Annotated in this window: 102 protein-coding genes and 2 pseudogenes (2 of these 104 only partly in view); 53 read left to right on the top strand and 51 right to left on the bottom strand. The window is 62.3% G+C overall.

The genetic code is table 11. The features are described 5' to 3' along the window. The 5 genes from otnC to HWX91_RS10010 all read left to right on the top strand — a co-directional run. A protein-coding gene (gene otnC, locus HWX91_RS10030) for a 3-oxo-tetronate 4-phosphate decarboxylase (protein WP_028198256.1) crosses the window boundary here: on the top strand, positions 1-66 show its end. The gene continues 597 nt to the left of window position 1, outside the view; the window shows 66 of its 663 coding nt (coding positions 598-663); its start codon lies off the left edge, out of view; its stop codon occupies positions 64-66. 86 nt (positions 67-152) lie between these two features. Continuing rightward, on the top strand, positions 153-941 hold the full coding sequence (gene otnI, locus HWX91_RS10025; RefSeq protein WP_028198255.1) for a 2-oxo-tetronate isomerase: 789 nt from the start codon (positions 153-155) through the stop codon (positions 939-941). A gap of 24 nt (positions 942-965) precedes the next feature. Beyond that, complete coding sequence (gene denD, locus HWX91_RS10020; RefSeq protein WP_028198254.1) at positions 966-1946, top strand: D-erythronate dehydrogenase; 981 nt, start codon at positions 966-968, stop codon at positions 1944-1946. A 432-nt stretch (positions 1947-2378) separates the two neighbouring features. After that, positions 2379-3581 carry a 3-oxoadipyl-CoA thiolase gene (pcaF, locus tag HWX91_RS10015; protein WP_028198253.1) on the top strand — a complete coding sequence of 401 codons (1203 nt, stop codon included), beginning with the start codon at positions 2379-2381 and terminating at the stop codon, positions 3579-3581. Between the two features lie 555 nt (positions 3582-4136). Continuing rightward, entirely contained in the window at positions 4137-4709 is a 573-nt protein-coding gene (locus HWX91_RS10010; protein ID WP_028198252.1) for a hypothetical protein, read from the top strand. Between the two features lie 96 nt (positions 4710-4805). On the opposite strand, the gene HWX91_RS10005 is transcribed toward HWX91_RS10010, so the two are convergent. Further along, a complete protein-coding gene (locus HWX91_RS10005) occupies positions 4806-5186 on the bottom strand; it encodes a DUF2917 domain-containing protein (protein WP_028198251.1) in 381 nt (126 codons plus the stop codon). 248 nt (positions 5187-5434) lie between these two features. Continuing rightward, positions 5435-6439 carry a DUF535 family protein gene (locus HWX91_RS10000; protein WP_052660792.1) on the bottom strand — a complete coding sequence of 335 codons (1005 nt, stop codon included), beginning with the start codon at positions 6437-6439 and terminating at the stop codon, positions 5435-5437. A 286-nt stretch (positions 6440-6725) separates the two neighbouring features. Here HWX91_RS10000 and HWX91_RS09995 point away from each other — a divergent pair, with 286 nt between their 5' ends. The 3 genes from HWX91_RS09995 (at position 6726) to HWX91_RS09985 (ending at position 9582) form a co-directional block, all read left to right on the top strand. Continuing rightward, positions 6726-7430, top strand: a complete 705-nt coding sequence (locus HWX91_RS09995; protein WP_028198250.1) for a response regulator — start codon at positions 6726-6728, stop codon at positions 7428-7430. 182 nt (positions 7431-7612) lie between these two features. Beyond that, positions 7613-8398 carry an alpha/beta hydrolase gene (locus HWX91_RS09990; RefSeq protein WP_042275883.1) on the top strand — a complete coding sequence of 262 codons (786 nt, stop codon included), beginning with the start codon at positions 7613-7615 and terminating at the stop codon, positions 8396-8398. Between the two features lie 53 nt (positions 8399-8451). Continuing rightward, positions 8452-9582 carry an ATP-binding protein gene (locus HWX91_RS09985; protein WP_028198249.1) on the top strand — a complete coding sequence of 377 codons (1131 nt, stop codon included), beginning with the start codon at positions 8452-8454 and terminating at the stop codon, positions 9580-9582. Between the two features lie 21 nt (positions 9583-9603). Here HWX91_RS09985 and HWX91_RS09980 read toward each other — a convergent pair whose 3' ends face one another. Then, entirely contained in the window at positions 9604-11937 is a 2334-nt protein-coding gene (locus HWX91_RS09980; RefSeq protein ID WP_081833178.1) for a patatin-like phospholipase family protein, read from the bottom strand. Positions 11938-12116: 179 nt separating this feature from the next. Beyond that, the gene (locus tag HWX91_RS09975; protein WP_028198248.1) at positions 12117-13583 is read right to left on the bottom strand and encodes a metallophosphoesterase family protein; all 1467 of its coding nucleotides are present in this window, start codon (positions 13581-13583) and stop codon (positions 12117-12119) included. A gap of 347 nt (positions 13584-13930) precedes the next feature. On the opposite strand from HWX91_RS09975, the gene HWX91_RS09970 reads away from it, so the two are divergent. Together HWX91_RS09970 and HWX91_RS09965 are read left to right on the top strand one after the other, a co-directional pair. Next, complete coding sequence (locus HWX91_RS09970; protein ID WP_028198247.1) at positions 13931-14914, top strand: hypothetical protein; 984 nt, start codon at positions 13931-13933, stop codon at positions 14912-14914. Further along, positions 14911-15306, top strand: a complete 396-nt coding sequence (locus HWX91_RS09965; RefSeq protein WP_244144035.1) for a hypothetical protein — start codon at positions 14911-14913, stop codon at positions 15304-15306. Before HWX91_RS09970 ends, HWX91_RS09965 begins: the two co-directional genes overlap by 4 nt. 99 nt (positions 15307-15405) lie before the next feature. Here the strand turns inward: HWX91_RS09965 and HWX91_RS09960 are convergent, their stop codons facing one another. The 4 genes from HWX91_RS09960 to HWX91_RS09945 form a co-directional block, all read right to left on the bottom strand. Further along, positions 15406-15801, bottom strand: a complete 396-nt coding sequence (locus tag HWX91_RS09960) for a hypothetical protein (RefSeq protein WP_028198246.1) — start codon at positions 15799-15801, stop codon at positions 15406-15408. Positions 15802-15862: 61 nt separating this feature from the next. Next, on the bottom strand, positions 15863-17695 hold the full coding sequence (locus HWX91_RS09955; RefSeq protein WP_028198245.1) for a S10 family serine carboxypeptidase-like protein: 1833 nt from the start codon (positions 17693-17695) through the stop codon (positions 15863-15865). Positions 17696-18282: 587 nt separating this feature from the next. Continuing rightward, the gene (locus tag HWX91_RS09950) at positions 18283-19500 is read right to left on the bottom strand and encodes a sensor histidine kinase (RefSeq protein ID WP_028198244.1); all 1218 of its coding nucleotides are present in this window, start codon (positions 19498-19500) and stop codon (positions 18283-18285) included. A gap of 124 nt (positions 19501-19624) precedes the next feature. After that, on the bottom strand, positions 19625-19846 hold the full coding sequence (locus tag HWX91_RS09945) for a hypothetical protein (RefSeq protein WP_028198243.1): 222 nt from the start codon (positions 19844-19846) through the stop codon (positions 19625-19627). 366 nt (positions 19847-20212) lie between these two features. Here HWX91_RS09945 and HWX91_RS09940 point away from each other — a divergent pair, with 366 nt between their 5' ends. After that, complete coding sequence (locus tag HWX91_RS09940; RefSeq protein ID WP_028198242.1) at positions 20213-21376, top strand: porin; 1164 nt, start codon at positions 20213-20215, stop codon at positions 21374-21376. A gap of 75 nt (positions 21377-21451) precedes the next feature. Here HWX91_RS09940 and HWX91_RS09935 read toward each other — a convergent pair whose 3' ends face one another. Then, entirely contained in the window at positions 21452-22363 is a 912-nt protein-coding gene (locus tag HWX91_RS09935) for a LysR family transcriptional regulator (protein WP_028198241.1), read from the bottom strand. A gap of 106 nt (positions 22364-22469) precedes the next feature. On the opposite strand from HWX91_RS09935, the gene HWX91_RS09930 reads away from it, so the two are divergent. Both HWX91_RS09930 and HWX91_RS09925 read left to right on the top strand, forming a co-directional pair. Continuing rightward, a complete protein-coding gene (locus tag HWX91_RS09930) occupies positions 22470-23351 on the top strand; it encodes an aldo/keto reductase family oxidoreductase (RefSeq protein WP_028198240.1) in 882 nt (293 codons plus the stop codon). Positions 23352-23426: 75 nt separating this feature from the next. Further along, a complete protein-coding gene (locus HWX91_RS09925) occupies positions 23427-24131 on the top strand; it encodes a hypothetical protein (protein ID WP_127837995.1) in 705 nt (234 codons plus the stop codon). Positions 24132-24155: 24 nt separating this feature from the next. On the opposite strand, the gene HWX91_RS09920 is transcribed toward HWX91_RS09925, so the two are convergent. Next, a complete protein-coding gene (locus HWX91_RS09920) occupies positions 24156-25070 on the bottom strand; it encodes a LysR family transcriptional regulator (protein ID WP_028198238.1) in 915 nt (304 codons plus the stop codon). A gap of 70 nt (positions 25071-25140) precedes the next feature. On the opposite strand from HWX91_RS09920, the gene HWX91_RS09915 reads away from it, so the two are divergent. Continuing rightward, positions 25141-25917, top strand: a complete 777-nt coding sequence (locus HWX91_RS09915) for an NAD(P)H-dependent oxidoreductase (protein ID WP_028198237.1) — start codon at positions 25141-25143, stop codon at positions 25915-25917. Between the two features lie 219 nt (positions 25918-26136). Continuing rightward, positions 26137-26979, top strand: coding sequence for an alpha/beta hydrolase (locus HWX91_RS09910; protein WP_028198236.1), 843 nt, complete (start codon positions 26137-26139; stop codon positions 26977-26979). 78 nt (positions 26980-27057) lie between these two features. Here the strand turns inward: HWX91_RS09910 and HWX91_RS09905 are convergent, their stop codons facing one another. From HWX91_RS09905 to HWX91_RS09885, 5 genes are all read right to left on the bottom strand, one after another. After that, positions 27058-28017 carry an alpha/beta hydrolase gene (locus HWX91_RS09905; protein ID WP_028198235.1) on the bottom strand — a complete coding sequence of 320 codons (960 nt, stop codon included), beginning with the start codon at positions 28015-28017 and terminating at the stop codon, positions 27058-27060. After that, positions 28010-28528, bottom strand: a complete 519-nt coding sequence (locus HWX91_RS09900) for a thioesterase family protein (protein WP_028198234.1) — start codon at positions 28526-28528, stop codon at positions 28010-28012. The genes HWX91_RS09905 and HWX91_RS09900 overlap by 8 nt, the downstream gene beginning before the upstream one ends. Positions 28529-28622: 94 nt before the next feature. After that, entirely contained in the window at positions 28623-29588 is a 966-nt protein-coding gene (locus HWX91_RS09895) for an L-carnitine dehydrogenase (RefSeq protein ID WP_028198233.1), read from the bottom strand. Between the two features lie 77 nt (positions 29589-29665). Beyond that, positions 29666-30595, bottom strand: a complete 930-nt coding sequence (gene cdhC, locus HWX91_RS09890; protein WP_028198232.1) for a 3-dehydrocarnitine:acetyl-CoA trimethylamine transferase CdhC — start codon at positions 30593-30595, stop codon at positions 29666-29668. Positions 30596-30706: 111 nt separating this feature from the next. Next, positions 30707-31660, bottom strand: a complete 954-nt coding sequence (locus HWX91_RS09885) for a choline ABC transporter substrate-binding protein (RefSeq protein ID WP_028198231.1) — start codon at positions 31658-31660, stop codon at positions 30707-30709. A gap of 436 nt (positions 31661-32096) precedes the next feature. Here HWX91_RS09885 and HWX91_RS09880 point away from each other — a divergent pair, with 436 nt between their 5' ends. Further along, positions 32097-33113, top strand: a complete 1017-nt coding sequence (locus HWX91_RS09880) for a GlxA family transcriptional regulator (protein ID WP_028198230.1) — start codon at positions 32097-32099, stop codon at positions 33111-33113. A gap of 148 nt (positions 33114-33261) precedes the next feature. Beyond that, positions 33262-33576, top strand: a complete 315-nt coding sequence (locus HWX91_RS09875) for a DUF4148 domain-containing protein (RefSeq protein WP_028198229.1) — start codon at positions 33262-33264, stop codon at positions 33574-33576. 196 nt (positions 33577-33772) lie between these two features. On the opposite strand, the pseudogene HWX91_RS09870 reads toward HWX91_RS09875, so the two are convergent. The 3 genes and pseudogenes from HWX91_RS09870 to HWX91_RS09860 form a co-directional block, all read right to left on the bottom strand. Further along, a pseudogene (locus HWX91_RS09870) lies at positions 33773-34051 on the bottom strand (LysR family transcriptional regulator); the annotation flags it as partial. 177 nt (positions 34052-34228) lie between these two features. Beyond that, positions 34229-35689 (bottom strand): NADP-dependent succinate-semialdehyde dehydrogenase, encoded by a 1461-nt coding sequence (gene gabD / locus HWX91_RS09865; RefSeq protein ID WP_028198227.1) that lies wholly within the window; start codon positions 35687-35689, stop codon positions 34229-34231. 710 nt (positions 35690-36399) lie between these two features. Further along, a complete protein-coding gene (locus tag HWX91_RS09860; RefSeq protein ID WP_028200626.1) occupies positions 36400-37683 on the bottom strand; it encodes a 4-aminobutyrate--2-oxoglutarate transaminase in 1284 nt (427 codons plus the stop codon). 123 nt (positions 37684-37806) lie between these two features. On the opposite strand from HWX91_RS09860, the gene pdxR reads away from it, so the two are divergent. Continuing rightward, entirely contained in the window at positions 37807-39324 is a 1518-nt protein-coding gene (pdxR, locus tag HWX91_RS09855) for a MocR-like pyridoxine biosynthesis transcription factor PdxR (RefSeq protein WP_028200625.1), read from the top strand. Positions 39325-39343: 19 nt separating this feature from the next. Here pdxR and HWX91_RS09850 read toward each other — a convergent pair whose 3' ends face one another. The 4 genes from HWX91_RS09850 to phnC form a co-directional block, all read right to left on the bottom strand. Further along, the gene (locus HWX91_RS09850; RefSeq protein ID WP_028200624.1) at positions 39344-40180 is read right to left on the bottom strand and encodes a DMT family transporter; all 837 of its coding nucleotides are present in this window, start codon (positions 40178-40180) and stop codon (positions 39344-39346) included. A gap of 214 nt (positions 40181-40394) precedes the next feature. After that, positions 40395-41237: a phosphonate ABC transporter, permease protein PhnE gene (phnE, locus tag HWX91_RS09845; RefSeq protein ID WP_028200623.1), complete on the bottom strand. Its 843-nt coding sequence runs from the start codon at positions 41235-41237 to the stop codon at positions 40395-40397. Next, a complete protein-coding gene (gene phnD / locus HWX91_RS09840) occupies positions 41234-42238 on the bottom strand; it encodes a phosphonate ABC transporter substrate-binding protein (RefSeq protein WP_030100228.1) in 1005 nt (334 codons plus the stop codon). The genes phnE and phnD overlap by 4 nt, the downstream gene beginning before the upstream one ends. 43 nt (positions 42239-42281) lie before the next feature. Beyond that, complete coding sequence (phnC, locus tag HWX91_RS09835; RefSeq protein ID WP_028200621.1) at positions 42282-43199, bottom strand: phosphonate ABC transporter ATP-binding protein; 918 nt, start codon at positions 43197-43199, stop codon at positions 42282-42284. 291 nt (positions 43200-43490) lie between these two features. On the opposite strand from phnC, the gene HWX91_RS09830 reads away from it, so the two are divergent. The 4 genes from HWX91_RS09830 (at position 43491) to HWX91_RS09815 (ending at position 51366) form a co-directional block, all read left to right on the top strand. Next, positions 43491-44525: a M14 family zinc carboxypeptidase gene (locus HWX91_RS09830; protein ID WP_028200620.1), complete on the top strand. Its 1035-nt coding sequence runs from the start codon at positions 43491-43493 to the stop codon at positions 44523-44525. Next, on the top strand, positions 44522-45298 hold the full coding sequence (locus tag HWX91_RS09825) for an alpha/beta fold hydrolase (RefSeq protein WP_028200619.1): 777 nt from the start codon (positions 44522-44524) through the stop codon (positions 45296-45298). The genes HWX91_RS09830 and HWX91_RS09825 overlap by 4 nt, the downstream gene beginning before the upstream one ends. Before the next feature lie 154 nt (positions 45299-45452). Then, positions 45453-50294 (top strand): NAD-glutamate dehydrogenase, encoded by a 4842-nt coding sequence (locus HWX91_RS09820; RefSeq protein WP_028200618.1) that lies wholly within the window; start codon positions 45453-45455, stop codon positions 50292-50294. Positions 50295-50460: 166 nt separating this feature from the next. Further along, complete coding sequence (locus tag HWX91_RS09815; protein ID WP_028200617.1) at positions 50461-51366, top strand: cation diffusion facilitator family transporter; 906 nt, start codon at positions 50461-50463, stop codon at positions 51364-51366. A 42-nt stretch (positions 51367-51408) separates the two neighbouring features. Here the strand turns inward: HWX91_RS09815 and HWX91_RS09810 are convergent, their stop codons facing one another. After that, positions 51409-52389, bottom strand: coding sequence for an aldo/keto reductase (locus HWX91_RS09810; protein ID WP_028200616.1), 981 nt, complete (start codon positions 52387-52389; stop codon positions 51409-51411). A gap of 245 nt (positions 52390-52634) precedes the next feature. Here HWX91_RS09810 and HWX91_RS09805 point away from each other — a divergent pair, with 245 nt between their 5' ends. Further along, on the top strand, positions 52635-53708 hold the full coding sequence (locus HWX91_RS09805) for a purine-nucleoside phosphorylase (protein ID WP_028200615.1): 1074 nt from the start codon (positions 52635-52637) through the stop codon (positions 53706-53708). Positions 53709-54537: 829 nt separating this feature from the next. On the opposite strand, the gene HWX91_RS09800 is transcribed toward HWX91_RS09805, so the two are convergent. Further along, complete coding sequence (locus tag HWX91_RS09800) at positions 54538-54852, bottom strand: DUF4148 domain-containing protein (RefSeq protein ID WP_028194943.1); 315 nt, start codon at positions 54850-54852, stop codon at positions 54538-54540. Positions 54853-55075: 223 nt separating this feature from the next. Beyond that, the gene (locus HWX91_RS09795; protein WP_028194942.1) at positions 55076-56080 is read right to left on the bottom strand and encodes a LysR family transcriptional regulator; all 1005 of its coding nucleotides are present in this window, start codon (positions 56078-56080) and stop codon (positions 55076-55078) included. 174 nt (positions 56081-56254) lie between these two features. Between HWX91_RS09795 and HWX91_RS09790 the strand changes: the two genes are divergently transcribed. The 4 genes from HWX91_RS09790 (at position 56255) to HWX91_RS09775 (ending at position 63288) form a co-directional block, all read left to right on the top strand. Beyond that, positions 56255-57109, top strand: coding sequence for an alpha/beta hydrolase (locus HWX91_RS09790; RefSeq protein WP_028194941.1), 855 nt, complete (start codon positions 56255-56257; stop codon positions 57107-57109). 45 nt (positions 57110-57154) lie between these two features. Further along, positions 57155-58366, top strand: coding sequence for an efflux RND transporter periplasmic adaptor subunit (locus tag HWX91_RS09785; RefSeq protein ID WP_028194940.1), 1212 nt, complete (start codon positions 57155-57157; stop codon positions 58364-58366). Positions 58367-58454: 88 nt separating this feature from the next. Then, complete coding sequence (locus HWX91_RS09780) at positions 58455-61640, top strand: efflux RND transporter permease subunit (RefSeq protein ID WP_028194939.1); 3186 nt, start codon at positions 58455-58457, stop codon at positions 61638-61640. A 13-nt stretch (positions 61641-61653) separates the two neighbouring features. Further along, positions 61654-63288, top strand: coding sequence for an efflux transporter outer membrane subunit (locus tag HWX91_RS09775; protein WP_028194938.1), 1635 nt, complete (start codon positions 61654-61656; stop codon positions 63286-63288). A 14-nt stretch (positions 63289-63302) separates the two neighbouring features. Here the strand turns inward: HWX91_RS09775 and HWX91_RS09770 are convergent, their stop codons facing one another. Beyond that, complete coding sequence (locus HWX91_RS09770; RefSeq protein WP_156034502.1) at positions 63303-63470, bottom strand: hypothetical protein; 168 nt, start codon at positions 63468-63470, stop codon at positions 63303-63305. Between the two features lie 216 nt (positions 63471-63686). Here HWX91_RS09770 and HWX91_RS09765 point away from each other — a divergent pair, with 216 nt between their 5' ends. The 6 genes from HWX91_RS09765 (at position 63687) to HWX91_RS09740 (ending at position 70534) form a co-directional block, all read left to right on the top strand. Then, positions 63687-64535 (top strand): MetQ/NlpA family ABC transporter substrate-binding protein, encoded by an 849-nt coding sequence (locus HWX91_RS09765; RefSeq protein ID WP_028194937.1) that lies wholly within the window; start codon positions 63687-63689, stop codon positions 64533-64535. A gap of 83 nt (positions 64536-64618) precedes the next feature. Then, the gene (locus HWX91_RS09760; RefSeq protein ID WP_028194936.1) at positions 64619-66025 is read left to right on the top strand and encodes an LLM class flavin-dependent oxidoreductase; all 1407 of its coding nucleotides are present in this window, start codon (positions 64619-64621) and stop codon (positions 66023-66025) included. A 13-nt stretch (positions 66026-66038) separates the two neighbouring features. After that, positions 66039-67196, top strand: a complete 1158-nt coding sequence (locus HWX91_RS09755; protein WP_028194935.1) for a methionine ABC transporter ATP-binding protein — start codon at positions 66039-66041, stop codon at positions 67194-67196. Next, positions 67189-67845 (top strand): methionine ABC transporter permease, encoded by a 657-nt coding sequence (locus HWX91_RS09750; protein ID WP_028194934.1) that lies wholly within the window; start codon positions 67189-67191, stop codon positions 67843-67845. Before HWX91_RS09755 ends, HWX91_RS09750 begins: the two co-directional genes overlap by 8 nt. Positions 67846-67941: 96 nt before the next feature. Further along, positions 67942-69144, top strand: coding sequence for an acyl-CoA dehydrogenase family protein (locus tag HWX91_RS09745; RefSeq protein ID WP_028194933.1), 1203 nt, complete (start codon positions 67942-67944; stop codon positions 69142-69144). A gap of 61 nt (positions 69145-69205) precedes the next feature. Then, positions 69206-70534 carry an Nramp family divalent metal transporter gene (locus HWX91_RS09740; RefSeq protein WP_028194932.1) on the top strand — a complete coding sequence of 443 codons (1329 nt, stop codon included), beginning with the start codon at positions 69206-69208 and terminating at the stop codon, positions 70532-70534. Between the two features lie 209 nt (positions 70535-70743). Here HWX91_RS09740 and flhC read toward each other — a convergent pair whose 3' ends face one another. From flhC to HWX91_RS09705, 7 genes are all read right to left on the bottom strand, one after another. Then, entirely contained in the window at positions 70744-71313 is a 570-nt protein-coding gene (gene flhC / locus HWX91_RS09735) for a flagellar transcriptional regulator FlhC (protein WP_028194931.1), read from the bottom strand. A gap of 14 nt (positions 71314-71327) precedes the next feature. Beyond that, on the bottom strand, positions 71328-71648 hold the full coding sequence (flhD, locus tag HWX91_RS09730; RefSeq protein WP_028194930.1) for a flagellar transcriptional regulator FlhD: 321 nt from the start codon (positions 71646-71648) through the stop codon (positions 71328-71330). A gap of 521 nt (positions 71649-72169) precedes the next feature. Next, a complete protein-coding gene (locus HWX91_RS09725; RefSeq protein ID WP_028194929.1) occupies positions 72170-73393 on the bottom strand; it encodes a YeeE/YedE family protein in 1224 nt (407 codons plus the stop codon). Positions 73394-73423: 30 nt separating this feature from the next. Next, positions 73424-73987 (bottom strand): GNAT family N-acetyltransferase, encoded by a 564-nt coding sequence (locus HWX91_RS09720; RefSeq protein WP_028194928.1) that lies wholly within the window; start codon positions 73985-73987, stop codon positions 73424-73426. Positions 73988-74073: 86 nt separating this feature from the next. After that, the gene (locus tag HWX91_RS09715) at positions 74074-74952 is read right to left on the bottom strand and encodes a helix-turn-helix domain-containing protein (RefSeq protein WP_030100247.1); all 879 of its coding nucleotides are present in this window, start codon (positions 74950-74952) and stop codon (positions 74074-74076) included. Between the two features lie 255 nt (positions 74953-75207). Then, a complete protein-coding gene (locus tag HWX91_RS09710) occupies positions 75208-75510 on the bottom strand; it encodes an addiction module antidote protein (protein WP_028194927.1) in 303 nt (100 codons plus the stop codon). After that, positions 75507-75878: a type II toxin-antitoxin system RelE/ParE family toxin gene (locus tag HWX91_RS09705; protein ID WP_028194926.1), complete on the bottom strand. Its 372-nt coding sequence runs from the start codon at positions 75876-75878 to the stop codon at positions 75507-75509. The genes HWX91_RS09710 and HWX91_RS09705 overlap by 4 nt, the downstream gene beginning before the upstream one ends. Positions 75879-76170: 292 nt before the next feature. Here HWX91_RS09705 and HWX91_RS09700 point away from each other — a divergent pair, with 292 nt between their 5' ends. From HWX91_RS09700 to HWX91_RS09675, 6 genes are all read left to right on the top strand, one after another. After that, entirely contained in the window at positions 76171-76539 is a 369-nt protein-coding gene (locus HWX91_RS09700) for a nuclear transport factor 2 family protein (RefSeq protein ID WP_028194925.1), read from the top strand. A gap of 28 nt (positions 76540-76567) precedes the next feature. After that, the gene (locus tag HWX91_RS40645; RefSeq protein WP_042274102.1) at positions 76568-76930 is read left to right on the top strand and encodes a hypothetical protein; all 363 of its coding nucleotides are present in this window, start codon (positions 76568-76570) and stop codon (positions 76928-76930) included. Between the two features lie 27 nt (positions 76931-76957). Next, on the top strand, positions 76958-77422 hold the full coding sequence (locus tag HWX91_RS09690) for an RbsD/FucU family protein (protein ID WP_028194924.1): 465 nt from the start codon (positions 76958-76960) through the stop codon (positions 77420-77422). Between the two features lie 24 nt (positions 77423-77446). Further along, positions 77447-77854 carry a VOC family protein gene (locus HWX91_RS09685; RefSeq protein ID WP_028194923.1) on the top strand — a complete coding sequence of 136 codons (408 nt, stop codon included), beginning with the start codon at positions 77447-77449 and terminating at the stop codon, positions 77852-77854. Between the two features lie 131 nt (positions 77855-77985). Beyond that, complete coding sequence (locus tag HWX91_RS09680; RefSeq protein WP_028194922.1) at positions 77986-78417, top strand: DoxX family protein; 432 nt, start codon at positions 77986-77988, stop codon at positions 78415-78417. Positions 78418-78481: 64 nt separating this feature from the next. Beyond that, on the top strand, positions 78482-78754 hold the full coding sequence (locus HWX91_RS09675; protein WP_028194921.1) for a hypothetical protein: 273 nt from the start codon (positions 78482-78484) through the stop codon (positions 78752-78754). 44 nt (positions 78755-78798) lie between these two features. On the opposite strand, the gene HWX91_RS09670 is transcribed toward HWX91_RS09675, so the two are convergent. Then, a complete protein-coding gene (locus HWX91_RS09670; protein WP_028194920.1) occupies positions 78799-80319 on the bottom strand; it encodes an MFS transporter in 1521 nt (506 codons plus the stop codon). Between the two features lie 159 nt (positions 80320-80478). Further along, positions 80479-81780 (bottom strand): MFS transporter, encoded by a 1302-nt coding sequence (locus HWX91_RS09665; RefSeq protein WP_028194919.1) that lies wholly within the window; start codon positions 81778-81780, stop codon positions 80479-80481. Positions 81781-82188: 408 nt separating this feature from the next. Here HWX91_RS09665 and HWX91_RS09660 point away from each other — a divergent pair, with 408 nt between their 5' ends. Next, positions 82189-82908 carry a response regulator transcription factor gene (locus tag HWX91_RS09660; RefSeq protein WP_028194918.1) on the top strand — a complete coding sequence of 240 codons (720 nt, stop codon included), beginning with the start codon at positions 82189-82191 and terminating at the stop codon, positions 82906-82908. A 12-nt stretch (positions 82909-82920) separates the two neighbouring features. Here HWX91_RS09660 and HWX91_RS09655 read toward each other — a convergent pair whose 3' ends face one another. After that, positions 82921-83826 (bottom strand): dihydrodipicolinate synthase family protein, encoded by a 906-nt coding sequence (locus HWX91_RS09655; RefSeq protein WP_028194917.1) that lies wholly within the window; start codon positions 83824-83826, stop codon positions 82921-82923. A 346-nt stretch (positions 83827-84172) separates the two neighbouring features. On the opposite strand from HWX91_RS09655, the gene HWX91_RS09650 reads away from it, so the two are divergent. The 6 genes and pseudogenes from HWX91_RS09650 (at position 84173) to HWX91_RS09625 (ending at position 89226) form a co-directional block, all read left to right on the top strand. Further along, positions 84173-85129 carry a 4-hydroxyproline epimerase gene (locus tag HWX91_RS09650; RefSeq protein ID WP_028194916.1) on the top strand — a complete coding sequence of 319 codons (957 nt, stop codon included), beginning with the start codon at positions 84173-84175 and terminating at the stop codon, positions 85127-85129. Further along, entirely contained in the window at positions 85126-86256 is a 1131-nt protein-coding gene (locus HWX91_RS09645) for an NAD(P)/FAD-dependent oxidoreductase (protein WP_028194915.1), read from the top strand. The genes HWX91_RS09650 and HWX91_RS09645 overlap by 4 nt, the downstream gene beginning before the upstream one ends. Beyond that, positions 86249-86503 (top strand): annotated as a pseudogene (locus HWX91_RS40640) ((2Fe-2S)-binding protein); the annotation flags it as partial. The gene HWX91_RS09645 and the pseudogene HWX91_RS40640, both read left to right, overlap by 8 nt. A gap of 173 nt (positions 86504-86676) precedes the next feature. Then, complete coding sequence (locus tag HWX91_RS09635; RefSeq protein ID WP_028194914.1) at positions 86677-87996, top strand: FAD-dependent oxidoreductase; 1320 nt, start codon at positions 86677-86679, stop codon at positions 87994-87996. Positions 87997-88116: 120 nt separating this feature from the next. Beyond that, positions 88117-88884: an AraC family transcriptional regulator gene (locus HWX91_RS09630; RefSeq protein ID WP_028194913.1), complete on the top strand. Its 768-nt coding sequence runs from the start codon at positions 88117-88119 to the stop codon at positions 88882-88884. A 12-nt stretch (positions 88885-88896) separates the two neighbouring features. Further along, the gene (locus HWX91_RS09625; protein ID WP_028194912.1) at positions 88897-89226 is read left to right on the top strand and encodes a hypothetical protein; all 330 of its coding nucleotides are present in this window, start codon (positions 88897-88899) and stop codon (positions 89224-89226) included. Between the two features lie 18 nt (positions 89227-89244). On the opposite strand, the gene HWX91_RS09620 is transcribed toward HWX91_RS09625, so the two are convergent. The 3 genes from HWX91_RS09620 to HWX91_RS09610 form a co-directional block, all read right to left on the bottom strand. Beyond that, complete coding sequence (locus HWX91_RS09620; RefSeq protein WP_028194911.1) at positions 89245-89505, bottom strand: hypothetical protein; 261 nt, start codon at positions 89503-89505, stop codon at positions 89245-89247. Positions 89506-89662: 157 nt separating this feature from the next. Then, the gene (locus tag HWX91_RS09615) at positions 89663-89995 is read right to left on the bottom strand and encodes a hypothetical protein (RefSeq protein ID WP_028194910.1); all 333 of its coding nucleotides are present in this window, start codon (positions 89993-89995) and stop codon (positions 89663-89665) included. A gap of 309 nt (positions 89996-90304) precedes the next feature. Further along, positions 90305-92188 carry a bifunctional sugar phosphate isomerase/epimerase/4-hydroxyphenylpyruvate dioxygenase family protein gene (locus tag HWX91_RS09610; RefSeq protein WP_028194909.1) on the bottom strand — a complete coding sequence of 628 codons (1884 nt, stop codon included), beginning with the start codon at positions 92186-92188 and terminating at the stop codon, positions 90305-90307. Between the two features lie 320 nt (positions 92189-92508). Between HWX91_RS09610 and aroQ the strand changes: the two genes are divergently transcribed. From aroQ to HWX91_RS09595, 3 genes are read left to right on the top strand one after another with little or no spacing between them, the layout of a single operon-like run. Continuing rightward, on the top strand, positions 92509-92964 hold the full coding sequence (gene aroQ / locus HWX91_RS09605; RefSeq protein ID WP_028194908.1) for a type II 3-dehydroquinate dehydratase: 456 nt from the start codon (positions 92509-92511) through the stop codon (positions 92962-92964). Beyond that, the gene (locus HWX91_RS09600) at positions 92961-93896 is read left to right on the top strand and encodes a shikimate dehydrogenase (RefSeq protein ID WP_028194907.1); all 936 of its coding nucleotides are present in this window, start codon (positions 92961-92963) and stop codon (positions 93894-93896) included. The genes aroQ and HWX91_RS09600 overlap by 4 nt, the downstream gene beginning before the upstream one ends. A 50-nt stretch (positions 93897-93946) precedes the next feature. After that, a complete protein-coding gene (locus tag HWX91_RS09595) occupies positions 93947-95320 on the top strand; it encodes an MFS transporter (RefSeq protein ID WP_028194906.1) in 1374 nt (457 codons plus the stop codon). Positions 95321-95406: 86 nt separating this feature from the next. On the opposite strand, the gene HWX91_RS09590 is transcribed toward HWX91_RS09595, so the two are convergent. The 5 genes from HWX91_RS09590 to HWX91_RS09570 all read right to left on the bottom strand — a co-directional run bounded on the left by HWX91_RS09590 (position 95407) and on the right by HWX91_RS09570 (position 100001). Beyond that, complete coding sequence (locus HWX91_RS09590; protein ID WP_028194905.1) at positions 95407-96102, bottom strand: TetR/AcrR family transcriptional regulator; 696 nt, start codon at positions 96100-96102, stop codon at positions 95407-95409. 130 nt (positions 96103-96232) lie between these two features. Then, the gene (locus HWX91_RS09585; protein ID WP_028194904.1) at positions 96233-97567 is read right to left on the bottom strand and encodes an NAD(P)/FAD-dependent oxidoreductase; all 1335 of its coding nucleotides are present in this window, start codon (positions 97565-97567) and stop codon (positions 96233-96235) included. 16 nt (positions 97568-97583) lie between these two features. After that, positions 97584-98366, bottom strand: a complete 783-nt coding sequence (locus HWX91_RS09580) for an anti-sigma factor (RefSeq protein WP_028194903.1) — start codon at positions 98364-98366, stop codon at positions 97584-97586. Continuing rightward, a complete protein-coding gene (locus HWX91_RS09575) occupies positions 98366-98935 on the bottom strand; it encodes an RNA polymerase sigma factor (protein ID WP_028194902.1) in 570 nt (189 codons plus the stop codon). Before HWX91_RS09575 ends, HWX91_RS09580 begins: the two co-directional genes overlap by 1 nt. 133 nt (positions 98936-99068) lie before the next feature. Then, positions 99069-100001 (bottom strand): dihydrodipicolinate synthase family protein, encoded by a 933-nt coding sequence (locus HWX91_RS09570; RefSeq protein WP_028194901.1) that lies wholly within the window; start codon positions 99999-100001, stop codon positions 99069-99071. A gap of 157 nt (positions 100002-100158) precedes the next feature. Here HWX91_RS09570 and HWX91_RS09565 point away from each other — a divergent pair, with 157 nt between their 5' ends. Both HWX91_RS09565 and HWX91_RS09560 read left to right on the top strand, forming a co-directional pair. Beyond that, positions 100159-101139 carry a LysR family transcriptional regulator gene (locus HWX91_RS09565; protein ID WP_028194900.1) on the top strand — a complete coding sequence of 327 codons (981 nt, stop codon included), beginning with the start codon at positions 100159-100161 and terminating at the stop codon, positions 101137-101139. 195 nt (positions 101140-101334) lie between these two features. Then, the gene (locus tag HWX91_RS09560; protein WP_028194899.1) at positions 101335-104427 is read left to right on the top strand and encodes a transglycosylase domain-containing protein; all 3093 of its coding nucleotides are present in this window, start codon (positions 101335-101337) and stop codon (positions 104425-104427) included. 10 nt (positions 104428-104437) lie between these two features. Here the strand turns inward: HWX91_RS09560 and HWX91_RS09555 are convergent, their stop codons facing one another. The 5 genes from HWX91_RS09555 to HWX91_RS09535 form a co-directional block, all read right to left on the bottom strand. After that, entirely contained in the window at positions 104438-105664 is a 1227-nt protein-coding gene (locus HWX91_RS09555; protein WP_028194898.1) for an ROK family transcriptional regulator, read from the bottom strand. Between the two features lie 30 nt (positions 105665-105694). Next, a complete protein-coding gene (locus HWX91_RS09550; RefSeq protein ID WP_028194897.1) occupies positions 105695-106492 on the bottom strand; it encodes an ATP-binding cassette domain-containing protein in 798 nt (265 codons plus the stop codon). A 17-nt stretch (positions 106493-106509) separates the two neighbouring features. Then, positions 106510-107496 (bottom strand): ABC transporter permease, encoded by a 987-nt coding sequence (locus HWX91_RS09545; RefSeq protein WP_028194896.1) that lies wholly within the window; start codon positions 107494-107496, stop codon positions 106510-106512. Positions 107497-107593: 97 nt separating this feature from the next. Continuing rightward, positions 107594-108598 carry a sugar ABC transporter substrate-binding protein gene (locus HWX91_RS09540; protein ID WP_028194895.1) on the bottom strand — a complete coding sequence of 335 codons (1005 nt, stop codon included), beginning with the start codon at positions 108596-108598 and terminating at the stop codon, positions 107594-107596. A gap of 463 nt (positions 108599-109061) precedes the next feature. Continuing rightward, a complete protein-coding gene (locus tag HWX91_RS09535) occupies positions 109062-110219 on the bottom strand; it encodes a branched-chain amino acid ABC transporter substrate-binding protein (RefSeq protein ID WP_042274096.1) in 1158 nt (385 codons plus the stop codon). Positions 110220-110519: 300 nt separating this feature from the next. Between HWX91_RS09535 and HWX91_RS09530 the strand changes: the two genes are divergently transcribed. Together HWX91_RS09530 and HWX91_RS09525 are read left to right on the top strand one after the other, a co-directional pair. Beyond that, positions 110520-111464, top strand: coding sequence for a LysR family transcriptional regulator (locus HWX91_RS09530; RefSeq protein WP_028194893.1), 945 nt, complete (start codon positions 110520-110522; stop codon positions 111462-111464). Positions 111465-111511: 47 nt separating this feature from the next. Beyond that, positions 111512-112096, top strand: a complete 585-nt coding sequence (locus tag HWX91_RS09525) for an ureidoglycolate lyase (RefSeq protein WP_028194892.1) — start codon at positions 111512-111514, stop codon at positions 112094-112096. Positions 112097-112161: 65 nt separating this feature from the next. Here HWX91_RS09525 and HWX91_RS09520 read toward each other — a convergent pair whose 3' ends face one another. Together HWX91_RS09520 and HWX91_RS09515 are read right to left on the bottom strand one after the other, a co-directional pair. After that, positions 112162-112926 (bottom strand): flagellar brake protein, encoded by a 765-nt coding sequence (locus HWX91_RS09520; protein ID WP_028194891.1) that lies wholly within the window; start codon positions 112924-112926, stop codon positions 112162-112164. Between the two features lie 254 nt (positions 112927-113180). Continuing rightward, positions 113181-113376, bottom strand: partial view of a LacI family DNA-binding transcriptional regulator gene (locus tag HWX91_RS09515; RefSeq protein WP_028194890.1) — the 3' end only. Its footprint extends 839 nt past the window's final position; only the last 196 of its 1035 coding nucleotides appear in the window; its start codon lies beyond the right edge, outside the window; it ends in the stop codon at positions 113181-113183.

The following is a 113376-nucleotide window of genomic DNA, read 5'->3' as shown; positions in this document are numbered from 1 at the left end:
CGCCCCGCGCCGCTCGACGAGGCGGCGCTTGAAGAACTTCGGAAGGTGTTCGGCGCGCGCTGGTAGATGCCAATTGGGGCAATCCCGGCGCTCACGTCCCGTCCATTGAATGCTTCCGCACCGATCCAAACCGTTACCAGGGAGTTTCCGCCATGCCTCGTTTCGCCGCCAACCTGACCATGATGTACAACGAGCACGCGTTTCTTGACCGTTTCGCCGCTGCGGCAAAAGACGGCTTCAACGCCGTGGAGTTTCTGTTTCCCTATGATTTTCGTGCCGGCGACATCAAGGCGCGGCTCGAGTCGAACGGTCTGAATCAGGCGCTCTTCAATGCGCCGCCCGGCGATTGGGCGGCAGGCGAACGCGGCATTGCATCGCTGCCGGGCCGCGAAGACGAATTTCGCCGCAGCATCGAAACCGCGCTCGATTACACGCGTGTGCTCGGCAATCGCAAGCTGCATGTGATGGCCGGATTGATTGGTGCGGATCAACCGCGCGCGCGGCATCGCGAGGTGTATCTGAAGAATCTCGCCTATGCCGCCAAGGCCGCGCAGGGGGACGGCATCACCGTCGTGATCGAGCCGATCAATACGCGCGATATGCCCGGCTTCTTTCTGAACCGTCAGGACGACGCGCAGGCAATTTGCGCTGAAGTGGGCGCGCCGAATCTCAAGGTGCAGTTCGACTGTTACCACTGCCAGATCGTTGAAGGCGACCTGGCAGTGAAGCTCAAACGCGATATGGGAGGCATTGGCCATATTCAGATTGCGGGCGTGCCGGAACGCCATGAGCCCGATACAGGCGAACTGAATTATCCGTATCTGTTCGATCTGATCGACACGTTGGGCTATGACGGCTACATCGGTTGCGAATACCGGCCGCGTGCCGGCACGTCGGCGGGACTCGGCTGGCTCGCGCCATATCTGAACGTCGCGCGTTGATAAGAACTGAGGACGGAGCCCATCATGAAAGTACTGATTACCGGCGGTGCTGGTTTTCTTGGCCAGCGTCTCGCGCGTGAACTGTTGACGCGCGGCGTCGTGAAAGACGAGCGCGGCCGGCCACAAGCGATTACCGAGCTGGTGCTGCTCGACGTGGTGCACGGAAGCGATTTCGGTGACCCGCGCGTGCGTTCGGAAGTGGGCGATATCGCCGAGCGCGGCGTGCTCGATCGCGTGATCGATAACAGTACCGCGGCAATTTTCCATCTTGCGGCGATCGTCAGCGGACAGGCCGAAGCGGATTTCGATCTCGGCATGCGTATCAATCTGGACGCATCGCGCTTGCTGCTGGAAACCTGCCGGCAGCGCGGGCACACGCCACGGGTGGTGTTCACGAGTTCGGTGGCCGTGTATGGCGGCGATCTGCCCGAGGTCGTGCAGAACGATACCGCGCTGAATCCGCAATCGTCGTACGGCGCGCAGAAGGCGATCGCGGAGTTGTTGCTCAACGATTACACGCGGCGGGGTTTCGTCGACGGCCGGGTGCTGCGGCTGCCTACCATCAGCGTGCGACCGGGCAAGCCGAACGCGGCGGCGTCGTCGTTCGCGAGCGGCATTGTTCGCGAGCCGCTGAACGGCGAAACCGCAGTGTGCCCTGTTGCGGGCTCGACGCGCGTGTGGCTGTTGTCGCCGCGCAAAGCGATCGAAAGTCTGATCGCCGGGCTCGAGCTTGATTCCGCCGCGCTCGGCAACCAGCGCGCGCTGAATTTGCCGGGCATTTCGGTGAGCGTCGACGAAATGGTGGCAGCGCTGCGCGACGTGGCGGGCGAAGAGGTTGCGGGGCGGATCGTATGGGCGCCGGATGCGCGGGTGGAGAAGATTGTCGGCAGTTGGCCGGGCCAGTGGGACGCCTCGCGCGCCGAACGGCTTGGCTTGAGCGGGGACCGCAGTTTCGCCGATGTGATTCGCAGTTATATCGCCGACGAGGGTATTTCGATCCGCTAGTACGCTAATAACGGCCTGTGCCGGGGGCGCTGTTGCAAGGGCGAGAGCACCGTAGGCCGCAGAATGATTCAAAACCGCGTGCAGGCCGGCGCAAGGGCACTTTTCCCGGCGCGGGCACGTCAATCTTCATATCCATACGCCCCCGCGTATTCCCTGGTCCGGAGCCGGCTTTGCTTGACATGGTTTCCGCGACACGCCTATCATCGCAGCTAGTTGTTCGATATATGACCGTGTGTTCGTATATAGAACAAATGACCGCCACTCCCGGCTCATCGTTTACTATCCTGCGCTAAGCTGAATTGATACGACGGCTGCCATGCGGCCGTTTCCCATTGCACTCGCCGGGCCGATGCTGCGGAGCAGCCGGCTCGTGCTGCTGGCGGACATCCGTTGGCGGCACAGCGCACGCAGCACATCAACTGGAGACATCACATGACCGAAGCATTCCTGTGCGACGCGATTCGCACCCCGATCGGCCGCTATGCGGGTTCGCTGTCGTCGGTTCGCGCCGACGATCTGGGCGCGGTGCCGCTCAAGGCGCTGATGGAGCGCAATAAAGACGTCGACTGGAGCGCGATCGACGACGTGATCTACGGCTGCGCGAACCAGGCCGGTGAAGACAATCGCAACGTCGCGCGCATGTCGCTATTGCTGGCCGGTTTGCCGCAAGATGTGCCGGGCTCCACGGTAAACCGCCTGTGCGGTTCGGGCATGGACGCCGTGGGCATTGCCGCGCGCGCGATCAAATCGGGCGAGGCCGCGTTGATGCTGGCCGGCGGTGTCGAAAGCATGAGCCGCGCGCCGTTCGTGATGGGCAAGGCAAGCAGCGCGTTTTCGCGTCAGGCCGATATCTTCGATACGACGATCGGCTGGCGTTTCGTGAACCCGCTCATGAAGCAGATGTACGGCGTCGACTCGATGCCCGAGACCGGCGAAAACGTCGCGACCGACTACAAGATCAGCCGTGCCGATCAGGATGCATTTGCGCTGCGCAGCCAGCAGAAAGCCGCGCGCGCGCAGCGTGACGGCACGCTCGCGCAGGAAATCGTCGGCGTGACGATCGCGCAGAAGAAGGGCGATCCGATTACCGTACTGCAGGACGAACACCCGCGCGAAACCAGTCTTGAAGCGCTCGCCAAGCTGAAAGGCGTGGTGCGTCCCGACGGCACGGTCACGGCCGGCAATGCGTCGGGCGTGAACGACGGCGCGGCGGCTTTGCTGCTGGCGAACGAAGCAACCGCGAAGCGTTTTGGCCTTACGCCGCGTGCACGCGTGCTGGGTATCGCCACGGCCGGCGTTGCGCCGCGCGTGATGGGCATCGGCCCGGCGCCGGCCACGCAGAAGTTGCTGGCGCGCCTGAACATGACCATCGACCAGTTCGACGTCATCGAACTGAATGAAGCGTTTGCCTCGCAAGGTATTGCCGTGCTGCGCGCGCTCGGCGTCGCGGATGACGACGCACGCGTGAATCCGAACGGCGGCGCGATCGCGCTCGGCCACCCGCTCGGCATGAGCGGCGCGCGCCTCGTGACCACTGCGATGTATCAACTGCATCGCACGCAGGGCCGTTTCGCGCTGTGCACGATGTGTATCGGCGTCGGTCAAGGTATCGCGATCGCTATCGAGCGCGTGTAACGGTCTGGCATCGGCGCAGCGGTGCAGCGACGTCTGTAGCGTCGAGGCTGCGCGTATAACATCTTGCAGCCACACCATGAACAGCCCCTTTGCTCACGCAAAGGGGCTGTTTTATTTCTGCCCTCGGTTTGGACGCACCGGTAATTGAATGTGTGTTTAATCGTCGTTAATGGCCGATTCAGATTGCATCGTGACGAATGCCGTCGATGAAAATAATAATGACCGGTCCCCTCGCCATGCAGTATGCGTTTAATGCTGTGTGCATATTGTGCATTCTCGCCGTATAGGGATGGCAGGCGAGATTGAAGCGCTGCTGTCAACCGGTTGAGACCGCGGCGAGGCCGTGCTGCGGGATTTCGCATCATGCTGTTCGCTGATTTGAAAATCGCAATATAAACGACCGAAGCTTCTTGTAAGGCATGTACAATCATCGCCCTGCACCGCTTTAATAAGTGAACGCCTGAAGCTGGATGCATTCGTGGCGTTAATCGGCATCCTGGGGTTTCAGATCGCCATGGCGCCAGATTGAACAATTTATCGAGGAGCGCGTAAATGATGAAGGCAGCGACGATTGGAGCAGCATTGATGGTGGCGGCTTTCGCCGCCGCGCAACCGGCGTGGGCGCAGGACGCGATGGCGAGTGCCGCGCAAGGCATCGTCAGCGAGGTGCAACCGGTGCATCTGAAGGCGCAGATCGTGGGTATCGATCCGGGCACCCGCACACTCACGCTCAAAGGGCCGGCCGGCAACGTGGTAGTCGTGCTGGTGAGCCAGCAGGTCGCCGGTTTCGATCAGCTGCAGATCGGCGACCGGGTCGATGTCCTGTACAAGAATGCGTTGCTGGTGAAGGCGGATAAGGTCATCGGCGCGGACAAGGGTATTCGTGCGCGCGTCGATACGCAGGTGTATGCGCCGGCCTCGGGCGGCTTTGCATCCGCGCGCCAGGTCGAAGTGCTGGCCACCGTGCAGAAGATCGATCACAAGAAGCGCCTCGTCACGCTGCGCGGCGCCTATCAGACGCAAACGCTCGAGGTCGGACCTGACGTCGATCTGAAGGGCGTCAAGGTTGGCGATACGATCCACGCGGTATTCGTTTCGGCGGCGGCCGTGCAGGTGACGCCGCAGTAACTGGCTAGGCATGGCAATCGGCAAACACCCCTCGTTGCAGGGGTGTTTGCTTTTCCACGGTACGAAAGTTCGATCATCGAGTCGTCTCGGGACACGCTATCGAGCCGCCGGCGCCTCCAGTCCCAATCCTGCAAGCCATCCCAGCCAACGTCTCACGAAACCACGTTTGGCCGGCAGCGCGCAACTCAACGACGCACGCGCGCCGCGTTCGCTATCCGTGCTAAGCCACACACGTTCGCCGCGGCGCAGCCGGAACTCATTGCCCGGTTCGAGCCAATGATCGTAGGGCGAGTTGACGCGCGTGAGCCATACGCGCGCGCCTTGCACACTGAGTGTGCTGTCGGCGTCGACACGCCATGTCAGCGTGGCGCCTGGTGCTACGGAAAAATGTAGTACGACCTTGGGAAGACCCTCGTTGTGTCGACACGCCGACCGACTTGAGTCGTCATCCATGCATTGCGGGCTTGCCTGATCCATCTTGCTCTCCGTCATCGAGCCGGCGGACGGAGCACCCATAAAACAAAAGGCCCCTTCCGTTACCGGCGGGGCCTTTGGGTCCTTGTTTGCAGATTCAGACTGCTAACGCGCACGTGCTCCCAAATGCCTGCCGACGATGGCATGCATTGTTCGATTTTTAATCGCGACGGGGAGGGAGGTGTGCGTCAACATGAGATCGAGTGTGCCGTTTTGCCGCAGGTCTTGTCAATAAAAAAATCGCAATGAATTCAGGCGATAAAGCGAGGCGCGCGGAGTCGATCCGTTGTGCTTGCGGTGACGCTGCGACGAATCTGGGCGGCGAGGGTGCTTCGCAATGCATAACGCTTGCGCCGGGTCGCGTTGCCGGTATCGTCACCTTGACGCTCGGCCAGGTAGCGCGCCGGCGGTGCGAGGACGAACCAGCCGTTCCAGCGCGCGAGCGCGCCGCATTCCATCGACAGGCGATCGTAGTCGGCGGCCACACGACGCTTTTTCAGGCAGTAACGCCAGTTGGCGTAGATGTGTGCCTGCCTGGAGACGATGAAGGTGCCGCCTGCATCGAGCGCTGCGGCGACACATTGCGCGAGGTAGACCACCAGCACTTTCGGCCGCAGTCCATACCAGCGCTTGGTGAGCGCGCGAAACAGCTCGCGGCCGTTGACCGACGTGTCCGGCCCCTGCACGGAGCCGATGCAAAGACGTGGCCGCCGTACTTTGCCGCCGAGATAGGCGAGACTGAACGTGCAGGAAACAATGCGCCTGTCGCGCGCATCGCGGATGCACAGGGTCCAGTCGCCTTCCTTCTGGAATTGTTCAATCGACTCGAGCGACACATACCAGCGCTCGGCGCCCACCCCGAACGATGCGATCGTCGCCGAGCCGACCGCGGCGATCCGCGCGGCGAGTTGCGGCACGCGTTGCTGCGTCAGTGCCTGGTGATCGAGGCTCGCCATCAGGCGCTCGCGCGGGCTGAAGCGGGTATGGAGGAACGGCCGGTGCATGCGCTCAAGCGCGGTGGGGTGACGTTTCACCAGATCGTGCAAGGGCGAAATGGCGCAGCGTTTGAGCCATATTTGCGTGGAGCGCCACGATATCAGCGAGCGCAGCCATAGGCGCACGCGTCGCCAGCGATGAAACAGGCTGGTGCCGGGGTAGAGTGAATGGGCGGCTTGCTGGATGACCGCGAAGGAGGCAACGGCGCGCGTGAACCACGGCGAGCGGGTGCGGCTTCCATCGTTCGAGACAGTCGACATGGCAAATCCTTTGGCTACTTCAACGGAGCGGATGCTAGTCGCGCGGGTTACGTGTCCGTGTCGAATTACTTGTGCGTTTGTCGAGTTTTGTTTAGCGTGTCGCAAGATGTGCGGCGCATCAGCTATGCTGTGCGTCGAGCCGGCTCGTGCGGCCGTTGCCGGCCGGTCCGCGCTGTGCGGATAGGTATCCGGCGCGTCACAGTCGCTTGCTGGCCGTGCACCGCGCTATGCCGCAGCCGCCGCTGCCCGCCGCTACTGAAACAACTAGCCCTGAACGATTCGTCCCATGCCATTCCGGATTCTGCTTGTCGAAGACGATGACCGCCTGTCGGCGCTGGTCGCGGGTTACCTGCGCAAACACGACTACGAGGTCGAGACGGTGCTGCACGGTAACGACGCCGTGCCGGCCATTTTCAAGCGCCGCCCGGACCTGGTGATTCTCGACGTGAACCTGCCTGGCAAGGACGGCTTTCAGATTTGCCGCGAGGCGCGCGAGCAATTCGACGGCGTGATCATCATGGTGACTGCGCGCGACGAGCAGTTCGACGAAGTGCTGGGCCTCGAATTCGGCGCGGACGATTACGTGCATAAGCCGGTCGAACCACGCGTGCTGCTGGCGCGCATCAAGGCGCAACTGCGCCGCGTGACCACGCGGCCGGTGGAGAACGCTCAACCCGAGAGCTACACCTTCGGCAAGTTCGAGATCAGCCGGGCCAGCCGCACGGTCAAGCTGCCGGACGGCAGCCTGCCCGATCTGACCTCGGCAGAGTTCGACTTGCTCTGGGCACTGGTGAGTTGCGCGGGCGAAGTGGTGAGCCGCGACGAATTGATGCGGCAGCTGCGCGGTATCGAATTCGACGGCCTCGACCGCACGATCGACGGCGGCATTTCCAAGCTGCGCCGCAAACTGCACGACGACTCCGGTACTCCGCAGCGCATCAAAACGGTCCGCGGCAAGGGCTATCAGTTCAGCAAGCTGGCGTGGGACTGAAGGCGTTTGCTGTAGCCGGCACTGAGGGGCAGCCGGGGTCAAAAGTGAGTGGGCATTGAGTTTCGATTGAGTAATACGTCGAAAAATCGGCCGACAAAACTCCACAAATGCGGTAGCAAATCGACAGTCATGCAAGGCGCGGATGATTAGGATCGCAGGCTTGTGCAACCACAGGCTTAGTGATGTCCGCTCGCGTTTCCCCACTCTCCGGCCATGCCGTGTTGATGATTCACGGTTTGGGTGGCACGCGCCATGATTTTGGCGCGCTCGACCGCAAGTTCGAGCAGATCGGTTACGACGTGCATTTGCCGTCGCTGCCGGGCCACGGCTCGAACCCAGACGCATTGAGCCGGGTGACGCTGAGCGACTACATGCAGTTGCTGAGCCACACATACCGCGAGCTGATAGCGCGTTACGAGCGTGTGGACGTCGCGGGCATTTCGATGGGCGCATTGCTCGCATTGATGTTGAGTGCGCGCGAGCGCATGACGACGGGGCGCCTGATTCTGCTGTCGCCGCCGTTATTCCTCGACGGCTGGGGCGGTTCGCGTCTGCGTCCGCTGCGCTATCTGATGTACTGCGTGCCGGGGCTGCGTCATCTGATTCGCGTTCCGGAGGGCGAGCCGTTCGGCATCAAGAACGCGCGTATTCGCAACCTGATCCGTCGCCATGTGCAGAAGGGCAGCGGCGTTCACTATCCGTACGTGCCGCTGTCGGCGATCGAGCAGGTCGACTGGATGCGCTTCGCGGTGAAGCGGGCGCTGGGCCGCGTAACGTGCGAAACCCTGGTGATGCATTCGGAGGAAGACGAGGTGACGAGCATCCGTTCCGCGGAATTCGTATGCGAGAATCTGGGGAGCCGCTCGGTGACCCTCGTGCGCTTGACCGACAGCTATCACATGATCACACTGGACAACGAACGTGAAAGGGTAGCGGAGCAAACTCTGGCATTTGTGCAGAGGGTCTAGCAGCGCTCCGGATAGACCACAACCGCATCAAAAGAAGCGAAGAGAAGAAAGAAATGCCACCTGCTGCGGAGCAAAAGAAACTCAGCCCCTATCGCTACGTCAGGTGGCGCTTACACCGTTTCCGCCGCTCGTGGACGGACACGCGGGCAGACCGGATTCCGAGCTGGTCGAGACTGTACCTGCGCGTCTACCTGCGCCTGCTAACGCTAACAGCGCTAGTGCTGTTGGCATCGATCACCACCCTGAGCCTCGCGCTTAAAACATCGCCGTCGATCTGGCAAACGCTGGCAACGGCACAGGCGTCGATACCCATTGCATTGGTCACGCTGTTGCTGCCGGCAATAACCGCCTACCGCTGGATGCGTCCGGTCTGGCTGGACCTGGTGATGGTCCGCGAACGCGCAATCGACTTCACCGGCGGCCGCTTCAACACCCGTGCCCGCGAATCGCATAGCGTGATAATCGGGCCTTTGGCGCGTACGCTGAACGCGCTGGCCGAACGCATGGAACGCCTGATCGCCGCGCAGCGCGAACTCACCAACGGCATCTCCCATGAACTGCGCACGCCTCTCGCCCGCGTGCGCTTCGCGCTGGAGAACCTTCGCGAACCCGCTTCCGCGGCCGAATACAACAGCGCATTGGCAAGCATCGGCCAGGATGTCACCGAACTCGACGAGCTCATCGACATGAGCCTGACCTACGCGCGCCTCGAATACAGCTCGCTGCAATCGAACCTCGAATCGACCGCGCTTGCGGCATGGTTCGACAGCCAGATCACCGATGCCACGTTGCTGTACGCGGACAAGCAACTGATCGCGCAAACCGGGGTCGACCCGTCGCTCCGCGTTGTCATGGATAAGCGCCTCATGTCTTACGCAATGCGAAACTTGCTGCGCAACGCGAGTAAGTACGCGCAGTCGCGAATCATGGTCGGCCTGAGCGTCAGGCACGGCAACGTGGAAATCTACGTGGAAGACGACGGCACAGGCGTGCCGCCCGACCAGCGGGCGCGCATTTTCGATGCCTTCGTGCGGCTCGATCGCCAGACCGGCGGCTATGGTCTCGGTCTGGCTATTACGCAACAGGTGCTGCGCGCCCACCACGGCCGCATTGCCGTCACCGATCCCGTGACGCTCGGCGGCGCGCGCTTCGAAATGAGCTGGCCGGTGGGGACCGTGGCGTGAAATGCGCTGTTCCGGGCAGCGTCAATAGGTATGGCCCAACTGGAAGTAGAAGTTATGGCGGCCGCTTGGCGCGAATGCTATACCCAGATATATCGGTCCGAAGGAGCTGGTCAACGCGGTGAAAATCGTTACGCTGCGCTTCAGCGGTCCGCTGCCGAATTCGGAATCGCGGTTCCAGACGTTGCCGGCTTCAATGCTCAGCCCCGCAAACAGGCCGCGAATCGGCGACGCGTTGAAGACAGCGAGCTGATTCATGTACGTGACCTGGCCGTACAGCATGGAATTGCCGGACAGTTGGTCGGCGGCATAGGCCGACAGATGCTGGAAGCCGCCTAGCGTGAAGCCGAACGGATTGGTCAGGTTGGTGCCGCCGAAGTCGTTGCCCGCTTCTATGCTCGCGTTGATGCTGTGCCGCCCATAACTGGCCGCGACGATGCTTTTGCCATATACCTCGGTGAAGCTGTCGCTGCCCGCGAACAACGAACGTTCCACGCGTAGTTCGCCGAAATAACCTTTGCGGGCAAACAGCGGATCGTCGAGCTGATCGATCACGAGACGTGCGCGCGCGCTGAGCTGCCGCCCGTAAATATCGGGGAACAGCAGCGGCGGGTTAGGCGTACCGTCGTCCAGCGGCAAATTGTATTGCGGCGAAGCGAAGCCGTGCGCGTACGCTACGCCGATCCGGAAGTCGCCGAGACGCGCAAGCGGTATGCCGAAGTCGAGCCCGGCGCGCTCGGTCTGCAACAGGTATTGCGTAACCTTGATGTTGCCTGAATCGTCGTAGAGGTTGGCGTAGCGGCGCTGAAACTCGACATAGGGCGCGACGTAATAGCCGAATGAAGTGGACAACGGTTGCCGCAACTCGGCGTGCAGGTCGATCAGGTCGCTGCCGACGGTCCCGTCCACGCGTCCTTCGAGCCCGGACGAAGTGAGCCACGGCCGGCGATAACCGAGATGCAGCCGGAAGCCGCCTTCGTCTGTCGAGCTACTCGATAGACCGAGTCCGAACAGCAGGAAATTCGGCCCCCATTGCTTCTGCTGCGCGGAGATGACGAGTTTATGGTCGTCGCCGTCGTCGACGAGTTGCTGGCTCACGCTGGCGAAGTCGCCCGTGTTGGAGAGCGCCAGCAAGTCCTTGTTGAGCGCACTCGGGTCGTACACGTCGCCGGGTTTGACATGCAACGCATTGCGAATGCGTGACTCGGGCACCGCGCCTTGCGACGCAATCTCGATCTGCGTGATCCGTACCGGACGCATGGCCGGCGCACCATGCCGGGCGCGCCACGCGGCGTAGTCGGCGGGCGAGAGCGCCAGATGCTCAAGCTGCGGCAGCACCGCGCGCGTGGCGGCGGCGCCGGCCGCGATCGCCTGGCTCGCGTTGGCGAAATCGGTAAAGCTCAGCGAGCCGAGCGCCGGTTCGATCACGACGTCACCGGGTTGCAACTGTTCACGTTGGCGCGCAACGTTCTGGTGAATCAGGATGCCGATCATCTGTTGCATCACGTCGGCGGGCGAAGCCAGCGCATCCAGCGGCCGCAGCGGTGAGCCGATATCGACGGCGATCACGACGTTCGCCCCCATGCCGCGCGCCGTTTCGATCGGCAGATTGCTGACAATGCCACCGTCCACCAGCGTGCGCCCGTCGATATCGGCCGGCGCGAACAGGCCAGGCAATGCCATGCTGGCGCGAATCGCCTGCGGCAGCGAACCGTGATCGAGCACGACCTTCTGGCCGGTGCGCAGATCGGTGGCGATCGCCCGATAGGGGATGGGCAAGCGGTCGAACGATACGTTGCCCGGCACGGCGGAGGTCCAGTCCTGCAACAGGGCCTGCAGGCGATTGCCCTGGACAAGCCCGACCGGCAAACGGAAACCATTGGCGCCGTAGCCGAGCGACAGGCTATTCACATACAGCCGCTCGTCCTCGCGGCGCGATTGCGGCAGATCGGCGCGTTCGGTGATATCGAATGCGATGTCGGCGAGATTGATCCCCGCGAGGCGGTTTTGCATGTCCTGCGCCGTCATGCCGCTCGCGTACAGGCCGCCGACCACCGAGCCCATGCTGGTGCCGGCGATGCAATCGACCGGAATGCGGTTTTCCTCGAGTACCTTCAGCACGCCGAGGTGGGCATAGCCTCGCGCGCCGCCGCCGGACAGCACGAGACCAACGGAGGGGCGGCCGGCCGGCCCGCCTTGGGCGCCGCAGGCGGATTCGGCTGCCTGAGCGGGACGTGCGAAGGCGGCGACCCCGCACGCCAGTAGCACCACAGTGCAGCGCAAACGAAGAACGATAGGGCGGCGGCGCCTGCGTGCCCCCGTTTGTAGTAGTTGTGCCCTCGCCAACGCTCGACTCATCTGTTTTCGTTCTGGAAGAAAACCGAGAGATTACATGGTTTTGCCCCGGCAAAAACAGGTGATCCGGTGTAAACGCAGGTTTGCGAAAAATCGTAGTCGCAACGCGCCCGGAGGCAATTATCGGCGCGGGCGTCCGGACGAGGAGGAGCGGCGCCGGGCCCCGGCGCGAGATTCCGCCGCTAGCGCCGCACCAAAGCACGCACGGCTCGTGCCGCCTTCGGGTGCCCCATGTCCGGCGCAACGAAATGCGCCACCTGGCGCGAGGCGAGGTCGACCGTCACGTAGTCGTTTGGCGCTTTCGTGTTGAGACCGTCGGACGCCGAGTGATACTCGATCCGCAACTGCGCTGCGGTGACGACAATGCGCAGATAACCGTAATTGGTGTCGTCGTAGTTTTCGAGGACGACCTGGTCCGTAGTGGCCGACGCCGCCTGCATGATCTGCGGCGCGCGGATGGCGGCCGCCCCTTGCGCGGCGAGCTTGATCAGTCCGTGTCCGCCGTTGCCGCATACCAGGTAGGGAATCTGCGTGCCGTCCGCATTTCGTGTACGGGTAAAGCGCTGATAATTGTGGGCGTGACCGGAAAGAAACGCATGTGGCCACACGCCGTTGGCTTCGCAGATTTTGTCGATCTGCGCCAGCATGTCGACGCTCGATCCGTGGCCACCCGCGCTATACGGCGGATGATGATTCGCGATCAGCAGTGCGCCGCTGAATTTCTCGGCCTTGACGCGCTTGAGCGCGGCGTCGAGAAAGTCGAGCTGCGTAGTCCCGATCCTCGGGTCCGCAATGACGCCGGGATCTTCGAGCGTGTTGCTGTAAATCACCAGCACGCGCAGGAACGGCGCCTCGAACGTGAAGAATACGCCCGGCTGGATTTGCGCCGTGCGCGACAAGCCGCCGGCTTCGGGTGTCACGGCGAAGCTCTCCGCGCAAAAATTTCGCAGATACGCGGTGAGACTGGCGGCGTGCGCCTCGGGCGACACCATGCCGTCGTGGTTGCCGGCGCAGGCGAGGATCGGCGCCGGATAGTTCCGATACGGTTCGTAAAACTGATCGTAGTAGTACTGGCCTTCGCCGAAGTTATAGACCACGTCGCCGAGCAGCAACGCGAATTGCGGCACCTCGCTGGCACTGGCTTCATTGAAGTCGGCGGTCAATTTGTCGGCCACTTCGTTCTGGGTGGCCGGGCCCTTCGTGCTGCCACAATCTCCCAGCGCATGAAACACCAGTTGTCCGGCGGCTGTGATTCTGTCGATGGCGGTTGCATTGCCGCCCATGACGTCAGCGAGCGTGAGCTGGGGCTCTACGCCGCCTCTGGGTGCGGGAAAGGGCAACGGAAACAGCTTGTGCTCCGCATTGAGTAAGTCGATTTCCTTGTAGGCCGCGTCGTCCGATGGATGGGGCACGCGAAATACCGTTGGATCGGCGGTTGGTTGAGGCTGTGCGAATACGGGCCTGTCCAGCATCCGTGGCCGGAGCGCTGTGGCGGCGGCAGTTTCCGCCGGCTGCTTCGTGCCGCTGGCGAGTGCGGCGGCTTTTTTGCCGGATGCCGCGGTTTTGCTGGACGACTGTCGTTTGCCTTCTGCTTTCGCCGTGCTTTCTTTTGCCTTGGCTTTGGACTTCGACTCGCGTTTTGTCGACATGAGCGCCTCTTGAAGAGTAAGCGGGTGACAGGTCGGCGGTTTGCGCCGGTCTATCCATCGAACCCTACGACACGCGTTTTGCGGAAAAGTGTCAGGCGGTGTCGAACAGGGGCGCCGCGCTCTTCGACGCTGCACGCGACATGCGGCGGGACTGGCCGCAAGCAAGTTATGTCGCGCGATGTCACGGCCTGTTCGAACCGCCCGAAAAGCCTTGTCCCGTGGGCCTCTGCCGCGGTGAAACGGGGTGACATATCTTCGCTGCTGATTAAGTCCGCGGGTCCTTCTATAGTCCGTTTGTCGCCACGCCGCAGTGCGCAAAAGTGGCCCGAAATCAGGAAGGACTTTCCATGAAAAACTGCTCGTTCATCGTTCCGGCCAGCGCCGCATCCCGGGCCCTCGTGACGACCGCCGCATCCGCACGCCGCGCGCTGCGCAAGCTTGCGCTCAGTGCAGCCGTGGCCGTACTCGCGCTCGGCAGCGGGTCGGCCTTTGCCTGGTCGCAGCATGGCACCGCCTACACATCACGCGGCACTTATAACGGTGCGCGTTACGGCTCATGCGGCGGTGGCAGTTGTTCGCATGCCGGCGGCGTGGCCGGCCCCTACGGCGGTTTGGCGACCAACACGGGCACGGTGACCCGAACCGCCCCAGGCCAGTTCTCGAATTCAGGCACGGCGACCGGACGTTACGGCAACCAGGTCCAGCATGCCGGCGACACCAATTGCGCGGGCGGCACCTGTTCGCATACCGGCAGCCTTACCGGACCGGACGGCAAAACCGCCACTACATCCGGCGATGTGAGCAGAACGGCGCCAGGCCAGTATTCGTCGTCCGGATCGATTACGGGCTCGAACGGCAACACGGTCAACCATTCGGCGTCCACCAACTGCGCCGGCGCTTCATGCTCACGTTCGGGCACGGTGACCGGGTCCGACGGCGGCACAGTGAATCACTCCGGCACGGCCACGCGTGTTGCGCCGGGTGTCGTGACGACGTCGACTAGCGCGACGGGCACACGCGGCAACACGGTGACGACAAGCGGGACCGTGGTGACCACAGGTGTGGTCGCGACGGGCAGCACGACGGTCGTGGTGGCACCGAAGCCGGTTGCCGTCGTACCGCCTCCGGCTGTAGTTGTACCGCCGCCGGCTGTGGTCGTACCGCCTCCGGTTGTGTATGTGCCGCCGCCTCCGGTGGTTTATGCACCGCCGCCCCCGCCAGCCGTATATGTTGCGCCGCGCGTTGTTTATGTGGCGCCCGTGCCGCGTCCGGTTGTGTGGGTGCCGGGGCACTGGGTGGGTAACATCTGGGTGCCGGCCCACTGGTCATGAGTGAAAACCTGCGAGCGGGAGCCGGCGGCGAGGCCGGGCGTCCCGGTCCGCCGTGGATGAGCGGGCAGGCAAACGCGCGCACGCCCCGGTCACGTTTCAACGCGCTACACAGGTGGACGTTTTGCAAGGTGGCCACGCTGGCAGCGATGATCGTGGCGATGAGTGTGGCGATTGCAGTAGGAGAGGACGCAGCTCGCACTGAAACGTATAGCGCGCATCGAGCGATTGAACATCGACAGGATTGTTCGACGAGATACGCGGCATTGCTCGATCTTGCCGAATTGGCGAGACGCGACGGCAAGTCGTCCGAGATCGTGGTGCGCGGGTTGAGCGATCGCGGCGGCGTAATGAGTGAATGTTTGCCGGCCGGCAAGCGCGCCGGGGCGGGGTAGGCGCGCGAATGGCGCAACGGCCATTCGCGCTTGTCAGAAGGGCTGTTTCAGCCAGGAACAGCCCCGACTCATAGCCACTGACTCGTGGCGGTTTATTGGCTATTGGCGGCCCTGCTGTTGAAGATACTGTCTGACGTCGCTCAGGCTCACACTCCCCTTGTGGCTTGAATCGATCTGGTCGAAGTGCTTGGCGACATAGCCGAGCCCCGCGGCCTGGGCCTGGGTTTTCGTGACCGCCGCGCCATTGCTAAGGGCCGTATTTGCGCCCAGCCGCGCTTCGAGCCGTTGCTGGGCTTCCTGCTGCAGGGCCGTACCGGTCGACGGCGCGACCGGCGCTACACGGTTTTGAGGAAAGAAGGGCCCGTCGACACCTCTCGCTCCGCTTGGCGGTGTGGCTGGCGCCACCGCTTGCGGCGGTAACGCGTGCGCGCTGCCAATCAGGCATCCGAGGACGAGTAACGGGGACACACGCCGCAACATATCGAAAAGGGACATGATGACTCGCATTGATTGAGTGAATAGAGTATCGCGAACGAGGCGCATCGCGTCAGTTCAGTCAGGGTGCCGTGGCTTGCGCTGTAGCGGTCGCGGTCGGCTGACTGGCGGGACTCTCGTCGCGCCACGGCGGGGGCAGCGTCCAGAGCGCGAGCGCATCCGGAATCGGCGTACCCCGATAGAAGCGCACCAGATCCCGTTTCATTCGCGGCCGGGCGACGTCGTCCAGATAGATCATATGCCCACCCTGGAAGAAGTTGACCTGTAAGTCCGGTTTCAGGCCGGGCACCGTTTGCAGCCGCGCCAGTTGTTTCTCGGTATTCAGGAACGGTGTGGCGAGATCATGAAAACCGTTTTCCGCCAGCACCTTGAGTTGCGGGTTGAGCGTCAGCGCACCCAGCAGATCGGGGATCGTGTCGGGCAGGGGTTGCCCGTCATGCGAGAAGTCCCACACGTTGATGATGTTGTCGTTCAGCGGCAAGTAAGTCGCGTTCGGCGCGGTATATCCCAGGTAGTCGGGCATCTGCGTCGCCAGCGCCGTAGTGAACGGCTGGGAGATCAGGATGTCGGATGGGTCCCCATCGTTTTGCAGACGCGGATCCGAATTCGGCAATGACACGCGTCCGTCGTAGCGGCCGATTGTCGTGCCGGGCAGGAGGCTTGTCGAGAACGGGTTCGCGCCGAAGTAACCCTGCAGCGCCTGGGTGGTCAAACCGGATGGGAGGGTCCACGCCTGAAGCGTCTGAGCACTGGGAAACACTGGCGTACCGAGCGCATCCGGTATGCCGAGTTGACTGAGCACCCACGATTGCGAATACCGCCTGAACTGGTTGTACGCAGCCGTGACGAACAGGCTGGTCTGGAGTGCGTACAGATCCTGATTGAGCGGCGCCGGCGACACCTGGTTGTAGTAGGCAGCGACTTCCGCGTAGCCGGGGAAATACCCCGCCAACGTATCCGTATCCAACGCCAGTGCGCTCGTCGAGTCGGTAATGGCGACAGCCTCGATCGCATCCGCGAAATAGTTCAGGATTGACGACTGCAGGACGATGCCCGTCAGATGCACGCCGGCCGATTCGAGCGCCAGTGCGAGCATGTCGGTGCGAGGCGTGCCGTAAGACTCGCCATACAGATAGATCGGCGAACTGCTGCGGCTGTTGACCATCAGATAGCGCTGGATGAAGTCACGCATGATGTTGACGTCTGCGTCGGTCGTCCAGAACTTCTGGTTCGTATTCGGCAGAATCGCCTCCGAGAGACCTGTTCCGGGCGGATCGATGAAGACCATATCGGTGGTGTCGATCAGGCTGTCCTTATTGTCGACGATCGGATAGTTCGGCCAGTTCCCGAACAGCGGGTCGGGCGTCGCGACCCGCGTCGGCGCGAACGAGCCGAGCCGCAGCCAGATCGAAGCGGAGCCGGGGCCACCGTTGTAGACAAACGTGACGGGCCGCGGCGAGCCGTTGGTACTCGGTGCGGTGTATGCGACATAGGACATCGTGGCTTCGGGGTTGCCACTTGCATCGGAGGCCGTCAGATGGCCGGTGGTCGTGGTGTAGTTAATCGGCGTTTTGCCTAACTTCCACTGGTAGTGCATGATCGCAGCCTTCTCAGAGGCCTGAGCCGGCGCGAGGCCATCTGTGGCGTTGCCTGAATAGGCGACCGGATCGATATAGGTTTGATTGGCTCTCGATGCTTGCGCGGCGGCCTGTTCGGGGGTGAGTTGCTGATTCGCTGCAGTCTGCTGCATGCTCACAGCCGTGCCTGAGGAAGAGCCGCCGTCTCCTCCGCCGCAGCCTCCGAGAAGGATGATTGCGACCGCTAAGGTTCCCATGGCCGGCAGCCTGCCTTGACGATAATGGCGATGGCCGGTAAAACGCTCGTCTCGTTTCATCTCTATCCTTGGTGGTGGGTTCAGATACCGTTTCACAAAGGCCGCTCGCGCCGGAAAGAAATATATCGGAGTTCGAAATATTGACGGTGAATCATTGGCGTACAGCGGTTGAGACCAACATGCTTCAAAGCGCATAGATCTGTGTCTCTATGCCGTATGCGTAGAATAACTAAATATCTGGATTAGATATTCCGATGCTTTGGGGGATGTGTTTCCTTAATCGGATATTCGTATATTGGCGGCAGAAGAAAAATAGGTGACGCGGCCGGAGTTTGTCAAGGAGCTGCCGAATTTCCGTAACTACAACTTCGGAAAGTTGCACCTCAATGCGCGCGTGAGTCAATCCGCCTATGGGCGGAGCTGGTTTGAGTTAATCAGCTATTTATTACGAAATTAAATGTTTTTGTTTGTTAATCGTAATAATTAAATTTCCAGGCCCGCCTGATCCCGTTGCAGAAAAATCGTCCCCGCGACGGGATTAAAAACGTAAGCAGGGATCGGCTTGACACCAGGCTGCGCCTCAAGCTGTTGTGCAGGGTCGACACCCAGGCTTATCGCCGGGTCTTGTTGTCATTGCCGATGGACGGTCATTCGGTTTTTTCCTGCCCCAGTGGGAAGCGGATCTCGAATGTGGTCCCAACGCCCTCGTGTGACGAAAAGTCGATCTGAGCGTTCAACAGGTGACAAAGCTCCTTGACGATCGCGAGGCCTAAGCCCGTGCCGGGAATATCGTCGCCCGCAGCGCGTTCGAATTCGTCGAAAACCCGGTGTGCATCCGAAGGTGCGATACCCACGCCGGTATCCGACACGCAAATCAGCCAGTGCTCCGGGCCGGCCGTTGCGAAGGCCAGTTCGATCTTGCCGGACTTCGTGTACTTGGTTGCGTTGGAGAGCAGATTGACGGCAATCTGCTTGAGCTTGAGACGATTTGAGGTCGCCACGGATAGTGCCGGGTCGAACGTCGAGTGCAACTTGAGCCCCTTTGCCTCGATGGCGGGGCGCGAAGAGGCGACGAGTTCATCGTAAAGCGCGCGCAACTCGACCTGTTCGCTTGCGAGTGGCGTATCGTCGCCGAGCACGACGGAGTACTCGACCATCTGGTCGACGAGTTGCTTCATATCCGCGGCCTGCCGCGTAGCCAACGCCAGCGCGGTCTCTGCTTTTGCGGGCGCGCGCCCGATCAGTTGCAGCGCGATCGAAAACGCGTTCAGAAAATTGCGCAGATCGTGGACCACGCTACGCGTGATTTGCATGCGCGATTCGTAGAGATCGCCGACCAGCCGCTGCTTGAGCATCAGTTCGTGATTGACGCGCTCGAGTCTGCCGGTGTACTCGTCGATCTTGCGATCCCGTTCGCTGACCGCCTCCTTGATCGACGTGAGCGTCACCATGCTGAGGGTTTCGGCAACCATGCGCCGCGCCCGGCTTTCGTGGCGGCGCGTGAATGTGCTGTCCTGGTTCGCGAATTCTTCGAGTGCTTCATCGAGCACCTGGTGAAACAGGTCGAGTTCGCGGACGAGCTCTTCGATCCGATAGCCCTGGCGCCAGCGGACTATGCCGTGTTGTCTCGCATCGCGTTCGATCGCCGGCTCGACGCGTTCGAGATCTTCGACGTCGAGCGCGCGGCACAGTCCTTCAAGAATTTCCGGCAGATGATCGGCCAGTTGCTGGTACGTGAGCTTGTCCGCCTCGACGAGATCGACATCGCCAAAAACGGTCTTCATCCATTGTTCGGTCAGGCGGGTTCGCTGATCGCGAACGAAATCGGCAAATTTGCGCAGCGGGCTAAGGCGTGTGTCGGTCATAGTGGGTGCGTCGGGGTGAATTTTCCACCCCATTATCACCGCAATTTTTGCCAGTGGAACATCTCTTGCAGAAGCGTGGCTAACTGAACAGCAGGTTTGACGTAACCGCGGCTGGCGCTCGCCTTCAGGCGGCTCCTTGCCCGGCAATCTTTGCCGTTCGGGCACGGGCAAGCAAGGGCAACGGCTTGGCCTTACCGACCACGAATAGACACGACAGGGCGCCGACCACGCATAGCGATCCGGCAACCATCAGGGGAATCACAAACGAACCCGACTCGAAGCTGGCGTTTTCGGCACCGACGGCGGCAGCGACCGCGAGTGGCGCGAACGGGGCGCACTTATGCACCAGTGTACTTTTGGCACCACGCCCGTTTATTTTTTTGACGCGGTATTTATTTTCGATGTCTTATCATCGCACTATCCTTTTCCGATAGCGCTCTTCGTAAGACGCGCTCGCGTAATCCAATTGAAAACCACACAGTAGTCAGTAAGTGCAATTGGCAAATCATTGCAATGCGCCACACGCAATAACCGACTAACCAACCGACGATATCGAATTTTTGTGGAACCGGTATGGCAACCGCATCGCACCGGCGTGCCAGTGCGTTGCCTGTCCGTTCGCGTGTCTCGTGTCAATCTGCGCGCTCGCCAGCGGTATCGAACGTACATCGCGGATTAGATTCACCACTGCTTAATCACGGAGCCAACAAGTATGAAAAAGTCTTTACTCGTGGTCGCGCTCTCGGGCGCCTTTGCTATTTCGGCGCATGCGCAAAGCAGCGTGACGCTCTATGGTCTTATCGACGCGGGATTGATCTACACAAATAATCAAGGCGGCCACAGCAACTGGCAGGAAGTGAGCAGCTCGACGCAGAACACGGTGTTCGGCCTCAAGGGCTCGGAGGATCTCGGTGGCGGCCTGCATGCGGTCTTCAAGCTGGAGCAAGGCTTCCTGCTGAATAACGGCGCTCAGGCTTTCTCCGGCGACGGTTTCGGTTCCCAGGCGTGGGTCGGTTTGCAGAGCGATCCGTATGGCACCCTCACGTTCGGCCGCCAGTTTGACGTGATGAACGATCTTGTCGGACCGCTTACGGCGGAGTTCAATACGTGGGGCGGCAACATGGCCGCGCATCCGTTCGAAAACGACAACCTTGCCGGCAACTCGGTCGTTGTGAACAATACGGTCAAGTACACGAGCCCGACGTATAGGGGCGTCACCTTCGAGACGATGTATGCCTTCAGCAACCAGGCAGGCAGCTTCGCGAACAACCGTTCATACGGTTTCGGCGTTTCCTACACGCAGGGGCCCGTCAATCTTGCGGCCGGCTATCTGCAATTCAACAATGCGGGCGGCGCTGCGGGCGGCGCCGTGACCACGGGCGACACCAGCGCGAATTTCCTTGCGCAACGCCAGCGTATCTGGTCGCTGGGCGGCAACTACACGTTCGGGCCGGCTACCGTCGGCCTCGTCTGGAGCCACACGCAACTGGACAACGCGTCGGGCGTCTTCTCGTTCGGAACCGGCACTTACCTCGGTGCAAACGACCCTTCCGCCGGCAGCCTGAGCGGTTCGCTGCGTCTCGACAACTACGAAGCGAACGTCAAGTACGCGCTGACCCCTGCGTTGAGCCTGTCGGGCGCTTACACCTATACGCACGGCGCCTATAACGGTTCGTCGCCGGGATGGAATACGGGAATGCTTCAGGCCGACTACTCGATCAGCAAGCGCACCGACTTCTATCTTGAAGGCGTCTATCAGAACGTGCATGGCGCTCCGGCCGACTCCGTGCTCTCGCACGCGATGATCAACACGCTCTCGCCTTCGTCGTCGAACTCGCAAGTGGCCGTCACCGTGGGGATGCGTCACGCATTCTGAGCGGCCTCGCTGACTTCGCTTGCCTCACGTGAGGCAAGCTTGCGTGACGGATGCCTCGGCGTTGAAGGGCATCCGTCATGCCGGACTTTCTGCGTGACCGTCTGCCTTCAGGAAGTCGACAAATACGCGCAACGGCGCCGGCAAATGACGACGGCCCGGATAGTAAAGAAACGGCCCGGAAAAGCGCTGCCACCATGGCTCCAGGATAGGCTCCAGGGCGCCGCTATCTAGATGCGGGCGCAACATGTCCTCGAACAGGTGAATCACCCCCACGCCCGCGACAGCCGTGCTGATCGCCAGGTCGATTGCCGCGCCCGGTCTCACGAGGAGCGGTCCCGACGGATTCACCTGGAGCACCTCGCCGTTCTGCTCGAAGTACCAGGTCGGCGTCGCGCCGCCGGCAAATTGACCACGCAGGCATGCGTGAGCGAGAAGCTCGCGCGGATGTTCGGGGCGGCCATGGGTGCCGAGATAGTCCGGCGCTGCGGCCGTAGCAAAACGCTGCACACGCGGCCCGATTGGAATCGCGATCATGTCCTGCTCGAGCCGCTCGTCATAGCGAATGCCTGCGTCGCAGCCGATTGCCAGCACGTCGACGAAGCCGTCCTCCACCACAACTTCCACGCGTATGTCCGGATAGGCCTTGAGGAACCGGGGGATGACGGTCGGCAGCACGATGCGTGCGGCGCTCGAGGGGACGTTGAGTTTGAGTGTGCCGCTCGGTTTGTCTCTGAACCGGTTCAGGACGTCCAGCGCGGCTTCCATCTCGCTGAACAGGGGCGTGAGCTTTTCGATCAGACGCAGTCCCGCTTCGGTTGGGGCCACGCTGCGAGTGGTTCGGTTGAGCAGGCGCATGCCGAGTTTCGACTCGAGACGACGCACGGCAATGCTCAGACTTGACGCCGAGACGCCGCTGATGCGCGCGGCATCACGAAAGCCGCCGGCACGGGCGACCGAAACGAAGGCGGCAAGATCGTTGAATTCCATGTTCATTGTTCAAAATGTTTAACAACCCGTGCAATCTAGACCGGATTATCGAACAGTGCAATCGTCGCCATACTGCCGCTCAACCCCTCACATCAAGGAGCGCACCATGTCGAACTTCAATCGCACGGACACTTTTCCGCTGGCCGGCCATCTCGTGCAGCGCATGGGCTATGGCGCCATGCAGCTGGCCGGCCCCGGCGTATTCGGACCGCCCAAAGATCGTGACGCGGCAATCGCGGTGCTGCGCGAAGCGGTGGCATCGGGCGTCAATCACATCGATACAAGCGATTTCTACGGCCCCCACATCACCAACCAGTTGATTCGCGAAGCGCTGCATCCCTACCCGGACGACCTCCTGATCGTCACCAAGGTGGGTGCGGTCCGTGGTGACGATGGCGCGTGGTTGCCGGCGAGCGAACCGGAAGATATCGAGCGCGGGGTTCAAGACAATCTGCGCAATCTTCGCGTCGACGCACTCGACGTCGTCAATATGCGAATCATGGGCAGCGTGCATGCACCCGCCGAAGGATCGATTGAAAAACAGATCGCGGCGCTTGCCGAACTGCAACAGCGCGGGCTGGTTCGCCATATTGGCTTGAGCAACGTGACGGCAACGCAGGTGGCCGAGGCCCAGAGATTCGTGGAGATTGTCTGCGTGCAGAATCACTACAACCTGGTTCACCGCGAAGACGACGCACTGATCGATGAACTGGCGCGACAGGGGATTGCTTATGTGCCGTTCTTCCCGCTGGGCGGATTCACGCCGATCCAGTCCTCGGCGCTGTCCGCGCTCGCGCGACGGATCGGTGCGACGCCCATGCAGGTGGCGCTTGCATGGCTTCTCCACCGTTCAGCCAACATTCTGCTGATTCCGGGCACCTCGTCGCTCGGACATTTGCGCGAGAACATGCAGGCGGCACGCTTGAGTCTGACCGACGATGCGCTCGCTGAACTGGACGCGATCGGCGCGAGGCATGAGGGAAAATAGACCCGGATAGCAAAGCGGGCGCAAACGGTGGTACAAGCGTGGCTCAACCCGTTCTGCGCCGACCTTGGGGATACGATGAAAGAGACCGCGCCGAGTTTCACGGCTGACCGCATCACTGCGCGTGACACAGTTCTGGCCGCTTTGTTGACCGCCGGCGCCGCAATTGCCGCGTTCGTACCGCCGTTCTTCCCGTTCGCTCACGCAAGCGTGTATCCCCCCGCGGTGCGAGTGCTGTCAATGCTCGCTTTTGGCGTCTCCGGACTCTACTGCGCGTGGCGTTGCGGGCTTGAAATCATGCCATATGGGCTGAGGCATCCCATGTGGGTTTCGCTCATTGCCGGCGTGTTGGTCGCGGCATATCTGCTGCTTCTCGATGTCGTTTTTCGCGCGCGGTTGACGGGCAATGGTGCGGAATCCTTGCCGGGCATCTCGCTGTGGGTACGTTTGATTTACTACGTATTACGCAGCTTGAACGAGGGCATTGTCTATCAGCTTTTCTTCGGCTCGGTATTCGTGTTCCTGATCGGCCGCGTATGGCGTCATGACGGTGCGATTACGCCCGGGGCGTACTGGCTGGGCTTGATCCTTGCGCATGCACTCAACCTGGCGATCAATGTGCCGTTTCACGCTTCCACGTTTGTCTACGACACCTTGCGTTTTTTTGCGCCGGGTATCTTGTGGGCGTACCTGTACCGACGCCATGGCCTAAGCGTGGCGATTGCCGCGCACGCGGCAACACACGTTTTTTTTCAACCGTTCATTGCGCTGACCTCGACCTAGGCGGCGGAGCTCCCTCCGCGCTTTTCACGTTGCCACTGACTCCGCGATGCACTCCCGCAGCCATTGATGCGCCGGGTCGCGATGAGAGCGTTCATGCCAGAGCATCGCCATTTCGTAACCCGGCACTTCAACCGGCGCCTCGACGATTTTGAGCGCACTGTTGCCGCGCACCAGGCGCGCAGGCAGCATCGCCACGAGGTCGGTGTCCGCCAGAACCGACTTCATGAACAGGAAGTGCGGGACCGAGAGCACGACCCTGCGCGCGAGACCCACCTCGGCTAGCGCGTCATCCGTAACGCCGCTAAACCCGCCGCCGTCCGGAGAGACAATCACATGCTCCAGTTTGCAGAACTGCGCGAGCGTTGGTCGTCGCTTCAGACGCGGGTGATCCGCGCGGCCTACCAGTACGTAGCGCTCCTTGAACAGCACCCGCCGGCGTAATCCGGGCGGCGCGCCTTCGCTGGTATGGAAGGCCAGATCGATATCGCCCTGTTCCGCCTGCTTCGCGATGCGAGGTGGGACAGCCTCTACGATCGCCAGTCGGGTACCAGGCGCCGCCGCGCGCAAACCGGCGAGCATGGGTAGCAGAATCGTCGATTCGGCGTAGTCGGTGGCGGCCACGCGCCATGTATGGTTTGCTTCGGCCGGATTGAATGGGCTGGCCGGCGCCACCGCGTGCTCGAGTGCGTCGAGCGCCTGGCGCAAAGGCTCACGCAGTTCCTCGGCTCGCGCGGTGGGACGCATGCCGCGAGGTCCCGGCAGCAACAAGGGGTCGCCAAAGATATCCCGCAGCTTGGCAAGATGCACGCTCACCGACGGTTGAGAAAAGTTCAGGCGTTCCGCCGCACGGGTCACATTATGTTCCGATAGCAGAACATCGAGCGTGACGAGCAGGTTGAGGTCCAGTCTTCTGAGATTATTCATGGCAATAGCTGACATATTGGCAATTCATTTCCAATATACCGGACACAGACCTATCGTACTGTTTTCTCTTAACGGAGCTCAGGTCATGAATGTTCTTCTCGTCTATGCACACCCGGAACCCCGGTCGCTGAACGGCTCGCTCAAGGATTTTTCGGTAAAACGTCTCGAGGGCGCCGGGCACGTCGTTCAGGTCTCCGATCTGTACGCCATGAACTGGAAAGCGTCGCTCGATGCAAACGACAGCCTGGATACGCAACCCGGCGCACGTTTCGATCCCTCTCTCGACTCGAAACGCGCCTATAGCGACGGGCGGCAAAGCCAGGACATCGCACTCGAGCAGGACAAGCTGAAGTGGGCGGATGCGGTGATTCTGCAGTTTCCGCTGTGGTGGTTCTCGATGCCGGCGATCCTGAAAGGCTGGGTGGAGCGTGTCTATGCCTATGGTTTCGCGTACGGCGTGGGGGAGCACTCCGACGCACGCTGGGGTGACCGTTACGGGGAAGGATCCATGGCCGGCAAACGGGCCATGCTGATGGTGACAACCGGGGGCTGGGAGTCTCACTACAGCCCGCGAGGGATCAACGGACCCATCGACGACGTGTTGTTTCCGATTCAGCATGGGGTGCTGTATTACCCCGGTTTCGACGTGTTGCCGCCGTTCGTCGTTCATCGGACCAGCCGGATCGATGCGGCGAGGTTCGCGGAGATTTGCGACGCGCTTGGACAACGGCTCGATGACCTGTGGAACACCAAGCCGATCGCATTTCGCCCGCAGAACGGCGGGGCGTACGACATTCCGGCGCTGACGTTGCGATCCGACGTTGCACCGGGCCGGGTAGGTTTTTCAGCACACGTTGAATAGACGCGTCGCCGTCGCTGTATTCGCTTTGCAGGGAGCCGCGCCGCATCGCGCTTCGGCTTGGGCCGCTCCTGCTCGCCGGGAGTGGCGCGAGGCTGACAGAACCGTATGCTTCGCTGAAATTTGGTTGTAAGTCGTCGTTGTTAGAGTCGTTGTCAGCGTTTTGCCGCCAGATGCCAGACAGTGTTCGTCGAACACATAGAAAGGGGAGAGCGACAAACCATGAAAATGACTCGTGTGTTCTGGCTCATTCTGACGCTGCTGTTCACCAACCCGGTCTGGGCGTTTCAGTCCAGGGTCGTGGCCATTCCCAGTGCGGCCATGCATAAGTCGTTCGACGCGACTGTGGTGCTGCCGGACCAATACACGCATGGCAAAGCCGGCGATCGCTTCCCGGTCGTCTACCTGCTGCACGGCTCGGGTGGCGACTACACCGACTGGACCGCGAATTCGCATATCGGCAAGCTCGCCGACCGCTATCACGTGATCCTCGTCATGCCGGACGGTGGTCACGAGAGCTGGTATATCGATAGCCCCGTCGATCCGCGCAGCCGTTACGAAACCTATATAGGCACTGAAGTTGTCGCTTATATCGACACGCATTTCCGCACGATTGCGACGCGCCAGGCGCGCGCGATTACGGGCTTGAGCATGGGCGGGTTCGGCGCCTTGCATATCGCGCTGCATCGGCCCGACGAATTTGGCGCCGCGGGCAGTATTAGCGGGGCAGTCGATCCCCGCGGGTGCGAGGATGAACCAGGCATCGACGAGGTGTTTGGCGATCCGGCGCGTCATGCCGACTTCTGGAACAACGAGGCGATCGTCGAAAACGCCCGTAGTCTGGCAAATGCGCATATTGCATTGACGATCGATTGCGGCGTGAATGACTCGCTTGTTCAGTCGAACCGGATGCTGCATGCACGGCTGGTTGAATTGGGCGTGCCGCATGACTACGCGGAGCGGCCAGGCGGACATACATGGGAGTACTGGTCGAATGCGGTGCAATACCAGGTACTGTTCTTTGCCAGTTCGTTCAGGCGTAGTGGCGCGGCGGCGCAGGCGTGAGGCGTGAACGGGGCAACCCGCGAATGAAGGCCAACGGCTGTACTCAAGACCCGCTTCATCCGATCCCGTCCAACGGCATCACGAGAGGGCGGAATGCTCGCCTAGAAACTGGCAGACCGTGCGATGCAATGCCTTCACGCCGGGGCTCGACTCGAGCGCGCGCCAACAGCCATGCACGAGGCCCGTTCCGATCCATAACCGGCCCTCGCCACCGGCCGCGTTGACGCGTTCGACAAATACTCTCGCATCGTCGCGCAACGGATCGTGTTCGACGCCGACGGCAAGCGTCGGCGGCAGTGCGTCGAAACGCGTTCCATCGAGCGGTATCGTCCACGCGGGATAAGGCGCGTGGTCACTCCCGTGTTCGCCCCAATATAGATCGCGAAACGCATGCACGTCCGCCAGCGTCAGCATGGGCGCGTGCGCTTCGGTTTCCCGCGCGGGCATCTGCGGCTCGGTGCCGAGCATCGGATAAACCAGTGCAAGTCCGCTTACGCCCTGAACCCCGTCGTCGCGTAGCCGCATGGCGACACTGGCGGCAAGATTGGCGCCGGCACTGTCTCCCGCCAGTTGCAGGGTGCTTCCCGCTAGCGAATCAAACGGCAGTTCGGCTTTCAAGGCGGCTAGCGTAAGTTCGAGGCAATCGTCGTGGGCGGCTGGTGCGCGGTGTTCAGGCGCTAGTCGGTAATCGATCGCAATCACATCGAGCCCGGTGTCCGCGGCAATACGTGCGGTTACGATCTGATGACTTTCCAATGAGCCGAGCACGAAGCCGCCGCCGTGAAAGTACAGGACGGTGCCGGTCGGCGTCCCGCTCGCTTTTCCACGATTCCGGTAGCGCCGCAGTCTGATCGGATGCCCGGCGCTCGCCTGGAACACGGCGTCTTCGGCGATCACGTCGGCGGGCAAAGGTGGCGTGAGCGCTGCTGCATAGCGCTCGTAAATCGCGCGCTGCTCGCTCGGCGGCAGGGACGTGGAATGCCCTGCATAGATGGCGGCGGTTCGTTCGATGAACGCGGCGATCTCCGGTTCAAGCATGCTTGCTGCCCTCGGTCCCATTGCGTGGGGTCTTGACCGGCAAGCCGATCACGCGGCCCGCAAACCTGGCCGCCGGCAACGCGGTATGCGCTTGTGCCAGTGCTCGAACACGGCCCTCGACGTCGGGGTCGAAGGCAACAGCGCGCGGACCGCCGGTATCGACGTGCAACAGCATCTGTTCGCCGGCGGCCACCGGCTCGGCGCCATCGTCAGCAAACATCTCCAGGTAAAGGTGCAGCCGTTTGGCATCATGCCCAAGCACGCGCATATCGACGCGAAGCTGCGCGCCTTCCTTGATTTCATGCAGGTAGTTGATATGCGCTTCGAGCGTATAGATCGAGCGGCCGCGTTCCTTGCGCACCGGATCGGGCAGTCCGATTACGTCGATCAACGCGTCAGTCGCGAAGCTGAAAATCAGCATGTAGAACGCGTCGCGCAAGTGGCCGTTGTAATCGACCCATTCGGCGCGCACGGTATCGCGATAGTGGGGCAGCGCAGCGTGATCTGGCATAGGCAAACGTCTCCTTCATCAATATGAGTTGCATGGGCCGCTGCGGGAGCGCAAGCGGCCTGCACAGCGGTATGCTTGCCGGCACCCGGCCGCGTCACTCCGCGGGAAGCAAGCCATGCCGGGCTTTGGCTTCCTCGATCGCTGCCAGCACGCTCGTAATGCAATCGTCCCGGTAGCGTTCAAGCTGCTTGATCGAGCGCGGCCCAACCTGTTCGGAGGTTCCGGCCACCACCCGATCGATCAGTTCGTCGGTCAGGCGCGGCGCTACCAGTTTAGTCCACGGCAGCTCCAATGCCGGTCCGAACTGCTGCATGAAGTGCCGCATGCCCGCGTCGCCGCCCGCCAGCGTGTAGGTCAGGAACGTGCCCATGAACGACCAGCGGATGCCTGCGCCAAAGCGGATCGCGTCGTCGATTTCACCGGTAGTCGCCACGCCTTCATTGACCAGATGCAGCGCTTCGCGCCACAACGCTTCGAGCAGACGGTCGGCGATAAAGCCGGGTACTTCCTTGCGAACGAGGAGCGGCCGCATCGACAGTGACTTGTAGATCCGCATCGCGGCGTCGATGGTTGCCGGCGCGGTGAGTTCTCCGCCCACCACTTCGACGAGCGGCAGAAGATACACCGGGTTGAACGGATGGCCGACGATGCAACGCTGCGGATTCACCGCGCGTGCGTAGAAATCGCTCGGCAGCAGGCCGGAAGTAGACGAAGCGATGATCGCGTCCGGCTTTGCTGCGCGACTGATCTGCTCGTGCAGCGCGAGCTTCAATTCCTCGCGTTCGGGCGCGCTCTCCTGAATGAAGTCCGCCTGCTCGACACAGGCTTCGATCGTCGCGACGAAACGCAACCTTTCCGGAGTCGCGCCCGCAGCGAGACCGGCACGCTCCAACGCCGGCCACGCGTTCGCAATGTTTTCGCGCAACTGTTTTTCCGCGCCGGGAGCAGGGTCCCAGGCGACGACGTCGAGCCCATGCGCAAGCGCGCGCGCCACCCAGCCGCTGCCGATCACGCCCGCGCCGATTGCCGCAAATGTTTTGATATCGACGATCACTGCCATTGCTGATATTTCCTTTGCCTATGAGTTCTCAGGTACCGCTGCGCACGCTATCCGTTCGCAACGGACAAGCGGCATGCTCATGCGTACTGTCCCGCCGCACGCCGTTCCAGTTGCCGCTCGCCGCGCGCGGGCAAGCCGAGTTTGCTGCGGCCTTCGGCGGGTGTCAGCGCGCGGCCGCCGAGCCGTTCGATGATCTCGACCGCGCGTTGCACCAGCGTGCCGTTCGTTGCGTGGACCCCTTTGTCGAGCCAGATGTTGTCTTCGAGACCGACGCGCACGTGACCGCCCAGCAGCATCGCCTGCGCGACCATCGGCATTTGCATGCGGCCAATGCCGAAACCGGCCCATTGCGCGCCAGCCGGCAGGCTGTCGGCCATCGCTTTCATCGTCGTGGTGTCGGCGGGCGCGCCCCATGGAATGCCGAGGCAGATCTGAAACAGCGGCGGCGCGTCGAGCAAACCTTCCTTGAGCAATTGCTTCGCGAACCATAGATGTCCGGTATCGAAGATCTCCAGTTCCGGCTTGACGCCAAGTTCCTGGATACGCTGCGCGCCGGCGCGCAATTGCGCGGGTGTCGACACATAGATGTAGTCGCCGTCGCCGAAATTGAGCGTGCCGCAATCGAGCGTGCAGATTTCCGGCAGCAGTTCCTCGACGTGCGCGAGCCGCGTCAAACCGCCGACGAGGTCCGTACCGGCGCCGAAGCGCATCGGATCTTCGCCAGGACCGATCTCGAGATCGCCGCCCATGCCCGCCGTCAGGTTGATGATCACGTCGGTGCCCGACGAGCGGATCCGGTCGACAACCTCGCGATATAGCTGTGGGTCGCGGCTGCCGCGCCCGGTTTTCGGATCGCGCACGTGGCAGTGTGCAACGGTTGCGCCGGCCTTTGCGGCTTCGATAGCGGCTTCGGCGATCTGCTTCGGTGTGACGGGAATGGCCGGATGCTTGCCGACCGTATCGCCCGCGCCGGTGACCGCGCAGGTCACGATGACTTCATGGTTCATGCGTGCTGGTTCCTGTGGATTGAGATGTGCAACTCGATGGATTGAGGCGGCGGCCGACCGGGCGCGCACACCTGGGCGGTCCGCCTGGGCGGCCCCACCTAGGCGGCCCCATCAAAGTCCGAGATAGGCTTTCACCGCCGGCAAGCCGTCCTTACCGTCGAAGGTCTTCACGCCGGCGAGCCATGCATCGAGCACTTGCGGGTTCTTCTTCAGATACGCTTTGGCGGCATCGGCGGGCTTCTCCTTGTTCATCACCGATTGCATCACCACGTTTTCAAGTTGCGTCGAAAAGCGCAGATTGCTCACGAGCTTGCCCGCGTTCGGACAACGCGTCAGATAGTCGGGGGAGGTCAGCGTATAGACACGTGCCTCGCCGTCGTTCGGACCAAATACGCCATCACTCCCGGTGAGGTATTTCATGTCGATTGTGATATTCATGGGATGCGGTTCCCAGCCGAGGAACACGACCCATTTCTTCTCGCGAATCGCGCGATCCACCGACACCAGCATGCCCGCTTCACTCGATTCGATCAGCTTGAAACCGCCGAGGCCGAACTGATTGCTGGCGATCATTTTCTGAATCGCCGCGTTCGCGCTGCTGCCGGGTTCGATGCCATAGATCTTGCCGTCGAGCTGGTCGCGGTGTTTCGCGATGTCGGCGAAAGTCTTCAGGCCTGCGTCGTATTCGTAGCTGGGCACGGCGAAGGTCGCCTTAGCGCCGGTCAGATTAGGCGGTTGCAGCACCTGGATCGATTTCGACTCGACGAAGGGGGCAATCGCCTTTTCCTGCACGGGCCACCAGTAGCCGAGCGACACGTCGAGCTGTTTGCTCTTCAGGCCGGCGAACGAAATCGGTACCGACGCGACGGTCGTCACGGGCTGATAGCCCAGTCCCTCGAATACGGTCGACGCGAGCGCGGTGGTCGACGTGATGTCGGTCCAGCCGATGTCGGCAAAATGCACCGCGCGGCAGGTGTCGGGATCCTGCGCGAGGACCGGCGGCGCGGCGGTGACGGCCGCCAGACAGACCAGACAGGCAAGCAAAGCTTTGACGCGTAACTTCATGACGTTCCCTCTTCTGACACGTTAAACAGCGTGTTTCGAAACAGCCGCGCCGAGCAAAGCAGGGCGGCCTCCGGACTTGCGCCGCATGGTGCGGCATTGCGCGATCTGATATTGAGTCATGCACTGAGCTGGACCTGTGCATCGTCCGCACTGCACGAGTGACGTAACGTTAATGCCCCATATTCCCGCCAAAGCGACCGTCTGCGACCCGTTCTTGCTCCCATGCGACAACGAGGGAAAACCAGCATCGGTCGTCATTGCGGTGCAGCATCGATTCGTCCGGTGAATTTTGGTGCGCCTTGCCGCATCGCGCGCTGCTTGCTACGCTCGCCCGGAATCCCCGCGTGGCGCCCGAGGTTTGTGTCCCTCATGCACCTCTGAGCGCCCCTAAGTGCCACTAAGTGCCCCCGTAAGTTCCTGATCGAGTCTGTGCACGATGCCCGAAGATATGTCGTTCCTGCTGCTGCCTGGCTTCTCGGCGATCGGCTTCATGTCGGCGGTCGAGCCGTTGCGCGTGGCGAACCGCTTTCGCGGCGATCTCTACCGCTGGCGCATTCTGAGTCTCGATGGCGCGCCGGTCGCGGCCAGCAACGGCATTTCGATCAATGCGGATGCGGCAATCGCGAACGTCGACGCGGCGCAGACGGTATTCGTGGTCGCGGGATTCGAGCCGCTCGCCTGCTATACGCGTGAGCTCGGCGATTGTCTGAAGCGGCTCGAGCGCGGCGGCGCGACGCTCGGCGGCATCGATACGGGCAGCTTCGTTCTCGCGGAAGCCGGGCTCCTCGGCGGTGCGGATAGCGTGACCGTGCATTGGGAGGCGCTGTCGGCCTTTCGCGAGCGCTATGCCTCGTTGAACGCAAGCCAGGAGCTGTTCGAAATCGGCGCGCGGCGCATCACCTGCGCGGGCGGCACGGCGTCGATCGACATGATGCTCGACCTGATCGGCCGCAAGCATGGCGCGGCGTTGGCTTCCGCGGTCTCGGAGCAGTTTGTCGTGAGCCGGATCCGGCAGCGTTCGGACCATCAGCGTATGGAAATCGCAGCGCGTTACGGCGTGCACAACCGCAAGCTGATTCAGGTGATTGGAGCAATGGAACAGCATATGGAGGAGCCGCTGACGCCCGACCAGCTCGCGGACGAGATCAGCGTGACGCGGCGGCAACTGGAGCGGCTGTTCTGCGCGTCGCTGAAAGACACGCCGACCCACTTCTATCTGCAACTGCGCCTCACCCGTGCGCGCGAGTTGCTGCAACAGACCGACATGTCGATCACGTCGATTTGTGTCGCGTGCGGGTTCGAGTCGCCTTCGCATTTTTCCCGAACCTATCGGGCGCGATTCGGCGTCAGCCCGAGAAACGACCGGCAGGTGACAGGCGGCAGAAACGGCGGAGCGGGGCTGCCGTCGGGCGAGACAGCGCCAGCTTCGGCTTTATTGCCGGGCTTTCAATGACCTTTCGTGACAATTGTGTCGCTTTTAGCAACAGTGAATTCGCTTATTAGGGGTTTACCCTAGGTCGGCCGACTCCTAGACTGTGTCCACTGGCTGCAAACAAAAGCGTTTGCGGCGCGGCAAAAAACAATCTCTGGAGGTAGTCGTCATGAAATCCCTGATCGAAGCTGCTGTTATCGCTGCTCTTATCACTGCGCCGCTCGCGGCTTTTGCGCAATCGAACCAGCCGGTCACCCGCGCTCAGGTCCGCGCTGAGTTGATTCAACTGGAAAAGGCCGGTTACAACCCGGCCACCGCGAACGTCGACGACTATCCGGCAAACATTCAGGCAGCGGAAGCGCGCGTCGCCGCACAAAACGGCAGCGGTTACGGTTCGGCCACGAATGGCTCGTCGCAAGCAGGCAGCCGCAGTGAAGTGACCCCGAGCTCCTACTCGGTTCCGGTTGCAAACTTCGGACACTAAACAGCGGTCGTGTGAGCGATAGCCTCGCACCCGTCTGATAGCTGATTGATGTCGTTGGACAGCGGCCCCGCCTTCACTTCAATGTGGAAGCGGGGCCGCTTTGCAATTGAGCGTTGAGCGAAGCAATGGGCTCCTTGACCTCGCGCGGGCGCTTAGCCCTGTACGGCAGTCAACTGCCTGAGTTGCTCCAGCAATTCGCGAGACCGTCCCACACCCCTTCCATAATCTCCACACGCAGATTCGGCCAGCGCGCGAGGACGCCGCTCACCGCGAGCGGCAGCACGAGCGTCGCAATGCTCGCCGCCGCGCCGACGCGAATCGTTCCTTTCGCGAGACCGCGCATCGCGTCGATTTCCTCGCGCGCGTGATCGGCTTCGCGTTGCAGCAGGGTGGCGTGCGGCAGCAGCGCGCTGCCGATCGCAGTAAGCTGCATGCCCTTCGAGTGCCGTTCGAACAGTGGCGCACCGAGCTTATCGCACGCTGCCTATACGGTGAGCCAGGGCGGTGGAGGGACGACGCCCGCGCCAGGCATTGGGCAACTCGGTGTGATGGCCGGCATTCGCCATTCGTTCTGAGAAGGGCACTGCATTCACGCTCAAGATAAAACGGCCACGTCGGAGATTCCGACGCGGCCGTTTTTGCCGTTCTTGCGTTAGATTCCGCCGACGCACATGTACTTGATTACGACGTAGTCGTCGATACCGTAGTGCGATCCTTCGCGGCCGAGGCCGGATTGCTTGACGCCGCCGAACGGTGCGACTTCGTTGGAAATCAACCCGGTGTTGATGCCGACCATGCCGTATTCGAGTGCTTCCGCGACGCGCCAGACGCGGCCGATGTCGCGGCTATAGAAGTACGATGCGAGGCCGAATTCCGTATCGTTGGCGAGGCGGATCACTTCTTCGTCCGACGAGAAGCGGAACAGCGGCGCGAGCGGCCCGAAGGTTTCATCGCGCGCGACCTTCATGGCCGGCGTGACGTCCGCAAGTACGGTCGGCTCGAAGAAGCCATGGCCGAGCGCATGCCGTTTGCCGCCGGTGACGATGCGTGCGCCTTTGGCGAGTGCGTCTTCGATATGCGACTCGACCTTGAGCACGGCGGCTTCGTTGATCAGCGGACCTTGCGTGACGCCATCTTCGGTGCCGCGGCCGACCTTGAGTTGCTCGACGGCAACGCGCAGTTTTTCGGCGAACGCGTCATAGACTTTATCGTGTACATAGAAGCGGTTCGTGCAGACGCAAGTTTGACCGCTATTGCGATACTTCGACGCGATGGCGCCCGCGACGGCCGCGTCCAGATCCGCGTCTTCGAAGACGATGAACGGTGCGTTGCCGCCGAGTTCGAGCGACACTTTCTTGACTGTCGGTGCGCACTGCGCCATCAGCAGACGGCCCACCGGCGTCGAACCGGTGAAGGACAGTTTGCGCACGATCGGGTTGCCGGTCATTTCGGCGCCGATTGCTTTCGGCTCGCCGGTGACAACGTTGAACACGCCGCGCGGCACGCCGGCGCGTTCGGCGAGCACGGCGAGGGCGAGTGCTGATAGAGGTGTGGCTTCGGCCGGTTTGACGATGATTGGGCAACCGGCGGCGAGTGCGGGGCCGACTTTACGGGTGATCATGGCTGCCGGGAAATTCCATGGCGTGATGGCCGCGCAGACACCGATCGGTTCTTTCGTTACGACGATGCGCTTGTCGCCTGCCGGCGTGGGGATGGTATCGCCGTTGACGCGTTTGCCTTCTTCCGCGAACCATTCGAGGAACGAGGCGGCGTAGAGGATTTCGCCTTTGGCTTCCGCTAGCGGTTTGCCTTGTTCGGTGGTGAGGATTTTTGCCAGATCGTCGGCGTTTTCCAGCATCAGGTCATGCCATTTACGCAGGATCGTGGCGCGGTGTTTGGCGGTGGTGGCGCGCCATGCCGGCCATGCTGCGTTGGCCGTGTCGATTGCGCGGCGGGTTTCGGTGGTGCCCATGCGGGGCACGGCGGCGATTGTTTCGCCGGTGGCTGGGTTTTTTACTTCGAAGGTGGCGCCGTCGTCGGCGGGTTGCCATTCGCCTGCTATGTAGGCTTGGGTTTTTAGAAGAGTGGGGTCTTGGAGGGTCAGCGTTGGCATTTGGGTTTTGCTCCAGGGTTTTGGGGTTTAAGGTTTGGGCCTGCCCGGCGGGTTTGTTGTCTGGTTTTGTTTGGTGGAGTCTTGCTTTGTTCGTGGTCTGGTCTGGGGTTGGTCTTTTGGCCTTTCCTTGTTTTCTTATCGGTCTATTAGCGTTCCCCCTGTGCGGGGGGGCACCTACTTTTCTTTGCCTGCCGCAAAGAAAAGTAGGCAAAAGAAAGCGGCTCAAACCGCCAGCTCATAAGCGGGTCCCCCGCACAGCCACGGTAGTGGTGCATCTGGAATCCGTGCTCTCGCGCACTCCGCGCCGTTGACAAAGGATTCATCAGCTCCCACTCCGCACTGCGTGCGTCGCGGACGGGTCTGCCAGGGAAACCGGCGGAGCGCCTGGCATACCTGGTGGTTTTTGAAACCGGGTTTCGGCGGCGCAGGCCGCCGGAGGTATGACTGCCTTGTCACTAACGCCGAATGTGCGAGGCGACAGATTCCAGATGCACCACTATCGCTACTGTGCGGGGGACCCGCTTAAGAATTAGCGGTTTGAGCCGCTTTCTTTTGCCTACTTTTCTTTGCGGCAGGCAAAGAAAAGTAGGTGCCCCCCCGCACAGGGGCAACGCTAATAGACCACTAACAATTCAAGGAAAGGCCAAAAATCCAGATCAACAAAAAAGCCAGATCAACAAAAAAACCCGCCGATCAAGCCCCAACCCTGATCAGACAGCTACAGCAACATTCTCCTTAAGCACCGCTTCCAGAATCCCCATAGCCTCATCAAAAACAGAATCCTGAATCGTAAGCGGGAACAGGAACCGAACCACGTTCGAATAAACACCACAAACCAGCAACAGCAACCCACGCTCAAGCGCCAGCGCCTGCACCCGCTTGGTGAACTCAGCATCCGGCTCAGTCCCACCGGCCTTGCAGAATTCAACAGCAACCATCCCGCCCGGTCCACGCACATCGGCGATCTGCGGAACTTCGCTCTGCAGCGCGATCAGCTTCGCCTTGACGCGATCACCCAAAACGGTAGCCCGCTCGCAGAGCTTCTCTTCATCGATGATATCGAGCACAGCATGCGCGGACGCAATCGCCAGCGGGTTGCCCGCATAGGTGCCACCCAGACCGCCAGGCGCCGCCGCATCCATCAGATCGGCACGACCAACCACCCCCGACAACGGCATGCCGCCTGCCAGACTCTTGGCCACCGTCATCAGATCAGGCACCACGTCGTAGTGATGCATGGCAAACAACTTGCCAGTACGCGCAAAACCCGTCTGCACTTCGTCGGCAATCAGCAAAATGCCATGCTCATTGCACAGCTTGCGCAACGCGCGCACGAACTCGGCCGGCGCCGGGTAGAAACCGCCTTCGCCCTGCACCGGTTCGAAAATGATCGCCGCGACGCGCTTCGGATCGATGTCGGCCTTGAACAGAAACTCGATCGCCTTCAGCGAATCAGCCGTCGTCACGCCATGCAGAGGATTCGGGAACGGAGCATGGAACACGTCCGCCGGGAACGGCCCAAAGCCGATCTTGTACGGCGCGACCTTGCCGGTCAGCGCCATGCCCATCATCGTGCGCCCGTGGAAACCACCCGTGAAGGCGATCACGCCCGGACGGCCCGTCGCGGCACGCGCAATCTTGATCGCGTTTTCAACCGCTTCAGCACCCGTCGTGAAGAAGGCGGTCTTCTTCGGATAGTCGCCCGGCGCACGCGCGTTGATCTTCTCAGCCAGTTCGACGTACGACGCGTACGGCACGATCTGATACGCGGTATGCGTGAAATGATCAAGCTGGTCGCGGATCGCCGCCAGAATCTTCGGGTGACGATGGCCCGTGTTGCACACGGCAATACCCGCGGCGAAATCGATGAAACGGCGCCCCTCGACGTCCCACAACTCGGCGTTTTCCGCGCGCTCAGCGTAGAAATCGCACATCACCCCGACGCCGCGCGGCGTGGCGGCGTCCTTACGGCTCTTCAGGTCAGCATTCTTCATGGTTATCTCCTTCGCTCCTCGATTTTGCAGGGGACTGCGGGCTCAACGCAGCACATGCAGCGACTATAATGAGATTTGGCTCTTAATTTCAGAGCCATTTCAATAAAAAAGTAGGAGCCAATCATGCGAGCGAGCGTTTTGTCCGACTGGCTGGCGCAGCGCCTCGATCGTGGCAATGGCCAGCCGATCTATCGTCAGTTGCACCGGCTGTTGCAGCAGGCGATCCTGTCGCGCGAATTGCCGGCGGGCAGCAAGGTGCCGTCGTCGCGTCTCCTGGCGCAGGAATTGGGCATCGGCCGCAATACGGTTACGCAGGTGTACGAGCAACTGGTGCTCGAAGGCTATGTCAGTTCGGCAACCGGCCGTGGCACGTTCGTCGCCGATAGCGCGCCGGACGAGATCGTCGGCGCAGCCGACGCCGACGCGCCGGGCACGCCGCTCGAATCATTGCCGCCGCCCCCGTCGTTGCAGGGCAAGCGCGCGTTGTCGGCACGCGGCGCGCGGCTCATTGCGGGGGCCGGCGTATCGAAGCGGCAATGGGGCGCGTTTATGCCGGGGGTGCCGGATGTCACGAAGTTTCCGGCCCGCGTATGGAGCCGTTTGCACAACAAGTATTGGCGCCGGCTGCGCCCGGACTTGCTGACCTACGCGCCGGGCGGCGGCCTCGCCTCGCTGCGGCACGCGCTGGCGGACTATCTGCGGACGTCGCGTTCGGTGCGCTGTACGTCCGAGCAGATCATCATCACGACCGGGATTCACCAGTCGGTCGACCTCGCCGTGCGTCTGCTGTCCGATCCGGGCGACCTGATCTGGACCGAAGACCCGTGCTACTGGGGCGTGCGCAGCGTGCTGCACGTGTCCGGCCTGCAATCGCGGCCGATCGCCGTCGACGAAGAAGGCATCAATCCGTCCGCCGACGATCTCGCCCAGCCGCCGAAGCTGATGCTCGTCACGCCATCGCATCAATATCCGCTCGGCATGGTGATGAGCCTCGCGCGGCGCCGCATGCTGCTCGAATACGCGCGGCAGAACCAGTGCTGGATCATCGAGGACGACTACGACAGCGAATACCGCTACGGCAGTCGGCCACTGGCGTCGCTGCAAGGTCTGGACAGGTCCGGACAGGTGATTTACGTGGGCAGCTTCGGCAAGACGCTGTTTCCGGGCCTGCGCATCGGCTACCTGGTCGTGCCCGAAGCGCTGGCCGAAAGCTTCGCGACCGCGAGCGCGGAGTTGTATCGCGAAGGACAGTTGCTGCAGCAGGCGATGCTGGCGGAATTCATCGCGGAAGGGCATTTCACGTCGCATATCCGCAAGATGCGCACGCTGTACGGGCAGCGTCGCCAGACCCTGCTGGACGCCGCTGCCCACCGTTATGGCGATGCGCTGCCGGCCGTGGGCGGCGATGCCGGTCTGCATCTGGTAATGCAATTGCCGGCAGGCAGCGACGACCGTGCGGTGGCCGCCGCCGCGCTGGAGCGCAATATCGTCGTGCGGCCATTGTCGGGGTATTACGCGCAACCGTCGCTGGCGCCGTCGGGCTTGCTGATCGGCTATGCATGCGTGCCCGACGAGGAGATCGCGCCTGCCTTCAATACGCTCGCGGATGCGATCGACGCGACTCTGGTGCAATTCGCGTGAGGGCGCATCACGGTGCGCGTCAAATCCGTATCAGCACCGCCCCCAGCGTTACCAGCGCGCATGCCACGATACGCCGAGTGGTCAGCTTTTCGCGCATGAACAGCCAGCCGATCAGCACCGCGAAGATCGAACTCAGCTCACGCAGCGCGGACACCATCGCGATCGGCAGGTAGCGGTATGCCTCGATGATCAGGCAATAGGCGGTGAGCGCGAGCACGCCGGATGCGATGCCTTTGAGCACCACCGTGCGGCCGATGAACAGCCCCTTGGCGCCGCCGCGCCAATGCCAGGCGAGCAGAAACTGCGGGATATTCCAGATCAGATACACCCACATGATGTAGCTCAGGCCGTTGCCCGCCACGCGTGCGCCAATTCCGTCGACGACCGAATACGCCGCGATGAAGAAACCGGTCAGCAGCGCGAACGGCACGCTTTCGCCGGAAAACCGCATGCCTCGCCGAAATGCCAGCGAGACGATGCCGAGCGACACGAGCGCCACGCCGATTGCGGCCAGCGGTTTGAGTGCCTCGTGCGCGAACACCAGCGCGCCGACGAACACGAGCATCGGCGAAAGACCTCGCGCAATCGGATAGATTTGCCCGAAGTCGCCGCTCTTGTAGGCTCGGATCAGTGCCAGCAGGTAGCCGAATTCGAGTACCACGGACGCGAAGATATAAGGCCAGGCCGCCGGATCGGGCATAGGCAGCACGACCACGCCGACTGCGCTGACCGCGATATACGGAATCGCCATCATGCCGAGCAGCCATACACGGTCTTCGGAGAGATGCAGAAACGCGTTCCAGGTGGCGTGAAGCAGCGCGGAAAGCAGCACCAGCGAAACGACTAGGGTGTCCATCGGAGGCCAGGAAGAAGAGTAAAAAGGCCGAAAGCCGGCCGCAAGCAGGTGATTATTCCAGCAGAACGCCGGAATGGAGGGGTGGGCGACTAAATTGAAGGGGCTTTATGTGGCAGTGAGCGGCATTTTGTGGTGACAGTCAGCCGCTGCTCGACCCGGGCGCAGGCGTAATGCCTGCACACCGGGGCTCCGGCACGCGGAAATCGCGGAACGGTCAGGTCACGCGTTCTCGCAGCCACGCGGATGCCATGTCGATCACCGTCACGACGACAATCACCATGATCATCACCGCTGCCGTCTGCGCGTAATTGAACGAACGGATCGCCTCATACAGCACCACGCCGATCCCACCCGCGCCGACCATGCCGACCACCATCGCCGAGCGCACGTTCGATTCGAAGCGATATAACGCATACGAGATCCACAACGGCAACACTTGCGGCAGCACGCCGTAAATGATTTCGTCGAGACTGGTGGCGCCGGTCGCGCGCACGCCTTCGGCGGGACGCGGATCGATAGCCTCGACCGCTTCGGCAAAGAGCTTGGCGAGCACGCCGGTGGTGTGCACCCATAACGCCAGCACGCCGGCGAACGGACCGAGTCCCACGGCGACGATGAACAGCATCGCGAAGACCATTTCATTGATCGCGCGGCAGGCGTCCATCATGCGGCGCATCGGTTGTACGACCCACATGGGCGCCATGTTGTGCGCGGACATCAGGCCGCACGGCACGGCGCACACCAGCGAGAGCACGGTGCCCCACACGGCAACGGAGAGCGTCACGTACATCTCGTGCAAATAGCTGCGCCATTCGGTGAAGTCCGGCGGGAAGAAGTCCTTGGCGAACTGACCCATATTGCCGGAGTCGGAAAACAGATCGAGCGGACGCATGTCGGCGCCGTGCCACGCGCCACCCAGTACGGCAAGCACGGCGATCCAGCCTACGAGCGACAACCAGCTGCGCTTGCCCGCGGCAGGCGCGGGGTGCCGTGCCGCCTGCGCGGCGAGCGCTTCGCTCGCGCGCGTGGGCGACGTGATCAGATCAACCGTGTTCATTGCTTCGATACGGCGCTATTGAGTGCGCTCATCTTCGCGTCGATGTCGGCCAACTGCGTCTTGCGGTCGTCATCGGAAAGATGGGTGTCGCTCTCGATCTTCTGCTTCTGGCGGTACAACGCGACCTGGCGGATCGGCAGCAACTGCGCATCCGACGATGCCGCGAAACCGGCGTAACCGGTAATCGAGGCCATAACCTGTTTCTCGTGCGGATCGGTCTTGCCGTAGTTCAGGAAGAAGTTGCGGATCTTGTCCTTGGTGGCTTGCGGCAGATCCTTGCGCCAAACTAGCGGGTCCGACGGAATCAGCGGCGAAGTCCACAGCACGCGTACTTGCGCGAACTTGTCCGGATGTTGTTGCTTGAGCGTATCGAGCATCTCGGTGTTATTCGTCGCGACGTCGATCTTGTTGTTCACCACGGCCAGCAGGTTCGCCTCATGACTCGACGGCAGCACCGCCTTGAATGCCGTATTGACCGATATGTTGCGCTTGGCGAACAGGTAATAACCGGGGATCAGCGTGCCCGAAGTGGAGTTCGGATCGCCGAAACCGAGCGTGACGTCCTTCGTGTCCTTGAACACATCGTCCAGCGTCTTGAAGCGGCTGTTGACGTTGGTGATGAGCACCGACTTGTAGCCGAGCTGGCCGTTCGCATACAGCACCTTCGCGAATACTTCGCCTTGCGAACGATCCACCGCCTCGATCGCCGATGCATTGCCGAAATAGCCGACCTGTACCTTGTTGAAGCGCATGCCTTCAATGATGCCGGCGTAGTCGGTCGCGAAGAACGCTTTGACATTCAGGCCGGTTTGCTTGTTCATGTCCTCGATCAGCGGTTCCCAGCGCTGTTTCAGCACCGAGGAGGAGTCGGTCGAAATGATGCCGAGGTTGATGTCTTCCGCGTGTGCGGTGGCGGCGCCGGCGAATGCGGCCGCGCCGACAGTCAGCGTGACTAATGAACGAAGTGAACGTAATGAACCTAACGAACGCAGAAATTTCATCGCTTTTGAAGTCCGGTTGAGTGAACAGAATGGGTCGGCGCGCTCAGTTCGAGTGCACCGGATTGAGGGCGAACGCATAGCGTGTCGAGTTGGGGGCGGCGTCGCTCGCCGGAGCGCTGGCGTCGCTCCCGCTGACGGCGTTGTCCGCCTGATGGGCCATGCTGTCGGCCGCGGCCTCGTCGAGCAGTTCGCGGGCGTCGTCGCCATAGAGTTTCTTTAGCAGGGCAGGGCTCAGCGACGAGGATGGGCCGTCGTAGACCACCTTGCCGCGACGCAGCGCAACTGTGCGCGGGCAAAACTGCATGGCGATGTCGACCTGATGCAGCGACACCAGCACCGTCAACTGATGCTCGACGTTGAGCGTGCGCAGCATTTCCATCACGCGGCGCGACGATTCGGGGTCGAGTGAGGCGATGGGTTCGTCGGCGAGCACGATGCGCGCGCGTTGCACCAGCGCTCGCGCGAGGGCGGCGCGTTGCTGCTGACCGCCGGAGAGATTGGCGGCGCGTTCGCGCGCATGGTCGCCGATGCCGACTTCATTGAGCGCGGCCATCGAAAGCGCCCGTTCCGCGGCCGGGAAGCGCCCGCTGAGACGGCGCCACAAAGGCAGCCGCGCGAGCGCGCCGATCAGGACGTTGCGCTCCACCGAAAGCCGGTTCACCAGATTGAATTGCTGGAACACAAAACCGATATCGCGGCGAATACTGCGCACTTCCCGGACGATGCGGCCGTTTTGCTGGATCGGCCGGCCGAGAATCGCGATCTGCGACGGCTGTGCATCCGAAGCCGTGAAGCCCGCGATGTGCCGCAGCAGCGTCGACTTGCCCGAACCAGAGGCGCCGATCAAGGCAACCATTTCGCCCGGTTCGACACGCAGATCGATTTCGTCCAGCGCCTTGCGGCCATTGCTGAACGTCTTGCTCAGGCGTTCGATACGGATTGCTTCCCGAATTGTTTCCATAAGTACCCCTTGATGCATCCGGCCATTGCCGGCATGTGTGGGGCTCATTCTAGGAAGCGTCTGTGACGGTTGAGTGAAGGCATCGCAACGTCTAGACGACTATATCTTCATGTGTCTTTTTTGAGTCGCCGAAAAGGCAGCAGGATGTCATTCGTTCGAATAGAAAATGACACCCGTGTGACACGATCTACGATGTGCGGCATCGGTTTCGCATGACCGTGTGCGGCCAGGCTATATTGCGTCATTGAGTGTGCCGTCCCCAATAACCTTGCAGTTCCTTTCGATGTCGTCATGCAGCCTTTGAGCTTTCTTCCCGACAGTTTTGCGGAGTACGAAGATCTCAAGTCGATCCTCGACCAGGGCAGCGCCAGCTTCGAGATTCGCACAGTCTGCGACACCACGGTGCGGGGGCGGCAATTCGCCGTGCACACCGCGAGTATCGGCTCGACGGATCCACTCGCGCCCGCAATCGGGTTTTTTGGCGGCATTCACGGGCTTGAACGGATCGGCTCGCAACTCGTGCTCGACTACATGCGCGCGCTGCTCGCCCGGCTGGAATGGGACGAACTGCTGGTGCGGCAATTGCAGTCGATTCGTCTGATCTTTATGCCGATCGTCAATCCGGGCGGCATGTGGGCTGCCACGCGGGCCAATCCCAATGGCGTCGATCTGATGCGCAACGCGCCGCAGAATGCCGACGAACGCGTGCCGCTGCTCGCGGGTGGCCAGCGGGTGGGTGCATGGCTGCCCTGGTATCGCGGCCGGCCGGGCGAGCCCATGGAGCCGGAGGCGGCTGCGCTGCTGCAGGTGGTCGAAACCGAAATGGCCGCGCGGCCCCTGAGCATTGCGCTCGACTGCCACTCGGGTTACGGCTGGCGCGATAGCATATGGTTTCCTTACGCGCGCACGCGCAAGCTGATGGCGCATCTGCCGGAAATGTACATGCTCAAAACCATGTTCGAACGCGCGCATCCGCATCATGGCTACGCGTTCGAACCGCAGAGCCACCAGTACCTGCTGCACGGCGACCTGTGGGATTTCGCGTACGACCGCGCGCCGGCGCCGAACATCTTCCTGCCGATGACGCTCGAACTCGGTTCGTGGTTGTGGATCAAGAAGAATCCCCGCCAACTGTTTTCGCGCCAGGGCATGTTCAATCCGGTGAAGGCGCATCGCACCGCGCGCGTGCTGCGGCGTCATGCGAATCTGCTCGATTTCCTCGCGCGTGCGGCGTTCTCGTCGCAACGCTGGCTGCCGCAAGGCAAGCGTCGCGAGCAATTGCTGCAAAGCGCGACTGAGCATTGGTCCAAACCGGCAGTGTTATGAGCACTTGGATTCTGTTGCGCGGATTGACGCGCGAAACCCGCCACTGGGGTCGATTGCCCAGCGTGCTACGCGAAGCGACCGGCACGGATCGCCTTTTGTTGCTCGATCTGCCGGGCAACGGCGAGCTCAACCATTTGCCCGCACCGGCTCGCGTGGAAGAGATGGTGGGCTTCGTGCGGATTGCTGCGCTGCAAACCGGGGCGCCAGGCCCTTATCGCGTACTGGCGATGTCGCTTGGCGGCATGGTGGCGACCGATTGGGCGCAGCGCTATCCCGCCGAAATCGAGAGGCTCGTGCTGATCAACACCAGCATGCGGCCGTTCAGCCGCGTGCACGAACGCCTGCGTCCGTCCGCGTGGCCGGGCCTCGTGGGCGTGGCCGCTCACTGGCTCGATGCGCCGCGCGCGGAAAGCGGCATCCATCGGCTCACGTGCAATAACGTCGAAACGTTGGGCGCGGATCTCGAAGCGTGGAGCGAAATTCGCCGGAGCGCGCCAGTGCTGCGGGGCAACGCGCTACGGCAGCTATGGGCGGCTGCGCGCTTTCGCGCGGCGGCAACGAAGCCGCGTTGCCCGTTGCTGATTCTCTCTTCACGCGCCGACAAACTGGTCAACCCGGTCTGTTCGGCGAAGCTTGCGGCGGCCTGGGGCGCAACGCATCGCGAGCATCAGTGGGCCGGCCACGACCTGCCGCACGACGACCCGGCGTGGACCAGCGAACAGGTCGAGGCATGGCTGAAGCAGGAGGCCGGGGAATCGCAGGCCGTGCTTTAGGCAGAAGCGCTGAAGCGCGACGCATAACGGCAACGGGTATAACCTAAGTGCGCTCATGCATCGCTTTTCGGGGCGGCAGGCGCATAATCCCTCTTCAGACGATGCATGCGAATCGAGCGATACGCGCTATTGCCGCCCGCCAGGGGAGTTGATCATGCAAGCAAAGAATGAAGAAGCCGTCACGCACCTGCTGAACGATGTCTTCGAATTTGCGCGTGGGCGCTTGCCCGAGCCGGCCTTCAAAATCGTCGAACCTTTCTTGCGGCACTACTACGATTTCGTCGACGCCGACGATCTGCAGAGCCGCGCAATCGCCGATCTGTACGGAGCGGCGCTCGCACACTGGCAAACCGCGCAGCGCTTCGTGCCTGGCAGCGAACGGCTGCGCGTCTACAACCCGATACTCGAACAACATGGCTGGCATTCCGATCACACGGTGATCGAGATCGTCAACGACGACATGCCGTTTCTGGTCGATTCGGTATCGATGGCGGTGAACCGTCTCGGGCTTGCGTTGCATTCAGTCGTGCATCCGGTCTTTCGCATCTGGCGTGGTCCGGACGGCAGCATCGTGCGAGTCAGCCAGGGTGCCGAAGACGCCACCGACACGCGCTCGCAGCTTGCCTCGTTCATTCACTTCGAAGTCGACCGTTGCGGCGACGCAGCGAAGCTCGACGCATTGCGTGACGAAATCGCCCGAGTGTTGCGCGACGTGCGTGCCGCAGTGGAAGACTGGCCGAAGATCGTCGAACTCGCGCGCGTCACCGTCAAAGGCATGAAGGCCGGCGAAGCAGGACCCGAAGGGGTCGAAGCTCGTGCATTCCTCGAATGGATGGTGGCCGACCATTTCACGTTTCTCGGCCAGCGCGACTATGAACTCGTGCAGCATGGCGACGGCTTTGGCCTGCGCGCGGTGCCCGGCTCCGGCCTCGGCATTCTGCGCGATGAACTGCGCCCGGCGGGTGCCGCCGAAGTCACACCGTTGCCGCCGGCCGCCGCCGATATCATCTCCGGCTCGTCGCCCATTTTCCTCACCAAGGCCAATTCACGCGCAACTGTGCATCGGCCGGGCTATCTGGATTATGTGGGCATCAAGCTGACGGGGGCGGACGGCAAGACGATCGGCGAGCGGCGGTTCATCGGCCTGTACACCTCTACCGCCTACCTGGTGTCGGCCTCGGAAATTCCAATCGTGCGGCGCAAATGCGCGAACATCGTGCGGCGGGCCGGTTTCCTGCCGAAGGGCCACCTGGCCAAATCGCTCGTGACGGTGCTCGAAACCTATCCGCGCGACGAACTCTTCCAGGCCGACGAAGACCAGCTTTACGATATCGCGCTGGGTGTGCTGCGTTTGCAGGAGCATCAGCGCACGCGTCTGTTCATACGGCGGGATCGTTTTGACCGCTTCGTGTCGTGTCTGGTGTTCGTGCCGCGCGACAAATACAACACGGACCTGCGCCAGCGTATCGCGAACCTGCTTGTCGCCGCATTCAACGGCGAAAGCGTCGAGTTCACGCCGCTGTTATCAGAGTCCACCCTGGCGCGGATTCATTTCGTGGTGCACGCCAAACCCGGCGGCATGCCTCAGGTCGATACGCGCGAACTCGAAGCGCGGCTCGTGCAGGTCACGCGCCGCTGGCAGGACGATCTCGCCGATGCATTGCTCGACGCATTCGGCGAAGAGCAGGGTAATCGTCTTCTGCAACACTATGCGGATTCGTTTCCCGCTGGCTATCGCGACGATTATCCGGCCCGCACCGCGGTGCGCGATATCGAGTTGATCGAGCGTGTGCAGGGCAGCGAACGGCTCGCCATGAACCTGTACCGTCCTATAGAGGCCGGGCCGCGGGCGTTTCGTTTCAAGGTCTATCGGGCGGGCTTGCCGATTGCGTTGTCGCGCAGCTTGCCGATGCTCGAACATCTCGGCGTACGTGTCGATGAAGAGCGGCCCTATCTGATCGAAGCTATCGACGCCACGCCTGCGTGGATTCACGACTTCGGCCTCGAACTCGCGGACGATGCGGAGTTCGATATCGAACGCGTGAAGGATCTGTTCGAAGACGCATTCGAACAGGTGTGGACCGGCGCAATCGAAAGCGACGATTTCAACCGCCTCGTGCTGCGCGCGCAATTGAGTGCGCGCGAGGTGACGATTCTGCGTGCCTATGCCAAGTACTTGAGGCAGGTGGGCTCGACATTCAGCGACGCGTACATCGAACGCGCGGTCACCGGCAATCCGGCGATTGCCCGCATGCTGGTGGAGTTGTTCATTGCGCGCTTCGATCCGGTACTCGGCGATACGCGTGACGTTCGCGTCGACGGTTTGCTGAAGCGGATCGACAGTGCGCTCGATCAGGTGCCGAATCTCGACGAGGACCGGATACTGCGGCAATTCCTTGGCGTCATCAAGGCGACGCAGCGCACGAACTACTACCGATTCGATGCTGAGGGCCATGCCAAACCGTATCTGTCGTTCAAATTCGATCCCGCGCATGTCCCCGGTTTGCCCGAACCGAAACCGATGTTCGAAATCTGGGTGTACTCGCCGCGAGTAGAAGGCATGCATTTGCGCGGCGGCCGTGTCGCGCGCGGCGGTCTGCGCTGGTCGGACCGGCGTGAGGACTTCCGCACGGAAGTGCTCGGCTTGATGAAAGCGCAGATGGTGAAGAACGTGGTGATCGTGCCGGTCGGTTCAAAGGGCGGTTTCGTCGTGAAGAATCCGCCGCCGCTGGCCGAGCGTGACGCGTGGATGCGTGAAGGCATCGCGTGCTATCAGACCTTCCTGCGCGGCTTGCTCGATCTAACCGACAACCTCGCGGGTACCACGATCGTGCCGCCGCCCGATGTGGTGCGGCACGACCCTGACGATCCGTATCTGGTGGTTGCCGCCGACAAGGGCACCGCTACCTTCTCCGACTACGCGAACGCGATCTCTCAGGAGTACGGATTCTGGCTCGACGACGCTTTCGCGTCCGGCGGTTCCGTCGGCTATGACCACAAGAAAATGGCTATCACGGCGCGCGGTGCGTGGGAGTCGGTCAAGCGGCACTTCCGGGAAATGGGCGTCGATACGCAGGCAACGGATTTCACCGTCGTCGGCATCGGCGACATGTCGGGCGATGTATTCGGTAATGGCATGCTGCTGTCACCGCATATCAAACTGGTGGCCGCGTTCGATCATCGGCATATCTTTCTCGATCCGAACCCCGACCCCGCAGTAAGCCTTGCCGAACGTGGGCGTTTGTTCGGTATGGACCGCTCGAGTTGGGCCGACTACGATCCGTCGCTGATCTCGGCCGGCGGCGGCGTGTTCCCTCGCACCGCCAAGACGATTCCGTTGTCCGCGGCGGTGCAGTCGGCGCTTGGCATCAGCGCGCCGGCGCTTGCGCCCGCTGAATTGATGCGCGCGATTCTGCAGGCGCCTGTCGATCTGCTCTACAACGGCGGCATAGGCACCTATGTGAAGGCGACCCGTGAAACGCATCAGCAGGTCGGCGACCGTGCCAATGATGCGATCCGTGTCAACGGCGCCGATCTGCAGTGCAAGGTCGTGGCCGAAGGTGGCAATCTCGGTCTTACGCAACTGGGGCGTATCGAGTTTGCGCAGCGCGGCGGCCGCATCAATACCGACGCGATCGATAACTCCGCCGGGGTCGACTGCTCGGACCACGAGGTCAACATCAAGATTTTGCTGGGCCTCGTCGTCTCCGATGGCGAAATGACCGGGAAGCAGCGCAATACGCTGCTCGCGGAAATGACCGATGAAGTCGGGCTGCTTGTCTTGCAGGACAACTACTACCAGACTCAGGCGCTCTCGATCGCGGGCCGTTATGGCGTCGAGTTGCTTGATGCCGAAGCGCGCCTGATGCGTTATCTCGAACGCGCGGGCCGTCTGAATCGCGTGATCGAGTTCTTGCCGAGCGATGAAGAGGTCACTGAACGCCAGGCCGCGAAACAGGGGCTGACCACGCCGGAGCGCGCGGTGCTGCTTGCCTATAGCAAGATGTGGCTGTACGACGCGTTGCTTGAATCATCGATGCCGGAAGACCCGCTCGTCAGCGACATGCTGGTCGAGTACTTTCCGAAGCCGTTGCGGCAACGCTTCAGCGATCCGATGCAGCGCCACCCGTTGCGGCGGGAAATCCTCGCCACCCATCTGACCAATGCGCTGGTGAATCGCGTGGGTTGCGAGTTCGTGCATCGGCTGATGGAAGAGACCGATGCGAAGCCTGGCGACATCGTGCGGGCCTGCATCATGGCGCGCGATGTGTTCGATCTCGACGACGTGTGGCGCAGCATCGACGCGCTCGACAATCGTGTCGCCGACGACGTGCAGGCACGCATGTTCGTCGAAGTGGCGCGGCTCGTCGAACGTTCCGCGTTGTGGTTCTTGCGGCAACTGCAATCGGGCGCGGTCAGCGACGGCGATGTCGCCGGCTTGCTCGCACGTTGCCGCGACGCGGCGCAACGGCTCGCGCCGCAATGGCCCGCGCTGTTGCCGGCCGCCGATCTCGAAGCGCTGTCCGAGCGGCAGCGCGTGCTCGTGGATGCCGGTGTCGATAGCGACCTCGCGGTGCGCATTGCCAGTGGTGAGATTTCGGCGGCGCTGCTAGACATTGCCGAAGTGTCGTCGACCTGCGGGCGCGATCTCGAACTCGTGGCGGGCGTCTACTTCGCGCTTGGCACGTTGCTGAACTACAGCTGGATCAGCGAGCGGGCGGCCGCACTGCCGGCACCCACGCACTGGGACATGCTGGCGCGTGCTACGGCGCTGGCGGAGCTCGCACGCCTGAAACGCGCGCTGACCACGAGCGCGCTGGCCGATGCCGACGAGGCGTCGACGCCCGAGGGCCTGGTTCAGACATGGCGCGAGAAGCGCGCTGCGCAACTCGAGCGTTACGCGCGCCTGCTTGCCGATTTGCGGGCCACGGGCGGCGCGAGCTTGTCGATGCTGCTGGTGATCGTGCGCGAGATGGCGGCGCTCGAAAGAGCATAGCGGGACGAAGCGGGAGCAAGGGCGAGCAAGGGCAGATGTGCTGCATACGTCGCGATACCCGGCGCGAGACAGCGTCGGGATTGGACGCATGCCGTCCGGCATGGCCATAATACGAACTCTTGCTCACTGAAAGCGCTCTGCAAACTCACGGAACCCCGCCACGACGATGAAAGAAGAATCGCCGAAAGCCATCTTTTATGCGCTAGCCGCCAATCTCGGCATCGCCATCTGCAAGTTCGCTGCCGCTGCCTTCACCGCTTCCGGTTCGATGTTCGCTGAAGCGATTCACTCCACCGCCGACTGCGGTAACCAGTTGCTGCTGCTATTCGGCCTGCGCCAGGCGCGCCGGCCCGCGAGCCCGTTGCATCCTATGGGCGGTGGCCGCGAGATTAATTTCTATTCGTTGCTGGTGGCGTTGCTGTTGTTCTTTGTGGGTGGCGCGTTTTCGGTGTACGAGGGCGTGCATCGCCTGTTCGCGCGGGAACCTTTGCAGTACGCGTATGTGGCGCTTGTCGTACTGGGTGTTTCGGTCGTGCTCGAGACGCTTTCGCTGTGGGGGGCGATCAAGGAGATCCGCAAGACGCATCCCGATAAAAGCCTGTGGCGCTGGTTTCGCGAAACGCGCGAGTCCGAACTGCTGGTGGTGGCCGGCGAGGACATTGCCGCGCTAGCGGGTCTTGCAATCGCCTTCGTCGCGGTGCTGCTGACGATGGTGACCGGCAATCCTGTCTATGATGCGTTGGGTTCCATCGGCGTGGGTGTCTTGTTGATGGTGATTGCGTGGCTGGTGGCGCGCGAAGTGAAGTCCATGATCGTCGGCGAATCGGCGGGTCCGGAAGTGCGCGGCGCGATCGAGGCGCATCTGCGCGCCCGGTCGGAGATTCGCAGCATCATCAATATGATTACGCTGCAATGGGGCCGTCACGTTGTGGTGGCCGTGCAGGCTGAAATGATCGACTATGCGAGCGGCCGCGCGATGGTCGACGCGATCAACGAGATCGAAGCGGACCTGCAGGCGGCATTTCCACAGGTGCGCTGGGTGTTTTTTGAGCCGGACGTGCCGAGGGTTTGATGCGTTGTCCCGCTCGCGATGCCCGTCCGGTCCCTTTACCGTTTACTCAAACCCGGTCACCGCGTGCGGCACATACAGTTCTTCCAGCCGGCGGATTTCGTCCGCGCTCAGGTTCAACGACAGCGCGGCGACCGCGTCGTCCAGGTGATGCAGCTTGGTCGCGCCGACGATCGGCGCGGTGATCGGCTTCTTCTGCAAGACCCACGCGAGGGCCACCTGCGCCCGCGGCACCCCGCGTTCCCTGGCAATCTCACTGACACGCTCGACGACCCGGCGATCCGCGTCTTCGGTTTGCGCGTATAAGGTGCGGCCGAACGCGTCGGTCTCCGAGCGTGCGCTTTCGGTGTTCCAGTCGCGTGTCAGGCGTCCGCGTGCCAGCGGGCTCCACGGAATTACACCGATGCCTTCGCTTTCGCACAGCGGCAGCATCTCGCGCTCTTCCTCGCGGTAGAGCAGATTCACGTAGTTCTGCATGGTCACGAAACGCGTCCAGCCATTGCTTTCGGCTACATGCAGCGCCTTGGCGAACTGCCATGCATACATCGACGATGCACCGATATAGCGCGCCTTGCCGGCTTTCACGACGTCGTGCAGTGCTTCCATGGTTTCTTCGATCGGTGTGCCGTAGTCCCAGCGGTGGATCTGATACAGATCGACGTAATCCGTACCGAGGCGTCGCAAGCTATTGTCGATTTCGGTCATGATTGCCTTTCGCGACAGGCCGGCGCCGTTCGGACCCGGATGCATGCGGCTATTCACCTTGGTGGCCAGTACGATCTCGTCGCGCCTTGCAAAGTCCTTGAGCGCCCGGCCGACGATTTCTTCGCTGGTGCCGTCCGAGTAAACGTTGGCCGTATCGAAGAAATTGATGCCGTGGTCGAGTGCCTGCTTGATGAAAGAACGTGCCGCTTCATCATCGAGCGACCAGGGGTGCGTACCGCGAGCGGGTACGCCGTAGCTCATACAACCGAGACAAAGACGCGATACATCGAGGCCGGTGCGGCCGAGTTTCACATAGTCCATCGTGATGCTCCTGGGTTGAAGCGCGCAAACGCGATGCGTGCTGAAGGTACTTCATTATAAGAACGGCGGCGTTGACGCGCTGGGTGGCCGACGGGCCGCACAGGCATGCGGGTAGGCGGGAGTTCAGGCGCGGTGCATGAATTGCCCCAACACGTAGTGGAAAATAATTTCTTCGCATCTATACTTCTTTCGGCTTGAAAGCAGTCCCTCTCCCAACTTGCATCAAAAGAAAAGGAAGGATCCCGATGCTGACTCGCACACTTGGCGCGTTCTGCGCAATGACACTTGCGGCTTGCGCCGCTTTCACGTCCGGCCCGGCTAGTGCTGACGACAACGCGGGCTACTGGCAAGGCGACGGCGGCTCACGTGGGCTGCCGGTCAAGGTGATGATCATTTCGATGTTCGCACCCGAGGGGCAGGTATGGCTGGACCGCCTCGGGCCGTGGCGTGAGATTACGGTCGACGGCCTGTCACCGGATTACCCGACGGTTCATTGCAACAAGCAGGACGTGTGTGTCATGACGACTGGCATGGGGCATAGCAATGCTGCCGCGTCGATCATGGCGTTGACCTTCTCGCCGCGTTTCGACTTGCGGCATACGTACTTTATGGTCGCGGGGATTGCCGGGATCGATCCGCAGCAGGGCACGGTCGGGTCTGCCGCGTGGGCGAAGTATCTTGTGGATTTCGGCATCCAGTGGGAGCTCGATGCGCGGGAGATTCCGCCGGGCTGGACTACCGGGTATCTGGGGATCAATACCACGAGTCCTGCGGCCAAGCCGCCGCTCGACTATCGGACGGAGGTGTTCCAGTTGAATTCCCAACTGGCCGATACGGCGTTTGCTTTGTCGCGCAGTGTGGTGCTGTCTGATAGTGCTCAGGCGCAGGCAGCGCGAGCCAAGTATTCTTATGCGCCGGCGAATCGGCCGCCTACCGTTATTCAATGCGACACGCTGGCTGGAGACACCTGGTGGTCAGGGACGCTGCTTGGGCAGCGCGCGCGGGACTGGACCAGGATTTTGACCGACGGCAAGGGGGTTTATTGCACGACGCAGCAGGAGGATAACGCGACGTATGAGGCGCTTAAGCGCGCGGCCTCGGTGCATAAGGTGGATTTGAATCGCGTTGCGGTGCTGCGGGCCGGGTCGGATTTTGATCGGCCATATGATGGGCAGACTAGTGCGGATAATCTGCTTAACTATGCTGCGCAAGGGGGTTTTACGATTGCTATTGAGAATTTGTATAGGGCGGGGAGCCCGCTTGTGCAGGATATTGTGAGTCATTGGGGGGAGTGGAGGGAAGGGGTGCCTAAGAGGTAAGGGTTTGGCCTGCTCGGCGGTTTTTGTTGTTGATCTGGGCTTTTGGCCTTTCCTTGTTTTGTTTGTGGTCTGTTTGGGTTGGTCTTTTGGCCTTTCCTTGAATTGTTAGTGGTCTATTAGCGTTGCCCCTGTGCGGGGCGGCACCTACTTTTCTTTGCCTGCCGCAAAGAAAAGTAGGCAAAAGAAAGCGGCTTTACACCGCCAGCTCATAAGCGGGTCCCCCGCACAGCCACGGTAGTGGTGCATCTGGAATCTGTGTCCTCGCACACTCCGCGCCGTTGACACAGGGCTCATCAGCTCCCACTCCGCACTGCGTGCGTCGCGGACGGGTCTACCAGGGAAACCGGCGGAGCGCCTGGCATACCTGATGGTTTTTGAAACCGGGTTTCGGCGGCGCAGGCCGCCGGAGGTATGACTGCCTTGTCACTAGGGCTGAAGGTGCGAGGCGACAGATTCCAGATGCACCACTACCGCTACTGTGCGGGGGACCCGCTTAAAAATTAGCGGTGTGAGCCGCTTTCTTTTGCCTACTTTTCTTTGCGGCAGGCAAAGAAAAGTAGGTGCCGCCCCGCACAGGGGCAACGCTAATAGACCACTAACAAAACAAGGAAAGGCCAAAAGACCCAGATCAACAACAATACCGCCGAAACAGGCAAAAAAACCGCTATTGCTGTGGCGCCCGATAAGGCGTCCAAACAGGCGCATCCACACCCCAATCATCGAGTTCAGACGGCGTCATAACGTACTCCTTGATAAAGAGCGAAACAAAAAACGAAAAAACCGCAATGAAAATTTCTTATGGAAACCGAATCATCGCGGCGTAGCCGCTTTACTGCCCATCAGCAACACGTGTCACATTGCCATTTCTGCCTTCCTGCAAGGCAATGCGCGCAGCCTGCGTCTGCCCAATCAAACCTTTATTCGGGTACGACGTGCGATTCAACGCGGGCAGCGACCCATCCCGATACGCTGCAACCAGTTCAGCCTGAACCTCAGCGCGAGTCTTCCCACCCGTAGTCGGAGCAGGTTGCGTTTCATAGGTGCCCGCACGACCAATACCCCCGCCACCAGCACTGCCTTGCGCAAACACCGGCGCGCTGGCCAGCAGCGAAAGAGCGAGACCTGCCAAAAGATTGCGTTTCATGATTCACTCCTGTCGATTCATTTGCAGCGCAAGCAGCGCCGCGACAGGGTGAAATGTAGACTTCGAGCCAGTGCGGATAAATCGCACTTTCGCGAAATGAATTGTCGCGATTCCAGAACAATCGCGATAACGTGCTCGCCCCGCCGGTTACTGCAGGGCAACCGCGGCATTAGAGCCGCGGTCGGAATTCACTGTTCCAGATTCTGTACTTCACTAGTGCGAATCAGGCAACCCATTCCGTCATCACCGGCGTATCGAGCGTCGGCGCGGATTCGCGTTCTTCAAAAGTACGCTTCGTGCACATCGCGTCCAGACTGCCACGCCCGCTCAGCAACGGGCAACGATCGAACAGCTCGGCAATCCAGTCTACGAAAACACGGACTTTAGGCGACAGATGCCGACTGTGCGGATAGACTGCGGAAATCGGCATCGGTAAAGGCTTCAGCTCCGGCAGTACTTCAACCAGCTGGCCCGAACGCAGATGCGGCAGCACCATGAAGAGCGCCGGCTGAATCAGACCGAAACCCTCCAGTCCGCAAGTTACGTAGGCATCGGCGTCGTTCACCGACACAATGCCCTTCATTTTCACTTCGACTTCTTTGCCATCAACCATGAAGGCCCAATCGATCGTGCGCCCCGTGCGGCTCGAAAAATAATTGACTGCTTTGTGATTCTCGAGGTCCTCGAGCGACGTCGGCATGCCCGCGCGTTCGATGTAGTCGGGGGCAGCGCAGGTCACGCCCTCGAACAAACCGATACGTCGCGCCACCAGCGACGAATCCTGTAACGCACCCACACGTACAACGCAATCCACGCCTTCCTGCAACAGGTCGACGGGCCGGTCCGTCAATCCCAGCTGCAGGTCGATGTCCGGGTAGCGCGTGTGGAATTCACATAAAGAAGGGATCACCAGCAAGCGTCCGATCGATCCCGGCATGTCGATGCGCAGCTTGCCATGCGGCTTCTTGTTGCCGCTCTGGAAGCTGGCTTCGGTCTCTTCGACGTCCGCCAGGATGCGCACGCAGCGTTCGTAATACGCAGCGCCGTCCGGCGTGAGCGACAAACGCCGTGTGGTCCGGTGCATCAGGCGCGTGCCGAGGAACGCTTCGAGATTCTGAATGATGGTGGTAACCGATGCGCGCGGCAGGTCGAGCGTTTCCGCCGCACGGGTAAAGCTGTTGGTGTCGACGACGCGCGTGAACACTTGCATGGCCTGAAGCCGGTCCATTGCAAACCTCCAGAAAGGGGCGGGCGCACTGAGCAGGAATCGAATCCGCAGAGCAATCGCATTCGATTGTTCAGGGGCGCCGAATTGTGTTGCCGGATTATAGGCATTTATTTACGAGTCTGCCGAACCCACAATTCGCACCATTGAAGTTCTATGCGCATTGCGCGGCTCGACATGGATGCATTTAAACCGCCGTACTCCTTTGTGCCCGCCGCCAGCGGCCCGGCACAAGCTGACAGCACGGCACTTGAGGTCACTGACGTGCGGATCGAAGGGCACGCCCAGGACATAACGTTGCGTTTGTACCGGCATTTACAGAAAACCGCACTGCCAGTACTGCTTTATTTTCACGGCGGCGGTTTTACGAAGGGCTCGATCGATCAGGCCGACTACGCCGCGCGTTATTTCGCAGAACACTTACCGGCACTGGTGGTCTCGGTCGGTTATTCGCTGGCGCCGCAGTTTCCGTTTCCGGCGGCGCCTGAAGACGCCCATCGCGCGGCGCTGTGGGTGCAGACAAGAGCGCGCGCGTTTGGCGGGAATAGCAAGAAGGTTGGCGTGGCGGGCCACGACGCGGGTGGGCAACTGGCCAACTGCCTTGCTTTTATCGCTCGCGATCGCGGCGACGTGCGCATTGCCGCGCAGGCGCTGTTCGGACCGATGCTCGACCCGAGCCTCACGCGTCTCGGCGACGAGAAGCGTCTGGGTTCGGACATCACGGCGAAGGAATGCGCGGCGTGTTATCGCGCGTACTTGCCGCAAGCGTCGCAACGCATGCATCCGTATGCCGCGCCGCTCGAGTCGTCACGTCTCGCGGGCCTGCCGGCCACGCTGATCGCGACGGCGCAAAACGATGTGCTGCATGTGGAGGCGGAGAAATACGCGAGCAGTCTGATCGACGCGGGTGTGCTGACCCAGGTGGTCCGCTATCCCAGCATCTCGCACGCCGCGTTGGCCGACCATCCGCCCGCCTTGCAGGAAGCGGTCAGGTTTTTTCAGTGGCGCTTCGATGCGCGCGCCCATCGCTGAGACAGAAATAAGCAGAACTTTAACCAACGATACCGGGAGCTTCACATGACTATCCTTCCTCTTTCCCGTCGCCGTGTGGCGATTGCAGCACTAGCCGTCATCGTGGTGGCCGGGCTGGGCACGTTTGGCGCGATACGCGTCGATGCAAGCTCGCCTGCCGCGCCGACCATCGTGCCGGAAGTCGATGTTGCCACCGTGGTGCAAAAGACCATCACCGACTGGCAAAGCTATTCGGGCCGCCTCGAAGCGGTCGAAAAAGTCGAGGTCCGTTCGCAGGTGCCGGGCACGATCGTGTCCGTCAACTTCAAGGATGGCGCGCTCGTGAAGAAGGGCGACACGCTGTTCGTGATCGATCCGCGTCCGTACGCAGCCGAAGTCGACCGCGCCGAAGCACAGCTCGCAGCCGCGCAGGCGCGCACCGGCTACACGCAAAGCGACTGGGAGCGTGCGCAACGCCTGATCGCCGACAACGCGATCGCCAAACGCGATTACGACGAGAAGCAGAACGCCGCGCGCGAAGCGAGTGCCAACCTGAAGGCCGCGCAGGCGGCCGTGGAAACGGCTCGCATCAATCTCGGCTACACGAAGATCGTCGCGCCGGTGTCGGGCCGCGTGTCGCGCGCGGAAATCACGGTGGGCAACGTGGTGGCGGCGGGGGCAGGCTCGGTGCCGCTCACCACGCTAGTGTCGGTTTCGCCGATCTACGCATCGTTCGACGTCGACGAACAGACCTACCTGCAGTACCTGAGCCGCGCGAAAGATGGCCGCAAGGTGCCGGTGGACCTGGGTCTGGCGGATGAAAGCGGCTACTCGCGCAGCGGCACGATCGAATCCGTCGACAACCGGCTGGACACGTCGTCCGGCACCATCCGGGTGCGCGCGCGTTTCGATAACCAGGATGGTGCATTGATTCCGGGGCTGTATGCACGCGTGAAGGTCGGCGGCAGCGAGCCGCATCCGGCACTGCTGATCGACGACGCCGCGGTGGGCACCGATCAGGACAAGAAGTTCGTGCTGGTGGTCGACCAGAACAATCACGTCGTCTACCGGGAAATCGCGGTCGGCAGCATGCAGGGCAATCTGCGCGTGGTCAAGAGCGGTCTGCAGCCGACCGACCGGATCGTCGTGAACGGTATCCAGCGCGTGCGTCCGGGCGATGCAGTGCGCGCCCATATGGTGCCGATGACGGCCGATCAGGATCCGAATAGCGCACCGCTTGCGCAGACGCGAGCGAAAACCGCGGACAAGAACTCGTGAGCTTCATGCGCCGCGTTTATCCAGTTCGTCTGATCCAGCCGTATTTTCCGGCGATAGCGGGCGCGTGCTCCAACGTTAAGAGCTTCCAATGAACATATCCAAATTCTTCATCGATCGACCGATCTTTGCCGGTGTGCTATCGGTATTGATCCTGCTGGGGGGCATTATTTCGCTCTTCAAGCTGCCGATTTCGGAGTACCCGGAAGTGGTGCCGCCTTCGGTGGTGGTGCACGCGCAATATCCGGGCGCCAATCCGAAGGTGATCGCCGAGGCGGTCGCCGCGCCGCTCGAGGAGCAGATCAACGGCGTCGAGAACATGCTGTACATGCAGTCGCAAGCCAATAGCGACGGCAATCTCACGCTGACGGTGACCTTCAAGCTCGGCACCAATCCGGACCTTGCGACGCAACTGGTGCAGAACCGCGTCAACCAGGCGCTGCCGCGCCTGCCGGAAGACGTGCAACGGCTTGGCATCACGACCATCAAGAGTTCGCCTACGCTGACGATGGTGGTCCACCTGATCTCGCCGAACAATCGCTACGACATGACGTATCTGCGCAACTACGCGCTGCTCAACGTCAAGGACCGCCTGGCGCGAATTCAGGGCGTCGGCGAAGTGCAGTTGTGGGGTTCGGGCGACTACGCGATGCGTGTCTGGCTCGATCCGCAGAAAGTCGCACAGCGCGGTTTGACGGCGACCGAAGTGGTCAACGCGATCCGTGAGCAGAACATTCAGGTGGCAGCCGGTGTGATCGGCGCATCGCCTTCGGTACCGGGCACGCAATTGCAGTTGTCGGTGAATGCGCGTGGCCGTTTGAAGACTGAGGGCGAATTCGGCGACATCATCGTCAAAACGGCGCCGGATGGCGGCGTCACGTACCTGCGTGATATTGCGCGTATCGAACTGGCGGCGTCGGAATATGGCCTGCGTTCGCTGCTGGATAACAAACCGGCGGTGGCGCTCGCTATCAATCAGGCACCGGGTGCGAACTCGCTGGCGATTTCCGACCAGGTCCGCTCCGCGATGAAAGAACTGGCGGAAGATATGCCGGCCGGCGTCGAGTACAAGATCGTCTATGACCCGACGCAATTCGTGCGTTCGAGTATCGAGGCGGTGATCCACACGCTGCTCGAAGCAATCGCGCTGGTGGTGATCGTGGTGATCGTGTTCCTGCAAACGTGGCGTGCGTCGATCATTCCGTTGATTGCGGTGCCGGTGTCGATTGTCGGTACGTTCTCGTTGCTGCTCGCATTCGGCTTCTCGATCAACGCGTTGTCATTGTTCGGGATGGTGCTGGCCATCGGGATCGTGGTGGACGATGCGATCGTGGTGGTGGAGAACGTCGAGCGGAACATCGAAAATGGGCTCAGTGCGCGCGATGCCACCTATAAGGCGATGCAGGAGGTGAGCGGGCCGATTATCGCAATCGCGCTGACGCTGGTCGCCGTGTTCGTGCCGCTCGCTTTCATGACCGGCTTGACCGGGCAGTTCTACAAGCAGTTCGCGATGACCATCGCGATCTCGACGGTGATCTCGGCGTTCAACTCGCTGACGTTGTCACCGGCTTTGTCCGCGATGCTGTTGCGCGGTCACGGCGCCAAGGAAGACTTCCTGACGCGCCTGATGAATCGCGTGCTGGGCCGCTTCTTCAAGGGCTTCAACAAGGTCTTCCATCGCGGCTCGACGGAGTATGGCCGTGGCGTGAAGGGCGTGTTGCGCCGTAAGGGCGCGATGCTCGCGGTGTACGCGATCCTGCTGGGCGCAACGGTGCTGATCTCGCGCGTCGTGCCGGGCGGTTTCGTGCCGGCGCAGGACAAGGAATACCTGATTGCCTTCGCGCAATTGCCGAACGGTGCGTCGCTGGATCGTACCGAAAAGGTGATCCGCGATATGAGTTCGATCGCCTTGAAGCAGCCGGGCGTGGAAAGCGCAGTGGCCTTCCCGGGTCTGTCGGTGAACGGCTTTACCAATAGTTCGAGCGCGGGCATCGTGTTCGTCACGCTGAAGCCTTTCAAGGAGCGCGGCAACAAGAAGCTCTCGGCCGGTGCGATTGCCGGTGCATTGAATCAGCAGTATGGAGCGATCAAGGACTCGTTCGTGGCGGTGTTCCCGCCGCCTCCGGTGCTGGGTCTCGGTACGCTCGGCGGCTTCAAGATGCAACTGGAAGACCATGGTGCGGTGGGTTACGCGGAGCTGAACAAGGCCGCGGAGGCATTCGTGAAGAAGGCGGCGCAAACGCCTGAACTCGGACCGACGTTCTCCAGCTATCAGATCAACGTGCCGCAACTGAACGTCGACCTGGATCGCGTGAAGGCCAAGCAGCTCGGCGTGCCGGTGACAGACGTGTTCAATACGATGCAGATCTATCTCGGCTCGCTGTATGTGAACGACTTCAACCGCTTTGGCCGCGTGTATCAGGTGCGGGTCCAGGCCGATGCGCCGTTCCGTCAACGTGCCGACGACATCCTGCAACTGAAGACGCGTAATGCGGCTGGCGACATGGTGCCGTTGTCGTCGCTGGTGACGGTCACGCCTACGTACGGTCCGGAGATGGTGGTGCGATACAACGGCTACACGGCGGCCGACATCAACGGTGGTCCGGCGCCGGGTTACTCGTCGGGCCAGGCGCAAGCGGCGGCTGAACGCGTGGCGGCGGAAACCTTGCCGCACGGTGTCAAGCTCGAATGGACCGACCTGACGTATCAGCAGATCATCGCCGGCAATGCGGGTTTGTGGGTGTTCCCGATCAGCGTGCTGCTCGTGTTCCTCGTGCTGGCCGCGTTGTACGAAAGCCTGACGCTGCCGCTCGCGGTGATCCTGATCGTGCCGATGAGCGTGCTGTCCGCGCTCACCGGGGTTTGGCTCACGGGCGGCGACAACAACATCTTCACGCAGATTGGCTTGATGGTGCTGGTGGGGCTGTCGGCGAAGAACGCGATTCTGATTGTGGAGTTTGCGCGCGAGCTGGAGCATGACGGGCGCACGCCGCTGGCGGCGGCGATCGAGGCGAGCCGGTTGCGTCTGCGGCCGATTCTGATGACGTCGATCGCTTTCATCATGGGTGTGGTGCCGCTGGTGCTTTCGAGTGGAGCGGGTTCGGAGATGCGTCACGCGATGGGTATCGCGGTGTTCTTCGGCATGCTCGGCGTGACGCTGTTCGGCCTGATGCTGACCCCTGTGTTCTATGTGGTGCTGCGTACGTTGGCGGGCGGGACGATTCACGTCGCGCAGAAAGACGCACCGCATCTTGGGGCGCCGTTGACGGACGCCTGAGGAGAAAATAAAAATGAATCGCTTTGAATCTTTAGGCGGGTGGGGCCGGGCGGCTGCCAGCGGTTTGCTGGTGGCGTTGCTCGCGGCCTGCTCCGTGGAGCCCACGTACAAGCGGCCGGAGGTGGATACGCCGGCTGCGTTCAAGGAAGCGCCGGTGGCTGCCTCGGGTGCGTCCGCTACGTCGGGTACATCGGCTACGTCAGCCGCATCGCCGCAGGACACGGGTACCTGGAAACAGGCGCAGCCCGCCGACGACGCGCATCGCGGTGACTGGTGGACGATTTTCGGCGACCCGCAACTCAACGCGCTGGAAGAGCAGGCGGCTGCCGCGAATCAGGATCTGAAGGCGGCTGCGGCCCGCGTGCAACAGGCGCGCGCGGTGACCCAGGCGGCGAAATCGGACTGGTTCCCGAAGCTCGACGCGGGCTTCGGCCCGACGCGTGAACGGGCATCGGCTGCCTCGCAGTTCCAGCCGGATAGCGCGGGCGGCACGACCGGCACGATCTGGCGTGCCCAGGTGGGCGCGTCGTATGAGACCGATCTGTTCGGGCGGGTCGGTTCGAACGTGAATGCGTCGCGTGCCGACGAGCAGCAAACTGAAGCGCTGTTTCGCTCGGTGCAGTTGTCGTTGCAGGCCGACGTCGCGCAAAACTACTTTCAGTTGCGCGAACTCGACACGGATCAGGATCTGTACCGCCGCACCGTGGCGTTGCGCGAAGACACACTGAAACTGATCGAGCGCCGTTTCAAGGAAGGCGATATCGGCGAACTGGATGTTTCGCGCGCTCGCAACGAACTGGCAAGTGCGCGTGCGGACGCCGTGGGCGTGGCGCGTCAGCGCGCGGCCTCCGAGCACAGTCTCGCGATTCTGCTCGGCAAGCCGCCGGCGGATTTCTCGTTCCCGGAAGCGCCGCTCGTGCCGGTGACGGCGCGCGTGCCGGCAGGTTTGCCTTCGGCACTGCTTGAGCGTCGGCCGGATATTTCGGCGGCGGAGCGGGCAATGATGGCGGCCAATGCGCGGGTCGGCCTCGCGAAATCGGCATTCTTCCCGAAGCTCGATATCACGGGTGGGGCTGGCTTTGAATCGGCGACGCTGGGCGATCTGTTCATGTGGTCGAGCCGTGCGTTCATTCTCGGGCCGTTCGCCGGTACCGCGCTCACGCTGCCTTTGTTCGACGGTGGCCGCCGCAAGGCAAACCTGGCGCAAGCGCGTTCGAAGTACGACGAGGATGTCGCGCAATACCGTCAGCAGGTGCTGGTGGCGTTCCGTGAGGTCGAAGACAATCTGGCCGATCTGCGCTTGCTCGACGATCAGATACGCGAGCAGAACAACGCGGTCGAGGCATCGCAGCGTGCGGCGCATCTGTCGCGCACGCAGTACACGGAAGGCGCGGTCAGCTATCTGGATGTGATTGACGGCGAGCGGCAGGTGCTGCTTACGCAACTGCAGGCGAGTCATTTGTCGGGTACGCAGGCGGTGGCGACCGTCAATCTGATTCGCGCGCTAGGCGGTGGCTGGGGCGATGCGAAGCCGGCGGGCGATACGGCGGTGGGCGCGGTTGCGCCGGCGTCGGGTGCGATCGCCGCATCGAGCAACTCGGTTTCTGGTTCTGCTTCAGCGCCGGTGGATCAGGTGGCGAAGCGCTAGGGTCGGCTTCCGGTTTACTGGTCGATGAGGAACGCCGGGTCGCGCTTGCCAAAGCGCGGCCCGGTGTTTTTTTGCTTACGGAGTGAGTCGATGTACGCGCGGGGTGCGCCGCTCCAAATCATTTTTCCCGCTTTCCTTCCCAAAATCCGTTCGTAGACCGCCGGTTTCGCGCCGTCTATCATGATTCGCACCTCATCTGGAGAGAGGCGATGACCTGTCCAACCTGCCGCTGTCCGCGCTGATCCGCTCGCGCGCTCTATTGCCGCTGCGCGCCGGTTAAACCGCGCGTTGCGGATTTCCGTTATCCGTTTGCCTGGCCGATTCCGGCGCGCCTGCCCGCGTGCTGTGGGATCGGCTCGTCCCGAAACACGCCACGCCACAACGCTAAAGAGCTCACCATGCCCATTTCCCTCTCCGCCGTGCAGCGTTTTTTCCGCGCGCCCGCGCTGACGCTGAGCGGTGTATTCAGTGTATTCGGCGTCGCGCTGACCTTGTTTGCCGCGCCGGCTTCCGCGGCGGATACCCCGACGCTGAAAATCGGTATCGCCACCAGCCCGCAAATCGAAGCGCTCAAAGTGGCCGCGCGCGAAGCGAAGGAGCAGGGGCTGGACGTGAAGATCATCGAGTTCACCGACTGGAATACGCCGAACGCGGCCCTCGCCAACAAGGATATCGACGTCAACTATTTCCAGCACATCCCGTTTCTCGAGAACGCAAAGAAGCAGGGCGGCTATAACTTCGTCGCGATTGCGCCAGGCACGATCATGAAGATCGGTCTGTACTCGAAGAAGATCAAAAGCTTCGATCAACTGAAGGACGGCGCCACCGTCGCCATTGCCAACGATCCGGTCAACGGCGGCCGCGGTCTGTTGCTGCTGCAACGCGCCGGTCTTATCAAACTGACGCCGGGCATCGACTATCGCGCTACGACGCTTAACATCATCGACAACCCGAAGCACCTGAAAATCGTCCAGCTCGAAGCATCGCAGCTGGCGCGCTCGCTCGACGATGTCGATCTCGCCCAGGGCTATCCGAGCTTCATCAAGCTCGCGGGCACCACCGATCCGAATAGCGCGTTGCTGTTCGACGGCGTGGAAAACAAGAACTATGCGATTCAGTGGGTTGTGCGCCCGGAAAGCGCAAACGACCCGCGTATCCGCAAGTTCATCTCGATCTATCAGCATTCGCCCGCAGTGCGCGCGGCGCTCGATAAAGCCTTCGGCGATCTTTACGCCGTCGCGTGGTAAGGCGCGCGATTCAGTTGCGTAACAAGGCTGCGAAGGCTGCGAAGGCCGCGCGGCCAGCGTCAAATAGAGCAAGGAGCCACACGATGGCGAAGAAAAAGATTCTGCTGAACGCGTTCAACATGAATGCGGTTGGCCATATCAACCATGGTTTGTGGACGCACCCGCGGGACCGTTCCGCACAGTACACCGACCTCGATTACTGGACGAGCCTTGCGCAAACGCTTGAGCGCGGCAAGTTCGACGGAATCTTTCTGGCGGATATCGTCGGCGTGTACGACGTTTATCAGGGCGGTCCGGACACGCCGCTGCGTGAATCGGTGCAGATTCCGATCAACGATCCCTCGCTGATCGTGCCGGCCATGGCGCATGTGACCCAACATATCGGCTTCGGCGTCACGTCGAATCTGACTTATGAGCCGCCGTACCTGTTCGCTCGCCGTATGTCGACGCTGGATCATCTGACCAAAGGGCGGGTGGGCTGGAACATCGTTACCGGCTATCTGGACAGCGCCGCGCGGGGCATGGGCCTCGCGCAGCAGATCGGTCACGACGATCGCTACGACCGCGCGGACGATTACATGGAGGTGGTCTACAAGCTGTGGGAACAAAGCTGGGAAGACGACGCCGTGGTGCGCGATCGCGCGGCGCGTATCTTTTCGCATCCCGGCAAGGTGCATCGGGTGAAACACGACGGTCCGTACTATTCGATCGACGCCATCCATCTGAGCGAGCCGTCGCCGCAACGCACGCCTGTTCTCTATCAGGCGGGTTCGTCGAGCCGGGGCGTCGATTTCGCGGCGCGTCACGCGGAATGTGTCTTTGTCGGCGGGCAGAACAAGCAGCTTACGCGCTCCATTGTCGACGACATCCGGGCGCGGGCGGTGCGCTTCGGCCGTGCGCCTGACGATATCAAGATCTTTGCCGGCATTACCGTTGTAGTCGGCGAAACAGAACGCGCCGCACAGGAGAAGTTCGAGGAGTACCGGCGCTATGCGAGTGCCGAAGGCGGCATCGCGCACTTCTCCAGCTCGACCGGCATCGACTTCTCGCAATACGCGCTGGATGAACCGATTTCATATGTGAAGACCGAATCGATGCAATCGGCCGTTGAAGCAATTTCGAAGAAGAGCGTGAGCGGCGTGTGGACCAAACGCAAGGTGCTCGAACAGATGACGCTCGGCGGCCGCGCGAAGCCCGTGGTCGGTTCGCCTCAGCAAATCGCGGATGAGTTGATCTCGTGGATAGAAGAGGCAGGCGTGGACGGATTCAATCTGACGCGTACTGTCATGCCCGAATCGTTTGAAGACTTCGTGGATCTGGTGGTGCCGGAGTTGCAGAATCGCGGCGTGTACAAGGAAGACTACGACCCGGCGCCCACGCTGCGCGAAAAGCTGTTCGGCGGCGGCCGTGCGCGATTGCCCGACGTGCATGCCGGCGCGCAGCATCGGCGTCGTGCGCAAACCGATGCACCGTCCACCGTGGACGCCTGAGAGGAACGCAGCCATGGCTAATCTTTTCGACGTGCCGCAGTTCATTGAAGACGCCCCATCCCGCGGCTTGAATCGCGTTGCGCCTGACACCGCGCAGCACGCTGTCGTTTTCGACAATGTGGGCAAGCTTTTCGCCAACACGCGCGGTGTGTCGACCGCGGCGCTTTCGAACGTCACGCTGAAGGTGGCGCGCGGCGAGGTGTTCGGCATTATCGGGCGCAGCGGCGCAGGCAAATCGACGCTGCTGCGGCTCGTCAACGGTCTGGAAAAACCGAGTTCCGGCGCGGTTCGCGTGAATGGCGTGAGTGTCGGCGAACTCGACGAACGCGGGCTGGTTACGTTGCGCCGGCGCATCGGCATGGTGTTCCAGCATTTCAATCTGCTCTCCGCGAAAACGGTGCGCGAGAACATTGCGTTGCCGCTAAAGATCGCCGGCGCGCCGAAAGCCGCGATCGACAAAAAGGTCGATGGGTTGCTCGATCTGGTCGGTCTTTCCAGCAAGCGCGACGCTTATCCGGCGAGTTTGTCCGGTGGGCAGAAACAGCGCGTTGGAATCGCGCGCGCGCTCGTGACCGACCCGGACATCCTGCTATGCGACGAAGCGACGTCCGCACTCGATCCCGAAACGACACAGGCCATTCTCGCGTTGCTGCGCGATATCAATCAGCGGCTCAAACTGACCATTGTGCTGATCACGCACGAAATGCAGGTGATTCGCGAGGTCTGCGATACGGTGGCGGTGATCGAGCGCGGCGAAGTGGTGGAGACCGGTTCCGTGTGGCGCGTGTTTGGCGACCCGCAGCATGACGCAACGCGCGCGTTGCTGCGTACCCTGGTGCACGATCTGCCTGCGGATCTGGCCGCGCGCGTCAAACCGTTGCACGAAATTGCGCAAGCGGATGCACGGATTCTGCTGGACGTGCGTTTCACCGGCAGCGATGCAAGCGAGCCCGACCTCGGCGGATTGACCTCCGCATTGAGCCTGGAAGGAGGGCGGGTGAGCTTCGTGCATGGTGGCATCGACCGGATTCAGGGCCATGCGCAAGGACGTCTGGTGGTGTCGGCGCAAGTGCGCGCGAATGCGGACGGCACGGTGCAAACGCAGATTGCGAACTTGCTGGAACGCGCACGTCGCTATGCCAATCATGTCGAGGTGCTCGGCTATGTCTGATCTCTGGCTTTCGGAGCTCGCCGATGCGATCCGCGACACCATCGTCATGGTTGGTGTATCTGCCTTCGTCGCGGCACTGGTCGGCATTCCACTCGCCCTGGTGCTGGTCACCACGACACGAGGCGGGATCTTTGAAAAACGCGTAGTGAACAACACGCTCGGCGCGCTCGTCAATGCGTTTCGCTCCACGCCGTTTATCATTTTGCTGGTTGCGCTGCTGCCGCTCACGCGTTTGCTGATCGGCACGACGATCGGCGTGTGGGCCGCGATTGTGCCGCTCAGTATCGCGGCCATTCCATTTTTTGCACGTGTGGCCGAAGTGAGCCTGCGTGAAGTGGACCGCGGCCTGATCGAAGCCGCGCAGGCAATGGGCGCGCAGCGCCGGCATATCATCTGGCATGTACTGTTGCCCGAGGCGCTGCCAGGCATTCTCGGCGGCTTCACGATTACGGTGGTGGCGATGATCGGCTCCTCCGCAATGGCGGGCGCGGTGGGCGCCGGAGGTCTCGGCGACCTGGCGATCCGCTACGGTTATCAGCGTTTCGATACCACGGTGATGGTGACCGTAATCGTGTTGCTGATCGCGATCGTGACCGCGGTGCAATTTCTGGGCGACCGCTTTGTCCGGCGGCTTGCGCAGCGCGCATGATGGCGGCGTGAAGATTCTCGCGAATCCGATCGAGCTCGAGTTGGTCGCACGGATAAGCCATGCGCTGCTCGCCAAACTTTTTCACGTGGACATTCAATGAACGAACCTCGTTATCCCGAGGCGCTGCAAAACTTGCCAACCGACGCCGCGCCCGTGGTACGCGATCTCGCCGGCTTGCTCAAGGCATTGCGTGCCAGTGCGGCTCAGCGCGACCGCGACGGCGGCCACGCCGCGCAGGAAAAACAATGGATCGCCGACGCCGGTCTGCTGACGCTCGCCGTGCCGCGTGAACTCGGCGGCCTCGGTGCGCGCTGGCCGGAGATCTACGAGACGATCCGGCAGATCGCGCGAGTCGACAGCGCGCTCGCGCATCTGCTGGGCTTCACGTGCCTGCAGGTGGTCAGCGTCAATGTCTGGGGCAACGCGGAACAACGTGCCCGCTACCTGAGCGGCACGGTGGAGGGGCGCTGGTGGTGGGGCAATGCGGTCAACCCGCTCGACACGCGACTCGTTGCTGGCGCGACCCGCGACGGCGGCTATCGCCTCGACGGGCAGAAAGGATTCTGTTCGGGCACGCGCGGCTCGCACATGATGACGGTTTCCGCGCTCGATCCGACTACGGGCAAAGCAGTATTCGCCGTGGTGCCGACCACCCGCGAGGGCATTACCGTTCACGAAGACTGGAATCCGATCGGCCAGCGGCAAACGGATAGCGGCAGCGTCTCCTTTGCATCCGTGCGGGTCGAGCCGCATGAAGTGCTGGCGCGGGCCGACACGCCCTACGCAAGTCTGCGCACGCTGATCTCGCAGCAGGTGCTGACCAATCTGTTCGTCGGCATCGCGCAGGGTGCGCTCGAGGAAGCTCGCGAGTACGTCACGCAATACGGCAAGCCGTGGATCTCTTCCGGCGTCGACCAAGCTACCGACGATCCCTACCTGATCCAACGTTTCGGCGAGATGCGTCTGCAGGCGGTAAGCGCGGAAGCGCTGGCAACGCGCGCGGCCTACGCACTCGAAGACGCATGGCAAAAGGGCCCGGCTTTGGATGCCGAAACGCGCGCCCGCGTGGCGCTCGCCACCTCGGAGGCAAAAATCGTCGCGCATCGCGCCGCGCTCGACGTCAGCGAGAAACTGTTCGACGCCTGTGGCGCGCGCGCCACGCATGCACCGCTCGCACTCGACCGTTTCTGGCGCAACGCCCGGGTGCATACGCTGCATGATCCGCTCGACTACCGCGTGCGCGACGTCGGCCGCTACGCATTGAGCGGGACATTGCCGGAGGTTTCTTTGTACACTTGAAGCGGTTCGCGGCGGCCGGTATGAGGCGTCGCGTTTTATTCCTCTTCAAGAGACCACCGGATTGCAGTTCAAATTACCGACTACCGCCACGGCGCCGTTCTGCCCGTCTGAAGTACAAGGCACGGTTGCCGTTTCGCAAGGCGCGCCGTTCTGGAAAAAAATCCTGCAATTCGCCGGCCCCGGTCTGCTGATTTCGATCGGCTACATGGACCCGGGCAATTGGGCCACGGATATCGAAGCGGGTTCGCGCTACGGCTACAGCCTGCTGTTCGTCGTAATGCTGTCGAGTCTTGCGGCGATGGCGCTGCAATGCCTGAGCATGCGTCTGGGCATCGCCACCGGGCGCGACCTCGCCGAGTTGTCGAGACTGCGCTATTCGCCTGGCGTCGCCCGTTTTCAGTGGCTGCTCGCGGAACTCTCGATCGTGGCCTGCGATCTGGCAGAAGTGCTCGGTGGCGCATTGGCCTTTCACTTGCTCTTTAAATGCTCGCTGACCACCGGCGTGTTGCTGACCGCGTTCGACACGCTGATCGTGCTCGGCCTGAAGGGCAAGAATTTTCGTGACCTCGAAGCGATTATGCTCGGCCTGATTGCGACGATCGGCGTGGGCTACATCATCGAACTGGCGCTGGTGCAGCCGCATTGGCCGTCGGTTGCGCAAGGGTTGATTCCTTCGTGGCAAGCGCTCAGCAACCGCGAGCCGATGTATCTGGCGATCGGCATTCTCGGTGCGACTGTGATGCCGCACAACCTGTACCTGCATTCGTCGATCGTGCAGACCCGTGCGGTCAAGCGCGATCCGGCCAGCATCAGGTCGGCGATCGGCATGTCGCGCATCGACACGATCGTCTCGCTGGTGATCGCGCTGCTGATCAACATGGCGATCCTGATTCTCGCGGCCGCTGCGTTCCACGCGACCGGCCACAATCAGGTTACCGAAATCGAAGACGCTTACAAGCTGCTGGCGCCGATCGTCGGTACCGGCTTTGCCGCGGTATTGTTCGCGATCACGCTGCTGGCGTCGGGTCAAAGTTCGACCTTTACCGGCACGGTGGCGGGGCAGGTCATCATGGAAGGCTTCCTGAAGCTGAAAATTCCATGCTGGCAACGGCGCTTCATCACGCGGGCGCTGGCCTTGATTCCGGCGCTGATCGGCGTGCAGATGATGGGCAACGGCGCGGTCGGCAAACTGCTGGTCGCAAGCCAAGTGGTGCTGAGTCTGCAACTGCCGTTCGCACTTTATCCGTTGATTCGCATGACCAACGATCGCTCTCTGATGGGCGAATTCGCCAACAGACTGCCGACGCGGCTGCTCGCCTGGTCGCTGTTCGTAGTGATCAGTGCGGCGAACCTGTGGCTGGTGGTGCAGACGGTCGGTCTGGTGGGTTGAGGCGGCCGCCAAGAAGGCGGCTGCGGCGAAACCTGAGGCTGCGACTGATGCGGCAAAATCAGGAGGCAACAAGTGGCGGCCGAGCGGAGCCTGGCGGCCGCCGTCGGGCGAAAGCCAAATAAAAAAGGTCCGCGTGTTGGTGGCGGACCTTTTTCCTGGGGGCTTCCGTTCGAATCAGGCTGGACCGGCCCTCATCGATTCAATCCGATTCAGGCGGCTTGCGCGATCTGCGCTGCTTCGAGCGCTTCCTGGCGAGCGGCCGCGGCCTTCTTGGTCTTGCCGGCGCGCGATGGCGGTTGGCAGGCGCCACACACCACGTTGTGCTGCAGATCGTGCTTGTGCGCGACAAACTTGCCGGTGCAACGGCAGCATTTGGTCAACTGCAGGATGTTGGCGTCGAAGAAACGCACCAACGTCCACGCACGCGTCAGATCCAGCACGGGTTCGGTTTCGCTGTGCTGGCAATGTTCCAGATACAGTCGATACCCTTTGGTCAGCGCGTCCAGATGCGAGCAACGTGCTTCGTTCTTCAGGAACAGGTACGTGTTGTAAAACAACGACGCGTGGATGTTCGCCAGCCACGTCATGTACCAGTCCGCCGAGAACGGCAGCATGCCCTTGGGCGGCGATACACCTTTGACCTCGCGGTACAGGCGGATCATGCGGTCGCGCGAAAGCGTCAACTCGCTTTCGAGTACCTGCATGCGCGCGCCGAGTTCAATCAGCGCGATGGCGCGAAATACTTCTTGCGCGTCTTCCGTCAGGCTACGCTTGAGCATCGCGGTCACCTCGATTAAGCAAACTGCTCAGCAGGCTGGCCTGCAAGCAGAATCGCCGCGTGAGTCGGTGCAACTGCTGCGTGCTTCGTCGTTTGCGTCAACGCCGACAACATCGAGTGGTCGTTGAAGCGGAAGAAGCATAAAAGCTGATCGGAAGCGGCCAGCTTGACGATCTGCGCTAGCGACAGCCCAGCAAGCAAATCAGCCAGTTCCGACGACAGTCCCAGCCGGAACATGCCGACCGGTTTGTCCTCACGCAACATACGTTGCGCGAGCATGATGTAAGACAAGTTGATCTCGCGGATTGAATCCAGCGTCTCGCTGCTACGGTCCATTTTCTGTGTTTCCGAAGCCCCGAATTACTATGTCGGCTTTTTTTGCCGTTATGTCTTTTGTGCCTCACCGGAAACGTTGTCCTCCGGCTACGTGTCACCACCTGATACAGATGGCGACCTTTTGATACATCGCGTTACATTTCGTAACAGCTTGGGACGAATTGTATGAAGGGTAAAACGAGAAATCAATCCCCTCTCAAAAAAATATCTCAAAAAAATGCATCAAATTTCGGTAACTCTTTCACGGCGCTGTAATAGAGGATGCATAGCGGATTTTTTGCCGCCTGAGAATTTCGTCTAATCCATGGAAACCCTTGTGTGCCGGGCTTCAGACTTATTCATCTGAGTAATGGCGCGCGGCTGGCAGGGCGCCGCAAAAATCTGGACGAATCAGAAAGGAAATAGAAAGCGAGATCAATTAAAAGTAATAAATACCGTTCGTCGACGCCGCTATGGGGACAAATCAGAGATGTAACAGGTTGGTGCGGCCCCAGTTACAAACGAGGCCGCATTTGTAACTTCTAGCAACCGTTTGCGCGCATCCGCTCGACTTCGAGGCCGAACACCGGGCGCAGGCGGGTGCCGAGCACGTTGCCGGCGAAGGCGGCGACCAGCCATAGCCAGCCATGCAAGCTGCCTGACACGATGCCGCTGAAATAGGCGCCGATGTTACAACCATAGGCCAGACGGGCTCCATAGCCGAGCAACAGGCCGCCGACTACCGCCGCGATCAGCGAGCGGGCCGGGACTTTCCAGACCGGTGCGTAACGGCCGGCAAGCGCCGCAGCCGTCATGGCGCCGAGGATGATCCCGATGTCCATGACTGTGGTGACGTCACGCGTAACAGGGGCAGCCAGCGCGCCGGCGTTGGCATGAGCGGCCCAATACGGCCAGTTGGCCACGTCGATACCCAGTGCGGCGAATAGCTTGGCGCCCCACAGCGCGAACGCCGACGTCACTCCCCAGGGACGGCCGGACAACGCGAGGGTTGCGAAGTTGAGTAACACCAGAGCGATTGCGCCGACAAGCAGCGGCCACGGGCCGTGCAACCAGCGCGACGCATGGGGCGCGCGTGGCGGCTCGTCGAGCAGCCGGCCATGACGGCGCCGTTCGACCACAACCGTGAGCGCCGCGATCACGGCGAAAACGGCCAGATTCAGCACGATGGCCCAGCCCGCGCCGAGCGCGCTGACCAACGAAAGCGGTTTGAGCGATGGCAGCGCGGTCCAGAACGGCATGTGCGCGGTCGCGACAACCGAGCCAATGACAAACGCGGCCAGCGTGACGATCATGCGTGTACTGCCGCCACCCACGGTGTACAGCGTGCCGGACGCGCAGCCACCGCCCAGCTGCATGCCGACGCCGAACATGAAGGCCCCGACCAGCACCGACGTGCCGGCTGGCGCGACCAGGCCGACTACCGGCCGGCCGAACAGCGTGCCTGCGGCGAGCACCGGGAAGAACAGCAATACGCCGAGCGCCAGCATCAGCATTTGTGCGCGCAGACCGGCGCCGCGGCCGTCGGCGATAAAGACCCGCCATGCGGAGGTAAAGCCGAACGCCGCATGGTAAAGCGACATACCCAGCAGCGCGCCGACGATATAGAGCGCCGCCTGGCGACCGCTGACGGTTTGCGCCAGATAGACAGCGCCCAGCGCGATTAGCACGAGCGCGGCGCCAAGCGGCCTTGGATTGATGTCGAAGCGACGTGGTACGCGTGGAAGCGAAGTGGAGAAATCGGACATGATGTTTGAATGACGAACGGCAGATAATTGTTACACGAAGCGTGCCATCAGATCGGCATCGTGAAACACCCCGTTGACGTTCAGCGCATCGATCTCGCAGCCATACCTGCGAAAGCCGAGCGACTCATAGAGTTTGCGTGCCGCCTCATTCTGGCTATTCACGATCAACTGAATTTGCCTCAGGCCTTCTACTTGCGCCGCCCGTTCCAGCAACGCATTGAGCAAAGCACGCCCGACGCCGCGACCTGTCGCTTCCGGCGCGACATACATGCCGATGACAGAGGCCTTGTGCTGTTCCTTGTCGCGCTGGCTGCGCAGCAAGCCGACCACGCCGATCAACGGCGCATTGACCGGTGCCGCGTTGACTGCCGCATTGACTGCCGCATTGACTACATAAGCGCCGAGCAGAAAATCGCCTTTGGCCGCGCGCGCGCCTTGCAACATCGCGTCATGCTGCGAAGCGCCCTTGGCCAGCGCTTCTTCATAGCCTTGGCCGAACGACTCCGGATGGGCTTTCAGACCGCGCAGGCGAAGCTGGAAATAAGCGTCGCGGTCGGCCGGACCAAGTTGGCGGATCAGTACGGCGCTGTTCATCGAGTGCGTCTCTCCATGTGATCTGAATGGCGCCGCAAGCGCTAACAACGCCGCGTTCGATGAGGCGCCGCGGTCCGCTGTGCCTGCTAAGACTTCCCGGCTTCGGCCTTTTGCGTCTCGGCGCGCTGACTTTCGGCAAACTCGCGCAGGGCCGCCGCGGTTTGCTGGTCGGCGGGAAAGAACGCTTCAATGGCAAGTTCCGATAGCGTTACATCTACCGGCGTGCCGAATACCGTGGTTGTGCTAAAGAACGATAACTCGCCGATTGGCGTGCGCAGACGCAGCGGCACGGCGACCTGGTGACTCGCGGTCTCGTCGTGGCCGGCTGCTTGCGCACCGGGCGGAGCAGGGTAGGCGGCGAGCTCGTCACGCAGCGCGCTCAGCGTTTCGTCACCGCTCACGTCGATTTGCCGCTGCAGTCGGGACAGCGCATGTGCGCGCCACGCATGCCAATTGACGATCGACGCTGCGATGCCTTGCGGATGCAAGCTCAGCCGCATTGCGTTGACTGGCGGCTTCAGCAGTTCCGGGCTTGCGCCTGCAAGCAGTGGCGCAAGCGCATTGTTCGCGGCCACGATGGTCCAGTGACGGTCGATCGCGAGGGCCGGATACGGCTCATGACCTTTGAGCACCAACTCGACTGCCTCGCGCGCCGCGGCCAGTTGTGGGTCCGTAAGAGGACGTTCGCGGAACAGCGGCGCATAACCCGCCGCGACCAGCAGCGCGTTGCGCGCACGGAGCGGCACGTCGAGCCGCTCGGCGAGGTGCATGACCATTTCCCGGCTGGGCACCGCGCGGCCTGACTCGACGAAGCTCAGATGCCGCGTTGAAATTTCGGCTTCGGCGGCGAGCAGCAACTGGCTCATTCTTCGCCGCTGCCGCCATTCGCGCAGCAGATCGCCGACCGTGCGGCTTGCCGTCGGAGCGTTCGACGGGATGGTTTGCGCAAGAGAGAGTGTGTTCATGCTACCGATGATAGCCAAAGCGCGTTAGCAATCCATTACCTGGCAGGTAATGGAATACCACGGATTATCGGGGAATACACGGGAATATCCGGGAAAGCGTAGGCGCATCCGCGCGCTCACACACATCCACGCACCCACGCACCCACGCACCCACGCACCCACGCACCCACGCACCCACGCACCCACGCACCCACGCACCCACGAATCGCAGCCCATTCAGCGCGTTGCCCCAGTCAAGGACACGGCGGGTGCGAATCAGGCGTGCGCCACACCTTCCGGTACGGCATTAAGTTTGACGCCCAGTGCGCGCAGCAGTTTGAACACAGTATCCATGCGCGGTTTGGAGCCCGGTGCGAGCGTTTTATAGAGGCTTTCGCGCCCGAGCCCGGCGTCGGCCGCGACCTTTGCGATGCCGCGCGCTTTTGCGATATCGGCGATCGCGGCGAGCAGGACGTCGGCGTCGCTTTCTTCCAGGGCTGCGTTGAGATATTCAGCGATCATCTCTTCGCTATCGAGGTAGTGCGATGCATCGAACCGTGCGGTTTTGACTTTGCTCATGACAGTTCCTTTCTGATTGCTGCCCACATTGCTTTGGCGTGTTTGATGTCGGCCGCCTGCGTGGACTTGTCGCCTCCGCAGAGCAGCAGGTACACCATTCGCCCTTCGCGCGCGAAGTAGACCCGGTAGCCGGGACCGCTATCAACGCGCATTTCGGATACACCGTCCTCCAGCAGCTTTACGTCGCCGAAATGACCTCGCTCCGCACGCCGGACCCGCACCAGGATTTTTGCCCTCGCTCTCAAGTCTGCGAGGCCCGCAAGCCAGCTGTCGAATTCCTCGGTGCGATTGACCGTGTACACAGGAGGTGAGCCGATCTGTTGAGAAGTGTATCCCCATGGATACGGTTTTGCAAGAGTAAAAACCATATTGAAAAAGCGGCTCGTGTCCGCACCCGTTCAGTTCGTCACATGCCGTGCGTCCACGCCGCGCGGCCCCCCATTTGCTTCACGAGGTTAGCGGCTGACGCCGCTCCTGACGATTCGGCCGGATGGCCAATCCGGCAGGAAAAAACACGGCTCTTCCCCTCCGTGCATCCGGATGCTTACCTCTCACGTAATCGACGCGCCGCGCCCGAGGCGCCAATCTGTGTTCCGAGCCCGCCGCATACAACGTGTCTGCCTGGCGTAGTGCTCAGTCATGCCAACCAAGGAGTCTGAGATGAATGCGCATACCGATCTGATCGACCGTTATTTCGACGCATGGAATGAAACGGATGCAGTGCGCCGCCGCGAGTTGATCGCCGCGACGTGGGCCGCCGATGCCGACTATCGCGATCCGCTGCTGGCGGGGGCGGGTCACGACGGCATCGACGCGATGATCCGTGCGGTGCATGAACGCTTCCCGCATCACACGTTTCGCCGCACGACCGAGGTCGACGGTTTCGCGAACCGCCTGCGGTTTTCGTGGGCACTGACCACGCCTGCGGGCGAAGCGATCGTCAAGGGTTCCGACTTCGGCCTGCTCGATACCCATGGGCGGCTGCAGGCGGTGACCGGTTTCCTCGATCAGGTACCGGCCGCTACCTGACAACACGCGGTTTTTCACGGAGACGATCATGCACGAGTCCGCTGCCGCCACGGTTCCTGGTACGGTCCTCACGTTCGCGCGCCTGTCGGGCGCGGTCAACGCGCTTTCCAGCGCGATCGCAGGCTTCGCTCTGCTGGCTGGCACGCGCGCGTTCACCTTCACTGCGTTGCTGGCCTGGCGCGAGCCGGTGTTGGGCGGCGCGGGTCTCGTGCTGCTCGCCCTGGTCGGATGGCTGCGCTGGAGCGTGTCAACGGAACGCCGCTCACCGCATCGCGCGGCAAGGCTGAATGACCATAAGCCACCGGCAACGGACCGTGCGCCGCGGTCTTGCTACAATCGATCGCGACGTGCTACAGGGACACTACCGGGACAACCCGTTCGGCCTGGCTAGCCACCAATCAGACCACAAGGAGACACCGTGCTGAAGAATCTGGACCCGCTGCTGAATGCCGACGTGCTGCATGCGCTCCGCTCAATGGGACATGGCGACGAACTGGTTGTTTGCGACGCCAATTTTCCGGCCGCTTCGGTCGCAGAGGAGACGGTATTGGGCAAGCTGCTTCGCCTCGATGGCGTGAATGCACCGCGTGCGATCCGCGCGATTCTGTCGGTGATGCCGCTGGATACATTCATCGATCGTCCTGCCTCGCGGATGGAAGTCGTGGGCGAGCCCGATACGATGCCGGCTGTTCAGCGCGAAGCGCAGATCGAGATCAATGCGGCGGAAGGGCGCGAGGTGCCGTTCGCTTCGGTCGAACGTTTCGCATTTTATAAACGGGCGCGCAAAGCCTATTGCGTGATCGCGACCGGTGAAGAGCGCGGTTACGGCTGCTTCGTTTTCACAAAAGGTGTTTTGCTCGCGCCGGATGCGCCGCAGCAATAACACTTCGTCACGGCGGTGGGACCCATGAGCTTCTCGATAGACAGTCTCGATCATCTCGTTCTGAATGTCGCTGACGTGGAAGCCAGCGCGGCCTGGTACGCCCGAATGCTCGGCATGCGGCGCACCGAGTTCGAGTCGCGCACCGGCACGCGGGTGGCAATGACCTACGGCAATCAGAAGATCAATCTGCGTCCGGCGGATGCGGACACGGTCGCGTGGTTCACCGGGCGTGAGGCGGTGCCGGGCAGTGCCGACCTGTGCTTCGTCACTAGCGCGAGTCCCGCCGAGGTCAAAGCCCATTGGCTCGCCGAGGGTGTTGAGATCGAGGCAGGCCCGGTTGAACGCGACGGCGCGCGCGGCAAGATGACGTCGGTGTATTGCCGCGATCCGGACGGCAATCTGATCGAAGTCGCGACGTATCCTCGAGCGTAGACAAGCGAATTGCGCCGTTCACGCCGGCCCGCGCTTGGAAAAGGCGGGCAATGCACATGTTACCGGATGCAAAATAGGGAACTGCGGCCGCCTGGCCGGGTCTGCTGCTTATTCATTTACAGGAGCCCCTCATGACGCGTCCCGTCGATTCCGGCGTGATCCTCATCGCGCGCATCGCCCTTGCTGTGCTGTTTTTGTGGGGCGGCGTGATGAAATTGCTGGGCTACGCGGGCTTTGTCAGCTATCTGCATTCGAAGGGGGTGCCGTTCGTTCAGGTCGCCGCGCCGATTGCCACCGCTGTCGAGGCGCTCGGTGGTTTGCTGCTGATCGTCGGCTTCAAGGTGCGCCCACTCGCGCTCGTCATGGCCGTCTACACTGTGGCAACCGCCGTGCTGGGCCACGATTTCTGGAACGTCACGGATCCCGCGTTGGAACGCGATATGGTGATTCACTTCTGGAAGAACATTGGTATCGCCGGCGGTTTCCTGCTGCTGTTCGTGACTGGAGCGGGCGGTATCAGTATCGACGGCGCGCGATCGCCACGCCGGGGACTGAATCTCTAGTGACGCGGTCGGCGTAGTCCGTGTCGGTCGCTTTCGATTCTGGCTGTAATCAAGGGAGTAAATAATGATTCAAAGTTTTGAGCAAACCATTGGCGGCAAGGTCACCCAGTTGTGCGCAAGTCTCGGCGAAGGGCCTACGCCGCATCGCGTCATCATCAGCCTTGCCGATTCGGCGAAAACCTTGGTGGTTCTGGATGCATCGGGTCTGATTGGCACGATCAAGGCCGAAATCGAACAGCCGGAAAAGCTGATCGCGGACGCGATCGCGAAGGCGCAAAACGAAGGGCTGATCGAGCGTGCGATCGACACCGGCGCGATTCAGGAAGCGTCGCTGTAAGAGTCGCACAGTCGCGCAGTCGCGCTGATCGGATCATGATCTGATCAGCGCGAGTCAGGCACTTGCCCTCGGCCGGTCTTGTGAGGCATGGAAGCCGGCGCGTGCGGTTGCGGATGGACAAGGCAGGCCATGATGCCGGCCATCGCCAGCAGGCCGACCGAGATCGCTGTCGCGGCCTGCATCCCCGTGACGATCTGTGCGGCGGCCGCGCCGCTCGCCAACGCGCCGAAGGCGGCGACACCTACAGCGCCGCCTGCTTGCCGGGCAGTATTGAGCACGGCGGACGCCGTGCCCGCGCGCGTGGCTTCAACGGAAGCCAGCACGGCGGTGGTCATGGCCGGCACCGCAAGCCCCATTCCCGACGGAATAAGCAGGAACGGCAGCAGCAAGCCGGCCAGAGGCGTGGACGCTCCGACGAAATGCAGCAGGCCATAGCCAAGCCCCGCCGTAATCGCGCCGGCAATCATCGGCACGCGTACGCCAAACCGTCCGACCACCCAGCCGCTCGCCACATTCGAAATCAGGAAGCCGCCGGTCAACGGCAGGAAGGCGAGGCCCGCCTGCAGCGGGGTGTAGCCGCGCACGCGCTGCAAATACAGGCTCAGCACGAACACCATGCCGTAGTACGTCAGGTTCACGCAGATGCCGAACAGCACCGCCGCATTGAAGGTGCGCTTGCTGAATAGCGAGAGCGGCAACATCGGCGCCGCGACGCGCGATTCCACCGCGATAAAGGCAGCCGTGGCGATTAGCGCAAGGATGAAACCGCCGGCTACCAGCGGATGGCCCAGCCCCAATGGCCGCCATTCGATCACCGCGGCGACGAAGGCGGTGAGCGCGACGATCGCCAAGGCCTGACCGCTCAGGTCGATACCGCGCGGGCTCGCTGCGCGTGCTGTTCCTGCCTCGGTCGCCGCATGAATTCCGGACGATGCAGCAGCGTTGGCCGCCGCCGTTTGCCGTGTTTCGTTTCGCGCGGGCTCAGAGCGGGGCACCCAGAGCAAAGTCGCCAGCCAACCGGCTGCGCAAATCGGCAGATTGACGAGAAAGATGCTGCGCCAACCGAATGCCGCAATCAGCAGACCGCCGACCACCGGCCCGGCCGCGATCGCAATCGCACCCGCGGCAGTCCACAGGCCGACTGCGCGCGCCCGGAGTTTCGGATCGTGACCGTATGAGCGGTTGAGCAGCGCCAGCGAGTTCGGCAACATGGCAGCCGCGCCGATGCCCTGCACCGCCCGCGCGGCCACCAGCATGGGCGCGCCGAGCGCCAGGCCGCAGGCGAGCGACGCGAGCGCGAACAGCACGATACCGGCCGCGTACATGCGCCGGATGCCGAGCCGGTCGCCGAGCGCGCCCGCCGACAGCATCAGCACGGCGAACGCGAGCGTGTACGCGTCGACGACCCATTGCAGCCCCGCGACATTCGCATGCAGGTCCGCACCGATTTTCGGCAGTGCGATGTTGACGATCGTGACGTCGAGTTGGGTGACGACGAAGCCGACGCTGACCGTCGCAAGGATGCGGCCGAGAGCGGGCGAGGGGGGCGTGTGGGAAGAGTTCATGAGCTGAATCGTAGGCCGATGCAGCACGCGATGTTTCGGTCCGGCGTGAAGTGTGGATGTCGCCGGAACCGCCCAAACCGCCGAAGCCGCGGTAAAAGCGTGGCGTGGAGACGATCGAACAACGGCGCGCTATTCGCGCGCCGTTGTGGAGTCGCTCGATTAGCGCGCTGGCGGCGCGTCTTTGATAAACAGCGTAGTCAATGCCCCGAGAATGCAGATCGCGCCGACATAGAGCGGCGCCGCCATCGGGTTCGACTTCATCATCAGCGAAACAGCGATCGGCGTCAGGCCGCCGAACACCGCATAGGCGACGTTGTACGAGAACGAGATGCCCGAGAATCGCACGACGGGCGGGAACGCCTTGACCAGCACGAACGGGATCGCGCCGATCACGCCGACAAAGAGACCGGCCACGGCGTACAGCGGCACCAGCGCCGAGCTATCGACGGCAAGTTGCTGGAACATCACGTAGTACGTCACCGCCAGCGCGAGGCCGCCGATGAAAATCGTGCGCCCCGCGCCGATCCGGCCGGCGATCGAACCGGCCATCACGCAACCTATCGTCAGGCACAGCGTTGCCACGCAATTCGCCAGCAGCGCGGTGGCCGGCGCGATATGAAACTGCTTTTGCAGCAGAGTCGGCGTCATCAGAATGACCACGACGATCGCCGCCGACAGCATCCACGTGAGCAGCATCGACACGATCACGGCGCGGCCATGGTCGCGTAAGACGGCCTTGAGCGGCACTTCCGCGGCGATTGCCTTGCGTTGCTTGAGTTCGGCGAATACCGGCGTCTCATGCAGCCAGCGGCGCAGATAAACCGAGAACATGCCGAATACCCCGCCCACCAGGAACGGAATGCGCCATGCGTAGGCGGAGATTTCCGCCGGTGCGAAGTTGCGATTCACCGCCGCGGCGATCAGCGAGCCGAGCAGGATGCCCGCCGTGAGACCGGCGGTCAGCGTGCCGCACGCGTAGCCCACGTGCCGTTGCGGTACGTGCTCGGAAACGAATACCCATGCGCCCGGCACTTCGCCGCCGACCGCCGCGCCCTGCATCACGCGGAACAGCAGCAGCAAGACCGGCGCCATCACGCCGATGCTCGCGTAGGTCGGCAGCAGGCCCATCATCAGCGTCGGCACCGACATCAGCAGCACGCTCAGCGTGAACATGCGCTTGCGGCCGAACAGGTCGCCGAAGTGCGCCATGATGATGCCGCCAAGCGGCCGGGCCAGATAACCTGCCGCGAAGATCCCGAAGGTCTGCACCTGACGCAGCCAGTCCGGCATCGCGGCAGGGAAGAACAACTGGCCGATCGCCGGCGCGAAGAATACGAAGATGATGAAGTCGTAAAACTCGAGCGCCCCGCCGAGTGCGGCGAGGCCGAGTGTCTTGTAGTCGCTTCGCCCAAGAGGGCGTGGGGTGACAGCCTGCGCTCCACCCAGATTTGTCGCTTGCATTGCTTGTGTTTTGTGTTGAATTGGGAGCCACACGTAGCGCGTGGAAAATCGGCGGTCGTCGGGCGAGAAGTGTGGCAAGCGCTGGGTAGAGCACGGGACACCGGCGCGCCGCCCGGATAGGGCTAGCGCGATGACGACTGGGGCCAGGCTGGGGATTTTACAGGATGACCGCGGTTCGCTTAGGGAAGTGCTTAATTAGATTGGAAAAAGTTCCCTGAAACCCGCCTTCCTGGGGATGGGCTGTATCGCGAGCAGTGCGCGCCGTGCGAGCGGGAGCCTTCGCGTGTAGGAATGCGGCGGGCATCTGTCGGAAGGGGGCGATCGGCGCGTAAATTAGGATTGCTCCTATGGGATGACTGGGGCGTCCCTCTGAGAATCGCGTCCGAGCTATCAGTGAAGAGTTATCCCATGCGCATTGCCATCCTTCAGCGTGACCCCGTCATGCGTCAGTCGATCGAAAAGGTCCTCATGAGTGCCAGCCATACCTGTATGGCCTACGACGACGGTCTGTCCATGTCGAAGGCGCTCGCCCGTTCCACCGTGGATTTGCTGGTGCTGGACTGGCACGGCACGCGCCTGTCCGGCGCCGAGGTTCTGCGCTCGGTGCGCGCGGTCGGCGGCGACCGCCTGCCGGTGCTGTTCGCTTCGGCGGAGACGTCGGAGGAGAGCGTGGTGCGCGCCTTTGCCAGCGGGGCGGACGACTACGTCGCGCTGCCGTTGCGGCCGGGCGAGTTCCGCGAGCGCGTGGCGGCGTTGCTGCGCCGCGCCTATCCGGACCGTTTCAGCGCCGCGAGCTTCGACGTTGGGCCTTACCACTTCGACACGCATCGCCAGCTCGTCATGCTGCGCGGCCAGCCGGTCGCGCTATCCGGCACGCAATACCGGCTGGCCTCGCTGTTCTTTTCCAATATCGGCCGCGTGCTGTCGCGCGACCATATTTTCGCGATGGTATGGGGCCGTGAGTTCCGCGAGTTCACCCGCACCATCGACAGCCACGTGTCGCGCCTGCGCCTGCTGCTCGAGATTGAGCCGCAGAACGACTTCCGGCTGCAACCCGTTTACAAGAGCGGCTATCGGCTGCTGCATCTGCGGCAGGGTGAAGCGGGTGCGGAGAAGCAGGCGGCTTGAGCCTGCTGCGACTCAAACTTGCGGCAGCACCGGCCGGGTTTCGATCGCCCGGCGGATCAACGCATCGACGGCCTTGCGTTCGTCGCCGGCCAACGGCAGGCGCGGCGGGCGGACCGGCTCCGTGCCCAGCCCGACAATCGTCTCGGCCAGCTTGATGTTTTGCACCAGTTTCGCCGAGACGTCGAGTGCAAGCAGGGGCGCGAACCAACGGTAGATCGCGCGCGCCTCTTCAAGCCGGTCCGCCTTCAGCAACTTGTAGATCACAACCGTCTCGCGCGGAAACGCGCACACGAGACCGGCCACCCAGCCATGCGCGCCCATCAGGATCGCTTCCATGGCGAGATTGTCGACCCCGCACAGAATCGCGAAGCGGTCGCCGACCACGTTGATCAGATCGGTCACGCGTCGCACGTCGCCGCACGATTCCTTGATCGCGACGATCTTCTTTTCGTCGGCGATTTCCGCGAACATCTCGGGCGTCATGTCGACGCCATAGGCTAGCGGATTGTTATAGATCATCAGGGGTAGCGCGCTCGCATCGGCGACGCTGCGAAAGTGATGCAGCGTTTCGCGCCGGTCCGACAGATAGCGCAGCCCGGGCAGCACCATGAAACCGGCGGCGCCATGACTGCTGCCGGCTTCGGCCTGGCGGCAGGCGTCGAGCGTGCTGTTCTCGGCGATCGTCAGCAGCACCGGCACCCGGCCGCGTGAGGCCTCGACGGCAATCTCGAGCACCTCCAGTTTCTCGTCCAGCGAAAGGGTCGATGCTTCACCGAGCGATCCGCACACGATGATGCCGTCCACTCCGGCGTCGATCTGCGCCTCGATATTCTTGCCGGTCCACTTGCGGTCTATGCTGAAATCCGCGTTGAATTTGGTGGTTACCGCCGGCCATACGCCTTCCCAGATATGCGCCACGACTGCTCTCCCGAGTGAGTTGAATTGAAGCGCAGTGTAAGCAGGGAAAATGCCGCCGTCTTGCGTGATTCATGCGTGGCTGATGACGATTTCGGCATAGTCGTCATGCCTGGAGGCCCAGCAAGATCGGCTAAGCCCGCTATTTCAGGACGACGCGCGGGATGCGTCTGGGTCGCGCTGGCAAGGGCTTGCATGCGTTTCCTATTCCTCTTGAAGGGCGCTGCCAGCCGTGGACTCAGTCAGTGATCAAAGATCGGGGCGTGCGGCGGCGAGCGCAATAACTATGCTGAAATCGTCATAATCCGCGCTTAAGCACACCAAGACTGCGGCGGCCGGCGTTCCTACCATGTGCATCATGAAAACCCTCGATATCATCGACTCGCACACCGGCGGTGAACCGACCCGCCTGGTGGTGTCGGGTGGCCCGGCGCTTGGCGGCGGCACGCTGGCGCAGCGTCTGGACGTGTTTCGCACGCATTTCGACGACTGGCGCGCCGGCGTCGTCACCGAACCGCGCGGCTCGGACGTGGTGGTCGGCGCGCTGCTGTGCGAGCCGGACGACCCGGGCTGCGCGGCCGGCGTGATCTTCTTCAACAACGTCGGCTATCTCGGCATGTGCGGGCACGGCACCATCGGCCTTATCGTCTCGCTCGCGCATATGGGCCGCATCGGTCCGGGGCGTCATCGGATCGAGACGCCGGTCGGCGTTGTCGAGGCGACGCTCAACGAGGACGGCAGCGTGGCCGTGCGCAATGTGCCGGCGTATCGTTACCGGCAAGGCGTGCAGGTGGACGTGCCAGGCTACGGCAAATTGACTGGCGACATCGGCTGGGGCGGCAACTGGTTCTTTCTGGTTGCCGACCACGGGCACGCGCTGGAGGCGACGCACATCGACGAATTGACCGTGTTCAGCGCGGCAATCCGCGACGCGCTGATCGCGCAGCGCATCACCGGCGCAGAAGGCGCGTTGATCGATCACGTCGAACTTTTTGGAGCCGGCTCGCGCGACGGCATCGACAGCCGCAGCTTCGTCCTCTGTCCCGGCAACGCATACGATCGCTCGCCATGCGGTACCGGCACGAGCGCGAAAATCGCTTGCCTCGCCGCCGACGGCAAGCTTGCCGAAGGCGCGGTGTGGCGTCAGGAGAGCATTATCGGCAGCGTATTCGAAGCGAGCTATCGCCATACCGGCGATGGCGTCTCGGTGACCCCGACGATCACCGGCCACGCTCACATCATGGCCGAAGGGCGCTTGTGTTTCGACGAACGCGACCCGTTCGCGTGGGGCATTCGCACCGCATGATGGCGGACGCGTTGATCGTCGGGGCCGGCATTGTCGGTGCGGCTTGTGCCGCGGAGCTGGCCGCGCTCGGCATGCGAGTCGAGGTACTCGACGCAGAGGGCATCGGCGGCGGCGCGACGGCAGCGGGCATGGGCCATATCGTCGTGATGAACGACTCGCCCGCGGAATTCGCGTTGAGCCGCTACTCGCGCGACTTGTGGCTGGCGCTTGCACCGCAACTGCGCAAGCGCGATGCGTTCGCGCGCTGCGGTACGCTGTGGGTCGCAGCCGACGACGAGGAATGGCAGGCCGCCCGCACCATGCATGCCGCGTTCGTCGCGCAGGGTTTGTCGGCGCAGATGCTCGACGCTGTCGAGTTGCGGGCGTGCGAACCGGCGCTGGCGCAGTCGATGGCGGGCGGCTTGCGGATCGAGCACGACAGTATCGTCTATGCGCCCACGGTTGCCGAGTGGCTGCTGACACAATCCTCAGGAGTGGCGAATATTCGCGTGCGGCTCGGCGCGCGGGTCATCGCCGTCAGTGCCGACGGCGTGACGCTGGCCGATGGCGAGCGCATCAGCGCCGCGCATGTGATCGTGGCCAATGGCCTGGGCGCTCAGCAACTGCTGCGATCGCTGCCGTTGCAGCCGAAGAAAGGTCATCTGCTGATCACGGACCGTTACCCCGAGCTCATTCGTCATCAATTGCTCGAACTCGGCTACATCAAGAGCGCGCATCATGCGGCCGGCACCTCGGTGGCATTCAATGCGCAGCCGCGGCCCACGGGCCAGTTATTGATCGGATCGTCGCGCCAGTTCGATACGACCGATTCTGCGGTCGATATGCCGGTGCTCGCCCAGATGTTGCAGCGTGCCGCGCGTTATCTGCCGGTTCTGCCGACACTCCACGGCATTCGCGCGTGGACCGGCTTTCGCGCGGCTTCGCCCGACGGCTTGCCGTTGATCGGCCCCGCCGGCGATTTTTCACCCGGCGTGTGGCTGGCAATCGGACACGAGGGTCTTGGCGTGACAACCTCGCTCGCGAGCGCGAAGTTACTGGCTGCGCAAATCACGGGGGACGTCGCACCGATTCCTGTCGAGCCTTACTTGCCGCGCCGTTTTGCACAACAGATGGTGACTCGTGACTAATGCCCATGCAGCGCGCCTCCACTTGACGATCGACGGCCGTCACGTCGCGGTCGGAGCGGGTACGACCGTGGCCGCGGCGCTTGCGATCGCGGGCGTGGGAGGGGGTACGCGGACGTCGGTTCGCGGTGAGGCGCGCGCGGCGCTGTGCGGCATGGGTGTGTGCCAGGAGTGCCGCGTCACGATCGACGGGCGGGCGCATGTGCTGGCGTGTCAGACGCTTTGCCGAGAGGGGCAAGTGGTTCGCACGACCGTCGCGGCGGGCGCGATGAATGCCAACGCGAGCGCCAACGGCAGCGGCAACGCCAATGCCAATGCCAATGCCAATGCCAACGCCAATGCCAACGCCAACGCCAACGCGAGCACGGTCATCGCCACAGCCACTGCCGCCATCAAGGGCACGGGCATCACCACAGGCAAACGATGAACCAACACTTCGATATCGTCGTGGTAGGCGCCGGTCCGGCCGGACTGAACGCCGCGCAAGCCGCGGGGCGCGCGGGCGCCACGGTGGCAGTCCTCGACGACAATCCGCGCGCCGGTGGTCAAATCTGGCGGCAAGGTCCCGGCCATCCGCCGGAAGTGCCGCTGCAAGGTCTCCTGGCCACTTTGAAGATGCAAACCAACGTCACCCTTATGCCGTCGACTCGCGTGATCGCGCCTTTGCCCCGGCGCGGTCTGCTGCTCGAATCGGCGGAACCCGGCGGCGTATCTATCAGCTACGGGCAGTTGATTCTCGCAACCGGTGCGCGTGAGCGGCTCTTGCCGTTCGCCGGCTGGACGCTACCCGGCGTGACCGGTGCGGGCGCGCTACAGGCGCTCATTAAAGGCGGCATGCCGGTGCGCGGCGAGCGGATCGTGATTGCCGGCAGCGGTCCGCTGCTGATTGCCGCACTCGCCACCGCGCGTGCCGCCGGTGCGCAAGTCGTGGCGGTCGTCGAGCAGGCGCCGTCGTTCGAGGTGGCCCGCTTTGGAATTTCCTTATTGGCCGAGCCGGCGAAGTTGCGGCAAGCCGTGACCATGACGCGCGGTTTCGCGGGGGTGCGTTACTGGACCGGCAGCATCGTCCGGCAAGCGCTTGGCGATGGTCGCGTCGAGCGCGTGACCATCCAGCGCGGACGCCGGCAACTGACACTCGCTTGCGACCGTATCGCATGCGGCTATGGCCTGGTGCCGAATACCACGCTTGCGCAAGCACTCGGCTGTGCGATCAACGAAGCAGGGCAGATCGTGGTCGACAGCGAGCAGCGAACTTCAGTCGGCGGCGTGTTGGCGGCAGGTGAATGCACGGGCATTGGCGGTGCGGAACTGGCGGGTGTGGAAGGGGAGATCGCCGGACTCTGCGCGAGCGGCACCTTGGGCACCTTGGTAAGCGAAGTCGCCACAAATCGCAGCTCGGCAAACCCCGTCGCGCTACATACCCAACGCGCGCGATGGCAGCGTTTCGCAACGCGCGTCGAAACAGCCTTCGCGTTACAGGCCGCCGCGCGCACGCCACCCGACGATGCCACGCTGCTCTGCCGTTGCGAAGACGTCAGCGTTGGCGAAGTGCGCGCCTGGCCGGATTGGCGCGAAGCCAAGCTGCATACCCGCTGCGGAATGGGTGCATGCCAGGGGCGAATCTGCGGCGCCGCCGCTGGACTGTACTTCGGCTGGCAAGCCGCCGCGCCGCGCCCGCCATTCAGTCCGGCGCAAATCGGCACCTTGATGGGGGCGGGCGCGGAGGCGCCGCAGACCGAATGACCCCGGCATCCACGCGGCTGCCGCATATTGTCGGCAGCCGCGTGGTCCTATAATCGAGCGCAAGCGCGCGCCGGCAACGCACGACCGACACCAAACCGCACCGACCACGGAATCCGCCTGATGAACACGCTGGCTCATCCGCTCGAACCGGACGACGCAACGCTGTCCGGCATGCTGTCGCATTTCACTTTGCTCGAACCGGTATTCGACGCGATGCCGGACGTCGTGTTCTTCGTCAAGGACGCGCACGCGCGCTATGCGCTCGTCAACCGTACGCTGGCTTCGCGCTGCGGCTTCAAGGAAAAGGCCGCGTTGCTCGGCAAGACCGCCGAGGATGTGTTCCCGCGCCGCTTTGGCCGCATCTACACGGCCCAGGACAAAGCGATCATCAACGTCGGCAACCAGATGATCGATCAACTGGAGCTGCACCTGTACCCGGGCCGCCAGCCCGGTTGGTGCCTGACCTGCAAGCAGCCGTTGCGCGATCCCGCGGGCAAGGTGGTCGGCCTCGCCGGCATTTCCCGCGATCTGAAAGCCGACGAAAGCAGTCATCCCGCTTACAGCCGGCTGGCCGCGGTGGTGCAATCCATCCAGGAAAACTACGTGCAGCCGTTGAATCTGAAACAGCTTGCTGCGATGGCGGATATGTCGGTGGCGCAACTGGAGCGTTACTTTCACAAAGTGTTTCATCTGACGCCGCGTCAGGTGTTGCTGAAAACGCGGCTGGACGCCGCCACCGCGCTGCTGGTCTCGCACGACAAGGTCACCGACGTCGCCGCGCTCTGCGGCTACACCGACCACAGCGCCTTTACGCGGCAATTCAAGGCGACCGTCGGCATTACGCCGACCGAGTACCGGATGCTGCTGCACGGAACCTCGCGAAGCTGAACTCCGGCACCCATGGTTCGTCGCAAGCATCATTACTATGTCTACGTCGTCGCGCTGGACGATACCGTCTGGAACGAGGCGCGCTTTCGCCGCGCGAATCCGGATTACCGGTTCGACAAGCCTTGCGTGTATGTAGGAATGACGGGACTGGACCCGGATCTGCGATTCGACCGGCACAAAGCCGGCATTCAGGCAAATCGCTATGTGCGCGATTACGGCCTGCGCCTCTTGCCCGAGTTGTATGAGGTGTTCAACCCTATGCCTTACCGCGGCGCACAGGATATGGAAGTGGAGTTGGCGATTGGACTACGCGAGGCGGGGTACGGCGTGTGGCAGGCATAAACCACGCTTGCTACTGTCTTACTTCACACCCAGCCCGCGCAGCACTGCATTGCCTTCAGACGTCAGACGGATTTGCGAAGCACCGGCGTCGCTGGAGACCGTTTCGATCAGGCCGGCTTCGTGGAGCTGCGGAATCTCGGGTTTCGCGGATGCGTCGATCGGCGCGTGCAGCAACAGCAGGAGCGTCGCCAGTTCGTGATGGCTCAGCAGGCGGCGCAAAATCGTGGGCCGCTTCGCTGGCGCCGTCGTTTCGTTCGTGTTGTGATCGGGCTGGTTCATGGAGCGCACCTTGTGCGGGATAGTGTCGGGTGGATCATGCGGATGAAGTCTTAAACGATTCTTAAGACACCATTGTGATGTAACACCGTGACACTATCATTGCGTCGGCACAAGTTACCGATGGTTACACATGGGTTGATTATTACCCGGACTTTCCTCACGGCGCGCAGGTTTTACTCGCCGATTCGATCCACATGTTGTTCACATGGCGCTTGCCCGGGTAGAAGCGATAAGTGGTCGCCCCGTTGTCGCTGCGTACCTTGACGATATTCGAATCGCCGAAGTCGAGCATCTGGCCTTGCGGGATACCCGTCGACTTGAACGCGGCATTGTGGCTGGTCGCCACTTGCGTGAGGCAGGCGACCACATCGTTGACTGAGCGCTGCGTGACGGTGTCGATGACGGGTTCGCCGGCATCCGGATTCTTCTGGAAGTAAGCGCAAGCGCTGAGAAGCAGGGGAACTGAAAGGACTACGGCGAACTTCTTCATATCTCTCCTGGCGTTTCATTCGGCCTACGGCGCGCGCGACGCCCGGATGGGCTGAGGGCATGGCGCCGGGCGGCGGATCAGACGGCATTATATCGGCGCGGCTGGTTCGCTTGAGCCGAATGAGCAGGAGGCGTGCCCGATTTCCCTGCGCGCGCGTGGGTTCGCGCGAATTCCCGTGGATCCGCGTGGATTCACGGGAGAGGACGAAAGGTCGGAGGCAGAACGTCGCCCCGAGCCTACGCTGCAGCCACAGCCACAGCCACAGCCACAGCCACAGCCACAGCCACAGCCGTCGTCGGGCGCGAACGACTATTTGCGGCGCTGAGCTTGCGCCGCAAGCCGCACGGCCGCGTTGACCGCGCCGTAGCCGTCGTAGCCACCGCGCCGTTCGACCACTTCCAGGAAAAAGCGCTGATCGAGCTGTTCGGTGTAAGCGTGGAAAAACTCGCCCCCGCGCTCGTCCCGGTCATACAGGATGTTGTGTGCGCGCAGCGCTTCGAGCGTCTCGTCCGGCAGCGCATAGCGGGCGGCGAGGTCGTCGTAGTAATTGCGCGGGATGCGCAGCACCGGCAGACCGTCGGCGATGAACTCGGGAATCGCGCTGAAAATGTCGCTGGTGCCGAACGCCACATGGTTCAGCCCCGAGCCGTGGTAAGTGTGGACGGCTTCGGCCACCGCCGTGTGGTGGTCCACCGACGCGTTCAGGATGATGCGCACCGAACCGTCACGACTGCGCAGCGCGCGGCTGCGCACGAGGCCATATGGATCGGGCACCAGCACGCCCGGCTCGGCCTGGAAGCCGAACGCGGTCCGCAGAAACAGAACCCACGTGTCCAGCGCGGGAGCCGGCACGGACAGGCACACATGGTCGATGCGCGTGAGCGGTCCCACTTCGGCCGGACCGTTGATGTCGGTGAGGACGAAATCGGCTTCGAACAGGGTGGGTTGGTCCGGCGTTTCGTCGACGAAATAGTTCAGGCTGCCGTCGGGCCCCTGCACGGCGGGCAGCACGCGTTCGTTCGGGCCGATCTGGCCCGAGAACGGCGCGTAGCCGAACCCGGCGGCGCGCTCGAATGCCTGATTGGCGTCGTCTACCCGAAATGCCGACGCGCACAGCGACAGGCCGTGCCGCTGGAAGAAGGCGTTGGCGAACGAATCCGGTTCGGCGTTCAGCACGATCGACGCCGCGCCATGCTGAAACAGGCTCACATCTTTCGAACGATGCTGGCCGGCCTGGCGAAAGCGCAGCTTGCCGAGCCAGTCGACGAGATGGGCGCGGGTGGTGTGGTCGACCGCGAATTCGAGAAATTGATAGCCGACGTGGGCAGGCGCGGCAGGCGATCGATAGAGGTCGCCGCGCGGCTGCCGGGCGGCCTCAAGCAGCGTGCGAGTCTGTTCCTCGAGGAATAACAGCGAGCGGTGGCCGTCCGCCGCGGTAATAGCGGTTGGCGCGGCGCGAAAACCGTCGTTGAAGATTTCGAGCGAAAGCGGCCCGCTGTAGCCGGTTTTCACGACCTGCGCGGTGAACCCCGCCAGATCGAAGTCGCCCTGACCCGGAAAGCAGCGGTAATGGCGGCTCCATTCGAGCACGTCCATAGCGAGCTTCGGCGCGTCCGCGATTTGTACGAAGGCGATGCGATCGCCAGGAATATCGGCGATCGCGTCCACCGCATCGTTGAGCGACAGCGTGTGAAAGCTGTCGAGCACCAGCCCGAGATTCGGATGATTCACCGCATTGACGAGCTTCCATGCGTGACGGTACGTCTTCACATGTTTGCCCCATGCAAGCGCTTCATAACCGGCGATTACGCCGGCCGCTTCGGCCGCGCGAGCCAGCGCGCCGAGCTGGTCGGTCATCAGCGAATCGTCGCCGATGGTGTCGGGCGAGACGTTGCTGCACACCAGAATCCGATCCGTACCCAGTTCATGCATCACGTCGAACTTGCGCTTCGCCCGATCCAGATTGCGCGCGAGCCGTTCCGGGCTGACCCCGTCGAAATCGCGGAACGGCTGAAACAGCATGATTTTCAGCCCAAGGTCCTCGGCGATGCGCCGCACGTCGGCAGGTGAGCCGTCGAAATACAGCAGGTCGTTCTCGAAGATTTCGACGCCTTCGAAGCCCGCCGCCTGAATGGCGGTCAGCTTTTCGACGAGAGTCCCGCTGATCGACACGGTGGCAATCGAACGTTGCATGAACGGCTCCTGCAAAAACAATAAAACAACGGTTGGGACGGTGCCGGACGGCCGCTGTGCCGCGCCCTCATGTCCTGCGGGCCGTCATGTTGCAATGCGAAAAATGGTCTAGCCAGTTACCGGAAAGCCGGTTCTCTCAGGTCGCAAGCACCCACGATACTGCAATTTTCCGACAGTTTATACAAACTAACTAGATGGTACAAATTCGTATAAACCCCGAATGACGGCGGCGGCCAATGCGCGCACACTGCGCTACACGTTGTAGAGCTGCGGCGTGTGCCGTGGCCCGCTTTATGCCTTACTTCGCAGGAGTACCCGTCATGAGTTTTGCATCAGTGCTGGTCCTCAACGGACCGAATCTCAACCTGCTCGGCACGCGTGAGCCGGCCATCTACGGCTCGGAAACGCTCGACGACGTAGCCAGACTTTGCCGAGACGCCGGCGAACGGCTGGATCTGTCGATCGACTTCTGCCAATCGAATGCGGAACACCAACTCATTGACTGGCTGCATGCGGCACGTACCAAGGTCGACGGCATCGTCATCAATCCTGCCGCTTATACGCATACCTCGGTGGCGATTGCCGATGCGCTCAGCGCGATCGAAAAACCCGTCATCGAAGTGCATATTTCAAACGTGCATCGCCGCGAAGCATTCCGGCATCACTCGTATGTGTCGGCGCTGGCTGAGGCGATCATCGTCGGTTGCGGTACGCAGGGGTACGTGCTCGCATTGGAGCGGATGGCAGTCATCCTGAAGAATCGGGCGGCCAAATGAGCACTCAGGTGAACCCACAAGCGAGCGCACAAGCGAATGCTCAGGCAAGCGACAAATCGTTTCTCGTCGGTCTGATCGGATCGGGTATTGGTGGCTCGCTCAGTCCCGCGATGCATGAAGAAGAGGGCAGCAAGCTCGGCCTGCACTATGTGTACCGCCGCATCGATCTGGAAGCATTGCAGTTGGACATCGCGGCGCTTCCCGATCTGCTCACCGCGGCGCAACGCATGGGCTACAACGGCCTGAACATTACCTACCCGTGCAAGCAGGCGGTTATTCCTCTACTCGACGAACTGTCCGCCGACGCGCGCGCGCTCGGCGCGGTCAACACGGTTCTGTTCAAGGACGGCAAACGGATCGGCCACAACACCGATTGGTCTGGTTTCGCCCGTGCGTTTCAGCGCGGTTTGCCGGACGTGTCGCTTGGCCGTGTCGTGCAACTCGGCGCGGGCGGCGCGGGCGCGGCAGTCGCGCATGCCGCGTTGACGATGGGCGCGCAAACGCTCACGTTATTCGATGTGGACGCCGCGCGCGCCGCGTCGCTCGCCGAGGAGTTACAGAAGCGTTTCCCAACGTCCACCGTCAGAGCCGGCAACTCGCGCACAGAGTCGCTGCACGAATCGCTCGCGGCCGCCAACGGTCTGATTCACGCCACGCCCACCGGCATGGCGAAATTGCCGGGCTTGCCTTTGCCGGTCGAATTGCTGCATCGCGATTTGTGGGTCGCGGACATCGTCTATTTCCCGATCCGCACTGCGTTGTTACAGGCGGCGGAAGCGCTTGGCTGCCGCACGCTCAGCGGCGGCGGCATGGCGGTGTATCAGGCGGTCGACGCGATGCGCATCTTTACGGGTCTGGAGCCCGATGCCGAGCGCGTGTACACCCACTTCCAGTCCTTGTTGCAACGCCAGGCCAGCAGAAGCAGCACATAAACAAACCATATATGTCCGGTACGTAATCACACCGAGGAGACAGACACACCATGCCACAACCGCTTCCATCCACGCCCGCCGACGCGGCGCACCAGACGAATGCCGCAACCGGCGCTGTGCGCCGCTCGAAAGCGCGCTACCAGATTCTCTCGTTGCTGGCGATCGGCACGATGATCAACTATCTGGACCGCACGGTGCTCGGCATCGCGGCGCCGCAATTGACGAAGGAGCTCGGCATCAACGCCGCGGTCATGGGGGTGCTGTTCTCCGTGTTCTCGTGGAGCTATGTGGCTTCGCAGATTCCGGGCGGCCTCTTTCTCGACCGCTTCGGCAGCAAGCTCACGTATTTCCTCTCGATGACGTTCTGGTCGCTGTGCACGCTGGCGCAGGGGCTCGTGCACGGCATCGGCGCGTTGTTTGCACTCCGGCTCGGCCTCGGTGTGTCGGAAGCGCCGTGCTTTCCGACCAATAGCCGGGTGGTGGCCACCTGGTTTCCGCAAAGCGAACGGGCGATGGCGACCGGCACCTACACCGTCGGCGAATATATCGGCCTGGCGTTTTTCAGTCCGTTCCTGTTCATGCTGATGGGGGCGTTCGGCTGGCGCTCGCTGTTCTACGTGGTCGGCGCTGTCGGCATTGTGTTCGGCCTTGTCTGGTGGAAGTTCTATCGCGAGCCGCATGAGCATCCGTGGATCAATCAGGCGGAGCTCGACTATATCGAAGCAGGCGGCGGTCTGACGCACGCAAAGAAAGACACTGCTGCTTCCGGCGCACCCGCTGCGGCAACAGGAAAGAGCGGCTTCGAATGGCGCACTATCGGCCGCCTGCTCAAGCATCGGCAGTTGGCCGGCATCTGCCTCGGCCAGTTCGCCGGCAACTCGACGCTGGTGTTCTTCCTCACCTGGTTCCCGACGTATCTCGCCACCGAACGTCATATGGGATGGCTGAAGATCGGCTTCTTCGCGATCATGCCGTTCATTGCCGCATCGATCGGCGTGATGTTCGGCGGTATTTTCTCCGACTGGCTGCTGCGGCGCGGCACGTCGGCGAACGTGGCGCGCAAGCTGCCGATCATTGCCGGCCTGCTGCTCGCGTCGACGATCATTCTCGCCAACTATGTCGAGAGCAACGTGGCGGTGATCGCGATTCTATCGGTGGCGTTTTTCGCGCAGGGGATGGCGGCGCTCGGCTGGACGCTGGTGTCGGATATCGCGCCCGAAGGTTTGCTCGGCGTGACGGGCGGCATCTTTAACTTTGCCGCCAACCTGGCCGGGATCATCACGCCGCTGGTGGTGGGTTTCATCGTCGCGGCAACCGGCTCGTTTGTCGGCGCGCTGGTGTTCATCGGCGCGGTCGCGTTGATCGGGGCGCTGTCGTACATCTTTATCGTCGGCGATATCAAGCGGATCGTGCTGGTGGATTGAGCCTCAGGCTCGATCGAGTCGGCTGATGGAATAGACAAGGGGGACGCGGCGAGGCCGCGTCCCCCTTGTTTCGTTTCAGCTGTGCTTCAGTCTTCCTTGCGGACGAAACGCAGCACGGCGTCGACGATCATTGCGCGATGACGCGCGCGCAGGCGCGGGTGCGATGGATCGCGGCCGAACGCCGTACCGAAGGTATGGCGATTGCCGACGCGGTGAAAGCACAGCGAGCTGATCATCAGATGCAGGTCGATGGCGTCGACGTCGCTGCGGAACAGTCCCGCCGCGATACCGCGCGAGAGCAGATCTTCAATCGTATGGATGACGGTGACGTTGCGGCCTTTGAAGCTCTTCACCTGCTCGACGTACTTCGCGCCGTGAATGTTCTCGATCGTCACGAGGCGTACGAAGTCGCGCTGGCGGTCGTGATAGTCGAACGTAAACTCGACCAGCGCACGCATACCCTCGATCGGATCGAGTTCGCTGACGTGCAGATCCTGTTCGAGCGCGCGAATGTCGCCGTACACTTTTTCCAGCACCGCCTGGTACAACCCTTCCTTGCTGCCGAAGTAGTAGTACAGCATGCGCTTGGTGGTGTTCGTGCGCTCCGCGATCGCGTCGACGCGCGCGCCGGTCAATCCCATCGCGGAGAACTCCTGGGTCGCGACGTCGAGAATGTTGCGCTTCGTCTGTTCGGGATCGTACTTGCGCCTGGCGTCGGCGCGCGCAGCGCCGGGCGCAATGCCGTTGGTATCAGGCTCGGCGGCCTTGCTTCCCTTTTTCATTGTGTATTCGAGCGGCAGTGACGGCGCATTCTAGCATGGCGAAATCCGCCCCCGGAGCGGGTCCCGGGCATAAGCGGCGGCGTATTGAGTTGCCGCCGGCGTCGCGCCGTGGCATGACAGTATCGCGGCATTACGGTGTCAAACGGGGCGAACGGGTCGAACGTGTCGAGGTTCGCCGGGCCGCGAGCGCGTCGCGTGTCTGCATGGCGGTGTAGGTGAGTTGGGCCGCCGCGAGACCGAGCGCGCCGTAGGCGGGCGTCAGGCCGAACGTGGCGAACGCATCGGGCACGGGCCGTTCACCGGAAATGGCGGCCGCCAGCAATTCGCCGGACACGGTGGTCGGCGCCATGCCGTGGCCGCCGAAGCCGACCGCGTGCCAGACGCCGTCCGCGCTGCGGCCGATTTGCGGCATCTTGTGCCGCGCGTAGCTCATCAGGCCGCCCCAGGCGTACTCGATATGCACGTCGTGCAACTGCGGATAGACCTTCAGCAGATCGCCCCGCAGCAGGCGCGCGATGCTGTCGGGGTCGCGCTCGCGCACCGAGATGCGGCCACCCCACAGGATGCGGGTGTCGGGCAGCGGGCGGTAATAGTCGAAGGCGAAGCGGGTGTCGTAGACGGCGGCGCGCGTGTCCATCGCCTCTTTCAGGCGCGCGCCGAGCGGTTCGGTCGCCATCACGTAGGTGGCGATCGGCAGCACGGCGCGCTCGACCCGTGCATAGACGTTGCGCGCATAGCCGCCGCCGGCCATCACCACGTGACGCGCTTCGAGCACGCCGTGCGGCGTATGCACGACGAAGCCGGCGCCGTCACCTTGGGCGCCGCTGCGTGCGAGGCGCACCACCGGCGACTTCTCGTGAATCTGCACGCCCGCCTGGGCTGCGGCGTCAGCGACGCCAAGCACATACTTAAGCGGATGAAAGTGGAACGCGTTGCGCTCGAACAGGCCACCGTGATAACGGCTCGTCTTCAGTTGCGAAGCGAGCGTCGCGGCTGTCACGGGTTCCCATTCGACGCCGAATGAATCCCGCATCAGGCGCCGCTGCGCATCGAGTCTTGCCGGTTCGTCGAACCAGTTGGCGAGGATCACGCCGGCATCGGTCACATCGCAATCGATGCGGTAGCGCTGGATACGGCTTCTCATCAGATCGACGGCGTCGGTGGTCAGCGCATAGAGTTCGCGCGCGCGGGCCGGCCCGAGGGTTTTCAGCAGATCCGCGCAATCGAGACTGTAGCCGCCGAATACGAAGCCGCCATTGCGGCCGGAGGCGCCGAAACCCACCTGCTCGGCTTCGAGTACGGCGACGTCGGTGATGCCCCGCTCGGCGAGTCCCAGCGCGGTGGACAAACCCGCGAGGCCGCCGCCCATGATGCAGACGTCGACGCTGCGCCGGCCGGCGAGCGGCGCGTAAGCTGTCGTGCGCCCCGCAGGGCCGGCGACACTGGCTTCATAAAAGCTTTGCATGGAGTCGACAGACGGCTCAGGACACCGGCAGCAGCTTGCCGCTGAACACCACCGGACCGCTCGGCGCATTGTGATCCGGCGAGCCGCCCGGCGCTTCGATCGAGACCGCCAGCGCCGCGTAGCTTTCGGGTTTCTGCCGGCCGGCCGTGACCTTGCCGTTGGCGCTATCCGGCAGCACGCCGAGCGACACCGCATGGCCGCTGGCCGGAATACCCCACAGCTCCATCACCCGGCCTGCCGGCAAGTCGACCTTGCCGAGCGGATGCAGCGTCATGGTGTCATGGGTTTCGTCCCACGCCACCAGCATGACCGGATGCGTGTTCTTGTCGTTGAGCACCGCGACATGCGAAACGGCGGCCTCCGGTTGTTGCGCGACGGTTGGCGTCGTGGGGGTGGGTGCGGCGCCCGGCAGCAGCGAGCGCACGGCGACCACGGCGGCGATCACGGCGAAGCCTGTCACGCCGATTGCCCAGCCGCGCCAGAACGCGAGGTTTTCGAAGATGCTGCGGGACGGACGCGCGGGCTTCTCGGCCACGGTGCGCGGGCGTGCCGCTTCGCGTGCCAGGTTCAGGTCGAGACGCCGTTCAATGGCTTGCCACACGGTGGCCGGCGGCATGCGCGGCGCGGCGAGTTCGGCCAGCGGCGAGATGCGGCGCAGCCATTCGTCGATGACCTTACGAATCACCGCGTCGTGGTCCGCGTAGTACTGGAAGCGGCGCCGGGCGCCGCCGCGCAGCGTGCCGAGCACATACTCGGCGGCCAGCAGATCGACCAGTTGGGGGTAGCGATGCAGATTCATCACTGACCTCCCAGACACGTTTTCAGCTTGGCAAGGCCACGCCGGATCCAGGATTTGACCGTGCCGAGCGGCACCGTCAGCACGTCGGCGATCTCGCTATGGCTCTGGTCGCGCAGGTAGGCGAGGGCGACCGCCTGACGCTGCGCCGGCTCCAATTGCTGCATGCAGCCGGCCAGCAGGCGTGCCTGCAGGCTGACCGCACTCAGCGCTTCGGGATCCGGATCACCACTCGCCACCAGGTCGTCCAACGCATCGCTCCATTCCGTTTCCTGCGTATTGACTCGCCGCAGGTGATCGAGAGCACGGTTCCGGACGATCGCCGACATCCACGTCATTGGCGCGGACAGTGCCCGGCGGTAGTCGCCGGCAAAGCGCCAGATATTGACGAAGCTGTCCTGCAAGACTTCTTCGGCCCACTCGTGTCTGCTCAATATACGGAGCGCGAGGCCAAACAGTTTCGGGGCGGCGAGATCATATAGCTCGCGCAGTGCCACGGCGTCCTGTTTAGCCACGCGTTCGAGCAACTCGGCGAGGGTTTCCGGCGTCAGTTCTCGAGGATCGGCGGTCATGGAAAGTGGAGTGGTGGGCTTGCGGGCCTATGTTACTCAATTTCCTCCCGATCTTACAGGCGGTTTTTTTTCGACGGGCTGCATCCGCCAGGCCGGCGGCAGCGTATATGGGCGTCCCGGGGACCGGCCGAGCTTATGCGCCCCAGCGCAACACGAGCGGATCGAGCCGCCGGGCGACCTTCAGCAAGCCTGCCCGCGTGGCGGGATGCATCGGCGGCAAAGGATGGCGCACCGCGTCCGAGCGGATCACGCCGCCTTCTTTCATCAACGCCTTGCACGACGCGAGGCCGCCCTGGCGGTTTTCGTAGTTGATGAGCGGCAGCCACTGCTGGTAGTGCGCGGCTGCGGCTTCGGTGTCGCCGGCCGCATAGGCGTCGATAATCAAGCGGATGCCGTCCGGATAGCCGCCGCCGGTCATCGAACCGGTTGCGCCGGCATCGAGGTCGGCCATCAGCGTGATCGCTTCTTCGCCATCCCATGGACCCACCACGGCGTCACCGCCCAATTCGATCAGCTCGCGCAGTTTGTTCGCTGCCTGCGGCACTTCGATCTTGAAGTACGACACGTTCTGAATCTCACGCGCCATGCGCGCGAGGAACGGCGCGGACAACGGCGTGCCGCTGACCGGCGCGTCCTGGATCATGATCGGAAACCCGATTGCATCGGACACCGTGCGATAGAACTCATAGATACCGCGCTCGCCAATGCGGATCGTTGCACCGTGATACGGCGGCATGATCATCACCATCGCGGCGCCCGCGGCCTGCGCGCTGCGGCTGCGTTCAGCGCACACATGGGAGCTGAAATGCGTGGTCGTGACGATGACCGGTACGCGGCCGGCGACGTGCTCGAGCACCGCATGCATCAGCGTGTTGCGCTCGTCGTCGGAGAGTGCGAACTGCTCGGAGAAGTTCGCCAGAATGCACAGGCCGTTGGAACCCGCGTCGATCATGAAATCGATGCAGCGTTTCTGGCCTTCCAGGTCGAGCCGGCCGGCGTCGTCGAAGATGGTCGGCGCGACGGGGAACACGCCGCGCAAAGGAGCTGGGTTGAGTGTCTGGGTCATGGCGGTAGAGGTCGAATAGAGGTGCTGACGTGGTCAGGCGTGGCGGTTTGAATGTCTCCAGCGCCGACTATACGGTGCGGCACGCGGCGGGTATATTGAATAGTTTCCATCCTGTGATCGCTTTTGCGACTTACCCTCGGCAGAGTCCAGACACGCCATGAAAGACACCCTGAACGTTCTTCTGTCGAGACTGCGCATGAAGCAGTTGCAATTGGTGATCGCGCTCGACGATCACAAGTCGCTGCACAAAGCGGCCAGTGCGATGTCGATGACGCAATCGGCCGCCAGCAAGGCATTACAGGAACTGGAGTCGATGCTGGCGGCGCCGCTCTTCGATCGCTCGAAGAGCGGCATGATTCCGAACCAGCTTGGCCACTGCGTGATCCGCTACGCGCGGCTTCTCGCGACGGACCTGAGCGCGCTGTGCCAGGACGTTGCGGAGATCCGGTCGGGGCGTGGCGGCCGGCTCGCGATCGGCGCGATCATGGGCGCGATTCCCGGGTGCGTCGTGCCAGCGCTGAACGATCTGCATGCCGGCCAGCCGGGCCTGTCGATCGAAGTGGTGGAAGACACGAGCGCGCGCATGCTGCTGCAACTCGACGAAGGGCGGCTTGACCTGGTGATCGGGCGCGCAGCGGTTGCGGCCGATCCGTCGAAATATCACTATCGACCGCTGGCGGACGAACCCTTATCGGTCGTAGTAGGTTACGGCCACCCGCCGCTGCCCAGGAAGGAAGTGAAACTGCGTGACCTGGCCGGCCACCGCTGGGTCATGTATCCGTCGCACATGCCGTTGCACGCTCTGCTCGAACGGGAGATGGATCTGGCTGGGCTCGATATGCCGGACAACCCGATCTCGACCGCTTCCACTTTCGTGACAGTCGCATTACTGCAAAGCTGTGCCGATCTGGTTTCACTCCTGCCCACCGCGATCGCGACGTTATTCGTGCAGCAGAAAATGTTGCGCTTCGTGCCGGTCAAACTTAAATCGCCTTCGCAGACGTTCGGGATCGTGACGCGCAAGGGCGGCGTGCTGTCGCCGCCGGCTGAGCGATTCATCGAATTATTGCGTGAACAGGCGGTGGGGCAGGTGGCGCAGGCTGAGAATCAGCCGGTGCAGAGGCAGAAAACCGCCTGAAACGGCGTTTTTCCGGATCGCGAAAGACGTCCAATATCTCACGCCCGGCGGCGCTCCGCCATGCCTTGCGGTGGGGTGTTGCGGCGGCGACACTGTCGGGTAAATCCGAACCGATTGCACGCTCATTTTCCGAGCTACACTTGATCGAAGGTGCGCCAGAATCAACAGCACGGCGCACGCTCGGGGAGAGCAGCCATGAATCGGCCACTGGTTCGGTTACCGCTTCGCGCGACAGGCACGACGTCTGTCCGGAAGTGGCTCAAATGGGGGCTGGCGGCAGCGTTTTTGCTCGCGCTGGCTTTGGCGGCCCGCTTTATCCAGGTCGAGATCGAAACGTCCCGGCTGCAGGCGCGCTATCTCTCCGAACTCACGCGCGACGTGGGTTTTTCCGTCGACAACGGTCCAAGCCATTCCATCCGTTTTCCTCAGGCAGACAAAGGTCCGTACGACACCCGCCTCGGCTACGCGTTGCTGCCGTCGTTCCAGCAGCGATTGCTGCAACGCGGGTTTGAAATCAGCGCGCAGGCGCGCGATTCCGAACGGATGCTGTCGCTGGCGGATGACGGTCTGTTTATTCCCTACGCCGAAAAAGATCAGGCGGGGCTGCAACTCTTCGACGGCACCGGCGCGCCGCTCTTTGGCGCACAGTTTCCGGGCCGCGTATATGACAGCTTCGATTCGATCCCGCCGCTTGTCGTCAATTCGCTGCTTTTTATCGAAGACCGCTACCTGCTCGATCCGGATCAGCCGAACCGCAATCCGGCGATCGACTGGGGGCGCTTTAGCCGCGCGCTAGTCGATCAGGGCGCACGGGTGTTCAACCGGCATCAGGCGACACCGGGCGGCAGCACGCTTGCGACGCAGATAGAGAAGTTCCGTCACTCGGCGGGCGGCCGTACGGCAACGCCGCCGGAGAAGTTGCGGCAAATCGCGTCGGCCTCGGTGCGTGCCTACCTGAACGGCCCGCAGACCATGTCCGCGCGTCAGCAGATCGTTGTCCACTATCTCAACTCGGTGCCGCTTGCCGCGCAACCGGGCATAGGCGAAATCAACGGCATTGGCGACGGTCTGGCCGCCTGGTACGGCCGCGACTTCGACGAGGTCAACCGCATCCTGAAAGCGCCGTCGACCGAGGCCAACCTGGCCGCGCAGGGCATCGCGTTTCGGCAGGTACTGTCGCTGATGATCGCGCAGCGTGCGCCGTCGTATTTCCTGCGTCACGGCTATAGCGACCTCGAACACCGGACGGATAGTTATATCCGCCTGCTGGCGAACGGAGGTGTCATTACGCCGGCACTGCGTGATGCCGCGCTGTCCGCGCAGGTGGTGTTGCGTCACGCACCAGACCCGGCGCAGAACACGGACTCATTCGTGTCGCGCAAGGCCGTGACGTCGATGCGTTCGCATCTGCTGGCGGCGCTCGGCATACGGAGTTTCTACGAACTCGACCGGCTCGACTTGCAGGCGACGGGTACGCTCAACGACGCCGTGCAGCAAGCGGTGAGTGATCGTCTCGCTGCCGCCGCGACGCGCGACGGTGCGAAAGCCGCCGGGATCGTCGGCTTTGAAATGCTGCGCGCCTCCGACGATCCGTCGAAGATCGCCTACAGTTTCACGCTATTCGAACGGCGCGGCGGTGCGAACCTCGTGCGGGTGCAAACCGACAGCGTCAACCAGCCATTCGATATCAACTCGGGTGCGCGGCTGAATCTCGGCTCAACCGCGAAAATGCGTACCGTGGTGACGTATTTGCAGATCGTCTCCGACCTGCATGCGCGTTATGCCCCGCTGAGCATAGCGGAGCTCAAGGCGGTGAAACCCGATCCGAACGATCAGCTTACGCGCTGGGCGCTCGACTATCTGATGCATACCCCGGACCGCTCGCTGCAAGCCATGCTCGATGCGGCCGTGGAGCGCAAATACTCGGCAAGTCCGGGCGAAACGTTCTATACGGGTGGCGGGGCGCAGACCTTCAACAACTTCGACTCCGACGACAACAGCCGCATTCTCACCGTGCACCGGGCCTTCCAGCATTCGGTGAATCTGGTGTTCGTGCGGTTGATGCGCGATATTGTCCACTATGAGATGGTGCAGACTACCGGGCCGTCGTCGCAATGGCTGGGCGATCCGGCGATCCGCAAGATGTATCTCACGCGTTTCGCCGATCAGGAAAGCCGCGTGTACATGAGTCGTTTCTACACCAAGTACCACGGCAAAACGCCGGATCAGCAACTGGCGCTGCTGCTGCTCGGCGTGCGCAAATCGCCGCCCAAAGTGGCGACGGTCTTGCGCAGTGTGGCGCCGGACGAATCTAACGCGTGGTTCAACGCGAAGATGCGGGCCGCGTTGAAGAACACACCGGCCGCATCCATACTGGACGATGAGGATCTGGGGAACCTGTACGAAAAGTATGCGATCGACCGCTTCAATCTGAACGATCGAGGCTACATTTCGAGTGTGCATCCACTGGAACTGTGGACCCTCAACTATCTGCGCGCCCATCCCGATGCAACGCTCGATCAGATGGAAAACGCGAGTCGGGGCGTGCGCCTGTCGACCTATTCGTGGCTCTTCAAGACCCGCTATCACGCCACCCAGGACCGCCGCATCAAGCGCATGGTCGAACTGCGCGCATACGATGCAATCGGCAAATCGTGGCAGGCGCTCGGCTATCCGTTCGCGACGCTCACGCCGTCCTATGCAGCGGCGATTGGCGCATCCGGCGACCGTCCGGCTGCGCTTGCGCAACTGATTGGCGTGATTGCGAACGACGGCAGCAAGGTGCCGACCGAAACCCTCGCGCAACTCGATTTCGCGAAAAACACGCCATACGAAACGCATTTCCAGCGCGCGGCGGTAGCGCCGCAGCAGCAGTTGTCGCCGGAGATTGCCTGGGTGGTCAGAGGGCTGTTGCGTGACGTCGTACTGGGCGGCACGGCGAAGCGTCTCGCCCAGGGGATGACGTTCCCCGACGGCCAGACACTGGAGATCTACGGCAAGACCGGCACCGGCGATCAGCGTTTCAATGTGTGGGCTAAAGGCGCGCGCCTGATCGAGTCGCGCAAGGTGAACCGCAGCGCGACCTTCGTGTTCGTGATGGGAGACCGCTTCTACGGCACATTGACGGCTTGGGTGCACGAACCGTACGCGGCCCGGTACAACTTCACGAGTGCGCTGTCGGTGCAATTGCTCAAGTCGCTTGCGCCGGTGTTGCAACCGTTGCTCGACAATGACAATCCGCCTGCCAGAACCGCGTCGATCACGAAGGTGGCCGTGCAAGCGCAATGAGCAGCACTGTCTAGTAGCCCGCCTGGGTCGCCGGCTTGAGAAAAAGCTCGTGAACGGGGGCGAAATGCGCGTACAGCGGCAGAATCGCGCCGCCCATCGCGCGTGCGTCGGCGCCGATGGTGCCTTCCAGCAGTTGCGGACGCACCATCCCTTCCCATTCAAAGCGATCGAGCACACGCTCGGTCCGGCGGATGACTTCGCGGACCAGTTGACGGTCGAGTTCGCCGTCGATCACGACCGCTTCCAGGTCGAGCAAGGCAGCCGCATTGGTCAGCGCATTGGCGATGGCCGGGCATGCGGTGTCGAGCCACTGCTCGGTCAATCGCCACAGGTCCGGCGACAGCGAGCGATGGTCATGCGCGGCGGCGGGGGGCGCCCCCGTGTCGCTCAACAGCTGTTCCAGAACGAAGCCCGATGCAGCGTGCAATAGTTGCCGCGCGGGTTTGCGCGGGCTGCCGTCCCGCAGCGGTATCGAGCCGACGGCACCCGCATTGTCGTGTGGTCCGGCATGCAAACGGCCATCGATCACCAGTCCGCCGCCGATAAACGTGCCGACGAACAGGTATAGAAAATTGTGAATCCCGCGCCCCTGGCCCATCACGAGTTCGGCCGCGCAGGCGGCGGTGGTGTCTTTGGCGAACTCGACAGGCAGGCCCGTCATCGTCGCGATGCGGCTGCGCAAATCGATTTCATGCCACGCTTCGAGCGCGTCTGGCGGCGCGCCGAGAAAATCGCGCCAGCCGCCTAGCCACAATGGCGCGGCTACACCCACGCCAACCACTTTGTCCGCCTTCGCGCCGAGCGTCTGAGTCACGCGGGCCAGCCGGCTTTCGAGCGCGGGGAAGAGTGTGCGTGGATCGGGGTAGGCATAGTCGAAGACATCGCGGCATACGACCTGGCCCGCGAAATCCATCGCCAGCACGTCGAGACTGCGGCGTCCCACCTTGATGCCGATGGTGTACGCGCCGTCGGCACGCAACGCGATCGGTACCGACGGTTGACCGATACGGCCGCGCACCCGCGCCTGCTTCTCGAGCAGCCCATCGTCGATCAGACGGTCGACGATCATCGACACCGTCTGCATCGACAGGCGGGTAAGACGGCCTACGTCGGCTTTCGGCAGTGGGCCGTGCAAACGGATCGCCTGCAACACGATTCGCTCGTTGAACTGCCGCATGCCGACCTGATTCGAGCCGACCGTGCGCTCGAGAGGCGAGCGGGAGCTGGTGGTTTCCATCGTCGCGTGCCCCTCAGCGGGATGCAAACATCATGCAATCGCCTTGACGTCCGCTTCCTTCGCGCCCGTCATGATCGCCACCGCCTCCGACATATGGATGTCTTTGGTATTCACGAGCGCCGCGCGCCGGCCGAGCCGCTGAATATGAATGCGGTCCGCGACTTCGAACACGTGCGGCATGTTGTGGCTGATCAGGATCACCGGCAGGCCGCGCTCACGTACGCGGCGGATCAACTCGAGCACCATGTTGCCTTCCTTCACGCCGAGCGCGGCCGTGGGTTCGTCGAGAATCACCACGTGCCGCGCGAACGCCGCGCTGCGCGCGACGGCTACGCCCTGGCGCTGGCCGCCGGACAAGGTTTCGACCGCCTGGCGCATCGAACGGATGCCGATCTGCAGGCCCTTCATGTGCGCGGTGGCTTCTTCGAGCATGCGGCGCTTGTCGATCATCTTGAAGATCGAACCGCGCCAGCCCGGCTTGACGAGCTCACGGGCGAGAAACAGGTTTTCGGCAATGCTCATGGCGGGCGCCACCGCGAGTTCCTGGTACACGGTTTCGATGCCTTGAGCGCGGGCATCCAGCGGACTGCGGAATCTGACCGGCTTGCCGTCGAGCAGGATTTCGCCTTCGTCGGGCACGGTGGCGCCCGAGAGCGCCTTGATCAACGACGACTTGCCCGCGCCGTTATCGCCGATCACGGCGAGAATCTCGCCGGGCAGCACTTCGAAATCGCAACCGTCGAGCGCGGTGACGTTGCCATAGCGTTTGACCAGTCCGCGCGCCTGCAGAACGGGCATCGCGGTGGAAGCGGAAGTAGGTGTCGACATGACGGGCTCCTGAATGCTCAACCGCGACGATGGGAAAGTTTGTCCGCGGCAACCGCGAGAATCACCAGCATGCCGGTGATCAACACCTGGTACACCGAAGAGACGCCGATCAAGGTCAGACCGTTGCGAAATACGCCCACAATCAGCGCGCCTAACAGTGTGCCGGCAATCGAGCCTCGTCCGCCGAACAGACTCGTGCCGCCCAGCACCACAGCGGTAATGCTGTCGAGATTCTCCGTTTGTCCGGCCTGCGGATCGCCTACGCCGGTGCGCGACACCGACAGCAGCGCGGCGATACCATAGATCGCGCCGGCCAGCGAATACACGGTGAGCAGAATCTTTTGCGACGAGAGGCCCATCAGACGCGCGGCTTCGGGGTTATTGCCCAGCGCATACAGGTGCCGGCCCGGCACCGTATCGCGCAACACGAACCACGTCGCCAGATACATCAATAGCGTCAGTACCGTGCCGTAGGTCACTTCGGCGGGCCCGAGCTTGAACGTGTTGCCGAGGAACATGATCGCGTCGGGCAGGTTCGAGACGCTCTCCGCGTTCGAATAAATCTGCGTGAGTGCGAAGGCGATGTTCAGCGTACCCAGCGTGACAATGAAGGCGGGTAACTTGATCCGCGTGATCAGCACGCCGTTGAGCGCGCCGAATAGCGTGCTCGCGGCGATACCGCATAGAATCGCGAGAACGGGCGGCACGCCGAGCGTGACCGCGAATTTGGTCATGATGATCGAGCCGAACGCCATTACCATCCCGCACGACAGATCGATGCCGCCTGTCAGCACGATCAGGGTCTGGCCGATTGCGATGACGGCGACCACCATCGTTTGCTGCAGGATCAGCGAAAGGTTCTGGAACGACAGGAACCGGTTGCTCTGCGAAATGAAGAAGCCGCACGCCAACAGAAGCGCGATCAGCGGCCCGATTTCAGCGAGTGACGGCAAGCGTTCGGCGAACGGGCGCGAGTGCCCGGCGGGCGCGGAGGGAGTCGACATGATAGGTGTCCTCAATGCATGAATCTGACGGACTGTGCGACAGGCACAGCCGTCATCCGTCGGCGGCCCGGGAAAGTGGGCCGCCATTCAGTGCCTGTTACTTGTTGCCCCAGCAGTTGTCGAGGCCGAACTTCGTATCCTTGCTGTCCACGCCGGACATCGGCTTGTCGGTGATCAGCGTCACGCCCGTATCCTGATAGCCGGAGACCTTCTTGCCGGTTTTCGCGTATTCGACACCGGCTGTCACGCCGAGCGCGGCCATCTTCAACGGATACTGCTGGGAGGTCGCCGCAATCGCCCCAGCCTTCACATTGCGTACACCTTCGCAGCCGCCGTCGATCGAAACGATCATTACGCTCTTGTCTTTGCCCGCGGCTTTGAGCGCGCGATACGCACCTGCGGCGGCCGGTTCGTTGATCGTGTAGACCACGTTGATGTCCGGCGATTTCTGCAGGCAGTTTTCCATTGCTGTCTGTCCCTTCGCCTGATCGCCGCGGGTGTCCTGGCTGCAGACGATCGACGGATCGCCTTCCTTCACGCCGAAGCCTTCCAGGAAGCCGTTATGGCGCAGTACGCCAACCGATACGCCGGGTGCGAGGTCGAGTGTGGCGATCTTCGCGGGCTTGCCGTTCATCGCGGCTTTCGCGTACTTGCCGATCAGCACGCCTGCTTTGAAGTTGTCGGTGGCGAAGAGGGCGTCCGTGGCATCTTGCGGATCGGTCGGCGTGTCGAGTGCGATCACCATCACGCCGGCGGCGCGCGCTTTCCTGATGCTCGGCACGATCGCCTTGGTGTCGCTAGGCGTGATCAGAATCGCTTTCGCGCCGGCCGTCATCATGTTTTCGATGGCGGTGACCTGGCTCGCGTTGTCGCCGTCGAACTTGCCGGCGGCGGTGAGCAGCTTGGCGCCGTCTTTCGCGGCGGCCGCCTCGGCACCCTGTTTCATCTTCACGAAGAACGGATTGGTGTCCGTCTTGGTGATGAGACCGACGACAGGCTGATCGGCTGCCTGGCTTGCGCTCGCGCACCACACCGCCGATGCAGCGACGCATACCGACACGATTTTCCTGGCGACAGGGTGCCTGCGGGAATTCAGATTCATGGGACGCTCCTCCGGTTATTGGTCACGACGTTATGAACTGCGGGCGGCGGCACGCGCGAACGCTGCGCGCTTGCCGCCTGTTTGCAATCCTTTTTGCAATCTGCCTGGAACCTGTTTGGAATCTGAAGCGATTCAGTTGCAGCCCGAAGCCGGACGACTAAATCACTTGAGTTGATTTAGTAAAGCAGGCGCGGCGATGCCCGTCAAGAATGCGATCGGCGGGAAGTCGGCGTGCGGAAGCGCCCGCCAGGGCGGCGGGGCATATGGGGCGGGGCTTTTCGGGAATGCTGCAACGCAGGATCGTGCGCCGGGACTTCGGGAAAGTCCTGGCATGCCTGCAAGTCAGTTGAAATACCAGATGGTCTTCGACGACGGACACGGCTGCCGTCGCGAAGGTAATCGTCGGTGGCGGAGCCGAACGCGATGTGCGCGATGTACGCAATGTCCGTTGCGTTCGGCCGCATCACATTCTGATGACATCCATCACGGTCTTCTTGCTGCCCTTGAACTGATAGATCGTGATCGCAGCGTCCCGCAAGTCGCCGTGCGGGTCGAATGCAATGTGGCCGATCACGCCGTCATAGCTCGTGGCGGGCATCGCGGCGAGAATTTTCGAGCGGTCGGTCGAGTTCGCTCGCTGCATCGCGTTATAGATGACGTAGACGGCGTCATACGTGAATGGAGCGTAGGCGTCTATCGGTGTGCTGAAGCGCGCCACGTATCGTTTATCGAAGTCTTGACCCTTCGGCATTTTTGACAAGGCAAGTCCGGCTTCCGAGCATGTCACGTTGTCAATCGCGCTGCCGGCAAGTTGCGTCATGTTCTCCGTGCAGGCGCCGTCGCCTCCGAGCACCTTTGCGGTGATGCCGAGGTTTGCCGCCTGTTTCGCCAGCGGCCCGGCCGTTGCGTCCGAGCCGCCGTACATGATTGCGTCGGGTTTCAGACCTTTGATTTTCGTCAGAATGGCCCGGAAGTCGATGGCTTTGTCCGTCGTCGCATCGTGGCTCACAATAACGGCGCCTCGTGCTTTGGCTGCTTTTTCGAATTCTTGCGCGAGACCCTGGCCGTATGCGGTCGAGTCGTCCACGATCGCAATACGCTTTGCGTGCATGGTGTCGACCGCATAGCGAGCCAGAGCCGGCCCTTGCAGTGCGTCGGTCGCGACGACGCGGAAGGTCGTTTTGAAGCCCTGTAGCGTGTAGGTGGGATTGGTCGAGCCTTGCGAGATCTGCGCGAGGCCGGCCTCGCTGTAGATCTTCGATGCCGGGATCGACACCCCGGAGTTGATGTCGCCGACCACAGCTACCACGCCATCGTCGACGAGTTTCTGGGCGACTTGAGTACCGGTGCGTGGGTCGGCAGCGTCGTCCTGCGCGTCGAGCTGCAAACGGACCGGCTTGCCGCCGATAACCGGATGCTGGCTGTTGATCTCGTCGACTGCAAGCTTCGCCGCATTTTCGCTGTCCTTGCCCATATGCGCGAGCTGGCCTGTCAGCGGCGCGGCATGACCAATCAGGACCACGACCGGCTCCGCGGCGAAGCTCGCGCTGCCCGCACCAAGCAGCAGCGCAGCGGCGCCCGCTTGCAGCATACGATTCAATTGACTGGACGAGGGTGACATGGGCGGCTCCTTGATTTTCGGTTCAATGAGTGTTCGACCGCCAAATTCTTCCGTCCAACGACTTATTTTATTGACCGGCAATAGATAAATCTGATCGCTTCCCAGGGCTTTCCCGATAGGCCGCCCCTTGCGCGCCGAGCCGCGATGATCACAACAAAAAGTTGTTCCGGTCGGCCAGTTTTTGTTGTCACGCACCTGATTTTGCGGCGCTAAACTCTGCCCATCTACCGAAGCTGTCCGTTTGCACGGCCGCGACACCTGGAACCTGATGATGCGTTCGCTGACAGTACAAGGCGCCTGATGAATGTCCGTTTTCTCGAAACGTTTGTGTGGCTCGCCAAGCTGCGCAATTTCCGGCTGACTGCCGAGCGCCTGCATGCGACGCAGGCTGCGATCTCCAGCCGGATATCTGCGCTCGAGCAGGAGTTCGGCGTGCGTCTGTTCGATCGGGGGCCGCGCGATGTCAAGCTGACCCAGGAAGGGACTAAAGCGCTAGCGTTCGCCGAACAGATTCTGAAGCTCACGAACGACATGCTCGCAAGCGTAAGCGACCGCTCGCATGTGAGCGGATTGTTGCGGGTCGGCGTGATGGAGTCCGTCGTGCATACGTGGCTGCCCGAGCTGCTGCGGCAGGTGCGCGACGAATATCCGAACCTGACGATCGAGCTGACGTGCGACACCTCGACGAATCTGTCCGTGCAACTGGTGAATGGCAACGTGGACATCGCTTTTTTGAGCACGATGGTCACCGGCGCTGACGCGGAAAATGTTTCGCTCGGCGCATTGCCAATGCGATGGGTAGCGAGTCCATCGCTGAATCTGTCGGCTGAAGCACTATCGGAAGCCGAACTGGCGAGTTTCCCGATTGTGAGCTTTGCCCGTCATTCATCGCCGCACGTGTTTGTCGCGGGGCTGTTTGCAGCCGCCGGCGAGCCGCACGTGCAAATCAACTGCGTGTCTTCGGTCGCGGCGATCATAAGGCTCGTACTCGACGGTTTCGGCATCGCGGTTCTGCCCACCGCGTTCGTGACCCGTGAGCTGGACTCCGGGCATCTGCAACTGCTGAAAGTGACGCATCGAGTCCCTGAACTGCCGCTTTTCGCATCTTTCCGGCGAAGTCCGGACAGCTTGCTATGCGAGTCGATCATGCATCTGGCGCAAAAGGTCATGCGAGAGTTCAGCCTCGAGAACGGCCCGGATATCGCGCTCTTTCCAGACACCGACGAAGCGCTGCCGACTCATTGAGTGGCACCCCGTGATGTTTTCTTCGATTATCAAAGGCCCGAACCGAGATGCCGACTACCACGCCTCTGAGCATTCAGGCGCTTACTGCCGACGCTTTCGAACCCTATGGATGGATGCTGGGCAAACCCTTCCCAACGGATAGCGCGGTGCCGTCGTTTGCAAGCCCGTCATCCGATTTCTGGCGCGAGCATCTGTTCGATGCCGGCCTGTCCGGAAATCCTGAAGTTTTGTGGGTCAGATACCGCGATCGCGAAGCCGAGGTGCTGCGGCTCGAGGCACATTGGCTTACGGAGCAGGCCGTGGTGCCGCTCACCGGACCTGTCGTGCAGATTGTCGCGACGAGTACGCCGGATGGGCAGCCGAACCTTGATTCGTTGGCTGCCTTCGAGGTGCCCGTAGGGGAGGGGATCTGCATGCGGCCGGGTTGCTGGCACGCCACGCGCGCCTTGCAGAACGAAGTGACGTGCCTCATGCTGACGCGCCGCTCGACGACGCTCGACCTTGCAATCCATCTGCTCACAGGCGCTCCCGCTGGCGAAAGCGCGATTCGGCAGATCCCGCCGCACCAGCTTGTCGGCGCGCGCGGCCTGAAGCCGGTGCCGATGCGTCAACGAGATGCTGAAGTTCGGTAGACCGGTTCGGAATCCTGCGCTATTTTCAAGCCAGCGGCTGCTCGAAGCAGCCTCGCCGCAGAAATTCAGCCGCGCGCCACCAGCGTTTGACGCCTGGTCTCGAGCTGGGTGACGACACGTTGCAAGACTCGCTCGGCGCGCCCGGGCGTCTGCACGAACTTGCAGCCAATCACGAAACGCCGGTCGCCCTTCGGCGTGGTCATTTGCCGTGGCGCGACGATTTCCAGATCGAGTTGCAGCGTGCCGAAGCTGCCGAGCTGCAGCGTGACATCGCGCAGCACGGTGCCGCTTTCCAGTGAGCCGAAGCGCTCGTCGGCGGTTTTCAGCGCCACGCCGCCCAATGAGAGATCCTGCAGTTCCAGCCGGAACGAACCGCCGTCCGCGCATGGTCCGCTGGCGGTGTAAGGATCCAGCACGGGCGTTTGCACGCGGAAGAATTCGCGGCGTTGAACGTAGTAGAGGAGGGTCGGGAAGGATGCCTCGAAAGCCGGCCGCCCTTCGAACATGACCGGATCAGCGTTCAGCGTCGTGAACTCCGTGCGTATGCCGTCCGGCAAGCTGCGGAAGATCAACTGGCGTGCGGACGCGAGCGCATGGTTGTCCACTTCCACGCTGCCGGCGTCGAAGATGAAGCGTGCATTGCGCGAATCGACGTCGAGCACTTGCGTCACGATCTGGCGACCGTTGAATTCCACCGTCACGAAGTCCTGTCCGCTCATCAGCTTGCGCAGGCAAACCGCGATCTGCAGGGGATGGTGTTGGGCGAAGGGCGAGTCCGCGTCGATGGTTTGTCCTGCGACGTCGGCGTCCTGCAGAAGGTCGGCAATCATTTGAATATCCCTGCGTGTTATGGCCTTGGCCCGGCCGGTTGGGGGAGCACGGGCGGCATGTGACGCATGCCGGCGCTCGGCCCTTTCCCTACCTGTTTGCAGGGACCGTGCCAACTGCATGGATAGACTAGTTGAAGCGGCGTTTTTCGGCGCGAAGCCGCGTGCCACGGGCGTTTGCGGATTCTGGCTCCGCGCGCGAGGAGGGATGCACGCGAGCTTCGCTACGTAACGTCCGCAGCGCTGTTACGGCCACGTTACGCCGATCGCGACACGCCAGTGGACGCACGCACGACCAGTTTCGGCGCGGAAGAAACCCGCATCGGCACGCTGGCCGCGAGCGGGCGCTCCGCTTGCCCATACGACGATTCGATCAGTTCGCGCAGCAGCGAGACCGCGAGACCGGCGACTTCGACGGTCGGCACGGCGACCGTCGTCAACGCGGGCCGCGAC

Source organism: Paraburkholderia fungorum, assembly GCF_902833645.1.
Lineage (GTDB): Bacteria > Pseudomonadota > Gammaproteobacteria > Burkholderiales > Burkholderiaceae > Paraburkholderia > Paraburkholderia fungorum.
Note: the sequence above shows the minus strand (reverse complement) of the source record. Positions and strands in the feature narration are given on the sequence as shown.

Bases quoted from the DNA above. Each gene is read 5' to 3' on its own strand.
- otnI (WP_028198255.1), top strand. From the start codon at position 153: ATGCCTCGTTTCGCCGCCAACCTGACCATGATGTACAACGAGCACGCG.
- denD (WP_028198254.1), top strand. From the start codon at position 966: ATGAAAGTACTGATTACCGGCGGTGCTGGTTTTCTTGGCCAGCGTCTC.
- pcaF (WP_028198253.1), top strand. From the start codon at position 2,379: ATGACCGAAGCATTCCTGTGCGACGCGATTCGCACCCCGATCGGCCGC.
- HWX91_RS10010 (WP_028198252.1), top strand. From the start codon at position 4,137: ATGAAGGCAGCGACGATTGGAGCAGCATTGATGGTGGCGGCTTTCGCC.
- HWX91_RS10005 (WP_028198251.1), bottom strand. From the start codon at position 5,186: ATGGATCAGGCAAGCCCGCAATGCATGGATGACGACTCAAGTCGGTCG.
- HWX91_RS10000 (WP_052660792.1), bottom strand. From the start codon at position 6,439: ATGTCGACTGTCTCGAACGATGGAAGCCGCACCCGCTCGCCGTGGTTC.
- HWX91_RS09995 (WP_028198250.1), top strand. From the start codon at position 6,726: ATGCCATTCCGGATTCTGCTTGTCGAAGACGATGACCGCCTGTCGGCG.
- HWX91_RS09990 (WP_042275883.1), top strand. From the start codon at position 7,613: ATGTCCGCTCGCGTTTCCCCACTCTCCGGCCATGCCGTGTTGATGATT.
- HWX91_RS09985 (WP_028198249.1), top strand. From the start codon at position 8,452: ATGCCACCTGCTGCGGAGCAAAAGAAACTCAGCCCCTATCGCTACGTC.
- HWX91_RS09980 (WP_081833178.1), bottom strand. From the start codon at position 11,937: ATGAGTCGAGCGTTGGCGAGGGCACAACTACTACAAACGGGGGCACGC.
- HWX91_RS09975 (WP_028198248.1), bottom strand. From the start codon at position 13,583: ATGTCGACAAAACGCGAGTCGAAGTCCAAAGCCAAGGCAAAAGAAAGC.
- HWX91_RS09970 (WP_028198247.1), top strand. From the start codon at position 13,931: ATGAAAAACTGCTCGTTCATCGTTCCGGCCAGCGCCGCATCCCGGGCC.
- HWX91_RS09965 (WP_244144035.1), top strand. From the start codon at position 14,911: ATGAGTGAAAACCTGCGAGCGGGAGCCGGCGGCGAGGCCGGGCGTCCC.
- HWX91_RS09960 (WP_028198246.1), bottom strand. From the start codon at position 15,801: ATGTCCCTTTTCGATATGTTGCGGCGTGTGTCCCCGTTACTCGTCCTC.
- HWX91_RS09955 (WP_028198245.1), bottom strand. From the start codon at position 17,695: ATGAAACGAGACGAGCGTTTTACCGGCCATCGCCATTATCGTCAAGGC.
- HWX91_RS09950 (WP_028198244.1), bottom strand. From the start codon at position 19,500: ATGACCGACACACGCCTTAGCCCGCTGCGCAAATTTGCCGATTTCGTT.
- HWX91_RS09940 (WP_028198242.1), top strand. From the start codon at position 20,213: ATGAAAAAGTCTTTACTCGTGGTCGCGCTCTCGGGCGCCTTTGCTATT.
- HWX91_RS09935 (WP_028198241.1), bottom strand. From the start codon at position 22,363: ATGGAATTCAACGATCTTGCCGCCTTCGTTTCGGTCGCCCGTGCCGGC.
- HWX91_RS09930 (WP_028198240.1), top strand. From the start codon at position 22,470: ATGTCGAACTTCAATCGCACGGACACTTTTCCGCTGGCCGGCCATCTC.
- HWX91_RS09925 (WP_127837995.1), top strand. From the start codon at position 23,427: ATGAAAGAGACCGCGCCGAGTTTCACGGCTGACCGCATCACTGCGCGT.
- HWX91_RS09920 (WP_028198238.1), bottom strand. From the start codon at position 25,070: ATGTCAGCTATTGCCATGAATAATCTCAGAAGACTGGACCTCAACCTG.
- HWX91_RS09915 (WP_028198237.1), top strand. From the start codon at position 25,141: ATGAATGTTCTTCTCGTCTATGCACACCCGGAACCCCGGTCGCTGAAC.
- HWX91_RS09910 (WP_028198236.1), top strand. From the start codon at position 26,137: ATGAAAATGACTCGTGTGTTCTGGCTCATTCTGACGCTGCTGTTCACC.
- HWX91_RS09905 (WP_028198235.1), bottom strand. From the start codon at position 28,017: ATGCTTGAACCGGAGATCGCCGCGTTCATCGAACGAACCGCCGCCATC.
- HWX91_RS09900 (WP_028198234.1), bottom strand. From the start codon at position 28,528: ATGCCAGATCACGCTGCGCTGCCCCACTATCGCGATACCGTGCGCGCC.
- HWX91_RS09895 (WP_028198233.1), bottom strand. From the start codon at position 29,588: ATGGCAGTGATCGTCGATATCAAAACATTTGCGGCAATCGGCGCGGGC.
- cdhC (WP_028198232.1), bottom strand. From the start codon at position 30,595: ATGAACCATGAAGTCATCGTGACCTGCGCGGTCACCGGCGCGGGCGAT.
- HWX91_RS09885 (WP_028198231.1), bottom strand. From the start codon at position 31,660: ATGAAGTTACGCGTCAAAGCTTTGCTTGCCTGTCTGGTCTGTCTGGCG.
- HWX91_RS09880 (WP_028198230.1), top strand. From the start codon at position 32,097: ATGCCCGAAGATATGTCGTTCCTGCTGCTGCCTGGCTTCTCGGCGATC.
- HWX91_RS09875 (WP_028198229.1), top strand. From the start codon at position 33,262: ATGAAATCCCTGATCGAAGCTGCTGTTATCGCTGCTCTTATCACTGCG.
- gabD (WP_028198227.1), bottom strand. From the start codon at position 35,689: ATGCCAACGCTGACCCTCCAAGACCCCACTCTTCTAAAAACCCAAGCC.
- HWX91_RS09860 (WP_028200626.1), bottom strand. From the start codon at position 37,683: ATGAAGAATGCTGACCTGAAGAGCCGTAAGGACGCCGCCACGCCGCGC.
- pdxR (WP_028200625.1), top strand. From the start codon at position 37,807: ATGCGAGCGAGCGTTTTGTCCGACTGGCTGGCGCAGCGCCTCGATCGT.
- HWX91_RS09850 (WP_028200624.1), bottom strand. From the start codon at position 40,180: ATGGACACCCTAGTCGTTTCGCTGGTGCTGCTTTCCGCGCTGCTTCAC.
- phnE (WP_028200623.1), bottom strand. From the start codon at position 41,237: ATGAACACGGTTGATCTGATCACGTCGCCCACGCGCGCGAGCGAAGCG.
- phnD (WP_030100228.1), bottom strand. From the start codon at position 42,238: ATGAAATTTCTGCGTTCGTTAGGTTCATTACGTTCACTTCGTTCATTA.
- phnC (WP_028200621.1), bottom strand. From the start codon at position 43,199: ATGGAAACAATTCGGGAAGCAATCCGTATCGAACGCCTGAGCAAGACG.
- HWX91_RS09830 (WP_028200620.1), top strand. From the start codon at position 43,491: ATGCAGCCTTTGAGCTTTCTTCCCGACAGTTTTGCGGAGTACGAAGAT.
- HWX91_RS09825 (WP_028200619.1), top strand. From the start codon at position 44,522: ATGAGCACTTGGATTCTGTTGCGCGGATTGACGCGCGAAACCCGCCAC.
- HWX91_RS09820 (WP_028200618.1), top strand. From the start codon at position 45,453: ATGCAAGCAAAGAATGAAGAAGCCGTCACGCACCTGCTGAACGATGTC.
- HWX91_RS09815 (WP_028200617.1), top strand. From the start codon at position 50,461: ATGAAAGAAGAATCGCCGAAAGCCATCTTTTATGCGCTAGCCGCCAAT.
- HWX91_RS09810 (WP_028200616.1), bottom strand. From the start codon at position 52,389: ATGGACTATGTGAAACTCGGCCGCACCGGCCTCGATGTATCGCGTCTT.
- HWX91_RS09805 (WP_028200615.1), top strand. From the start codon at position 52,635: ATGCTGACTCGCACACTTGGCGCGTTCTGCGCAATGACACTTGCGGCT.
- HWX91_RS09800 (WP_028194943.1), bottom strand. From the start codon at position 54,852: ATGAAACGCAATCTTTTGGCAGGTCTCGCTCTTTCGCTGCTGGCCAGC.
- HWX91_RS09795 (WP_028194942.1), bottom strand. From the start codon at position 56,080: ATGGACCGGCTTCAGGCCATGCAAGTGTTCACGCGCGTCGTCGACACC.
- HWX91_RS09790 (WP_028194941.1), top strand. From the start codon at position 56,255: ATGGATGCATTTAAACCGCCGTACTCCTTTGTGCCCGCCGCCAGCGGC.
- HWX91_RS09785 (WP_028194940.1), top strand. From the start codon at position 57,155: ATGACTATCCTTCCTCTTTCCCGTCGCCGTGTGGCGATTGCAGCACTA.
- HWX91_RS09780 (WP_028194939.1), top strand. From the start codon at position 58,455: ATGAACATATCCAAATTCTTCATCGATCGACCGATCTTTGCCGGTGTG.
- HWX91_RS09775 (WP_028194938.1), top strand. From the start codon at position 61,654: ATGAATCGCTTTGAATCTTTAGGCGGGTGGGGCCGGGCGGCTGCCAGC.
- HWX91_RS09770 (WP_156034502.1), bottom strand. From the start codon at position 63,470: ATGATAGACGGCGCGAAACCGGCGGTCTACGAACGGATTTTGGGAAGG.
- HWX91_RS09765 (WP_028194937.1), top strand. From the start codon at position 63,687: ATGCCCATTTCCCTCTCCGCCGTGCAGCGTTTTTTCCGCGCGCCCGCG.
- HWX91_RS09760 (WP_028194936.1), top strand. From the start codon at position 64,619: ATGGCGAAGAAAAAGATTCTGCTGAACGCGTTCAACATGAATGCGGTT.
- HWX91_RS09755 (WP_028194935.1), top strand. From the start codon at position 66,039: ATGGCTAATCTTTTCGACGTGCCGCAGTTCATTGAAGACGCCCCATCC.
- HWX91_RS09750 (WP_028194934.1), top strand. From the start codon at position 67,189: ATGTCTGATCTCTGGCTTTCGGAGCTCGCCGATGCGATCCGCGACACC.
- HWX91_RS09745 (WP_028194933.1), top strand. From the start codon at position 67,942: ATGAACGAACCTCGTTATCCCGAGGCGCTGCAAAACTTGCCAACCGAC.
- flhC (WP_028194931.1), bottom strand. From the start codon at position 71,313: ATGCTCAAGCGTAGCCTGACGGAAGACGCGCAAGAAGTATTTCGCGCC.
- flhD (WP_028194930.1), bottom strand. From the start codon at position 71,648: ATGGACCGTAGCAGCGAGACGCTGGATTCAATCCGCGAGATCAACTTG.
- HWX91_RS09725 (WP_028194929.1), bottom strand. From the start codon at position 73,393: ATGTCCGATTTCTCCACTTCGCTTCCACGCGTACCACGTCGCTTCGAC.
- HWX91_RS09720 (WP_028194928.1), bottom strand. From the start codon at position 73,987: ATGAACAGCGCCGTACTGATCCGCCAACTTGGTCCGGCCGACCGCGAC.
- HWX91_RS09715 (WP_030100247.1), bottom strand. From the start codon at position 74,952: ATGAACACACTCTCTCTTGCGCAAACCATCCCGTCGAACGCTCCGACG.
- HWX91_RS09710 (WP_028194927.1), bottom strand. From the start codon at position 75,510: ATGAGCAAAGTCAAAACCGCACGGTTCGATGCATCGCACTACCTCGAT.
- HWX91_RS09705 (WP_028194926.1), bottom strand. From the start codon at position 75,878: ATGGTTTTTACTCTTGCAAAACCGTATCCATGGGGATACACTTCTCAA.
- HWX91_RS09700 (WP_028194925.1), top strand. From the start codon at position 76,171: ATGAATGCGCATACCGATCTGATCGACCGTTATTTCGACGCATGGAAT.
- HWX91_RS40645 (WP_042274102.1), top strand. From the start codon at position 76,568: ATGCACGAGTCCGCTGCCGCCACGGTTCCTGGTACGGTCCTCACGTTC.
- HWX91_RS09685 (WP_028194923.1), top strand. From the start codon at position 77,447: ATGAGCTTCTCGATAGACAGTCTCGATCATCTCGTTCTGAATGTCGCT.
- HWX91_RS09680 (WP_028194922.1), top strand. From the start codon at position 77,986: ATGACGCGTCCCGTCGATTCCGGCGTGATCCTCATCGCGCGCATCGCC.
- HWX91_RS09675 (WP_028194921.1), top strand. From the start codon at position 78,482: ATGATTCAAAGTTTTGAGCAAACCATTGGCGGCAAGGTCACCCAGTTG.
- HWX91_RS09670 (WP_028194920.1), bottom strand. From the start codon at position 80,319: ATGAACTCTTCCCACACGCCCCCCTCGCCCGCTCTCGGCCGCATCCTT.
- HWX91_RS09665 (WP_028194919.1), bottom strand. From the start codon at position 81,780: ATGCAAGCGACAAATCTGGGTGGAGCGCAGGCTGTCACCCCACGCCCT.
- HWX91_RS09660 (WP_028194918.1), top strand. From the start codon at position 82,189: ATGCGCATTGCCATCCTTCAGCGTGACCCCGTCATGCGTCAGTCGATC.
- HWX91_RS09650 (WP_028194916.1), top strand. From the start codon at position 84,173: ATGTGCATCATGAAAACCCTCGATATCATCGACTCGCACACCGGCGGT.
- HWX91_RS09645 (WP_028194915.1), top strand. From the start codon at position 85,126: ATGATGGCGGACGCGTTGATCGTCGGGGCCGGCATTGTCGGTGCGGCT.
- HWX91_RS09635 (WP_028194914.1), top strand. From the start codon at position 86,677: ATGAACCAACACTTCGATATCGTCGTGGTAGGCGCCGGTCCGGCCGGA.
- HWX91_RS09630 (WP_028194913.1), top strand. From the start codon at position 88,117: ATGAACACGCTGGCTCATCCGCTCGAACCGGACGACGCAACGCTGTCC.
- HWX91_RS09625 (WP_028194912.1), top strand. From the start codon at position 88,897: ATGGTTCGTCGCAAGCATCATTACTATGTCTACGTCGTCGCGCTGGAC.
- HWX91_RS09620 (WP_028194911.1), bottom strand. From the start codon at position 89,505: ATGAACCAGCCCGATCACAACACGAACGAAACGACGGCGCCAGCGAAG.
- HWX91_RS09615 (WP_028194910.1), bottom strand. From the start codon at position 89,995: ATGAAGAAGTTCGCCGTAGTCCTTTCAGTTCCCCTGCTTCTCAGCGCT.
- HWX91_RS09610 (WP_028194909.1), bottom strand. From the start codon at position 92,188: ATGCAACGTTCGATTGCCACCGTGTCGATCAGCGGGACTCTCGTCGAA.
- aroQ (WP_028194908.1), top strand. From the start codon at position 92,509: ATGAGTTTTGCATCAGTGCTGGTCCTCAACGGACCGAATCTCAACCTG.
- HWX91_RS09600 (WP_028194907.1), top strand. From the start codon at position 92,961: ATGAGCACTCAGGTGAACCCACAAGCGAGCGCACAAGCGAATGCTCAG.
- HWX91_RS09595 (WP_028194906.1), top strand. From the start codon at position 93,947: ATGCCACAACCGCTTCCATCCACGCCCGCCGACGCGGCGCACCAGACG.
- HWX91_RS09590 (WP_028194905.1), bottom strand. From the start codon at position 96,102: ATGAAAAAGGGAAGCAAGGCCGCCGAGCCTGATACCAACGGCATTGCG.
- HWX91_RS09585 (WP_028194904.1), bottom strand. From the start codon at position 97,567: ATGCAAAGCTTTTATGAAGCCAGTGTCGCCGGCCCTGCGGGGCGCACG.
- HWX91_RS09580 (WP_028194903.1), bottom strand. From the start codon at position 98,366: ATGAATCTGCATCGCTACCCCCAACTGGTCGATCTGCTGGCCGCCGAG.
- HWX91_RS09575 (WP_028194902.1), bottom strand. From the start codon at position 98,935: ATGACCGCCGATCCTCGAGAACTGACGCCGGAAACCCTCGCCGAGTTG.
- HWX91_RS09570 (WP_028194901.1), bottom strand. From the start codon at position 100,001: ATGACCCAGACACTCAACCCAGCTCCTTTGCGCGGCGTGTTCCCCGTC.
- HWX91_RS09565 (WP_028194900.1), top strand. From the start codon at position 100,159: ATGAAAGACACCCTGAACGTTCTTCTGTCGAGACTGCGCATGAAGCAG.
- HWX91_RS09560 (WP_028194899.1), top strand. From the start codon at position 101,335: ATGAATCGGCCACTGGTTCGGTTACCGCTTCGCGCGACAGGCACGACG.
- HWX91_RS09555 (WP_028194898.1), bottom strand. From the start codon at position 105,664: ATGGAAACCACCAGCTCCCGCTCGCCTCTCGAGCGCACGGTCGGCTCG.
- HWX91_RS09550 (WP_028194897.1), bottom strand. From the start codon at position 106,492: ATGTCGACACCTACTTCCGCTTCCACCGCGATGCCCGTTCTGCAGGCG.
- HWX91_RS09545 (WP_028194896.1), bottom strand. From the start codon at position 107,496: ATGTCGACTCCCTCCGCGCCCGCCGGGCACTCGCGCCCGTTCGCCGAA.
- HWX91_RS09540 (WP_028194895.1), bottom strand. From the start codon at position 108,598: ATGAATCTGAATTCCCGCAGGCACCCTGTCGCCAGGAAAATCGTGTCG.
- HWX91_RS09535 (WP_042274096.1), bottom strand. From the start codon at position 110,219: ATGTCACCCTCGTCCAGTCAATTGAATCGTATGCTGCAAGCGGGCGCC.
- HWX91_RS09530 (WP_028194893.1), top strand. From the start codon at position 110,520: ATGAATGTCCGTTTTCTCGAAACGTTTGTGTGGCTCGCCAAGCTGCGC.
- HWX91_RS09525 (WP_028194892.1), top strand. From the start codon at position 111,512: ATGCCGACTACCACGCCTCTGAGCATTCAGGCGCTTACTGCCGACGCT.
- HWX91_RS09520 (WP_028194891.1), bottom strand. From the start codon at position 112,926: ATGATTGCCGACCTTCTGCAGGACGCCGACGTCGCAGGACAAACCATC.